We start from the raw sequence: 111,561 nt of genomic DNA on the forward strand, positions 1-111,561 counted from the left end.
GCCATGCCGCGACCCTCGACGGCGCACTCGACGTCAAGCTCACGACGCCGAAGGAGCTCGGCGGTGGCGGCGGCGCCGGCAACAATCCCGAGCAGCTGTTTGCGGCCGGCTATGCCGCCTGCTTCATCGGCGCGATGAAGTTCGTGTCCTCGCAGGGCGGACCGAAGGTTCCCGCCGACGCTTCCGTGACCTCGACCGTCGGCATCGGCCCGCGCTCGGCCGGCGGCTTCGGCCTCGACATCGATCTGGCCGTCTCGCTGCCGGGCCTGTCCCGCACCGAGGCCGAGGCGCTGGTCGAGAAGGCGCACCAGGTGTGCCCGTATTCCAACGCGACGCGCGGCAATGTCGACGTTCGCCTGACGGTCGTCTGATCTGACGGTGGATTGGCTGGCCCGGGATCCCCCTCGGGCCGGCCGCTTCCGCCTGATTTGCCATGCCGCGGGATTGCCGCCTGCGCTGCATGACCCTCTACGCGACAAGCCATTGCTGGCTTGAACGAACCTCGCTAGGCCTGTCGTCAACATCGACACAGGGGAAGCGAAGGCATGACTGAAGCCGCAACCGGCGCAATGAGCGGACTGCGCGTCATCGATCTCACGCGCGTGCTCGGCGGCCCCTACTGCACCCAGATTCTCGCCGACCACGGCGCCGACGTGATCAAGGTCGAGCCGCCCGCGGGCGACGAGGTGCGCGACTGGGGCCCTCCCTTCCACGACGACGACGCGGCCTATTTCGTCGGCATCAACCGCAACAAGCGCTCGATCGGGCTCGATCTGGCCTCCGAGGGCGGCCGTGTCGTGCTGCTCAAGATGCTGGAGACGGCCGACGTCCTGATCGAGAATTTCAAGCCGGGCACGCTGGAGAAATGGGGCATCGGCAACGATGTGCTTAGCAAGAAATATCCGCGTCTCGTGCATTGCCGGATCTGCGGCTTCGGCGCCGACGGCCCGCGTGGCGGCAATCCCGGCTATGACGCGATCATCCAGGCCATGACCGGCATGATCGCGGCGACCGGCTCGCCCGAGAGCGGCCCGATGCGGATCGGCGTGCCGCTGGTCGACATCACCACCGGGCTCTATGCGGCGATCGGCATCCTGATGGCACTGTCCGAGCGGCAGCGCTCCGGCAAGGGTCAGTTCCTGGAGACGACGCTGTACGAAACCGGCCTCGCCATCATGCATCCGCACACCGCGAATTATTTCATGCATGGCAAGCCGCCCGGCCTCACCGGCAACGAGCACCCGAACCTCGTGCCGTACGCGATCTTCCCGACCAAGACCGACAACATCTTCATCGGCGTCGGCAATGACGGCACCTTCCGTAAGCTCGCCAAGGAGATCGGCAAGCCCGAGCTCGGCACCGATCCGCGCTTTGCCCGCAACAAGGACCGCATCGCCAATCGCGACGCGCTGCGCGCCGAGCTTGCCGCGGTGTTCAGCCAGCACGAGGCCGAACCGCTGTGCAATCGCCTGCTGGCCGCAGGCCTGCCCGCAGGTCCCGTGCAGAAGATCGACCAGGCGTTGACCAACCCGCACACGATCGCGCGCGGCGATGTCATCGAGAAGGACTGGTACAAGGGCGTGGCCTCGCCGATCCGGCTCGATCGCAGCAAGCCGAGCCTGCGCCGCCTGCCGCCGAAGTTCAGCCAACACTCCCAGGAGGTGTTGGGTGAGTTCGGCTACTCAAAGGCGGAGATCGACGCGATGGTCGCGAACGGCGTCGTCTGCGGGCCCGAGCGCAAGCGCTAGGGCCCAGCCTCCGCGCATCCAACGGGTGATGCCGCACTGCGGCGCGGGCACATGTGTGCACCGCGAACGGAGGAGGCTGCCCGCGCCGTGTTCGCCTATTTGATGGCTTCCCTTTTCCAGCGCTTGCCGCTTTCGTTTCGGCCGCTTACACAGTCATGTGAACGTCATAAGGCGCTGCTAGCGCAAGCGCTTCTTTTTGACGGCCAAGAGAACGGCCAAGGGAGGTTACTTAATGGCTCTTCGACATTTTGGAGCGGCTGCCGCTGTTGCATTCGCGGTCGGCATGACGGCTTCGCCGGCGCTGGCCGTGACTGAAATCCAGTGGTGGCATGCGATGACGGGCGCGAACAACGACGTCATCGTCAAGCTCGCCAACGACTTCAATGCGTCGCAGAGCGACTACAAGGTCATCCCGACCTACAAGGGCAGCTATCCCGACACCATGAACGCAGGCATCGCCGCCTTCCGCGCCGGCAACGCCCCGCACATCATGCAGGTGTTCGAAGTCGGCACCGCGACCATGATGGCCGCGACCGGCGCCGTGAAGCCCGTCTACAAGCTGATGGCCGACGCCGGCGAGAAGTTCGATCCGAAGAACTATCTATCCGCGATCACCGGCTATTATTCGACCTCGAAGGGCGAGATGCTGTCCTTCCCCTTCAACTCGTCGTCGACCGTGATGTGGGTCAACCTCGACGAACTGAAAAAGGTCAACGCCGAGATCCCGAAGACCTGGCCCGAAGTGTTCGAGGTCGCCAAGAAGCTGCACGACAACGGTCATCCGACCTGCGGCTTCTCCAACTCCTGGGTCACCTGGGTCAATCTCGAGCAGCTCTCCGCGTGGCACAACGTGCCGCTCGCCAGCAAGGCCAACGGCCTCGACGGCTTCGACACCAAGCTCGAGTTCAACGCGCCGCTGCAGGAGAAGCATCTCGAGAAGCTGGTCGAGCTGCAGAAGGACAAGACCTACGACTACGCCGGCCGCACCAACCAGGGCGAAGGCCGCTTCACCTCGGGTGAGTGCGCGATCTACCTGACCTCGTCGGCCTTCTTCGGCAACGTCAAGGCGCAGGCCAAGTTCAACTTCACCGCCGCGCCGATGCCGTATTATCCGGACGTCAAGGGCGCGCCGCAGAACTCGATCATCGGCGGCGCTTCGCTCTGGGTGATGGGCGGCAAGTCGGCCGACGAATACAAGGGCGTCGCCAAATTCCTGACCTTCCTCTCCGACACCGATCGTCAGGTCTACATCCACAAGGCCTCGGGCTATCTGCCGATCACCAAGGCCGCTTATGAGAAGGCCAAGGCCGAGGGCTTCTACAAGGATCAGCCCTATCTCGAGACCCCGCTGCTCGAGCTGACCAACAAGGAGCCGACCGAGAATTCGCGCGGTCTGCGCCTCGGCAACATGGTCCAGCTGCGTGACGTCTGGTCGGAAGAGATCGAGCAGGCGCTGGCCGGCAAGAAGACCGCCAAGCAGGCGCTCGATGCCTCCGTCGAGCGCGGCAACACGATGCTGCGCCAGTTCGAAAAGACCGCCGCAAAATAAGGCGAAGGCGCCGGCGGGCCGCACGATCGGCGGCCCGCCGGCACCACCCCATCATGCAAAAGCAAGCGATTTTCCAATCAAAGCTGCTGCCGTATGCGCTGGTTGCGCCGCAACTCGCGATCGTTCTGATTTTCTTCTACTGGCCGGCCGCGCAGGCCGTCATCCAGTCCTTTCTGCTGCAGGATGCTTTCGGCCTCTCGACCAGCTTCGTCTGGTTCGAGAATTACGTCGAGCTGTTCAGTGATCCCGCCTATTTCGAGACGGTCGTCCGGACCTTCTTCTTCTCGTTTGCGATCGCGGCGTCCTCGCTCTCCGTGGCACTGCTGCTCGCGGTGATGGCGGACAAACCGTTGCGCGGCGGCGCGGTCTATCGCACGCTGCTGATCTGGCCCTATGCCGTGGCGCCGCCCGTGGTCGGCGTGCTCTGGGTCTTCATGCTGCATCCCTCGCTCGGCGTGCTCTCGCGCTATCTGCGTGCCGCCGGCATCGAATGGAATCCGCTGCTCGACGGCAACCAGGCCGCGACGCTGGTCATCCTCGCCGCCGCCTGGAAGCAGATCTCCTATAATTTCCTGTTCTTCCTCGCGGGTCTCGCGGCCATTCCGAAGAGCGTGCTCGAGGCCGCCGCGATCGACGGCGCGCGCCCGATGCGCCGGTTCTGGACCGTGACCTTCCCGCTGCTGTCGCCGACCATCTTCTTCCTGCTGGTCGTCAACATCGTCTACGCCTTCTTCGACACGTTCGGCATCATCGACACCATGACGCGCGGCGGTCCCGGCAAGTCGACGGAGACGCTGGTCTACAAGGTCTACAATGACGGCCTGATCGGCGGAAACCTCGGCAGCTCCGCGGCTCAGTCGGTGATCCTGATGGTCATGGTCATCGTGCTGACCGGCATCCAGTTCCGTTTCGTCGAACGCAAGGTGACCTACTGATGGTCGAGCAAGAGGGCTTTCGACGCTACGTCGCCCACATCGTCCTCTGGATCGGGATCGCGATCGTCGCCTTCCCGGTCTACGTCGCCATCGTCGCCTCGACCCAGGACAACGCGCTGATCGCCAACGGGCAGATGTCGCTGTTGCCCGGCGGCCATTTCTTCGAGGTCTACTACCAGACCATCTTCGTCGGCACGAGCGGCACGACCCGCGAGCCGGTCGGCAACATGATGCTGAACTCGCTGGTGATGGCGCTGGCGATCGCGATCGGCAAGATCGCGATCTCGATCATCTCGGCCTATGCGATCGTCTATTTCCGCTTTCCCTTCCGGATGCCGATCTTCTGGATCATCTTCATCACGCTGATGTTGCCGGTCGAGGTCCGCATCTATCCGACCTACAAGATCGTCGCCGATCTGCACATGCTCGACAGCTATGCCGGCCTCGCACTGCCGCTGATCGCATCGGCCACCGCAACGCTGCTGTTCCGCCAGTTCTTCATGACCGTGCCGGATGAATTGCTGGAGGCCTCGCGGATCGACGGCGCCGGCCCGTTGCGCTTCTTCTGGGATACGCTGCTGCCGCTGTCGCGCACCAACATGGCCGCGCTGTTCGTGATCCTGTTCATCCTCGGCTGGAATCAATATCTCTGGCCGCTGCTGATCACCACGCGCGACGACATGCAGACCATCCAGATCGGCATTCGCAAGATGATGACCACCAACGATGCGCTGACCGAATGGCCGATCGTGATGGCGACCGCCGTGCTGGCCATGCTGCCGCCGGTGTTCGTCGTCGTCGCCATGCAGAAATTGTTCGTGCGCGGCCTGGTCGAGACGGAGAAGTAGAGAGTCATGGCCAACGTCACCCTGCGCAACGTCCGCAAGACCTATCCCGGCGGCTTCGAGGCCATCAAGGGCGTCAACGTCGATGTCGGCGACGGCCAGTTCTGCGTGCTGGTCGGCCCCTCCGGCTGCGGCAAGTCCACGCTGCTGCGCATGGTCGCGGGGCTCGAGACCGTCACCGGCGGCGAGATCGACATCGGCGGCAAGGTCGTCAACCAGGTCGAGCCCGCCGATCGCGACATCGCGATGGTGTTCCAGAACTACGCGCTCTATCCGCATATGAGCGTGTTCAACAACATGGCTTACGGCCTGCGCAATCGCGGCATGAAGGAAGCCGAGATCAAGACCCGCGTCGAGGAAGCCGCGCGCGTGCTCGAGCTCGCGCCGATGCTGGAGCGCAAGCCGCGCCAGCTCTCCGGCGGCCAGCGCCAGCGCGTCGCCATGGGCCGCGCCATCGTGCGCCAGCCAAAGGTGTTCCTGTTCGACGAGCCGCTGTCGAACCTCGACGCCAAGCTCCGCATCTCGATGCGCGTCGAGATCCGCAAATTGCAGCGCCGGCTCAACGTCACCTCGATCTACGTCACCCATGACCAGCTCGAGGCGATGACGCTCGCCGACATTCTGGTCGTGATGAACGGCGGCCAGGTCGAGCAGGTCGGCAATCCGCTGGCGATCTACGAGAAGCCGGCCACGACCTTCGTTGCGTCCTTCATCGGCGCTCCGCCGATGAATCTGATGTCGACGCGCCAGGACGAGATCAAGTCGCAGCTCGGCGGCGCCGCGGGCGAGGCCGGCATCCTCGGCATCCGTCCGGAGGATCTTGCGATCACCGACCAGACTCCGGCCGGCGGCGTTGCACTGCCGCTGACGGTTGAGGCGATCGAGCGCGTCGGTGCCGAGACCTTCGTTTACGGCTCGCGCGCCCAGGACGGGCAGCGTGTCGCCGCCACCCCGGGCGAGCTACCGGCAGGCGAGGTCATCGTCCGCATTCCCGGAACCGAGGCCCCGGCGATCGGCCAGAAGATCCGGGTCGCGGCGGTGCGCCAAAAGCTGCATCTGTTCAGCGGCGACGGGCGGACGCGGATCGAGGCCTGACGGGTTCCGACACGTCCGGCCGGCAAAGACCGCGAAAACAACCCCATGCACAGTAGACGGGGCGCTGTTTTCATTGAGGTAATTCGCCCGCGCCGTCGTCATGGCCGGGAGACGGCGGAAGCAGTGAATCCACAGCCCCCTCCTACGTCCTTGAACCTCCACAGAGATATGCCCATATTGCTGACCAAGGGGCGCCGCTTCCGGGCCCTGAAATGCCAAAGTCGCTTCGAGAGGACTTTGTAAACTATGTCTCGTGTTCCTACGTTATCCAGTCCGTTCCTTCTGGGCTTCGACGAGATTGAGCGCGTGCTCGATCGCGTCGTCAAAGGCGCCGACGGCTATCCTCCCTACAATATCGAGAGGTGCGGCGGCGCGGACAGCCAGCCCGAGCGTTTGCGGATCACGCTGGCGGTCGCTGGATTCACCCGCGACCAACTCGATGTAACCATTGAGGAAAACCAGCTAGTCATCCGCGGGCGGCAGCAGGACGACAAGACCCGTCAATACATCCATCGCGGCATCGCCGCGCGCCACTTCCAGCGCACCTTCGTGCTGGCGGAGGGGATGCTGGTGCTGGGTGCGGATCTGAAGAACGGGTTGTTGTCGATCGACCTGGCCCGGCCTGAACCGGAGAGGATCGTTAAGACAATCGCTATCAATGAGCACGAATAATGGAACGAGTAGCGGACTCGACCGCTTAGTTTCTGTGAAGGAGTCGAGACCATGAGTGAAGGTCACGTTGTATTCGAACACGAAGCCAGGAACGCCTCGCCCGAGACGCTGGCGAACCTCGGCGAAGGCCACATCGCCTATGTGAAGCAGATCCGCTCCGAGGATGTGCCCGGCCTGTTCCCCGAAGCCCCGAAGATTGCGCCCGGCCTCAAGCTGTTCGCGCTCCACGCCGCCGACGGCACGCCGATCATGCTGACCGACAGCCGCGAAGCCGCAGTGGCCAATGCCTGGAGCAACGAGCTGCAAGCCGTCAGCGTGCACTGAGCGCACGCGCGTCGCTTGACTAGACGTTTTGACGGGCATGCCTTCGCAGGAAGGCGTGCCCGTTTTCATTTGTGCCGCGCCGCTGCTAGACCCTGGTCATGGATCAGCAGATGCCCATCGCGATTACGACATCCGAGTTGTCGCCCGGCGAGAAGCTGGCCGAGAGCATGCTCGCTCTCAACAACAGCCATGCAGAGGAATTGTCGTGGCTTGAGCGCGAGCGGCTGCAGGACCTCGTCGCGCAGGCCTTCTACGCGCGCAGGATCGGCCAGCTCGATGCTTTCCTGATCGCACTCGATCAGGACGGGCGATACGACAGCCCGAACTTCCTGTGGTTTCAAGCGCGTTACGCGCGCTTCGTCTATGTCGACCGGATCGTGGTCGCAGCATCCGCACGCGGCATGGGATGCGCGCGCCGGCTCTATGCCGACCTGTTCGATCGCGCGGCCGAGGCCGGCCACGATCGCATCGTTTGCGAAGTCAATCGCGTGCCGCCGAATCCGGCCTCAGACGCTTTCCACGCCGCCCTCGGATTTACCGAGGTCGGTAGCGCGAGCATCCACGACGGAAGCAAGACGGTCCGCTACCTCTCGCGCCAGCTGTAGACGCGGTCCCGGACCACGACGAGGTAGCGCCCGTCAGGCGCGATTCAGGCTGCCGGTAGCTTTGCCTTGCGCAGATAGGGTAGCACGGTGACGAAGGAGCCGAAACGCTTGGCGGCGTCTTCATCCGACACCGACGCCGCGATCACGACATCTTCGCCTTGCGTCCAGTCGGCGGGCGTCGCCACCGGGAATTTAGCCGTGAGCTGCATGGAATCGATGACGCGCAGGATTTCCCGGAAGTTGCGCCCGGTCGTCATCGGATAAGTCAGCACCAGCTTGATCTTCTTGTCGGGGCCGATGACGAAGACCGAGCGCACCGTCTGATTATCGGCCGGCGTGCGCCCTTCCGACGTGTCGCCGGCCGAGGCCGGCAGCATCCCGAAAAGTTTTGCGACCTTGAGATCACGATCGCCGATCATCGGATAATTGACGGCATGGCCGGTGGCCTTGTGGATGTCGCCCTTCCACCTGTCGTGGTTCTCGACCGGATCGACGGAGATGCCGATGATCTTGACATTGCGCTTGTCGAACTCGCCCTTCAGGCCGGCCATGGTGCCGAGCTCGGTGGTGCAGACCGGCGTGAAATCCTTCGGATGCGAGAACAGCACCGCCCAGGAATCGCCGATCCAGTCGTGGAAGCGGATATCGCCTTCGGTGGTCTGCGCCGCGAAATCCGGCGCCATGTCGTTGAGTGCGAGTGCCATGAGGCAGGTCCTTCTGTGGTCTTCCGGTGAATGGCCAATGCGCGCGACGAATCCCGATGCAACTTCGACCTGTCCCTGATCGAGGCCGGGACGACGCGTTGCACCTGTTTGATTTTGCGACCGAAAATCCGGCCGGATCGAATAGCGCTGCAAGCAATGGCCCGATATCTGCGCCTGGCCGGGCCGAAAGTCATGGTGTCGTTCTGAAAAAGTTCTTAAGCATTGCGCCATGGCTACGAGCTACATCATCGGCCCGTTCCGGCTCGACGCGGACGCCGCGCTCCTGTTTCGCGGCAGCGCTCCGGTCGCGATCGGCCAGCGCGCCCTCGCCGTGCTGCGCGTGCTCGTCGAGCGCGCGGGAATGCCGGTCTCAAAGGATGCGCTGATCAAATCGGCCTGGGCCGGCCTCATCGTCGAGGAGAGCAATCTTCCCGTGCAGATCGCCGCACTGCGCCGCGTGTTCGAAGAAGAGCCGGGCGGCGAACGCTGGATCGAGACCATGCCGAAATACGGCTATCGGTTTGTCGGCCCGGTGAGTCCAGACCACCAGACCTCCGTCGCCGCGTTGCCTCCCGCCGCGACCGACGCGCCTCCCCTTCCGGCTCAACCGGCGATCGCGGTGCTGCCGTTCCAGAACATGAGCGGCGATCCAAGCCAGGAGTATTTTGCCGACGGCGTCGTCGAGGAGATCATCACGACGCTGTCGCGCTTCCGCTCGCTGTTCGTCATCGCGCGCAATTCCAGCTTCACCTACAAGGGCCGCGCCGTCGATGTGAAGCAGATCGGTCGCGAGCTCGGCGTCAGCTTCGTGCTCGAAGGCAGCGTGCGCAAATCGGCCGACCGCGTCCGCATCACCGCGCAGCTCATCGATGCGTCGACCGGCGCGCATCTGTGGGCCGACCGGTTCGACGGCGCGCTCGAGGATATCTTCGATTTGCAGGACCAGATCGCGCGGCAGGTCGTGGGGCTGCTGGTGCCGAAGCTCGAGCATTCCGCGATCGAGCGCGCCAAGCGCAAGCCGACGGAGAGCCTGGGCGCCTACGAATATTATCTGCGCGGCACGGCGGCGATCTATCGCTTCACCATCCGCGAGGCCAATGTCGAGGCCCTGCAGATGTTCAGGCGTGCGATCGAGCTCGATCCGGAATTCGCGGCCGCCTACGGCATGGCCGCCTATTGCTACGTCAAGGACAGGACCAATCGCTGGCCCACCGACGATCTCGCGCGCGACATCGCCGAGACCGATCGGCTGGCGCGGAACGCCATTCGCCTCGGCGGCGACGACGCGCTCGCGCTCGCCACGAGCGCCGGCGCGTTGGCCTATGTCGTACGCGATCTCGACACCGGCGCCGCGTGCATCGCGCAGGCGCTTGCCGTCAATCCCAACATGATGTGGGCCTCCTATTTCGCCGGCTTCATCAAGAGCTGGATGGGCGAGCCTGAGGCCGCCGTCGCGCATCTGATGTATGCGATGCGCCTCAGCCCGGTCGATCCGTTGATGCCCCTGATGCAGGTCGCCACCGCCCACGCGCACTTCTTCGCCGGCCGCTACGCGGAAGCCTCGTCCTGGGCCAACGCAGCCTTGCGCGGCACGCCGAGACTGTTGCCGGCACTGCGCATCGGCGCAGCCGCCGATGCATTCGCCGGAGAGCTCGACGCCGCGCAGAAGTCCGTGGCCCGGCTGCTCCAGATCAACCCCGGCGAGCGCGTGTCCAATCTGGAGGCGATCTTCGGCCCCTACCGGCGCCCCGACGATGCCTGGCGCTATGGCGAAGGCCTGCGGCGAGCTGGACTGCCGGAATGACCGAGGCGTAGGGGCACGCTCGATCAGGTCAATCGCGCGCGGATGTCCGGCTTCAGCACCTTGCCGACCTTGGAGCGCGGAAGATCGTCCCAGACTTCGATCTGCTTCGGCGTCTTGACGCTGCCGATCTGTCCCTTGACGAAGGCGGCGAGCGCCACCGGGTCGATCCGATGGCCGGCGCGGGGCTGCACCACGGCGACGATCCGCTCGCCCCATTTCTCGTCCGCCAGCCCGATCACGGCGCAATCCTGCACCGCCTCATGCGCCCGCAGCGCGTTCTCGACCTCGATCGAGTAGACGTTGAACCCGCCGGTGATGATCATGTCCTTGGCGCGATCGACGATATAGAGGTAGCCGTCGTCGTCGAGGTAGCCGATGTCGCCGGTGTGGTGCCAGCCATGTGCCGATGCTTCGGCGGTCGCCTGCGGATTCTTGTAATATCCCTCCATCACCAGCGAACCGCGCACCACGATCTCGCCGCGCGCGCCGGTCGGCAGCAAATTGCCGTCGCCATCCATGATGCCCGCCTGCACCAGCGGGCTGATCCGCCCGGCCGAGGCGAGACGCTCCATCGCGATCGTGCCGCCGGCATTGTAATGCTCGCTCGGTGCCATCATCGAGATCATCATCGGCGCTTCGGTCTGACCGAACAACTGCGCCATCGGCCCGATACGCCGCAGCGCCTCCGCAAGCCGCGTGGCCGAGATCGGCGCCGCGCCGTACCAGAAGCATTGCAACGAGCTGAGCCTCTCGCGATCGAGCTTGGGATGATCGAGCAGCATGTAGATCACGGTCGGCGGCAGGAAGGTGTGCGTGACCCGGTAGCGCTCGATCAAATCGAGGAATTCGCCGATATCGGGGTGATGCATGATCACGATGCGGCCGCCGAGCGCCATGATCGGGAAACACAGCACGCCGGCCGCATGCGTCAGCGGCGCGAGCGCGAGATAGACCGGACGGCCCTTGAAGGGATAGCCCATCAAGGTCAGCGCCGTCATGGTCTCGATGTTGCGCCCGGACAGCATCACGCCCTTGGGCTTGCCGGTGGTGCCGCCGGTGCCGGGGATCATCGCGAGATCGTCGATGGTCTCGCGCTGATAAAAGCCGTCGTCGAGACCCACGAGCCAGTTGTCGAAGGATGGCGCGAAGGGTAACTCGGCATCGAGGCAAACGAGTGCGCGCAACTTCGGCAGCTCGGGCCTGACCGCCTCGACCATCGGTGCAAAGCTGGAATGGAACAGCAGCAGACCGCAGTCGAACCCGTCGAGGATGAACTTGTTCTCGGCCGCTTCATTGCGCGGATTGATCGGGCACCACACGGCCGCAGCGCGCGAGATGCCGAACACGCAGGAGAAGGCAAGCGGATCGTTGCCGGACAGGATCGCAACCTTCTCGCCGGGCGCGATGCCCGAGCGGTCGAGCCCACGCGCGATCCGATAGCTCAGCCGTTGCACCTCGCGGTAGCTGAGGTCGCGCCCGTCCATGGTGAGGCAGGGCGCGTCGGCGCCGAGCGAAGCACCTTTGTCGAGGTAATCGATGAAGCGCATGGTCGCCTCCGAAGCGGCGTAAGGTTGGTTAGACGCGGGCCGCGGTGAAGGTCCACCTCTCCCCGATGGGGAGAGGTGAAGAAAGATCGCCGTCGCACCACATCCCTAATCGTACACGGTCAGGATCGGCTTGCCGACAAGACCAAAACTGCGCAACTGGCCGAGCAGCTCGTGATGGCCGAACGCCTGGCAGCCGGAGGCGAAGCCGACGCGCTTGGGCGGCTGCTGCAGCAGATGTGCCGCCGCATAGGCCTGAAGCATGCCGGTCTGCTTGTAGTTGCTGTTGCCGTTGATGACGCAGTGCGCGCGCCCGAGCGGGCCGGAGGCATGCACTGAATCCAGCGACTTGTTGACGCGAGGGTTCTCGCGCGGCGGCATGGTGTTCATCACGCTGGCCGCGGTCTGCGCCAACGCCGCGTAGCGGTCGTCGGGGTTCATGTTCTTGGTCGCCTCCAGCGCGCCGGCGACGATCTGCGGCACGCCCAGCATCAGGGCGCGATTGAACACGCCGCCGAGCACCTTCACGTTGGCGACGCGCGGATCGCGCTTGAACCACACCGGGTGCGAAGTGCCACCCCAGGGCAGCGCCAGCGCCAGCTCGTGCTGGCCGGGGATGGCGAGGTTGTAGAGCCCGGCATCGGGCTGATGCTCGACGTACTTGTTCTGCTCCAGATAGTAGGCCTTGGCCATCGCGGCGTTGACCAGGATGGTCTGCGTCGATGCGATCGTCGGGCTGCCGCCCCAGAACACGGCAATGTCGAGCGTGTCGAGGCCGGGCGTCTCCAGGCACAGTTGAGCTGCGATCTCGCCGGTGGTGTACATCTGCGCGATACCCGGGGCCAGCAGCAGGCCGGCATTGGCGAACTTCGCGCCAAACTCCTGCTCGAGCGTGATCAACCAATCCTGCTCGCCGGTGGTGTCGGTGTAGTGGCACCTGGCAGCGGCGCAGGCCTGCACCACCTCGGTGCCGAACTTGGCGAACGGGCCCACGGTGTTGAGCACCACCGAGGCGCCCCTGAACAGTTCAGTCAGCGCGCTCACGGTGTGCGGCACTTCCACCACCTCGTAGTCGGCAGTCTCGATGCCGGCCACATTCGATTTCATCGCGGCGTTGAGCTTCTCGGCGCTGCGGCCGGCGGCGATGAACGGGATATTGTACTCGCGCAGATATTCGCAGACCAGGCGGCCGGTGTAGCCGGACGCGCCGTAGACGATGACGGGCTTCTTGCTCATTGCGTTCCTCCGAGGGATTTGTTGTTGATCGTCCGCGCTTACATGCCCATGCCGCCATCGACCGGCAGGCCGATGCCGGTGATGAAGCGCGCCTGGTCCGAGCACAGGAAGACAGCAGCGTCGGCGATGTCCCTGACCTCGGCGAGCTTGCCGAGCGGCGTCTGCTCCACGACCGAGCCGACCGCGGCGTTGACGTCGGGCGCGAGACCGATCTTCACGATGTCATTGGCAAGCTGCATGCCCATGTCGGTCGGGATCAGGCCCGGATAGATGCAGTTCACGCGCACGCCGAAACCGAGCTTGCCGGCCTCCATCGCTCCCACCCGCGTCATGCGATCGACCGCGGATTTGGTGCCCGAATAGACCGCGATGCTCGGGAAGGCGATCGTCGCCGCGACCGAGGCGATGTTGACCACGGCGCCGCCCTTGCCCGCCGGCCCGCCCGGACGCATGGCGCAGAAGGCGTGCTTCATGCCGAGCACGGTGCCGACGATGTTGACGTCGCACATCCGCCGCGCGTCCTCGGCCTTGACCTCGGAGATCAGCGACGTGATCTCGATGCCGGCATTGTTGATCAGGATGTCGTAGCCGCCGAGCGTTGCGACGGTGTTGGCAACCGCCCGCTCCCATTGAGCGTCGTCGGTGACGTCGAGATGCACGAAGCCGGTCTTCACACCGAGCTTGGCAATCTGGCCGGCGCTGTCCTTGCCGACGTCATCGAGGATGTCGCCGATCATGACCGCCGCGCCGGATTGCGCGAGTGCATTCGCAATCGCGGCGCCTATGCCGCGGGCTCCGCCGGTGACCAGGGCTTTGCGGCCATCAAGACTCTTCTCACTCATCGCACATCCTCCCTTTGCTGATCTTCTGGACTGATCTTGTCGCTGATGATCGGTGCGTGCTGCGCTTCGCAGCACGGTGCCGGCGTCATGGCGCAACGGCATGCGAGTCCGTTCCGGCGGCGCGGCGCCGGTGGGGGCATTTCCTCCATTTGCTGGCGTCTTGACGACTGTCCAAATTCTTGGCGCGCACCCTCCTCCCGGAGCTTGACAGTTGTCAAGGCAAAATTTGACAGTTGTCAAAGAGAATGGTCTCTAGACGATGTGATCGTCGTAACGAAGAGACGGGAGACAGCGCGACAATGGCGCGGCGAGCGACAGGAGCGGTGAAGCGTGAGGCCGTGGTGGAGGTCGTGCGGGACGACAAGTTCAACGCGCGGCGGATCGAGCTGGCGGAGGCTGCGCTCGAAACCCTGGGCGAGCTCGGCTTCGCACGCACCAGCCTGCGCGAAATCGCGCAAAACTCCGCATTCACGCACGGCGTGTTCCACTATTATTTCAGCGACAAGCTCGACCTGATCTGCTGCTGCGTCCGCCACTACAAGGCGAAATGCGTGACGCGATATGACGATGTCGTCGCGACGGCAACGAGCCGCGACGAATTGACGGAGGGTTTCCTCGCCAAGCTCGCAGCAACGCTGCAGAGCGAAGCCCGCATGCACCGTCTTTGGTACGATTTGCGCTCGCAGGCGATGTTCGAGGCGGCGTTCCGCAAGGATGTGCTCGAGATCGACAAGAGCCTGGAAGCCATGATCTGGCGCATCGCCTCGCGCTATGCCGAGCTCGGCGGCAAGAGACCGGCGTCGTCGCCGGCTGCGCTCTATGCGCTGTTCGACGGTCTATTCCAGAGCGCGCTGCTCAGGCACCTCGCGGGTGACAAGACGGCGACGCCCGAACTGCTCGACGAAGTCCGGCGCCTGATGCCGACGATCTGCTGAAGCGCACGAGCGCGCATTCACGAAGGAAGCGGGATCCGTCGCCGCTCTCACCACGCATAGCGCAGCACGCCCTTGCCGGCGTAGCTGCGCGTGACGTTGGAGAATTCGCCTTCGAATGTCGCAGCCGCAGACCAGCCGTTCAGCCATGCCTTTTCCACTGAGGCCGTGACCAGCGCCGCGTCGGCGGCCTGCGCTGCGCCGTTGACGACGAAGCTTGCGCCCGGCAGCGCCTGGAAGGTCGCGCCGATCGAGCGATCGGGATTGAAATCGTGGGCCCATGCGATGCGGCCGCGCAGAGTGGCCACGCCATCGGCCATCGCAAAGGATTTGTCGGTGCGCAGGCCGAGTTCGCTGCGGGTGTCGGTGACGCTCTTGGCGCCATAGCCAAGGGCAAAGGTGCTATTGCCCGTGATCGCCTGTTCCGCATAGGCCGGCAGGTCGAACCTGGTGAACTGGGCTGCCGCATAGGGCGTGACGCCGGCGCCGCCGATCGAAGGCACGACGAAACGGTAGCCGCCTTCGAGCCGGCCGGACCAGGCGTTCGCGTTGAAGTGGGCCTGGAGGTGATCGGCGCCTGCGATGGTGACGGTACGGTCGGTGGTGTTGTCCTGCCAGCCATAGGCCAGCGCGCCCGTGACATAGGCCGCACCTGCATTGTGGCGGATGAAAGCGCCGGCCTGAAACAGGTCGGAGCGGCCGGTGCCGCCATTGGCGACCGAGAAATTGGTGCCGCCGCCGGCAAGCGCAAAGCCGGCCACGGTAGAGGGGGAGATCCAGTAGTCGGCTCCAGCGGCTGTGCCCGCAATGCGGCTGGTCGCGCTGTTCGAGCCGAGCGTCGCATTGCCATCGGTGGTCTGAGAGCCGCCAAAACCCGCGGCCCATACATTCCAGCGCGACTCGAAGCTCTGGGCCAACAGAGCCTTGCGCGACATCGCCGCATAGGCCTCCCGCTCGGCACCCTTGTCGGCACCCTTGCGGCCACCGGCGTAAGCGAGCGCCTCGCTGTCCTCTGCCGCATAGCCGGTCGTGCCACCGGACGCGCGCGGATCGCCGCGCCCCGCCACGAACGGATCGGTCAGCACGCCCATGAACTGGTTCATGGCGCTGAACGTCGCCTGCTGCGAACCGGTTGCCGTTTCACCCGAGGCCTGTGTCAGCGCATGGAGCAGCGGCGTGCCTGCCAGCGCGAACAGCGGGGTGAAGCCGGCCGGCAGGGCCGCGCCGCCGATCAAGGGAGCATCGATACCCGCGGCGACGTTGCGCTGATTGACGCTGGCATTGCCGGGCAGCGAGTACGACAGCAGGCCGGGATCGAGCGTCAGCAGCACGTCGTTGCCGACTTGGCTCAGCCGCGCGTTCCGCGCAAAACTGTTGGCGATCAGGAAGTCCACACCGGAAAAGCTGCCATTGACCGTGCCTGCGGTCGCGATGGTGTAGGTCGTCGTCGTCGCAAGGCGCGTCAGCGGATCCACCACCACCTTGCCGGCGAGGCCCGCCGTGCCGCTGACGTTGAGCCGATCCGCGGTGTGGGCGGTCGGGTCCACGTCCACGATGAATTGCGCGCCCGCGCCCTGCACGAAATTGCCCGTGAGCGTCGTGGTGCCGACCGTGCCGACGCCTGATGGCGCCAGGGTGCCGCCATTGCTCAGGAGATTGCCGGCGCCGAGATCGACCGTCGCGCCGCTGTTGAACACGCCGCCCGCGAGATTGTTGAAGGCGTTCGATCCCGCGCCGAACGCGACATTGCCGCTGACGATGCCGGAATTGTTCACCGTATGGTCGCCGCTGTTGCCGATGACGGCGTAAAGGCTTCCCGCGACCGATGCCGTGGCGCCAATGGTCAAGGTATTGGTTGCGCCGTTCAGATAGACGCCCCACGCGCCCGATATCGCGCCGCCATTGACCGTGACGGCGACATTGCCGCCACCGCCGGCATAGATGCCGCTCGCGGCGAGCGAGGTGACGTTGCCGATGCTGTTCACCGTGACGTCGCCCCCGGCCTCGGCGTGGATGCCGTCGTCATGCGCGCTGATGTTTCCGCGGCTGGTGACCGTCGAATAGCCGACGGCGGAGTACGCAAAAATTCCTGCGCCGCCGGACGCGGTGATGTCGGCAATGCTGTCGACCGCGACGACGAACCCGAAGACATTCAACATGGTCGCATAGATGCCGTGATCGGCGGCGCGGATGTTTCCGCGGTTGGTAATCGAGATAGCTCGCTGTGATACGATATACATGCCGGAGCCGTTGCTCACGGTCATGTCGCCGATGCTGTTGATCGTGACATCGCCCCCGCCGCTCACGATAATTCCGTAGTCACGGGCGACAAGATTGCCGTGGTTGGTAATGCTTGAGTTATCGAGGCTTGTCGCAAAGATGCCGGTACCACCGGACGAGATATCACCGCCATCATGCGTGATTGTCAGGGAGGCACCCGTCGGCGTCTGCGCGACAAGACCGTATTGAGTGGCCGTGATGCTTCCGTTCTGCGCGATCGTTATATCGCTAAACTGTGACCCGGCCATAATGCCGGTGGCGGCGACAATGTTCCCAGTGCTTTCGACCCTAACGCCAAGGTTGCCTTCTGCGTAGATCCCGGCCCCCTGCGCGTTGATGTTTCCGACATCCTTGACGGTGATGCCTGCGCTGTACGAAACGGCAAAAATGCCGCTACCAATGCTGGAGCTAATGTCGCCGCCGTGCGCGATGGTGATATCACCGCCGGTAAATCTGGCATGGGTACCGGTGTTGATGCCATCACGATATGCTGTGATCGTGCCGCTGCTGGTGATGTTGAGGCCAAGGGTGCCGAAAATGCCACCTGTGAACGCGTAGATGCCGAAACCGCCGGCCGAGCTGATGTCGCCCGCTTGGTTGATCGTCAACACCCCGGTTTCCCACGATCCCGTCGCCAAGGACGAGACATGAATGCCGTCGGCAGTTCCGGTCACGGCGATGGAATAGCGCGTCATGTCACTGTTGATCGTGACGTCACCGCTCCCGCGCTCGAAATCGATGCCGGACGTGCCCGTAGCCGGCGTGATCTTGGTCGTCAGCGAATTGACGTTGAGCGTATCGACCGTGGCTTGATTGAAGTCAGCAGCGCCGATCCCGCCGGATTGATCGCCGGTGCAGGTGGCGGTGGTTCCGACCGTCGTACAGCCCCCGGGTCCGGCCTGCGCCGGCTGCAGCGCCATCAGCCCGAGCGCGCCGTTTGCCGCCGTGCCCAGCAGCGCCGCGCGCAAGCGGCGGCGCATTCCATTCCGCATCATGTCCGTTCATTGCCAATCGTGTCGCTGAACGACTTCTAGCGGACCCCGGCGCCTGACAATGTGCCGCCCGTCTCAAGCGCAAAAATTTCGCGACGCCTGTTCGGCTATCGCGAGACCGCGACGATCCGCGCGCGTGTCGCAGCGCGGCTTCGATCCGGCTTCGTGGCTCGGCGGGGAAGGAAAGCGGCCTTACGCCGCGGTCGCCGGCGGCAGCGCCAGCACCGAATAGATCGCCTGGGCATCGCGCGAGGCGCGGAGCTTCTTGGCGATGTCCTGGTCGCGGAGCAGGCGGGCGATGCGGGCGAGCGCCTTCAAATGATCGGCGCCGGCGCCTTCGGGGGCGAGCAGCAGGAAGACGAGGTCGACCGGCTGGCCGTCCATCGCCTCGAAATCGATCGGTCGATCGAGCCGGGCGAACAGGCCGAAGATCTTCTCGAGCTTGGGCAGCTTGCCGTGCGGAATGGCAACGCCATAGCCGACCGCGGTGGTGCCGAGTTTTTCGCGCTGGAGCAGCACCTCGAACACCGCGCGCTCGTTCTGTCCGGTCAGCTCAGCCGCCTTGGCCGCGAGTTCCTGGAGCGCCTGTTTCTTGCTGTTGACCTTCAATGCCGGGAGAATCGCCTCGGGCGCGACCAGATCGGTAATCGGCATGGAAGTGTTCCGAGGTGAATTAAACCGTCAGGTTCCGAATTGGCCGTCTCGATAGGTCGAGCCCGGCCGGCGTCAAGAAGGTGAAGCAGGAGGGGGACTTAGCCCAAGTCCCGTTACGTCCTGATGTGGGGCGCTTCTACTCCAACGCAATCCCGGTGCCAACTCCCGCGTGCGGCTTTGCCCCGGTCATTGTTAAGGGCTGTGGTTGATACGGGGCTTCCTACCCCCCGGATTTGGTGCCCGGCGGGTCGATCCAGCCGACATTGCCGTCGGCGCGGCGGTAGATGATGTTCACCCGGCCCGAGGAGCCGTGCTGGAATACCAGGCAGGGTGCTCCGCTGAGGTCGAGTTCCATGACGGCTTCGCTGACCGACATCTGCCGCAGCGACGTCGTCGCCTCGGCGATGATCACGGGGCTGTAGCCGGTGACCTCGTCCTCGTCGTCGCCCTCCCCCGGCGCCTCCAGCACGTAAGCCGTCGCGTCCAGCGCAGCCAGCGCCGCGGAAGCAACGTGGGCCTTGCGGGCCGAACGATCCTTGAGCCGGCTCTTGTAGCGCTTGAGCCGCTTCTCGATCATGATCAGCGCCTGGTCGGCGCTGGCATAGGCGTCCTGCGCGTTCGAATCGGCCTCCAGCGTTATTCCCGAATCGAGATGCAGCGCGCAATCGGTCCGGAAGCCGAAGCCGTCCTTGGACAGCGTGATGTGACCGGAATAATTGCCGTCGAAATATTTGCGCAGGACCTCTTCAGTCCGGTCGGTCACGCGGCCTCGCAGGGCCTCGCCGACGCTGACGCTCTTGCCCGAAATCCGAAGAGTCATGTGATGCCTCGCTTGGTTGCCCAGCTTGGATCGGTCGCGGTGGGGGGATGAGAGTAGCGCGATTTTGCGCCAGCGCAATCAGGCCGGTTCGGTGTTGCGGGAGCGATCGGACATCGCCGTTGAAAGGACGTTACCAAGAGCGCTCTGCTTGTCGCGGCGGCGTTGCACCGAGGACGGAATGCGCATGGCTTCGCGGTACTTCGCGACCGTGCGGCGGGCAATATCAATGCCTGAAGCGCGCAAGCGTTCCACGATGGTATCATCAGACAGGATCGCGGACGGCTCCTCCGAATCGATCAGCTGCTTGATGTGGTGACGCACGGCTTCGGCGGAATGCGCCTCGCCGCCGTCGGCCGAGGCGATCGAGGCCGTAAAGAAATATTTCAATTCGAATGTGCCGCGATTCGTCGCCATGTATTTGTTGGCGGTGACGCGCGACACCGTGGATTCATGCATCTGGATGGCGTCGGCAACGGCCTTCAGATTGAGCGGCCGCAGATGCGCGACACCATGGGTGAAGAAGCCGTCCTGCTGGCGCACGATCTCGGTCGCAACTTTCAGGATGGTGCGGGCGCGCTGGTCGAGCGCGCGCACCAGCCAGGTCGCGTTCTGCAGCGCGTCCGAGAAATACGATTTGTCGCCGTCCTTGCCGATCTTCTTCGACAGCTCGGAATAGTAGGTCTGGTTGACCAGCACGCGCGGCAAGGTGTCGCTGTTGAGCTCGACATGCCAGCCGCCGTCCGGACCCGGGCGAACGTAGACGTCGGGCACCATGGTCTGGAGCCGCGCCGAGCCGAACTTCATGCCGGGCTTGGGATTGAGGCGCCTGATCTCGCCGATCATGTCGGCGATATCCTCGTCGTCGACGCCGCAGAGCTTGCGGAGCGCGGCGATGTCGCGCTTGGCAAGCAGATCGAGATGCTCGACCAGCGCCTGCATCGCGGGATCGTAGCGGTCGAGCTCGCGGAGCTGGATCGCCAGGCATTCGCTCAAGCTGCGCGCGCAGACGCCGGGCGGATCGAATTTTTGCAGCACGGCAAGAACGTCCTCGACGTCCTTTTGCGTTGCGCCAAGCCGCTCGGCAGCCTGGCCGAGATCGGGCGGCAGATAGCCGGCCTCGTCGACGAGGTCGATCAGGTATTGCCCGATCATGCGCTGGGCCGCGCCGGTGAAGGCGACCGAGAGCTGCTCCGCGAGATGGTCGCTGAGGGTGGTTTCCGCCGCGACGAAGGCTTCGAGATTGTAGTCCTCGTCGCCGGAGGCGCCGCCGCCCCATTCGGTGTAGGTGGTCGGTGCCGCGTCCTGGGCGTTGCGCGCCGCCGCCTCGGCGGGCTCCTCCGAAAAGACGTTGTCCAGGCCCGTGTCCAGGGTCTGCTCGATCTCGGCGCGGGTGCCGAGATCCTTGCTCATCCATTCTTCCTGGCCGGGCTCGAAGGCGTTGCCGCTGCCGCCAAAGCCGTCATCGGCGCCATGACCGTCACCCTGGCTGCCTGAATCATCGCCATCGTGGTCGCTGAACTGGCCGGCCTCGGCCGGGGCCTCGCCGGCGGGGGCCTCGTCATTGGCCCGCTCCAGCAGGGGATTACGCTCGAGCTCCTCTTCCACGAAGGTCGTGAGATCGAGATTGGACAATTGCAGCAGCTTGATCGCCTGCATCAGCTGCGGCGTCATGACCAGCGACTGCGATTGCCGGAACTCTAATCTCTGCGTAAGCGCCATCTAACAAGAACCGTTCCCGAAAATTGGTCCGATTCTTGCTTATCTTAGTCCTAGCCCGATGTACACGCCTTGACGAAATGGAAAAAAGGGCTAGAGGCGGAATTCCTCGCCAAGGTAAAGACGGCGCACATCCGGATCGGCGACGATCTCGTCCGGGCTCCCCTCCGTCAGGATTTCACCGGCATAGACGATGTAGGCGCGGTCGGTGAGGCCGAGCGTCTCGCGCACATTGTGGTCGGTGATGAGCACGCCGATGCCGCGATTGGTGAGATGGCGGACGAGGTCCTGAATGTCGCCGACCGCGATCGGATCGATGCCGGCGAAGGGCTCGTCGAGCAGCATGTAGTTCGGACGCGTTGCGAGTGCGCGCGCGATCTCGACGCGGCGGCGCTCACCGCCCGACAGCGCGATCGAGGGCGATTTCCGCAGCCGCGTGATGTTGAATTCGTCGAGTAGGGAATCGAGCTGCTGCTCCCGCTTCTTGCGCGAGGGCTCGACCACTTCGAGCACGGCGCGGATGTTCTGCTCGACGGTGAGGCCGCGGAAGATCGAGGCTTCCTGCGGCAGATAGCCGATGCCGAGCCGGGCGCGCTGATACATCGGCAGCTTGGTGACGTCGTGGCCGTCGAGCTCGATGGCGCCGCGATCGGCCTTGATCAGGCCGGTGATCATGTAGAACACGGTGGTCTTGCCGGCGCCGTTCGGACCGAGCAGACCGACGGCTTCGCCGCGGCGCACATAGATGCTGACGCCGCGCACGACCTGGCGGCTGCCGAAACTCTTTTCCACGCTATGCACAGCCAGGAAGCCCGGCCGACGCAACAGCTGCGGCGCGCCCGTGCCGTTGGACTTTACGGCAGGCTTCGCGACGGGTCTGGCTTTGGGCGGTTGAGCAGCCGGCTGACGCGCCCGCGGCGGCGCCTCGACGCCATAGGGGTCCGGGGCCTGCATCGGCTGGTCACGGGCAATCGGCGGTGCGTCCCGCACCGGGCTCGCCACCAGCCCGCCGACGCTGTCACCGAGCGCGGTGATGTCCTGACGGGCAAATCCTGGCCGGCCGCGCTTGGCGGGGCGCCGACGGAACATGCTGAACAGATCGACCATCCCCGCCTTCTAGCCTTCCACGGATCCAGCGCGGTCATCGCGCGGTCTGCCACGCCGGCTTCTTGCTTCGCCGACGCAGCATGAATGTAGGGATGTCTCATGCCCAGTGAAACACGCCCGAAAAGCGGCGGACGCCGCTTCGAAAGCCCTGCCGCTAGATACAGTCTCGCCGGGCAAGCTTCAACCTCGGATCGGCCGCATCTGAGCCAAGTCGTTGAAGTTACTCTCGGAATTTACTTTTGTTTACCTGAACCGGGCAATTGCATTGGCGCGCCCGCGCCAGGCGCGACGGGCGTTCCGCATTTGCCGTTCGCGCCGCCCTGGGTCTGGATGAACAGACCCTGGACCTTGCCGCTGTCGGATTCCACCCGGGAGACACCGGTGGTCATGTCGACCATCAGGCGGTCGCCGCGCAGCACGTTCTGGCACTGCGTCAGCACCACGCCGCCGAGCATGGTGATGAGATTGGTCTTGGTGTCGAACACCGCGGTCTCGCCGGTCACCACCTGGTCCTTCTGGGTGACGACGACATTGCCGCGCGCTTCCAGCCGCTTGATCGAGGAGGCGCCGCCAGGCCCCGGTGTCGCCGATTGCATCGGCGCCCCCGCTCCCGCCCCCGTTCCCGTCCCCGCTCCTGTCCCCTTGGCCGCCGCCTTGGCCCCCTTGGCCGGCTCAGCCGGCGGCGCGGCCTGCTTGTCGCCTGAGGATTCGTAGAACACCACCAGCGTCTTCGAGGTCATGGTGGTGTCGCCCTGCACGACCTTCACATTGCCGGAGAAGGTCGCTTCCTTCTTCTTGTCGCGCATCTCGAGCGAGGCGGCCTCGATCTGGATCGGCTGGTCGCGGTTCTGCGAAAAGCCCTGCATCGCGTTGGGCACGCCTTGCATCGTGCTCTGCGCGACGGCGGCGCCAGTCGCGATCAGCGCCGCGCCGCCGAGCATCAGCGCTGCGACGATGGCGCGACGCTTGCTGTCGTTGCGCGGAAAAAATTGAGCCATGAAAATCACTTTGAGTTCGCAGATTTGTTCTTGGACTTCGCAGGCGCAGGCACAGGCGCAGGCGCGGGCTGCTCGACCGGCGCGGGCGCAGCGTCATCCGTGCTGATCTTGTCCAGATGCATCACGACATTGCCTTCGAAGCGGATGACGTCGCCGCCCTCGGTGATGCGCAAGCGATCGGCAGTGAGCGTGCCGTTGGTCAGCTTGACGTCGACATGATCGTCCGAGGAGACCGTGCCCTTGTTCATGTCGACGAAAGCGGAATTGAGCCGCGCCTCATAGCCGGTCGAGGTGCGCAGGAAGATGTCCTTGTGCAGGTCGAGCTGCTGCTGCTTGTTGTCGAAGCGGCCGGTGCGGGCGTCGAGCAGCAGCGTCGACTGGTCTTCCATCAGCACCTTCGCCTTGAGGTCATTGAGGTCGACATGGTCGGGATCGGTGATGTCCTGCGTCGCGGTCTTGGCCCAGAGCTCGTAGGGCCGCTGATCCGGCGTGAAGCCGGACAGATGCGGCGATTCCATCGTGATCTTGGTGCCCGTCACCACCAAGTTTCCGGAATCGACCTTCACGGGGATCATGGTGAAGGGGTTGAGGAAGGTGGAGACCGCGACGATCGAGGCCATGGAGAGAACCACGGTCACCGGCACGGCGATGCGCAGAATCCTCACCAGGCGGCTGTGGCGCGCCGCGCTGGCAAACTTCGCCGCAAGCGCGGCGTCGTAGGTGGGAAACTGGGCCGAGTTCACCGCTGCTCCAGAGAGTCGCTCGCCTTCCGGTCCGAGAGGCGCGCCATTGTACCCGGCATCGCCACGATATGCAGCCTGCGACAGGCCGGACGAAAGTGTCCGAAACGGGGCGGCAGCCTGAACCTAACCGCCTCCAGCGGGCTCAGGAATGCGCGAAAATGTCCTCTTCCTCCCAGCCCTGGAGGTCGAGCAGGGCGCGGGTCGGCAGGAAGTCGAAACAGGCCTTGGCGAGCGCGGTGCGGCCCTCCCGGACCAGCATGGCATCCAGCCGCTCGCGCAGGGCGTGCAGGTGCAGCACGTCGGAGGCGGCGTAGGCGAGCTGCGGCTCGGTCAGGCTGTCGGAACCCCAGTCGCTGGATTGCTGCTGCTTGGAGAGGTCGACATTGAGCACCTCGCGGACGAGGTCCTTGAGGCCATGGCGGTCGGTATAGGTGCGGGTCAGGCGGGAGGCGATCTTGGTGCAGTAGATCGGCCCGGTCATCACGCCGAAGCTCTGGTACAGCACCGCGACGTCGAACCGCGCAAAATGGAAGATCTTCGTGATGGCGGGATTGGCCAGCAGCGCCTTCAGGTTCGGCGCATCGGTGTGGCCCTTGGGGATCTGCACCACGTCGGCGCTGCCGTCGCCGGGCGAGAGCTGGACCACGCAGAGACGGTCGCGGTGGGGGTTCAACCCCATCGTCTCGGTGTCGATCGCCACCGCGCCGGTGTAGCGGGAGAGATCAGGCAGGTCGCCGCGATGCAGGCGTACGGTCATGGCGTTTCAAACCCTTTGGTCGAATCGGTCGCGTCGATATCGTCAGCAAATTGGATAGCCCGCGATGTATCCACTGCCGGAGGCCTGCGCAAGCGCGGAGAGGGCCCGCTCAGATCGCCGCCAGCATGATGCAGACCATCGCCGCCACCGTGGTGCGGCTGGCGCCGTCCCGGAAGGCGTAGATGATGGGGTCGTCGGGCATCTCGCGGCGATGCGCGATCATCAGGGCGCGGCCGAACCAGTAGAGCAGCAGGGGCGCGAGCAGCCAGAGCATCCAGGGACGGCTGTAGAGCGGCGTCACCGCGGAGGACGAGACGTAGAGCGCGAACACGGTGACGGCATTCATGGCGCTCGCCGCGGCCATGGCGGCGATGATTTGCAGATCGGTGATGCGGTAGTCGCGGTTGGACGGATCAGAGAGCCCTGCGCCCTCGCGCATGCTGAGTTCGCTGAAACGCTTGATCAGCGCGAGCGAGGTGAACACGAACAGCGAGAACACCATCAACCATTCCGACAGCATGACGCCGGCCGCGACCGCGCCCGCGCCGATGCGCAAGGAGTAGAGGCCGGCAAGCGTAACGACGTCGACCAGCATCTTGCGCTTGAGCACGAGCGAATAGGCGATGGTGGTGGCGAGATAGGCGGCGAGCACGCCGAGGAAGGTGACGGAAATGCAGAGGCTGGCGGCGACGGCGAAAGCCCACAACACGGGGATGGCCGTGAGCGCGGAGGAGATCGGCAAGTCGCCCGCCGCGAGCGCGCGATGGCGCTTGGTCGGATGCTGGCGGTCGGCGGCGAGGTCGAGCAGATCGTTCATCAGATAGGCGCCCGACGCACAGGCCGAGAACGCCAGGAACGCCAGCAGCGTCGAGCCGAGCGTGGCCAGATTGAGCTGATGCGCGGTGATGACGGGCACGAACACCAGCGTGTTCTTGGCGTATTGATAGATCCGCAGTGCCTTGGCCCAGATCTTCAGGCTCGCGCGGCTGGGGCTTCGGTGCGCGATACGCTCGATCGACGCGCGATCGAACGGCAGATGATCGCCCGCGGCAAGATGGGCCGGCGTCACGACGCCGTCAAAGCCGAGATGCGCGGCGATGCCGGCGGCATGATCGGCGAAGCGGCCCGCGACCAGGAAAATCCGCTCGCCCCGCGCCCGCGCCACCAGCGCCTGGTTCAGCACGTCGGCATCATAGGGAAGGTGGGCGTAGTCGAGCTCGGCGCGTGCCAGAATATCCGTGAGTGCCGCCATGCCGGCGCGTCCGCCGGCGCCGAAGCGGGCCAGCATGCGCGCAGGCGCGGAGAACAGCGCCTCCATCAGCAGCTCCGAGCGCAGCAGCGCGCCCTCGAGATCGATGACGAGGGTCCGGGCAGGCGCGATCGTCGCCTGCGGCGCGGCCTCGCTCCGATCGTACTGCCTGACGGGCTGCTCCATCCGGAAACGCTCTGACTGACTGCAACACGACCGGCCCAGGGGTTGGGGAGGCCGGGAGCAGGAAAATGGACGGCCGCGAGCCTAGGGAGCATTCGCTAAGGGCGGCTTAATTCGGCTGTCGAAGGGGCCGGCGCCGGCCTGTTGCAAGGATCCCACAACCCGGCGCGCGCTTGATATACCAGCGGAACTTGGGCCCCGCGCCCGTGGAAATCGCCTCCAACCACCCTATGTGAGGCCAGCCCCTCAGCACACATCAGGTGTCATGACAGACCAGACGCTCGCCGCGCCGATCGACGATCAGCAGGAACGCCAGCGCGGCTTTACGCGCTACCAGTCACTCCTGGTGGCGCTGCTCGCCTTCGCCCAGTTCACCATCATCCTCGACTTCATCATCATGTCGCCGCTCGGCGCCATCCTGATGCCCTCGCTCAACATCACGACCTCGCAATTCGGCGTCGCGGTGTCGGCCTATGCGTTCAGCGCCGGATTTTCCGGCATTCTCGCCGCCGGCTTTGCCGACCGGTTCGACCGCAAGCGGCTGCTGCTGTTCTTCTATACCGGCTTCACGCTCGGCACCGCGCTCTGCGCCGTCGCACAGACCTACGAGGTGCTGCTGCTCGGCCGGATCGTGACCGGATTGTTCGGCGGCGTGATCGGTTCGATCGTGCTCGCCATCGTCACCGATCTGTTTTCCCTGCAGCTGCGCGGCCGCGTCATGGGATTCATCCAGACGGCGTTCGCCGCGAGCCAGGTGCTCGGCATTCCGGCCGGCCTGTTTCTCGCCAATCACTGGAACTGGCATGTCTGCTTCATTGCGATCGTCGGCCTGTCGATCCTCGCAATTGCCATCATCGCCTTCGCCATGGAGCCGGTCGATGCGCATCTGAAGCTGAAGCAGGACAGGAATCCGTTCCATCATCTGCTCGCGACCGTGTTCGAGCCGCGTTACACGCTGGCCTTCGCGGTGACGACATTGCTGGCGACCGGCGGCTACATGCTGATGCCGTTCTCCAGCGCGTTCACCGTGAACAATATCGGCATCGACATGGCGCATCTGCCGACGATCTATCTCGTCTCCGGCCTGTTCAGCATCATCACGGGACCGCTGGTCGGCAGGGCGAGCGATGCGTTCGGCAAGTACCCGACCTTCGTGTTCGGCTGCGCGATGACCGTCCTGATGGTGCTGATCTACACCCATCTCGGCCACGTCTCGCTCACGACGGCCATCGCCGTCAACGTACTGCTGTTCGTCGGCATCTTCTCGCGCATGATCCCGTCGCAGGCGCTGATCTCGGCGATCCCCGACCAGAGCCAGCGCGGCTCCTTCAGCGCGATCAGCGCATCGCTGCAGCAGCTCTCCGGCGGGCTCGGCTCGGTGCTTGCGGCCGCAATCATCTCGCAACAACCCGACGGCTCGCTGCTGCATTTCGAGCGGATCGGCTATGTCGTGGTCACGACCACGATCATCACGCTGATCGCGATGTATTTCGTGCAGAAGGGGGTGGCGGAGCGGGCGGGGAAGCGGGTGGTTTGAGGGGCGCCTCGCAGCGATTGAAGTTCTACGGGCGGCGCATCCAAATCAGGGGATCGCGGCTCGTGTGAAACACCGCAACGACATAGACAGCGTCTTCGGTTTCACGAAACACCAGAATGTAGGGGAAACGACGAAGCAAGGCGCGGCGCGCATGCTTGGAGGTCGACGGAAACTGCTTGGGATTCTCCGCGACCCGATTCAACGCTGCTCGCAGGGCGTCCCGAAACTGCGGAACAACGTGTGGAGCGTGGGTGTCGTACCAGCGGATGGCCTCGACGAGGTCGGCTCGCGCCGCCTGCGTAAAAAGGACCTTGGCCACTTATCGTGACCGGCGATCAAGCTCGGCTTCAATATCTTCCCAGGGAATCGCTTCGCGGCGGTCCGCATCAAATGTCGCGAGCCGTCGGTCGAGTTCGGCTTCCTGTGCCGGGGTCAGCAGCACTTCGGTTGTAGAGAGGCTGTCCCAGAGCTCGCCGATGAGGTCGAGCCGCTCCTTGGGCGTCAAGCGGCTAATGTCGAGCGTTGCCATCGTCCCGAATCCCTTCGGCCGTTTCGCCAACGAAATCACAATCCTTACGGACCCGTCGAGACCAATATCGTTGGTGCCGCGGCCGACAGAAAGGGGGCATTCGGCGATCCTTGGATCGATTTTCGAGCCTACACCGCAACATTGTTGCGTACCAGGCGCGGCGTCGCCGCGACCGTCTGCTCGCCTTGGATTGCGCCTAGAGGGGCATCCAAAGGAAAAAGATGGTGCCCAGGAAAGGACTCGAACCTTCACGGCCGTTAAGCCACTGGCACCTGAAGCCAGCGCGTCTACCAATTCCACCACCTGGGCATGCCGTTTGGGGCACGGAGGCGGTTACTACGGTTCGGTGACGCCGTTGTCAATTCATGGTTCGGGATGCGGATTGCGCATTGCAAACCGGCCCGATACAAGCCTGATAACACGCACTCTTCCCGCAGGATCTGACCCATGGCATCGAATCTGGAAACTCTCGTCACGGTTTTCGGCGGCTCGGGGTTTTTGGGCCGGAATGTCGTCCGCGCGCTGTGCCGGCGGGATTACCGGGTCCGGGTCGCTGTGCGGCGGCCGGAACTAGCCGGATACCTCCAGCCCTCGGGCAAGGTCGGCCAGGTCCACACCATCCAGGCCAATCTGCGCTATCCGGCGTCGGTCGAGGCGGCGGTGCGTGATTCGCACATCGTCATCAATCTGGTCGGCATCCTCACCGAGGGCGGCGCCCAGACCTTCGACGCGGTCCAGGCCAAGGGCGCCGAAACCGTCGCCAAGGCGGCAGCCGCCGCCGGCGCCAGCCTGATCCATGTCTCGGCGATCGGCGCCGACGCCGAATCAGCCTCGCGCTATGCCAAGGCCAAGGCAGCCGGCGAAGCCGCGGTCCTGGCCGCGGTGCCGTCGGCCACGATCTTCCGCCCCTCCGTGATGTTCGGCCCCGAGGACCAGTTCACCAACCGCTTCGCCTCGCTGGCGCGGCTGTCGCCGGTGCTGCCGCTGATCGGCGGCGAAACCAGGATGCAGCCGGTCTATGTCGGCGACGTCGCCACCGCGATCGCGGATGCCGTCGACGGCAAGGCCAAGGCGGGCGCGACCTACGAGCTCGGCGGGCCGGAAGTGCTGAGCATGCGCGAGATTATCGAGACCATCGTCGGCATTGCCGATCGCAAGCCGATGCTGGTGCCGCTGTCCTTCGGGCTCGCCCGCTTCCAGGCCAATTTCCTGCAATTCGCGCCGGGCGCGATGAAGCTGACGCCGGACCAGGTGACGCTGCTCGAGCGCGACAATGTCGTGTCGGATGCGGCGAAGGCCGCCGGGCTGACGCTGGAAGGCCTCGGCATCACGGCCGATTCGCTGGAAGCGATCGCCCCGCAATATCTGTGGCGTTTCCGCCCGCAGGGCCAGTTCCAGCGCAAGAACGCGTGAGGGCTCGCTAGTCGCCGCAGCGGCGGTGCGCTCCCTCGCCCCGTTCTTACGGGGAGAGATAAAGCAGAGCGCGTCACACGACGTTCAAAACTTCAGCTTCTTGAAAACCGCCTCGGGCAGCGTCTTGATGATCACCATCACGAGACGCCATTTGCCGCTGACATAGACGACGTCGGTCTTCTTCTCGACGGCGTTGAGGATCGCATCGCCAACCACCGGCGCGTCGACGGTGAGCGGGCCGATCAGCTTCATGCCTTCGGTCATCTTGGTGCGGACGAAACCGGGTTTCACGGTGACGACGTGGACACCGCCGCGGCTGGCGCGGGCGCGCAGGCCGGACAGGAAGGCGGAGAAGCCGGCTTTGGCCGAGCCGTAGACATAGTTCGAGGCGCGGCCGCGATCGCCGGCGACCGACGACACGCCGACGATCGTGCCATTGCCGCGGCCTAAAAACTTCTCGGCGAACAGGCCGAGGATCAGCGACGGGCCCTCGTAGTTCGAGCGCATGATGGTGGTGGCGTGCGCGAGATCGCTCTCGGCGTTTGGCTGCACGCCGAGCAGGCCGATGATCGAGACGACGACATCGGGCAACGCCGGAAGGCCTGCGACAAAGCCGTCGAACGAGGCGGTGTCGAGCACGTCGAAGACCAGCGTGCTCGCTTCGATATTGTAGCGCGCGCGCAGATCGGCGGCATCAGGCTCGAGCGCGGCGGCATCGCGGCCTGCGAGGCCGACATCGTAGCCCGCCTTGGCAAAGGCGCGTGCCGCGGCGCGGCCGATATCGGAGGAGCCACCGAGCACCAGAACGGTTTTGCGTGACGTCACGGGTTAAACCTCATCGAACAGGCGTTGTGAAAGTTTCGAGCGGATGTTTTGGGCGGGATCGAGCGATCTGCGGATCGCGTTGAAGCGCGCCAGCGCGGGGTAACCGGCCTCGAACGTCGCACGCGACTGGCGCGCATCCTTGGCGAGATAAAGCCGTCCACCGGACGCGACGACGAGGCGGTCGATCTCGTCGAGGAAATTCAGGATGTCGCTCTTCACCGGGAAATCCAGCGCCAGCGTGTAGCCGGGCAGCGGAAACGACAACAGGCCGTCGCCATGGCCGAGTTTCTTCAGCACCGCCAGGAACGAGGCATCGCCGCGCTTCGCAACACGATCGAGGATATCGCCGAGCACGGCGCGTGCACTGGCTTGCGGAATCACGCATTGATGCTGGAGGAAGCCGCGCCGCCCATAGATGCGATTCCAATCGGCAATGCTGTCGAGCGGAAAGAAATACGGATAGAGCGAGACCACGTGGTCGCCGCCGGCGCGCCTTGCGCCCATGCGGTAATAGAGCTCGTTGAAGGCGCGGATGCTGATGCGATTGAGCGTCATCGACGGCAGATCGATCGGCACCGCGAGCCCGGGATTTTTGCCCACGGGAAAGCGATCGGCGCCCTCGGCAAGCTCGCTGGCCGCTGCGTGCTCGCCGAGATAGATCAGCGAACGGCCGAGATCGTTGCCGCGCGCCACGCAATCGATCCACGCCACCGAATAGGTCGCGGAGTCACCGGCCTCGAGCGCGCGCATCGCGGCATCGAGATCGGACGCCGAAATCACGCGCTCGCGGATCCAGCCGGTCTCGACCGGGCGCAGTCGCATCGTGGCTTCGAGGATGATTCCGGTGAGGCCCATGCCGCCGACGGTCGCGAAGAAGGCATCCGAATTCTGCTCGCGCGAGATCTCGATGGTCTCGCCCGCGCCCGTGCGGAGCAGGATGCTGTCGACATAGCGGCCGAAACCGCCCTCGCCATGATGGTTCTTGCCGTGCACGTCGGCAGCGATGGCGCCGCCGACCGAGACGAACCGCGTGCCCGGCACCACGAACGGCAGGAAGCCGCGCGGGCCAAAGGTATCGATCAGGTCGGACAGCAGCACACCGGCTTCCAGGCGGATGCGGCCAGTTGCCGGATCGAACGACCTGACCCGGTCGAACCCGGTCATCCCGATCGTCCTGACGGCACCGATCGCGGCATCGCCATAGGCGCGGCCGTTGCCGCGTGCCACGGAACCGGTCACCACGGCTTCGCCCACGGCCTCGAACGACCGCGGCCGCAGCACTTCGCTATCGACGACCGGGAAGCGCCCCCAGCCGCTGACGAGGGTCATCGTTCAGCTCCGCCCGCGGGCCATCCCGCTCCGGAAACTGCCTACCGGTCAAAAGCTGATATTGGGTTGAGACTCGTCAACAAAGGTTAATGGCCGAGCGCCAGTGCGATCAGGCCGAGCGTGCCTACGATGACGCGCCACCAGGCGAACACCGTGAAACCATGCCGGGTGACGTAGCCGAGGAACGCCTTCACCACGATGATCGCGGTGATGAACGACACCGCGAAGCCGATCGCGACGATGCCCATGTGGTCCATCGTCATCTCGGAGCGGTTCTTGTAGAAATCGTAGGCGAACGCGCCGATCATGGTGGGGATGGCGAGGAAGAACGAGAACTCCGCCGCCGCGCGCTTGTCGGCCCCCAGGAACATCGCGGCGACGATGCTGGCGCCGGAGCGCGACACGCCCGGGATCATCGCGATGCACTGGGCGATGCCGATATAGAGATACATCAGCAGCGGAAATTTGGTGGCATCATGCTCGCGCGCCTTGAGCTCGAGCCGATCGACCCACAACAGGATGGCGCCGCCGACGATCAGCGAGAAGCACACGACCCAGGGATTGAACAGCAGGCTCTTGATGTATTTGCCGGCGACAAGGCCGACGATCACAGCAGGCAGGAACGCCACCAGCACGCCGATCACGAAGCGGCGCGCATAGGCATCGCCCGTAAACATACCGATCGCGACGTCCCACAATTTCTTGAAATACAGCACGACGATCGCGAGGATCGCGCCGAGCTGGATCAGGACGGTAAACGAATCCCAGAAGGCGCCCTCGCCGAGGCCGAAGAAGCGTTCCGCAAGCAGCAGGTGGCCGGTCGAGGACACGGGAAGGAACTCGGTCACACCCTCGATGATGCCGAGGATCACTGCCCGTATTGTATCTGACATATTTACGGTCCATTTCCGCTGGAAAAGCGGGGTTCTTCTCGCCTATTCGTCCCTCGCTCGCAATCGCAAAATGCGCTAACGCGCCCTTGCCTCGCGGTTTTGAAGGACTAGTGTGGCGCCGCACAAACATTGATGGATTCTTAAGCACCATCAAATAGTCAAAGGCTTCATGTTTACGCTGTTTCATCATCCGTTCTGTCCGCATTCGCGTTTCATCCGCCTGATCGCGGGCGAATACGGGCTCGAACTGAAGCTGACCGAGGAGCGCAGCTGGGAACGGCGCGAGGCATTTCTGCTGCTCAATGCGGCCGGCACGACGCCGGTGCTGGTGGACGACGAACAGCCGCCGATCCCCGGCGCGGCCATTATTGCCGAGTATCTCGATGAGGCCTATGGCGCCGAGATGGGCCCCAAGCGCCTGATGCCGGAGACGATCGCCGAGCGCGTCGAGGTGCGCCGGCTGATGGCCTGGTTCAACGAAAAATTCTTCGAGGAAGTCTCCCATCCGCTCGTCACCGAGCGCATCTACAAGCGCTTCATGAGCGAGGAGAATGGCGGCGGGCCGCCCTCGCCCGACGTGATGCGCGCCGCCAAGGCCAACGTGCGCTATCATCTCGCCTATATCGGCTGGCTGGCGCAGACGCGTAACTTCCTCGCCGGCGACCGGCTCAGCTACGCGGATCTCGCCGCCGCGGCGCATCTCTCGGCGATCGACTATCTGGGCGACGTGCCATGGAGCGAGGACGACGCAGCAAAGGCGTGGTACGCGCGGGTGAAATCCCGCCCGTCGTTCCGTCCGCTGCTGAGCGAATGGCTGGCGGGCGTGCCGGCGTCGCGGACCTACGTGGACCTGGATTTCTGAACTCCGATCCGACTGAACTGAAGGCGGCGCTGGCGCGCGAAGCGCGCGCGCTCGGCTTCGACTGCATCGGCATCACCGAGCCGGGCACGATCGAGAACGCCGGAAAACATTTCCTCGAATTCATCGCCTCCGGCGGCCATGGTGACATGGACTGGCTCGCGAGCCAGCCCGAGCGCCGGGTCGATCCGCGCGGGCTGTGGGCTGACGTGCGCAGCGTGATCATGCTCGGCGTCAATTACGGCCCCGACTCTGATCCGCTGAAAATCCTGGAGCAGCGCACGCGCGCCGCGATCTCGGTCTATGCGCAGGGCGACGACTATCACGACCTCATCAAGAAGCGGCTGAAGGCGCTGGCGCGCTGGCTGGTCGCGACCGCGCCGTCGGAGGTGAAGGTGTTCGTCGACACCGCGGCGGTGATGGAGAAGCCGCTGGCGCAAGCCGCCCATCTCGGCTGGCAGGGCAAGCACACCAATCTGGTCTCGCGCGAATTCGGCTCGTGGCTGTTTCTCGGCGCGATCTACACCACGCTCGACCTGCCGCGCGACGATGCCGAGATCGATCATTGCGGTTCGTGCCAGGCCTGCCTCGACATCTGCCCGACATCGGCGTTCCCCGCGCCCTACAAGCTCGATGCGCGGCGCTGCATCTCCTATCTCACCATCGAGAACAAGGGACCGATCCCGCACGAGTTTCGCAAGAACATCGGCAACCGCATCTACGGCTGCGATGACTGTCTCGCCGCGTGCCCCTGGAACAAGTTTGCGCAGGAGGGACGTGAAGCAAAACTCTCAGCACGCGACGAGCTGCGTGCACCCGGTCTTGCTGAACTTTCACGGCTCGACGACGCCGCGTTTCGCGCGCTGTTCACGAAGTCGCCGGTGAAGCGCATCGGCCGCGATCGCTTTTTGCGCAACGTGCTGATCGCGATCGGCAACTCCGGCGACGCGGCGCTGGCCGAAGAGGCGCGGCGGTTGCTCGATGATGCGAGCCCGCTGGTGCGTGGGGCTGCAGTGTGGGCGCTGAGGCAGTTGGTGGCGCGCGATGCGTTCGAAGTGCTTAGAACAAATGTCAGCGCTAACGAGCAAGACGAAAGCGTTCGTCAGGAGTGGCAAGCCGCTTCCTAATTTCCGGTGTCATGCCCCGGCTTGACCGGGGCATCCAGTACGCCGCGACGTATCGGCTCAATCACTGCTGCCTCTGGAATACTGGATCGCCCGATCAAGTCGGGCGATGACAGCGGTGTGTGAGGCGCGCCCTTGATTTCCCCGCGCATTCCCGCAAAGTCGCGCATCATGACAGCAAACATGCCTTTCTTCACCCGCGACGGCGATACATTCCATCCGACGGAAGTGGCCAATGGCCCCTGGGATCCGAAATCGCTGCACGGGCGCGTCATCATCGGCCTGCTCGGCTTTGCCATCGAGGAGCGCCATTCCGGGCCTGAATTCGTGCCGGCGCGGTTGACCGTCGATATGTACAAGTTGCCGACCATCGACAAGCCGATCGAGGTCAAGACGCGACTGGTGCGCGACGGCCTGCGCATCCGCGTGGTCGAGGCGGAATTCTTTTCCGGCGGCGTCAGCATGGCGCGGGCCTCGTGCCAGCTGTTGCGCAAAACGCAGAACCCCGACGGCAATGTCTGGTCGCCGCCGAACTGGGACGTGCCGAAGCCATCGGACATTCCAAAGCCGACCGATCCCAGGCTCGGCATGAACGGCAAATGGACGACGCGGCCGATCGTCGGTCACATGGGTTCGCTGGGTGCGCGCCGGCTCTGGATGAGCGAGGTGCGCGAGCTCGTTGCTGGCGTGCCGATGACGCCGTTCGTCCATGTCGCCACCGGCGCCGATTTCGCGAGCCCGTTCGCCAATGCCGGCGACAAGGGGCTCGGCTACATCAACAGCGACGTGACGATCTATCTGCATCGCCTGCCGGTGACGAACTGGATCGGCTTCGACGTGGTCAACCACCAGGCCACCGAAGGTGTCGCGATCGGCGAATGCTGGCTCTATGACGAACAGGGCCCGATCGGCACCGCGACGGTGGCCGCACTGGCGCAGCGCAAGCCGATGGCGAAGCCACCGCCGCCGTAGTTCGGAACAACAGACATCCGCGACTCGCTCCGCTGCGCTCCCTCCCCCGCAAGGGGGGAGGGAATGAGAGAGCGGTGCATCACGCCAGATGCCGCTTCATCTCGTCCCGCGCCTTCAGCTCTGCGCCCTGCTTGCCGACGATCTTGGCAATCCGCTCCGGCGCGAATTTCAGATCGACGAACGCCGGCGCGGTGTTCGCGACCTCGTGATAGCTGACGATCTTGCCGTCGCGCAGCGTCATGATCGCGACGCCTTCGAACATCGCACGCGCGCCGCCTGCTTCCGGCAGGGTTGATTTGTAGCTGAAGGTGTAGCGCGCATAGAGCGTGGTGCCGTTGCTGACGGGATCATGCATGTCCCAGCGGAAATCCATCGCCGTGCGATAGAAGAAATCATCGACCATCGCGGCGATCTTTTCGCGGCCCGCAAATGCGCCGTAGAACACGTCGTGATAGACGCCGTCCTCGGTGAACAGGTCTGCAAAGGCGCGACCGTTGCGTTGTTCGACCGCATCGCAGAAGGCGCGCAGCATGGCGGCGGTGGTCATGGGCGTTTCTCCCTTTCCATTCTCTGTCATGCCCCGGCTTGACCGGGGCATCCAGTACGCCGAGGCTTATCGGCTCTATCGCTGCTGCCTCTGGAGTACTGGATCGCCCGATCAAGTCGGGCGATGACACCGAGTGCTTGGCTGCACTTCACCCGATCTCCGCCACCGCGGCAAGAATGCGCGCGATGTCCTGCGGGCGCGACAGGCGGTGATCGCCGTCCTGGATCATGGTCAACACGACATCGTCGGCCGGCAGGCGATGCGTCAGCGCGAACGCATGCTGCCACGGCACGTCAGGATCCTGGGCGCCTTGCAGGATGCGGACGGGACAACCGAGATCGATCGCGCTGCCGAGCACGAGATGGTTGCGTCCCTCCTCGATCAGCTTGCGCGTGATCGGATAGGGCGTGCCGTCACCATATTCGGACGGCCGCAGCCAAAACCCCTTGGTCTCGATCTCCTTCTTCACCTCGGGCGAAAAATTCTTCCACATCAGCTCTTCCGTGAAGTCGGGCGCCGGCGCGATCAGCACCAGGCCGGCGAGCGAGGCCTTTCCCGAGCGCTTCCTGATCTCGCGCGCGAGCAGCAGCGCCATCCAGCCGCCCATGGAGGAACCGATCAGGATTTGCGGACCGGTGCAGAATCGCTCGAACACGGCGACGCTGTCCTCGAGCCAGCTTCCGATGGTTCCGTCGGCGAAATCGCCGCTGGATTCACCATGGCCGGAATAGTCGAACCGGACCGCGGCGCGGCCATGCTCGCCGGCCCAGCCGTCAAGCGCCACCGCCTTGCCGCCCTGCATGTCCGACTTGAAGCCGCCGAGCCAGACCACGCCGGGCCCTTGTCCGGCGCGGCGGCGCACCGCGATCCGGCGCGCCGAGGGCCCCTCGCCCACATCGATAAAATCAAGCACGGCATCTGGAATTGCTGGAGTCATGGAACGTTTACTCTGGCTGTGGGGTTTGAGCTGTCCGGGCGCATTCCGCGAAACAACCCTATATTGGTATTGTCCCTTTGGGACGCTTGCGGAACAGGTGCAAGGTGTCTATGTCGAGCACCGTGTCGATGGGCGTGACCAAAATGCCTCGCATTTGAGGGTTTTTCGCTCCCTGCAGGAGCGAGTTGCTTGCCCGCAAACGCATCTTCCTGCAAAATAGCCGCTTCCTTTCACAACTTTGGAGAACTACCCATTCGCCGTCCCAATAGAGCCCCGGCGCCTGCCGCCAAAGACGGGCCGCGCATCAATGATGATATTCGCAATGCGCAGATCCAGCTGATCGATCAGACCGGTGACAACAAAGGCACCGTCGAGACGATGCTTGCCATCAAGATGGCCCAGGAAGCCGGCATGGATCTGGTCGAGATTTCGCCAAATGTCAGCCCTCCCGTCTGCAAGATCATGGACTACGGGAAGTATAAGTATTCCGCCCAGAAGAAAGCCGCCGAAGCCCGCAAGCGTCAGAAGACCGTCGAGATCAAGGAGATCAAGCTCCGCCCGATGATCGACGATCACGATTATGACGTGAAGATGCGCGCGATGCTGCGGTTCTTCGAGGAGGGCGACAAGGTCAAGATCACCCTGCGCTATCGCGGCCGCGAAATGGCGCACCAGGAGATCGGCACCAAGCTGCTGGACAAGATCAAGACCGACGTCGCCGAGCTCGCCAAGGTCGAGCAGGACGCCCGGTTCGAGGGCCGTCAGGTCGTCATGGTCCTGGCGCCGCGCTGAGCGCAGCTCTTCAGGACTGAGAGTTCAACGGCCCGTCCGGATCCCCGGCGGGCCGTTTTGTTGTCAGGTCCGCGTCGCCTGCCACGTGCCGCTGCACTGGTCTCCGGAAATGATGCCCCTCCAGGAGCCTGCCCCCGCCGCACCGCCGAGTCGACCGCCGCCGGCGGCGTGCGAGGCGCCGACCGACACCTGGACCGCAACGGCGCCGCCACGATTGACCGTGCCGGACACCCGGCCGCCGCCGGCCGACGACACCCGGCTCCCGGTGACGGTGAAGGGGACGCTGTAGCCCGAGCTGCAATTGCCGCGGGTGGTGGCGAAAGTGACATTCCAGACACCGTCATAGCTGCGGATGCGGGCATCGGCCGTCGACGGAACGGCGGCAGCAGCAAGCACGGCGAGCAGCGCCAGATGGCGCGGACGGGCGACGACAGACAAAAGCGATTGGGAAAAATGGGCCATTTTGGTCCTGCTCGAGCCACACGACTTGGACAAGGATGTAGTAACTCCGAATAGTCGGCGCCCGGGTTCGGGCGGTTCATCGTTGCCAATTCGCCCGTTCTCTGTCATAAGCCCGGCCTTCATCGCCCGGCTGATTAAGGGCTGCCGTGGCGGTGTTTCGTGCGGGTTTCGCGCTTGTTCGTAAAACCTGAGCACAATCAACGCTCTAACGAGCATTTTTGACGGCCAGCCGCCTTCGCGGGCGGAACTCTGTGGCCATTAGGAGAGCCAAATGCCCAAGCTGAAGACCAAATCGGGCGCTAAAAAGCGCTTCAAGGTGACTGCCACCGGCAAAGTGATGTTCGCCCATCGCGGCAAGCGTCACGGCATGATCAAGCGGACGAAGAAGCAGATCCGTCAGCTCCGCGGCACATCCGTGCTGTTCAAGACCGACGGCGACAACGTCAAGAAGTACTTCTTGCCGAACGCCTGATCGCGTCCAGCGATCGTCGAAGATCATTGCCATCCGCGCCGCGCCTTTCGCGGCGATCCCAAACCGAAGTCATCTCTGAAGGATTTTTGTCATGTCTCGCGTCAAACGCGGTGTGACCGCTCACGCCAAGCACAAGAAAGTCTACAAGGCCGCCAAGGGCTTCTACGGCCGCCGCAAGAACACCATCCGCGCCGCCAAGCCGGCCGTGGAGAAGGCCCAGCAGTACGCGTTCCGTGATCGCAAGCGCAAGAAGCGCACCTTCCGCGCGCTCTGGATCCAGCGTCTCAACGCTGCCGTCCGTCCGTTCGGCCTGACCTACAGCCGATTTATCGACGGTCTCGCCAAGTCGGGCATCACCGTGGACCGCAAGGTGCTGTCGGATCTCGCGATCCACGAGCCCGCGTCGTTCCAGGCCATCGCCGAGAAGGCCAAAGCCGCCCTCGCGGCGTAATACGGCAAGGCTGCTCTGGCAGCCTGGGGCTTGCGCTAGCGGGCCTTCGAGCCCGCAGCCTTCAGCGCGCGTTGCGAGTAACGCTGGGCGACCTCCGCCCGGCAGAATGCCGTAAACGAGAGATACATGGTGCCGGACTTGTTCCGGTACTTGACGTCGCACGCGTGCATCTCGCGCTTGTAAGCCTGCGTTTGTGCGGCACTGAGGCCGGGCTTGAAGTCCGCCTCGCATTTCTTTTCGACGGCGGCACCGAGCTGGACGTCGCCGCTCGCGGTCAGCTCGCAATCCCTGAAGACCTTCATCGCGCTCTCGCAGCTCTTCTGCGCGCTGATGGTGTCGGCGACCTCGTCCAGCGTCATGGACGTGTCCATGCAGACCATGGCGCGCGTCGGGGTGGCCGCGACCGACAGGACGATGGCCACGACGGCAAGGGAAGCGGCACGGCAGCATTTCGAAAGCATCGCAAAGGTCTCCTCGTATCCCCCTTGGTGCCCGGCCCCCGCGCGAGGTTCAACCCAGCTGGTCCCATGCCCGAAATGACCGGCTTTTTGCTTGACGTTACGGCCTTCGGGCGGCGACAACCCAGCCGAATTTGGCAGCAAGGATTTGACTGTGTCCGACCTCGCAACGCTCGAAACATCCATCCTCGACCAGATCGCCGGCGCCGGCGATGAAGCCGCGCTCGAAGCGGTGCGCGTCGCAGCCCTCGGCAAGAAGGGCTCGATTTCGGCGCTGCTTGCCACGCTCGGCAAGATGTCGCCCGACGAGCGCAAGACGCAAGGTGCGGCGATCAACCTGGCCAAGGACAAGGTCACCGAGGCGCTCGCCGCGCGGCGCGACCTGCTGAAGTCCGCCGCGCTCGATGCGCGGCTGGCATCCGAAACAATCGACGTGACCTTGCCTCTGCGCGATGCCCAGGCCGAAGCCGGCCGCATCCATCCGCTGAGCCAGGTGTGGGACGAGCTGACCACGATCTTCGCCGACATGGGTTTCTCGGTCGCCGAAGGCCCCGACATCGAGACCGACGACTACAACTTCACCAAGCTGAATTTTCCGGAAGGCCATCCGGCGCGCGAGATGCACGACACGTTCTTCTTCCATCCGAAGGAGGACGGCTCGCGCATGCTGTTGCGCACCCACACCTCGCCGGTGCAGGTGCGCACCATGCTGAGCCAGAAACCGCCGATCCGCGTGATCTGCCCGGGCCGCACCTACCGCATCGATTCGGATGCGACCCACACACCGCAATTCCACCAGGTCGAAGGCCTCGTCATCGACAAGCATTCGCATCTCGGCCACCTCAAATGGATCCTGCACGAGTTCTGCAAGGCGTTCTTCGAGGTCGACCACATCAACATGCGCTTCCGGCCGTCGTTCTTCCCCTTCACCGAGCCGTCGCTGGAAGTCGACATCCAGTGCCGCCGCGACAAGGGCGAGATCCGCTTCGGTGAGGGCGAGGACTGGCTCGAGATTCTCGGCTGCGGCATGGTGCACCCGAACGTGCTGCGCGCCTGCGGCATCGATCCCGACGAGTACCAGGGCTTTGCCTGGGGCATGGGCATCGACCGCATCGCCATGCTGAAATACGGCATCGCCGACCTGCGCCAGCTGTTCGACAGCGACGTCCGCTGGCTCAACCATTACGGCTTCAAGCCGCTCGAAGTGCCGACACTCGCGGGAGGGCTGAGCTCGTGAAATTCACCCTCTCCTGGCTGAAGGATCATCTCGACACCGACGAGCCGCTGGAAAAGCTCGCCGACAAGCTCACCATGATCGGGCTCGAGGTCGAGAACATCGAGGACAAGGCGAAGGCGCTGAAGCCCTTCACCATCGCCAAAGTGATCTCGGCCGAGCAGCATCCCAATGCGGATCGCTTGCGCGTCTGCATGGTCGACACCGGTGACGGTGGCGCGCCGGTGCAGGTCGTATGCGGTGCGCCGAATGCGCGCGCCGGGCTCGTCAGCGTGTTCTCAGCCCCCGGCACCTACATTCCCGGCAAGGACATCACGCTCGGCGTCGGCACCATCCGCGGCGTCGAGAGCCGCGGCATGCTGTGCTCGGCGGCCGAGCTGCAGATCTCCAACGACCACGACGGCATCATGGAATTGCCGGCGGATGCGCCGATCGGCGCGGGTTACGCCGAATGGGCGGCCCTTGGCGATCCCGTGATCGAGATCAACCTGACGCCGAACCGGCAGGATTGCACCGGCGTGCACGGCATCGCACGCGACCTCGCCGCCGCCGACATGGGCAAGTTCAGGGATCCCTCGATCAAGCCGATCAAGGGCGAATTCCCCTGCCCGGTGAAGGTCACGGTCGAGGACGCCGCGCTGTGCCCGGGCTTCGCGTTGCGCCTCGTGCGTGGCGTGAAGAACGGCCCGTCGCCGGAATGGCTGCAGAAACGGCTGACCGCGATCGGGCTGCGCCCGATCAATGCGCTGGTCGACGTCACCAACTTCATAACCTACGACCGCGCGCGTCCGCTGCACGTGTTCGACGCCAAGAAGGTGGTGGGCAATCTCGTGGTTCGCCGCGCCCGCGACGGCGAGGCGCTGCTCGCGCTCGACGGCCGCGCCTACAATCTCGATCCCTCGATCTGCGTGATCGCGGACCAGCACGGCGTCGAATCGCTCGCCGGCATCATGGGCGGCGAGGCCTCGGGCTGCGACGAAAACACCACCGACGTGCTGATCGAATCGGCGCTGTGGAACGAGATCAACGTCGCCCAGACCGGCCGCAAGCTCGGCATCAACTCCGATGCGCGCTACCGCTTCGAGCGCGGCGTCGACCCGGCCTTCATGGTCCCGGGACTGGAGCTCGCGACGAAACTCGTGATGGAGCTGTGCGGCGGCACGCCGTCGGAGAACGTCGTGGTGGGCAAGACCTTCGGCGACGATCGCGTGATCGATTTCCCGCTCACCGAGGTCAAGCGTCTCTCCGGCATCGAGGTGCCGCAGGTCGAGATGAAGCGCATCCTCACCCATCTCGGCTTCATGATGGCGGGGCCCGGCCCCGTGGTGAAGGTCGCAGTGCCGTCGTGGCGTAGCGACGTGCATGGCAAGGCCGACATCGTCGAGGAAGTCGTCCGCATCTACGGCGTCGAGAAGGTGCCGATGACGCCGTTCGAGCGCGGCGAGGATGCGCGCAAATCCGTGCTGACCCCGCTGCAGCTTCGCACCCGCCGCGCCCGGCGCGCGCTCGCGAGCCGCGGCATGATCGAAGCCGTGACGTGGTCATTCATCACGAAGCCCGCGGCAAAGCTGTTCGGCGGCGGCCAGCGCGAGCTCGAAGTCGCCAACCCGATCGCCGCTGATCTCTCGGACATGCGTCCGAGCCTGTTGCCGGGCCTGGTGGCAGCCGCGCAGGCCAATGCCGATCGCGGCTATGGCGACGTCGTGCTGTTCGAGGTCGGCCAGGTCTTCAAGGGCGACCGTCCGCAGGATCAGTTCATGGCGGCGAGCGGCGTGCGCCGCGGCCTTGCGTCGTCGGACGGATCGGGACGGCACTGGTCGGGCTCGGCGCAGGCCGATGTGTTCGACGCCAAGGCCGATGCGCTGGCGGTGCTGGCCGCGGCCGGCGCGCCGATGCAGGCGCTCCAGATCGTCGCCGGCGGTCCCGCCTGGCTGCATCCGGGCCGCTCCGGCACCATCCAGATCGGCCCGCAGAATGTGCTCGGCACCTTCGGCGAGATGCATCCGCGCGCGCTGGAGGCCCTCGGCGCCGACGGCCCGCTTGTCGTGTTCGAAGTCACGCTCGACCGCATTCCGGAAGCCAAGAAGAAGCCGACCCGCGCAAAGCCGCTGATCGAGCTGTCGGCGTTCCAGCCGGTGTCGCGCGACTTCGCCTTCATCGTCGACCGCGCCGTGAAGGCCGGCGACATCGTGCGCGCCGCGCAGGGTGTCGACAAGAAGCTCATCACCGGCGTCAACGTGTTCGACGTCTACGAGGGCAAGGGCATCGACGACGGCAAGAAGTCGATCGGCATCGCGGTGACGATCCAGCCGCGCGAGAAGACGCTGACCGACCAGGAGATCGAGGCGGTTGCCGCGAAGATCGTGGCGGAGGTCACGAAGAAGACCGGCGGCTCTCTGAGAGCATGACGCCGAAAATTGCGAAGCGGTTTTCGGACGACGTCATGCTCAAGAGTCATAAAGCATGATGCCTACGGACTTCCTTCCCAAAGATGTCAGTCTCACCATCGCGATGGCGCTCTGCGCCATCGCTTTCGTTTCAGGCACTGCGCGCGGCTTTTCGGGCTTCGGCTCGGCGCTGATCTTCATGCCGCTGGCGAGCAGCGTCGCGGCGCCGCGGCTGGTTGCTGCGCTTCTCCTGGTGATCGATTTCGTCGCGGCGGCGCCGCTGCTGCCTGATGCGTGGCGGAAGGCGGATCGCAAGGCGACCGCGGTGATCGTGCTGGGCGCGCTGGTCGGCGTGCCCGTCGGCACCTATTTCCTCAGCGTGCTCGAGCCCGTCACCACGCGCTGGATCATCTCCTGCTTCGTCGCTGCGCTGCTTCTGCTGCTGCTGTCGGGCTGGCGCTATCGCGGCAAGGACCATGCCTGGCTTTCGGTCGGCATCGGCGGCCTCTCCGGCTTTTGCAGCGGACTGGCGCAGACCGGCGGACCGCCGATCGTCGGCTATTGGCTCGGCCGCCCCATCGCTCCCATCGTGGCGCGCGCCAACATCGTGCTGTTCTTCGGCGCGTCCGATTTCTTCTCGATGGTCAGCTATGCCACCACCGGCCTGATCTCGCGCGAGTCGCTGCTGCTGTCGCTGATCGTCGGGCCGGTCTACGCGATCGGCGTCGCCTTCGGCGCGTCCCTGTTCGGCCGCGCGAGCGAGATCGTGTTTCGCAGAATCTGCTATGCCCTGATCGCGATCGCTGTGATCACCGGGTTGCCGGTGCTGGACGGGGTGCTGCGGTAATCTCCGCCGTCGTCCCCGCGAACGCGGGGACCCATAACCCCAGGGAGAAGTGATCGGGCGAGGTGATAACTCCGAGTCTTCGCCAAACCACTTCCTGTGGTTATGGGTCCCGGATCTGCGCTTCGCTTGTCCGGGACGACGGCGGAGTTTGTTGCGGCTTGGTTGCCTCTGCCCTACTGCCTCAGCGGCGACGCTTCTTCGTCGACTGCGTCGGCACTTCGGCCGGCTCGTCCTTCAGCGCACCAATTTTACGGAGCGCGGCGTCGGCCGCGCGCTCGCCGCTGTCCCAGGCGCCGTCGACCGTGCCCCACAGCGTCTCATGCGTGGCTTCGCCGGCGAGGAACACATTGCCGATCGGCTCGCTCAGGATTTTTCGCGACAGCTGGCCGCCGGGAGAGGCTGCCGACATCGCGCCCATGACATAGGGCGAGGCATTCCAGCGCGTCACGGCGGTCTTCTGCACATTGGCGGCCGCTTCGCTGCCGAACAGCTTCGTGATCCATTCCCTGGCGAAGGCCACCATTGCCTTCTCGCCCTGCTCGGAGAGATCGCGGCCGAACGAGCCGCCGACGTCGATCGAGCACAGCGAGGACCCGCCGATATTGGCGAACATCAGCGCGGTGCGCGTCGAGTTGCTCTGCTCGATCAGGATGTCGTCGCGCGAGAGCCCGAGCGGATTTCCGGGCAGTTGCAGCACGATGTGATCGTAGCTGCCGAGCGTGAGCTTCGACGCAGCATCGAGCGTGCGCTTGGGAATGTCGGGCGCAAACTTGATCGCACCGCTCATGAGCACGTTGGTCGAAACCGTGATGATGGCCGCGCGCGCGGCGATCTTGCCCGCTTGCGTCTCCACGCTGACGTCGCGATTGCTCCAGACGACCCGGCTGGCCGGGGTCGAAAGCACGACCGGCGCCTGCTCGCCCAGCTTGGCAATGAGGGTGCCGAGACCCTGGCGGCAGGCGATCGGAGCGTTGCGGTCCTGCGCACGCGCCTTGTCGATCGCCGACAGCTCTTTCAGGTCCTTGCCGGCAAAGCTCGCACCGAGCACGAACTCGGCGGCGCCCGCCCAATCGCCGAGCTCTTTTGGCAGGACCGATGCGCAGGACGTGTCGAGCTTGCCGCGCGCGGCCTCGTCGATGGCACGGTTGGCGCGCACCAGCGCTGCCAAAAACTCCTCGGTCTCGCCCGCGCGGGCATTGCGGCGGCCGATGCGCATCTTCTGGCCGGACGGTGCCGGCGAGACATCGAGCCCGGCACTGCGCGCCAGCCGGATCATCGGGTTGGTGTCGGGATTGTGCATCCAGCGCGCGCCACGATCGAACGGGACGTCGAAGGTGGTGCTGTCGGTGATGCAGCGCCCGCCGATTTGCGACGCCGCCTCCACCACGACGACCTTGCGATTGGCCGCCATGACGCGCCGCGCTGCAGCGATGCCGGCCGCACCTGCGCCGATCACGACAATGTCAGCCTCGCGCGGCAGGGGTGCGGCAGTTGCGCCCAGGACCGGCATCGCAGCAAAGGCCGCCGACGCCGATAGGAAGCTGCGGCGCGTGATTGTCATGTCATGGTTTCCGGAGACTTGCAGCGAACGGGAACAGCAAGCGAACCTTGCCGCATCTGATGTTGCGCAGCAACCATCATGGTGAATCAATCGTGCTTGACCTCACAGACCCATGAACTGAATTGCAACAGGTTTCGACCATGATACAGATGGAAAAAAGATGGCCAGAAAGGCCCAGGGGGAGTTCATGGGGACGGTCCTAGATTCAGTCGGCAAGGTGATTGCCGCGTACCTCTCGAAGGAGGTGCCGGGCTACGAGCCGTTCACGCCGAGCGACCCCGAGCACCTGCGCGGCGTGATCCAGCCCGGCGACGTGATGCTGGTCGAGGGCAACAACCGCATCTCCGGCATCATCAAATATCTGACGCAGTCGACCTGGTCGCATGCCGCGCTCTATGTCGGCCCGGTCGAGGGCGCGGTCGAGCCCAACGGCGAGCCGCATGTGCTGATCGAGGCCAATATCGGCGAAGGCGTCACCTCCGCGCCGCTGTCAAAATATTTTCCGTACCACACCCGCGTCTGCCGCCCGGTCGGGCTGTCCTATGAGGACCGCACCACGGTGTGCCGCTATGCGATCAACCGCATCGGCTTCGGCTACGACACCAAGAACATCATCGATCTGATGCGCTTCCTGTTCCCGCTGCCGATACCGCAGCGATGGCGGCGGCGCATGATCGCGATCGGGTCGGGCGATCCGACCAAGATCATCTGCTCGGCGCTGATTGCGCAGGCCTTCGACGCCGTGCGCTATCCGATCCTGCCGAAGATCACCAAGGCCGGCAGCCGTGCGGCCCGCCGCGAGATCCTGCACATCCGCGATTCCTCGCTCTACATGCCCCGCGACTTCGACATCTCGCCCTATTTCGAAGTGGTCAAACCCACCATCGTGCACGGCTTCGACTACACAGCCTTGCACTGGGCCGACAAGCAAAAGCCGCTCGAGGAGGTAGCGGGCTCATTCGGTGTGTTTCCAGAAACGCTCCGTGCGCCGCCGCTCGTTCCTGAAGCGATTGACGAAGAAGCGCCGGCTGAGGTTTCGGCTGAGCAAGTGAGTGCGGAAGCGGTTCAACGCGACGCCGACTCCGAGCGTTTCCCGCTGCTGAAGCGGCTGGCGATGTACCGCCCACGGCGCCGCCGGCTAGCTCGCGAAAGAGCTGCATAAACAGCAATCGTCCCGGCGAAGGCCGGGACCCATACCGCGTGATCTAACGCTTGCTGACGGTAGAAGTACAGAACAACGAGTCTTCGCCAAACCACTCCCTGTGGTTATGGGTCCCGGCCTTCGCCGGGACGACACCTGTGGGTGTGGCGCGATATCGCTTTTCCACAGTTGCTGCGCTCGCAATGAGATCGCGCCCTACCGCTCCGCCCGGCCAATCACCGCCATCAGCTCCGCAATCTTCTCGCGCTGATCCGCCTTGTCGCCGCTCGCGATCGCATGCTCGACGCAATGGGCGACGTGGTCCTTCAAGACCTCTTCCTCGACACGGCGTAGCGCGGCGCGCACCGCCGAGATCTGCGTGACAATGTCGATGCAGTAGCGATCTTCCTCGACCATTTTCGACAGGCCGCGAACCTGGCCCTCGATCCGGCCGAGACGTTTTCCGACGGATGCCTTGATGTCCTTGCGCATGGGGTCTATATACCCCTACCGGGTATAGGTTACAAGGCCGGAGTGCAGGAATGAACGACGCGGACCACGAGCATCATCACGAGGGGAACACGCATTCCGGATGCGGCTGCTCCGCCAAGACCGCCGCGCCTCCCAAACCCGCGGCCTCGTCCTGCTGCGGCGGCCATGGCGGTGATGCCGGCCATGACCACCATCACGCCCACGACCATGGAACGGCCGCGGCAAAGGTTCTTGATCCCGTCTGCGGCATGACGGTCGATCCCGCGACGTCAAAGCACCGCTTCGACCATCACGGCGAGACCTTCCATTTCTGCTCGGCCGGCTGCCGCACCAAATTCGCCGCCGATCCGGCAAAATATCTCGCAAAGGACAAGGCGCCCGAGCCGGAGATGCCGGCGGGCACGATCTACACCTGCCCGATGCATCCGGAGATCCGCCAGGTCGGACCCGGCAGCTGCCCGATCTGCGGCATGGCGCTGGAGCCGGAGGTCGCGAGCCTGGAGACCGGACCGAATCCGGAGCTCGCCGACATGACGCGCCGGTTCTGGATCGGCGGCGCACTGGCGCTGCCGCCTGTCATGCTCGAGATGGGCGGGCACCTCGCAGGCCCGCACAACTGGGTCGACCCGACACTGTCGAACTGGATCCAGCTCGTTTTCGCCACGCCCGTGGTGGTGTGGGCCGGCTGGCCGTTCTTCGTCCGCGGCTGGCAATCGCTGCTGACGCGCAACCTCAACATGTTCACGCTGATCGCGATGGGCACGGGCGTGGCTTATGTCTACAGCCTGATCGGCACCATCGTGCCGCAGATTTTCCCCGCCACTTTCCGCGGCCATGAGGGCGCGGTCGCCGTCTATTTCGAAGCCGCCGCGGTCATCACCGTGCTGGTTTTGCTCGGCCAGGTTCTGGAGCTGCGCGCCCGCGATGCCACCTCGGGCGCGATCAAGGCGCTGCTTCAGCTCGCCCCGAAAACCGCGCGGCGTGTCGATGCCGATGGCGGCGAGCATGAGGTCGAAATCGACGCCCTGCACGCGGGCGATTCCTTGCGCGTACGTCCCGGCGAAAAGGTGCCGGTCGACGGCGTCATTCTCGAGGGCCGCTCCTCGCTCGATGAATCGCTGGTGACCGGCGAATCCATGCCCGTCACCAAGGAGGTTGGCGCCAAGGTGATTGCTGGAACGCTCAACCAGTCGGGCAGCTTCATCATGCGCGCCGACAAGGTCGGGCGCGAAACACTGCTGTCGCAGATCGTGCAGATGGTCGCGGATGCACAACGTTCGCGCGCGCCGATTCAGCGACTGGCGGACCAGGTCGCCGGCTGGTTCGTGCCGACGGTGATTGCCGTCGCCGTCGCAGCCTTCGCCGCATGGGCGTGGTTCGGCCCGGAGCCGCGGCTCGCCTTCGGCCTCGTCGCCGCCGTCAGCGTGCTAATCATCGCCTGCCCCTGCGCGCTCGGACTGGCGACCCCGATGTCGATCATGGTCGGCGTCGGCCGCGGCGCGCAGGCCGGTGTCCTGATCAAGAATGCCGAGGCGCTGGAGCGGATGGAGAAGATCGACACGCTGGTGATCGACAAGACAGGCACGCTGACCGAGGGCAAGCCCAAGGTGGTCGCGATCGTGCCGGCATCCGGCTTTGCCGAGGATGACATCCTTCGGCTTGCGGCCAGCGTCGAGCGTGCCAGCGAGCATCCGCTCGCCGACGCGGTCGTGCGCGCGGCCAAGGAGAAGCAGATCGCGCTGAGCCAGGTCGACGGGTTCGACTCGCCGACGGGCAAGGGCGCGACGGGCAAGGTCGACGGCAAGAGCATCGTGCTCGGCAACGCCAAATATTTTGCTTCGATCGGCATCGATACCAGATCACTCGACGCCGAGGCTGAGCACCTGCGTGGCGACGGCGCCACCGTCATCAACATGGCGATCGACGGTCGGCTCGCCGGACTGTTTGCCATCGCCGACCCGGTCAAGGCTTCGACCCCGGAGGCGCTGAAGGCGCTCGCCGCCGAAGGCATCAAGGTGATCATGCTGACCGGCGACAACCGCACCACGGCGCAAGCCGTCGCGCGCAGGCTCGGCATCGCCGACGTCGAGGCCGAGGTGCTGCCGGACCAGAAGAGCGCGGTGGTGACAAAGCTGCAAAAGGCCGGCCGCAGCGTCGCGATGGCTGGCGACGGCGTCAACGACGCCCCGGCGCTGGCTGCAGCCGAGGTTGGCATCGCCATGGGCACGGGGACGGACGTGGCGATGGAAAGCGCCGGCGTCACGCTGCTGAAGGGCGATCTCACCGGCATCGTCCGCGCCCGAAAGCTGTCGCAGGCGACGATGAGCAACATCCGGCAAAACCTGTTCTTCGCCTTCATCTACAACGCCGCCGGCATCCCGATCGCCGCCGGCATCCTCTATCCTGCCTTCGGCGTGCTGCTGTCGCCGATCATCGCGGCCGCCGCGATGGCGCTGTCCTCGGTCAGCGTGGTCGGCAATGCGCTGCGGCTTCGGGCGACAAAGCTATAGCGGAGCTGCTACGGTCGACGGATAGAGACCAGGCGCGCGGAGAGGACCTGATGCAGCGGATTACGATCACGATCGAGGACGATTTGCTGGCGGAGATCGATGCCGCGGCCGAGGCGCGCGGCTACCAGAACCGCTCGGAGATCATTCGCGATCTCGCCCGCGCCGGCCTGCAGCAATCGAGCGAGGACACCGCCCAGACCGGCCCCTGCGTCGCCGGCCTTGTCTATGTCTACGACCACGCCGCCCGCGATCTCTCAAAACGGCTGGTGCAGGAATTCCACGGCCACCACGACCTCGCGCTGGCGACGCTGCACGTCCATCTCGACGACAACAATTGCATGGAGATGACGGCGCTGAAGGGCGATGCCGCCGAGGTCAAGCATTTCGCCGACCACATCATCGCGGAGCGCGGCGTGCGCTATGGACGTGTGGTGATGATCCCGACGGGGGAAGGCAAGCCGGCCAAGGTGCGGAAGCACGGGCATCGGCATGAGTAGGTTAGACTAGCAGAGCGGGCCACTCTTACCCTCCCCTGGAGGGTAAGCAAGATCACGCCGCCTTCGCGGCGCTCCCGCCCGGCAAGCCTGCTCGCGCGAGGCCGCCATAGAGCTGCTCGTTCGGCATCTCCTCGCGCAGGATCTTGCGGACCGCGATCAGCCTGTCGAGATCGATGCCCGTCGCAAAGCCCTTGCTCTCGCACAGGAACACGAGGTCTTCGAACACCACATTGCCGGTCGCGCCGGGCGCGAAGGGGCAGCCGCCGAGGCCGCCGAGCGAACCGTCCAGAATCCGCGCGCCTTCATCCAGCGCGGCGGATGCATTGGCGATGCCCATGCCGCGGGTGTCGTGGAGGTGGATACAGATCGGCTTCGATCCCGAAAGCTTGACTGCGCCGCGGGTCAGCTCCGCCACCTGCTTCGGCCCCGCGTAACCAACGGTGTCGGCGATCGCGACGAAATCGACGCCGGCCTCGAGGCACTTGTCGACCAGACGCAACACCTCCGCAGGATCGACCGCGCCGGTGATCGAGCAGCCCAGCGCCATCGAGATCGCGGCATTCACCAATGGCTTGTGGGCGCTGGCGTCGCGCATTTCGCAGAGACGCTTCACATTGGCGATCGCGGAGTCGCGCGAACGATGCGCATTGGCCTGGCTGTGCTCCTCCGTCGCCGACACCACCGAGGCGATCTCGCCGACGCCGGATTCCAGCGCCTCGTTCACCCCGCGCTCGTTGAGTGCCAGCGCGATGCCGTGGGCCCCCGGCAGGCTCGCCACCGTCATGACGACATCGCGGACATCGACGAATTGCGGAAAGGTCTTTGCCGGCAGGAATGAGCCGACCTCGAAATGCCGCACGCCGGCCGCATATTCCTCACGCACCCAGCGTTGCTTGGCCTCGGTGGAGGGAAACTTTTTAACGAGCTGAAGACCGTCGCGCAGGCCGACCTCGCGCAGGCTGACGCGGTCCGCGGGGTAGATGGTCTCGATCCGGCTCATGTGCGCCTCCCAGCGGCTTTTGACGTGACGTCGTTGTTGTCGATCTCGGCGCGGACCGCCGATGTGTCGGCGCCGAGCGGCGCGACCTTCAGGCCTTCGCCGAGATGGTCGCCGTTCCACTCGATCGGCAGCGTCGGCACATGGAACGGCTTGCCGTCGGCGGTGACGTTGGTGACGAGCCCGCCCGGCCGCAGCACATGCGGATCGCTCAGGAGGTCCTCGGGCCGGTTGATCGGCGAGAAGCAGATGTTGAGCGCGTCGAGCCTTTGCGACAGCTCCGCCACGTCGCGTTGCCGGATGATCTCGGCCACGCGCGGCAAGATCCGCGGCCGCGCCAGGATGCGATCGGTCGTGGTGCGCAAGGTGGGATCATCGAGAAACTCGCTCAGGCCGAACTCCCGGCAGAACGCCTGCCAATGGCCCTCGGTGACGACGCCGATGAAAATGCGGCCGTCGCCGGCGGCATCGAAGATGTCGTAGATCGGCCAGGCATGTTCGCGCTCCGGCATCGAGCGCGGCTTGTTGCCGGTCATCTCGTACTCGACCATGTGCTGGGCGACCAGGAACAGGCAGTTCTCGAACAGGCCGATGCGGATGTCGGCGCCGTCGCGTTTTCCCCCGCGCTTCTGATAGAGCGCGGCGAGAATCGCGATCACGCCGAACATGCCGCCCATGATGTCGTTGGCGGAGGAGCCGACCCGCTGCGGCTTCTCCTTCGTGCCGGTCATGGCAGCGAGGCCCGACATCATCTGCACGACTTCGTCGAGCGCGGGGCGATGCTCATAGGGGCCGGACAGAAAGCCCTTGTGGCCGGCGATGATCAGATGCGGATGGCGGCGGCGCAGTTCCTCGGCACCTAACCCTTGCTTCTCGAGCAGGCCGTCACGAAAATTCTCCAGGAACACGTCGGCTGTTTCCAGCAGCCGGTGCATGGTGTCGCGATCCCCTGGCTTCTCGAAGTCCAGCACCACGCTGCGCTTGCCGCGGTTGAACAGCGGGAAGAATGCCGTGCCCATGCCGCCGAGTGAGCGGGTCTTGTCACCGGCGGGCGGCTCGACCTTGATCACGTCGGCGCCGAGTTGCGCGAGGATCATGCCGCAGGTCGGGCCCATGACCATGTGCGTCATCTCGACGACTCGTACGCCTTCGAGCGGCAATCCGGTCTCAGCCATCCGTCACTCCTGTCCGTTCGGCTTGAAGACTAGGCCTTCACAAGCCTTCTTAAAAATATAATCTGTCGAAGATTGCCTTCGCACTTATAGAACGCTGGACCATCATGGATTCGCGCCAGCTCCGCTACTTCATCGCCGTCTACGAGCAGCGGAACCTGTCGCGCGCGGCCGACCAGGTGAATGTCGCGCAGTCCGCGCTGAGCCATCATATCTCGAATCTGGAAGCCGAGTTCGCAACGCCGCTGTTCGAGCGCAAGTCGCGCGGCATGGACCCGACCGCGGCCGGCGAACGGCTCTACGAGCACGCCCGCATCATCCTGCGCGCGATGGCGGAAGCCGAGACCGAGGTGCGCGAGGGCGCCCGCGTCATCGCCGGCGAGATCTCGATCGGCATGGCCAATTCCGGCGTCAAGGCGATCGGCGTCGAGCTGATGCGCACGGTGCTGACCAAATATCCCAAGCTCAAGCTGTCGCTGACCGAGAGCCTGTCGGGCGCGACGCTGATGCACCTGATGATCTCCAATGTCGATCTGGCGCTGGTCTACAACCCGCCGTCGGAGAAGGAGCTGATCACGGAAGCTGTGCTTGAGGAGGAGATGTTCCTGGTCGGCATTCCAAAACTGGTCGGCAAGACCAAAACGCCGATCCGTTTCGAGGAACTGAGCCGGCTGCCGCTGATCCTGCTGCGCTACGGGCTTGGCCTGTCCTCGCGTGCGCTGCTCGACGACCCCGTGCTGCTCAAGCGGCTGGAAGGCAGCGCCATCCTGCACGCCAACTCGATCACGGGCATGACCGGCGCGCTGGTGGAGGGGCTCGGCTGCACCATCGCGACCAAGCTGTTTGCGCGGGAGGAACTCGCCGCCGGCCGCCTGGTCGCGCGCGAGGTGATCGCCCCGAAACTCACCCGCACGCTCTATCTCTGCCGCCTGCGCAACCGTCCGATGACCTACGCGATGGAAGAGATGCGGCGGTTGATACTGGCCCTGATCGCCGAGCAGGTGCGCGCGGGGGCCTGGCAGGCGGAGCTGGTGGGGTAAGGGGGCGACGGTGCTGCACTCCCTCTCCCGCTAGCGGGAGAGGGCTGGGGTGAGGGTATCTCCTCATCGGGATTGTCCCGTTGCGGAAAGAACCCTCACCCGGCGCTGCGCGCCGACCTCTCCCGCAAGCGGGCGAGGTGACCGAGCGTGCCGACCGACTGTCCTGCCCCATCAGCCTGAGTTCGAAAATCTCGAACGCTTCCATCGATATGTTCTTCTGGATTTCCGGCATCGACCCGCCAACATGGCGCGGTCCGGCAAGGCTTACGAAAAACCTCAGAGATGAGCCGCCGGGAACCGCGCGCGATCCGCGCGCCACGGGAGGACTTCATGAGCGTTGTCGGCATCGACACAGGCTTTGAGCTCGGCGCTGCACCATCCGGACCGGACGAGATCTCGCGGCGGCTCGAAGCGATGCCGGCGACGGCGTACATCTGGCGGCTCGTTATCCTGCTCTCGCTCGGCGGCTGTTTCGAGATCTACGATCTGTTCCTGACCGGCTATATCGCGCCGGGGCTCAGCCGCAGCGGATTGCTCTCCACGACGACAACGGCCTTCTTCGGTTTCTCCGGCATCGGCGCCTTCGTCGCTGCGACCTTCGCCGGCCTGTTCGTCGGCACCTTCTTCCTCGGCTTCCTCGCCGACCGTTTCGGCCGCCGCGCGATCTTCACCTGTGCGCTGCTCGGCTACAGCGCGGCGTCGGTGATCATGGCCTGCCAGACCTCATCGGAAGGCCTGCTGCTCTGGCGCTTTCTCGCCGGAATCGGCATCGGCGTCGAGGTCATCACCATCGATGCCTACATCACCGAGCTGGTGCCGAGCCGGGTGCGTGGACGCGCCTTCGCGGTGAACCAGTCGATCATGTTCATCGCTGTGCCCGTGGTCGCCTTCCTCGCCTGGTGGCTGGTGCCGCTCGCGCCTTATGGCGTCGAGGGCTGGCGCTGGGTGGTGCTGATCGGCGCCGCCGCCAGCATGATCATCTGGGTGCTCCGGTTGTTCCTGCCGGAGAGCCCGCTCTGGCTGGCACGCCATGGTCGCGCCGAGGAGGCGTTCCGGATTCTCGCGACGTTGGAAGCCCGAAGCGGCGCTACCGCACCGGGCCCCGCACCCTCGCTCGCACCGCCGGCGGCGCACACCCTCGCACGCATCGGCTTTGCCGACCTGTTCCGCCCGCCTTATGTCTCGCTCGTGGTCCTGTTCATGGTGTTCAACCTCTGCCAGGCGTTCGGCTTCTACGGCTTTGCCAATTGGGTGCCGACGCTGCTGGTGGAGAAGGGCATCACCGTCACCAAGAGCCTGCAATATTCCTTCATCGTCGCCGTCGCCTATCCGATCGCGCCGCTGCTCGCCGCCAGCTTCGCCGACAAGTTCGAGCGCCGATGGATCATCGCCGGCGCCTGCATCGCCATCATCGTGTTCGGCATGGCGTTCGCGCAATTGACCGAGCCTGGATTGCTGATCGTCTGCGGCGTGCTGTTGACGGCCTGCAACACGACAATGTCCTACGCCTATCACGCCTACCAGACCGAGGTGTTCCCGACCCAGATCCGCGCGCAGGCCTCCGGCCTCGTCTATTCGATGAGCCGGCTGAGCGCGACATTCTCCGGATTCATCGTCGCCTACATGCTGAAGGAGGCCGGCGTCGTCGGCGTGTTCGGCCTGATCACCGTGGCCATGCTGATCGTGGTGATCACGATGGCGCTGTTCGGCCCGAACGTGCGCGGCAAGGCGCTGGACACGGTGTAGCCGCGGTCCATCCACGCGTCATTGCGAGTGCAGCGAAGCAATCCAGAATCTTTCCGCGGAGACAGTCCCTCACCCTAACCCTCTCCCCGTAAGGGCGGGGAGAGGGAAAAGCGAGAGTCTCTACGACCTCACGTCGCCAGCAGATTCTGCAACGCTGCGCCGTTGGGGACACCCAGGCCGGAGCAGGCATCCCAGCCGGGGCCGGCCTTGTACATGCCGTGCAGATCGCCGGTAATGTCGTTGTTGCCGACCGTGATGTCGCGGAACACGCCTTGTGCATGCGAGGCGTAGATCAGCGGGTTGATGAAGCCGACCGTCTTGCCGAACTTCTTGGTCGTGGCCTCGTTGATGCGAGCGATCAGTCCGGCCATTAGCGGCGCCACAGCGCTGGTGCCGCCGATCGTGGTCATGACGCCGTTGAGGAAGATCTGGTAGCCGGTCGCGGGATCCGCATCGCCGGAAACATCGGGCACGCCGCGCCCGACCGAATGCGACGGCGATTTCGGCACATGTGCGTTGGCCTGGTATTTCGGCTTGGGGAATACGATGCTGACGCCGCCGCCACCGGCGCCGTCCTGCGGACCGCCGTTCCAGACCGTTTCGGTGATGGTCCCGTTCGAGGCCCGCAAATTGGTGCCGCCGCAGGCCAGTGCAAACGGGCTCGAGGCCGGGAAGTCGGCGTGCGGCTTGCCGTCCCATCCCTCGGCCATGTCCGCGGAACCGTTGTCACCGGAGGCGACACAGACGGTGACGCCCATCGCGGCGGCATCGCGGATCGCCTCGTTGAGGCCGTCGACGAATTGCTGCGAGCCGGCCGGATCTTCCGGTCCGCCCCAGCTGATCGAGATTACCGAGGGTTTTCGCGCGCTGTCGTGGACGGCGGCTTTCATCGCGTCGATGAAGCCATTGGTGGTGTTGGGCGCGAAATAGACCACGATCCTGGCGCCGGGTGCGATCGCGCCGGCCACCTCGATGTCGAGCACGACCTCGCCATCGGCATCGGAATGGCCCGGCTTGTTGGCGCCACCGTCGACGCTCGCGGGGACGATCCGCGGCATCGGAATGCCCGCCTTCTTGAAGAAGGTTTTCAGGTCCGAGGTCTTGTAGCCGGCGCCCGTGGGATGACCCTTGGTGTCGATATCGTTGAGCTCGATGATGGCGATGCACTGGCCGGCGCCGGTCTCACCGCCCGGGAAGTTGTAGAGCTGCGCGATCTGCTCGACCGAGAAGCTGCCGCCCTGGCCCGCGCGCGCGGTCGCGCCCTTCTTCGCAAGCTTGCGCCGGAAATGCGGCTGCGCCACCGGCCGGTTGTCCAGGCCATGCACGCCGACCACGATGCCTTCGAGCTCGGCCGGGATCTGCACATTGCCCTTGCGCATGCGATAGGTCGCGCCGTCGTGCTTGACCTTGTCGAGCTTGACGCCGAAGGCGGCGTTCATCGCCTTCACCGTACCGGTCAGCTTCACCGTGCGCGAGGCCAAGTGCACGCTCTTGACGTTGAGCTCGTGGTGATGCGCGAAATCGTCGATCTTGGCGACGTCGGCGGTATCGGCGCCCATCTGTTCGGCGAACTCGGCGCGGGAAAGATATTGCCGCTCGCGCGGTGGTTGCGCGCCGAGTGCCATCACCTGTTCGTCGTCGGAGCGCTTCGCCCGCAGGCGAATACTGATCTCGATTTCCTGCTTGGGATCGGCCGCACCGACGATCTTGGCCCCCTTCGGCAATTTACGGGCGCTGTTCGCCAGCGTGACACGCTTAGTCGAGCTTGCCATGACTTCCTCCGTTTGTGATTGGAAGGCTGATTGTCGCACCTCAACTATAGGTGTAATCTCAGCGGCGAATTGGTTCAGATGATTGAGCGATTTTTTCCGAAATAGTCTTGTTTGGTAGAGTCATTTCTCACTGCCTCAAATCGGCACGGAATCGGTCAATAGTGCGGACCATTCGGCACCTGCTTTTTCGACCTCAGATTGCAACCATTGGCTGGCCTGGCCGACCAATGAAAGACGCTTGTCGACAACAGATGCTTGTCAAAAACAATTGGCGGAGATCGCGCAATGCCTGCTGACCGCAAATGGGTTGAGAAGAATCTCGGCTTCGATCCGATCACCACACCGCCACCGCGCGGGACCTTCGTGGTCAAGCGCATCGCGGATGCCGCCGTGAAGAAGACCGCGAAGGTCGCGCCCGAGGACTTCCAGCGCGAGATCATCGATTTCGATTCCGAATCGACCGAAGGCCGCGAGTTCATGGCCTTCTCGACCGCGACCGGGCTGTCACGCTTCACCGATATTCCCTGGCCCAAGGGGCTCGCACCGCAGACCGGGCCGAAGCCGGGCAATGGCAAGGGCCCGCTGCCGCGCGCCGACGTGCTGGTCGTGACCTGGACGGTCGACGAAGGGCACGCAACCAGCCGCGTGCTGACGCCGGGCAAGGACTCGCACAACGACTACGTCCCCTACACGCACAATTACGCGACCATCTCGAAGAAGATGCGCAATGGCTGCCCGGCCAAGGAGCTGAAACGGCTCGGCGCCTTCTGGACCACGACGATCAACAAGAAGAAGGTCGTCGTCTTCAAGTCAGATTCACACATGTCGCAGGACGGCCCGCAACTGCCGAACATCGACGTCTGGCGCCAGATCATCACCGAGGTGCAGCCCACGCTCGTGATCACCACGGGCACGGCCGGCGGCATCGGCAAAGAGGTCGAGGTCGGCGACGTCGTCGTCAGCCCGATCGTGCGCTTCGACTGCCTCTCGAAGTTCAAGAAGCAACCGTTTGCGCAGGAGCATTTCTCCAGCAAGCCGGCCAAAACGACGAAATTCGCAACGGCCAAGACGCTGTTCAAGGCCAATGCCGGGCAACTGCCGAAGACCAATACAAGGCCGCCGAAAATCTTCGTCGTCGCGCCGAGCGGCCTGTCATCCTCCGTGGTAACCACAGACTTCTTCGGCTTCGACACCTCGGACAATCACTTCAAGCTCCAGGGGCTTGGCGACGTCTCCGAGATGGGCGACGCCATCCTCGGTCTCGTCGCCCAGGAGATGGGCGCCAAGGCGCCGCGCTGGCTCGCGATCCGCAACGTCTCCGACCCGCAGATCAAGGCCGAGGGCACCCTGAAGCAGCAGGAGCAGGTCGCCGCCCAGATCTACAAGGGATTTGGCCGCTGGAGCACGGTCTGCAGCGCCATCGCGTGCTGGGCCAGCATCGTGGCGGAGCCATAGGCCGCGGCGGTCCAAGGTCAGGCCAAGGGTCAGCCTCCCTTGCCGAAGCGGCCCGGGGTGTCTACCTCTCGCGGGTGGTTTGGTGAGAGGTTCCCATGCTGGATGCCGCCGTGAAGGCGCTGTCGCAAATGATGTCGCCGCCGATGCGCACGATCCTGTGGCGATCGATCGGACTTGCACTGGTGCTGATCGTCGTGCTGGCGATCGGGTTGCAGCGGCTGCTGAGCTGGTTCGCGACCTATGGCGAGGTCTGGCTCGAGGGCCTGCTCGGGCCGAGCTGGCACTCGTCCCTCGAAGTCCTCGCCTGGATCATCTCGATTGCGGCCGGCCTTGGCGTCGTGTTCGGCAGCGTATTCCTGATGCCGGCGATCACCTCGCTGGTCGCGAGCTTCTTCGTCGACGACGTCGCCGACGTCGTCGAGCGCGAATATTATCCGGCCGAGCGGCCGGGCACGGCGCTGCCGTTCAACCAGGCCATCCTCGAGGGTATCAAGACGGCGCTGCTGACCCTCCTGGTCTATCTGATCGCGCTGCCGCTGGTGTTGTTTGCCGGCGCCGGTTTCCTGATCTTCTTCCTCGCCGCCGCCTGGCTGTTGGGCCGTGAATATTTCGAGCTCGCCGCGATGCGCTTCCGTTCGCCGGAGGACGCCAAGGCGATGCGGCGCGACAATGCCGCGACCATCTTCACCGCGGGCCTTTTCATCGCAGCCTTCGTCTCGATCCCGATCGTCAACCTGGCGACGCCGATCTTCGGCATGGCCTTCATGGTCCACATGCACAAGCGGCTATCGGGACCGCGGCCCGAGCTGATCGAGCCGGCGCGACAGATGCGGTGACGTTCGCTACGTCACCGCTACCCCGCATTTCCTCAGCACCATCTTGGCGAAGCCGAATGGCGCCGGCCTAAACGGGCCCGGCGGCGCGCGGGTGATCAGGGCGATGAAGCCGAGCGCTGATATCGCCAGCCAGAAGCAGAGCCAGAAGCCGTCGATATAGGCGAGCACATTGGCCTCGCGCGCAACGAAGCTTGCGAGCGTGCCGACCGCGCGCGCCGGCGCCGAACCGACGCCGTGGGCGGCGAAGAGATCGGCAAGCTGCTTCAGCGCACGCACCACATTGACGTCGCCGACCTCCAGGTTCTGCCCGATATAGAAGGAATGGACCTGCTCGCGAACGCGCAACCAGGTTCCCATCAACGCCACGCCGATCTCGGCACCGCCGAGCCGCATGACCTGGATGTAGGCGGCAAAGGCGGTGGCGCGGCTCGGATCGGAGTTGGACAGCAGCGTGATGATCAACGGCAGCAAGGTCAGCGACTGTCCGATCGCCTGGAGCAGCACGATGCCGATGAAATCCTCGCGCGCCCACTCATGGGTCAGTTGAGTCCCCCAGAGATTGGCAGCCGCGAAGCAGGCAAATCCGACGACCGCCACGGTGCGCGTATCGAAATGCCGCAGCAGCCAGATCGAGATCGGCACCAGCACGAACATCGGCAGCGCGCCATAGGTCAGCAACAAGAGACCGCTTTGCTCCGGCCTGAGCAGACCGACATTGCCGAGGAAATTTGGTACCAGCGACGAGTTGGAGAGGCTGGTCAGCGTGTAGAGCAGGATCAGGACCAGGCCCAATCCGATGTTGCGCGAGAACAGCACATCGACATGGGCCCAGGGCTGGCGCACCAGCGATTCATTGACGATGAAGCCCGCGAACAGCACCGCGCCGCCGACGAGCAGCGCCATCACCGTCCCGGAGCCCAGCCAGTCGAGCCGATTGCCCTGGTCGAGGCCGGCATAGATCATCGAGACCGCGACGCCGAGCAGCAGCATGCCGCCCCAATCGGCCTCGCGCAGCAGCGCGCGGTTCACAGGCTCGCTCGGCGTGCCGAGATAAACCATCAGGCCCATCAGGGGCGCGATCACCACGCTCTGCCAGTAGACCCATTGCCAGCCGAGATGATCGACATAGAAGCCGACCAGCGAGCTCGACGTGTCGAAGGCAAAGCCGACGCGGATCGAGTAGAGCGAAATCGCCGGCAGCCACCAGCGCATCGGCAAGTTCCGGAATATGATCATCAGCGTCGCCGGCACGAAGGTGCCGAGCAGGAGGCCATGCACGACGCTGAGCGCGATCAGCGTCGGATAATCGTGCACCAAGGGAACGATCAGCGAGATCACGGCATAGATCAAGCTCGGGATGCCGAGCACGCGGCGCAGGCCGAACGCGGTCGCAAGCCACGGCACTGCGGGCGCGATCAGGATCTGCGATCCGATGCCGGCGGTGGAGAGCCACGCACCCTCGTCGAATGAAAGCGAGAACGCGCCGCGCAGATCCGGCAAGCCGACTGTGGTCAGGCGGCTGTCGACATTGGTGAGGAACGAGCCGAGCAGCACGGCCGCCACGGCAAACAGCGGCTGAGGCGCGATGCCGCCGCGCGAGACCGGGCCGCGACTGGCGTCGTCATTTTCCGCCATCCGCGCCCTTCGTATCGATGCTGGTGACGACAGACATGCCCGGCACGAGCCGCGCCAGCAAAGGCTGGTTGTCATCGAACTGGATGCGCACGGGAATACGTTGCACGACCTTGGTGAAATTGCCGGTCGCATTGTCGGGCGGCAGCAGCGCGACCTGCGCGCCGGTCGCGGGCGCAATGCGCTCGACCTTGCCCCGCAGCTTCTCGCGCGAAAAGCTGTCGACGGTGATCTCGACAGGCTGCCCCGGCATCACGTGCGTGAGCTGGGTCTCCTTATAGTTCGCGATCACATAGACCTTGGGCAGCGGCACGACGTTGATGAGGTTGGTGCCGATGTTGACATAATCGCCCGGCTGCACCTGGCGTTCGCCGACGACGCCATCGAACGGCGCCGTGATCTTGGTGTAGCCGAGCTTGAGCTTGACGCTCGCCAGCGTCGCCTTGGTGGCGTCGAGATCGGCGGCGCGCTGCTTCTTGGTGCCTTGCAGGACCTCGAGCTGATGCTGCTGGGCCGCGATCACGGCGCGGCTGGCGCGCACATCGGCTTGCGCCTTGGCGAGGCCCGCAACCGCCTGCTCGAGCCGCTGCCGCGTGCCGGCTTCGGTCTGCGTCAGCGATTGCTGGCGCTCCTGCTCCTGCTTGGCCTCGACCTCCAGCGCTTCCGCCGACAGCCGCGCGGCCTCGGCCTGTGCGATCGTCGCGTATTGCAGCTCGATCTGGTTGGCCAGATTGTCGAGCACGGCTTGCGCGGCGGCGACCGCGGCCTCGGACTGCGCGACCTGGGCCTCGTAATCGGCGGGATCGATCTGGATCAGGAGATCGCCGGCCTTGACGCGCTGGAAGTCGTCCACTGCGACGGTCAGCACTTCGCCGGAGACCCGGCTCGACAGCCGGGTCAGGTCGGCGCGCACATAGGCGTCATTGGTGGTCTGAACCACGGCATTGCCGACCCATTCGTCGAAGCGCAATGTCGCCAGCGCGACGAAGACGAGCGCGACGATCACGGCAAACATCGGGATCGCGAGACGGCTCCAGAGCGAGGACGCCGGCCGCTGCGTCGGCTTCGGCGGCGGCGCCGGCGTGGCTGCGGGTGGCGGTGACGGAACTTGTTCCTGCTGACTCAACGAATGCCCCCAAAACCACTTGGCCCGAACGCCACGTTCACACCGTCTTCTCCGGCCACCGGCAGAGATCGTTGATCAGGCAAACCTCGCAGCGCGGCTTGCGCGCGAGGCAAGTATAGCGGCCGTGCAGGATCAGCCAATGATGGGCATGCAGCATGAACTCGGCCGGGATCACCTTTTCGAGACCAAGCTCGACTTCCAGCGGCGTCTTGCCGGGCGCGAGTCCGGTGCGATTGCCGACGCGGAAGACGTGCGTGTCGACCGCCATGGTGTGCTCGCCGAAGGCCATGTTGAGCACGACGTTGGCAGTCTTGCGTCCCGCGCCCGGCAGCGACTCGATCTCGGCCCGCGTGCGCGGCACCTCGCCGCCGAAATCGCTGAGCACCTTGGCCGACAGCGCGATCACGTTCTTGGCCTTGGTACGGTAGAGGCCAATGGTCTTGATGTATTCGCGCAGGCGCTCTTCGCCGAGGTCGAGCATCTTCTGCGGCGTGTCCGCGATCTCGAACAAGGCGCGTGTGGCCTTGTTGACGCCGGCGTCGGTTGCCTGTGCCGACAACACCACGGCAACCAGCAGCGTGAACGGATTGACGTGCTCGAGCTCACCCCTCGGCTCGGGATTGGCCTGTTGGAAACGGCTGAAGACCTCGCGAACTTCCGCCGGCGTCCAGGGTTTAATAGAATTGGGTTTGATGCCCTTGAGGGATTTCTTCGCAGGCGCCTTTGGTTTGGCCGTGGCCGCCTTTGCCTTTTTCTTCGGCACCGCCGCTTTGCGCGAGGCCGGCTTGCGGGTGATTTTCGCCATGATCGGGATATACTGAGGGACGATGAGCACAGGCAACGAAATTGAGCGCAAGCCTTCTGAAGATCCGCGCGAACAGCAGATCTTCTCCGCGCTGCTGACGCCGCACCGCTCGCTGAACCGCACCGGCTTCCTCGCCGTGATGCTGTTCCTGAGCGTCGTCAGCTTCGTCACCGGAATAGTCTTCCTGATGAAGGGCGCTTGGCCGGTGCTCGGCTTTTTCGGCCTCGACGTGCTCGTGGTCTGGTGGGCCTTCAAGGTCAATTTCCGCACCGGACGGGCGCGCGAGGAGATCACGGTCACGACCTCCGAATTGCGCGTGCGCCGCGTCAGCCACCACGGCCAGGTGGCCGAATTCATCTTCAATCCGCTCTGGGTCCGCCTCGACATGGAGGTCGACGAGGATTTTGGCATCGAGCATCTCTACCTGATCTCGCGCGGTCACCAGATCCAGATCGCACGTTTTTTAGGGCCCGATGAAAAAGCGAGTTTTTACAAAGGCTTGATCGAGGCGCTGAACGCCGCCAAGCGCGGCCCGACCTACAACCCGGTGACCTGAAGCGCAGTCGGAAATCGGGTGGTTTCGCATCCCTGCCGCGCCTACATTTCCGACCATGATGACACTCGCCATACATGACCAGCGCCTGGCCAAGCCGGGCCCCCAGAACGCCGCGCTGCGCGACTACGATTCCGTGCGCCGGGCCATCGCGTTCATCTCGGAGAACTGGCGCGCGCAGCCGACCATCGAGGCGATGGCCGACGCGGCCGGCGTCACGCCGGATGAACTGCACCATCTGTTCCGCCGCTGGGCCTCGATCACGCCGAAGGCCTTCATGCAGGCGCTCACCCTCGACCACGCCAAGGGATTGCTGCGGGACTCCGCCAGCATCCTCGACGCGGCGCTCGACTCAGGGCTCTCGGGTCCGGGCCGGCTGCACGACCTCTTCGTCACGCACGAAGCGATGTCGCCAGGCGAATGGAAGAACGGCGGCGCGGGCCTGACCTTGCGCTACGGCTTCCATCCCTCGCCGTTCGGCACTGCGATCGTGATCGCGACCGATCGCGGCCTCTCGGGTCTCGCCTTCGCCGACCCCGGCGAGGAGAAGGCGTCGCTGGCCGACATGACGCGGCGCTGGCCGAACGCAACTTACATCGAGGATCACGAAGGCACCGCGCCGCTGGCGCAACGCATCTTCGACACCAAGCTGTGGCGGCCGGACCAGCCGTTGCGGGTGGTGATGATCGGCACCGATTTCGAGGTGCGGGTGTGGGAGACACTGTTGAAGATCCCGATGGGACGCGCGGTGTCGTATTCCGACATCGCCTGCAACATCGACAATCCGAAAGCCTCGCGCGCCGTCGGTGCAGCGGTCGGAAAAAACCCCGTCTCCTTCGTCGTGCCGTGTCACCGCGCCCTCGGCAAGAGCGGCACGCTCACCGGCTATCACTGGGGCATCACCCGCAAGCAGGCAATGCTGGGCTGGGAGGCCGGGCAGCTGGGGATGCAGTAATCGTCGCGCACGCGGCGCGCGATGCCTCCCGCTTGCGGCATCGACCGGTCACGATCGTTCGGGGATGACCGGCAAGACCACGTGCGACGGGCGATCGCGGTCCAGATAGATGCTGTTGCGAGCCACCCGGCGCGAGAGGCCCTTGCCCTCGGATGCGCCGGTGTTCGGGTTGACGTCGAAGTGAGGAAAATTGCTCGACGAGACATCGAGCCGGATACGGTGCCCGCGCTTGAAGAGATTGGCGGTGGGGAAAGCCTCGACCGTCACTGCAACGGGTTCGCCCGGGTGCAGCAGCTCGGGCTTCTCCCAGGAATTGCGATAGCGCAGCCGCAGGATGCCGTCAGTCAGGTTCATGGCGAAGCCCTGCGGATAATCATCAGACGACGGATAGACGTCGATCAGCTTGATCGTGATGTCGGTATCGAGCTGGTCGGACGAAACCCAGAGATGAGCCACGATCGGCCCGGTGATTTCGATGTCGCGATCGAGCACCGGCGTCTCGAAGACCAGCACGTCGGGGCGTGCGGCAAGCGGAAGATAGGGCTCGCGCGAGCCGAAGAAGCGCGGTCCCTCGGTCTGGTCAAACGCCCCGCCAACCATCACGGGAGCGCCCGAAGTCACCGTACCACCGATCGTCGGCACCGGATGCGCCGGATCGAAATCGAAGGTCAGCGGCTCGACTGCTGCCGCAGGCAACTCCGGCGCCAAACGGCCGTTCTCATGCAGATGGTAGGCCGTATTGCGCGCGTCCGGGATAGGCCAGTCCTTTTCGGCGCGCCAGCGTCCGCCGTGGTCGAGCCGGCCTGCAGCATTGCGGCGGCCGGAGCCGCCTCCCATGACGAAAATCCGTACCGCCGGCTCTTCGGCCACACCGTTGGGCTCGCCTTTCAGCCAGGCGTCGAACCAGCGCAATCTCAGGCTCAGATAATCCTGCGCCAGATTGCGGTCGAGCGTGGCGGCCGGCCCGAAATCGACGTCGCCTGCATAGGTCAGCGAGCGGTCGCCGTGCGTCCAGGGGCCAAGGATCAGCCTGACCGGGCCCTTCTTGCGAGCCTTGAGACCTATATAATTTTCGGACGCCGTGCGCGGATAGGGATCGTACCAGGCCGACATGTGCACCATCGGCGCGTCACTGAACTGGTCGTAATAGCCAGCCGCGTGAATGCCGATCTGCTTCCAGTAATCGTCGAAATTGCCGTGTTCCCACTGGTCGTAGACATAGTTTTCGTATTCGGGAGCGGGCGTCAGCGGAGAATGGCCGCGCTTCCAGGGCATGCGCGCGAACCAGGCCTTCAGGTCGATGGCCTTCATTTCGGCGAGCCGGATTGGATCGTTCTGAACCGCCGGGCTGACCAGTCCGTTGTTGAAGCCCCAGGTCACCTGCTTCAGTTCGAACGCACCGCCCTGGCGAATCCCGCCCTGGTAGGAATTGGAGAAGCCGCCGCTGTCGAGAAACATCGCGGCAATGCCTGGCGGGTTGGTGCAACCGAGCGCGCCCTGGGTATGAGCCGCGTAGGATAGCCCCATGGTGCCGATCTTGCCGTTGCACCACGGCTGAGCCACGATCCATTTGCAGCAATCGTAGCCATCGTTTCCGTCGCTCAGATATTTGACGAACTCGCCCTCGGAATCATAGCGCCCGCGGCAGTCCTGATAGATCACGACATAGCCGGTCCTTGCAAAGAACGCCGCAACCTCGGCACGCGATTTCGGCTTCGGCTCCGCGACGGATATTTCGGATCGACTGACGATATTGCGGCCGTAGGGGGTCCGCTCGAGAATGACGGGAAACGGACCGGGCAGTGCCTTCCCGTTCAGCGCGGGGCGATAGACATCGGTGGCAAGCCTGATGCCGTCGCGCATCGGCACCATGAGTTTGGCTTCGAGGATCACCTCGTAGGATTGGGCCGCCTTTCCGGCGCCGGCGACCGACATCAAACCAAGGCCAATGCCGAGCTTGGCGGCTTCACGTCGGGAGATTCCGCTCCGTGCCGAACCGTCCATGGAGGCCCGCCCTTTCTGCGCCGCTCCGCACCAGCTCCCGAACGATTACGACGCCAGATCCAGCTTCGACGCCACCGTCGAATCCGCATTGAGCCGATAGATAATCGGCACGCCGGTCGCGAGCTCGCGCTTCAAAATGCCTTCGGGCGACAGCTTCTCCAGCACCATGATCAGCGCGCGCAGCGAGTTGCCGTGGGCGGCGACCAGCGTACGCTTGCCGTTGAGCACGCCGGGCAGGATTTCCTGCACGTAATAGGGCAGCGCGCGCGCCAGCGTGTCCTTCAGGCTTTCGCCGCCGGGCGGCGGCACGTCGTAGGAGCGGCGCCAGATCAGCACCTGGTCCTCGCCCCACTTCTTGCGCGCGTCGTCCTTGTTGAGGCCGGAGAGATCGCCGTAGTCGCGCTCGTTCAGCGCGAGGTCCTTCGAGGTCGGCAGTCCCTTCTGGTCGAGCTCGCCGAGGATGAGATCGAGCGTGTGCTGCGCGCGCGTGAGCACCGAGGTGTAGGCGACGTCGAACACGAGGCCCTGTGCCTTCAGCTTGCGGCCCGCCTCGGAGGCTTCCTTCACGCCGAGCTCGGTGAGATCAGGGTCCTTCCAGCCGGTGAACAGGTTCTTCAGATTCCATTCGCTCTGGCCGTGCCGCACCAGCACGAGAAGACGTTCGCTCATTGACAGTTTCCGTTGCTTGCTTGGTTCAGATGTCAGCGAGGCCGAGCACATCGGCCATGGAGTAGTGTCCCGGCTTCTTGCCGTGCGCCCACAACGCCGCTTTCAGCGCGCCGTGCGCGAACAGCATGCGGTCCTCGGCGAGATGCGACAGCGTCAGGCGCTCGAACTGGCCGAGGAAGGTCACGCTGTGCTCGCCGGCGACGGTGCCGCCGCGCAACGAGGCAAAGCCGATCGCGCCGGGCTTGCGCGCGCCGGTGATGCCGTCGCGACCGCGTTCCGAATGCTCATCGTCGAGCGGGATGCCGCGACCGGCAGCCGCCGCCTGGCCCAGCATCAGCGCAGTCCCCGAGGGCGCATCAACCTTCATGCGGTGATGGGACTCGACGATCTCGATGTCGAAATTCTCGTCGAGCGCCTTGGCGACGCGCTTGACCACGGCGGCGAGCAGATTGACGCCCAGGCTCATATTGCCCGACTGAACCACGACCGCGCGGTTGGTGACGCTCTTGATCACGGCGTTGTCGGAAGCCGACAGCCCGGTGGTGCCGATGACATGGACGAGCCCGCGCTCGGCGGCGATCGCGACATTGGCGATGGTCGCGGCCGGCACGGTGAAATCCAGAATGCCGTCGGCGTCCTTGGACATCGCCCAGAGATCGGCGGACAGCTTGATGCCGTTTTCGGGCAGGCCCGCGAGCACGCCGGCATCCTTGCCGAGCAACTCCGAGCCCGGCGCCTCCAGGGCGCCTGCGAGCACCGCGCCTTTGCTGTCGGCAATCGCCCGCGTCAGGGCGCGGCCCATCCGGCCACCGGCTCCAGCAACAATCAGGCGCATATCTGACATGGTTTGATCCTCTCAGCGCCGTTGTAGCGGCGGGATGCAGTTCCGGCAACCGAGAGGCCATGGGCGCACGGCGCGCTCCCACCCTCCCCTAGAGGGGGAGGGTCGGCTCACATGGAGCGAAGCGAAATGTGAGACGGGGTGAGGTGACAGTCTCTCCACAACGGACAGTGCCCGTGTGGAGAGATCACCCCACCCCACCCGCGCTTCGCGCGATCGACCCTCCCCCTCCAGGGGAGGGTAAAGAAGACCGCGCCTCAGCCGTCCGACGGCTGCGGGCCGTCATAGCCCTCGATGATGATGAGGTCGGCGATCGAGTGCGGTTGGCGCACCTTGATGTTGGCCTGGTATTCCGGGGAATTGTAGCAGGCGATCGCGGTCTGGTAGTCCGGGAATTCGATCACGACGTTGCGGGTGCGGCTTGCACCTTCGACGGTGGTGAACTTGCCGGCGCGGACGACGAAGCGGCCACCCCATTTCTTGAAGATCGGACCGTTGGCGACGGCGTAGGGCTTGTAACCCTCGTCGCTGCTCACGTCGACGCGTCCGATCCAGTAGCCTTTTGCCATTGTTCTTCTCCCTGGGTGTTGGTTAGGCAAGCGCCTGCGCAATCTCGACCTGGATGGCCTCTGCAATCGCCTTGGGGTCGGAGGCTTCCACCACCGGCCGCCCGACGACGAGATAATCCGCGCCCGCGACAATCGCACGACCGGGCGTCATGATGCGCTTCTGGTCGCCGGTTGCCGAACCCGCCGGGCGAATGCCGGGGGTGACGAGATGCATCTGGTGGCCGACGATCTTGCGCAAGGCTCCGACTTCCTCGGGTGAGGACACGAGCCCGTCGACGCCAAGCACCTGCGCCTGCTGCGCGCGTGCTTCGACCAGCTCTGAGACGCCGAGCCGGTAGCCGGCCGCGTGCAGATCGTCCTCGTTGTAGGAGGTCAGCACCGTGACGGCGAGGATCTTCAGCTGCGAAGAGCCGCGGCCTTCGACGGCGCCCTTCATGGTCTGCGGATAGGCGTGCACGGTGAGGAAGGTCGCACCCAACTTGGTGATGCTCTCGACGCCTTGCGTCACGGTGTTGCCGATGTCGTGCAGCTTGAGATCGAGAAAGACCTTCTTGCCCTTGTCGGCAAGCTTGGCGACCAGCGGCAAGCCGCCGGCATAGGCGAGGCGATAACCGATCTTGTAGAAGGTGACGCTGTCGCCGAGCCTTGCGATCATCGCCTCCGCGGCATCGACACTGGGTAAATCGAGCGCAACGATCAGGCGGTCTTTCGGGGCGATTTCGGCTTGCGTCATGTCACCTCACATCATGCGTTGGGAAATGTCGATCAACTGCCGCACCATCTCTTTCATGGCGTCGATATCGCCCTGGTTCTTGAGCCTGTCCATATCGTCATAGGCCTGGTCGGCAAAGGCGAGCGTGAGCTGGCTGGCAATCACATTGGCGTGGCAGGATGTCAGGATCAGCCGCAACGCTTGCAGCGCGCGGGCCGCACCAAGCCGGCTCTGCGAAGCACCGGCAAGCGCGAAGGCGCGGTTGCGGAAGACGTCGCCACGCGCCTCGTGCAGATCCTGCACGCGACTGACCCAATCGATCGCATTCTTGAGCAGCGGCGGCACCGAGGCGTTGTACTCGGGCGAGACGATCAGCACGCCATGATGCGTACCGATCATGCGCTTGAGATTGATGGCGTGCTTCGGGATGCCCGACTTGGCCTGGAGATCGCCGTCGTAGATCGGCAGCGGAAAATCGGCGAGCGAGATGCGGGTGACGTCGACGCCGGCCTGGGCGAATTCATAGGCGGCGACCGCGGCCAGCTTCGCGTTGTGCGAGCCGGTGCGCAGCGAGCCGGGAATGACCAAGATTTTCGGGGCTGACATCCTCTTCCATACGTTCGGCGAAACGAGCCCGCCGCGCATGAAAGGAAGCCGGCGGAATTAGTCCTTGCGATACACCCAGACGCGGGCCGGCGGAAGGTTCATCCAGATCCGTTCCGAGGCCTCTGTGGACACGCCGGGCAGCGATTTCGGGATCGGCGGCACCACCGCATAGGTGAACTGGACGAAGGGCGCGCCGGGCGAGAGCGCCGTAAAGGCATCGCGGATCAGCCGCAACCGCGTCAGCATCGGTTTCGTGACCAGCGGCAGGCCGGACACGACGGCGGAGGCGGGCGCGCTCAGCACGTTCCAGAGCGTGTCGCGCAGGCGGTAGGCATCGCCCTGCACCACCTTGGCCTGCGGATAGCGGTCGCGCAAAAGCGCGCAGAAGCCGGGATTGTATTCGACCAGGACGAGGCGCTTCTGATCAACGCCGCGCTCGACCAGCGCCGAGGTGATGGCGCCGGTGCCGGGCCCGAGCTCGACCACCGGAGCATCCGAATCGATATCGACGTAGTGAGCCATGGTCCGGGCAAGCAGCTTGCCCGACGGCATCACCGCACCCATGTGGAGGGGCTTTTCGATCCACGATCTGAGAAAGCGCACCTCGTCATCAAGACGAGGCTTCTTCAACGCACGCGCGGACGACGGCAATGGCATGTCTGGACCGGACGGGACGAGACCGCATGATCGCGGCGTGTCAGAAAATGGTCATAAACACGTATAGGCCGAAGGCGGTACGGTCAAGACGGCTCAACTCGCCCGATTACCGAAGAAATCCTTGACCTTGGTGAAGAAACCCTCGGATTCCGGCTGGGTGTTGCCGGAGGAGAGCTTTTCGAACTCGGCCAGCAATTCCTGCTGCTTCTTGGTGAGGTTCTGGGGGGTCTCGACCACGACCTGGACGTACATGTCGCCCATCTGGCGCGAGCGCAGCACCGGCATGCCCTTTGATGCAATGCGGAATCGGCGGGCGGACTGGGTTCCGGCCGGCACCTTCACCTTGGCCTTGCCCTTGTCGATGGTCGGCACCTCGAATTCACCGCCGAGCGCGGCCGTGACCATCGAGATCGGCACGCGGCAATGCAGATCGGCGCCGTCGCGCTGGAAGAACTGGTGCTGGGCCAGCGACAGGAAGATGTAGAGGTCGCCGGGCGGGCCGCCACGGACGCCGGCTTCGCCTTCGCCGGCGAGCCTGATCCTGGTGCCGTCCTCGACGCCTTGCGGAATGTTGACCGACAGCGTCCGCTCGCGGGTGACACGACCCTGGCCCGAACAGGACGGGCAGGCGTCCTCGATCATCTGGCCGCGGCCCTGGCAGCCGGGGCAGGTGCGCTCGAGGGTGAAGAAGCCCTGCGACTGCCGCACGCGGCCGGCGCCGCCGCAGGTCGAGCAGGTCTTCGGCTTGGTGCCGGCCTTGGCGCCGATGCCCGAGCAGGCCTCGCAGGTGACGGAGACCGGGATCTCGATCTGCGCCGTCTTGCCGCCAAAAGCTTCCTCGAGGGTGATTTCCATGTTGTAGCGCAGGTCCGCGCCACGCTCGCGGCCGCCGCGGCCGCGCTGCCCGGCCATGCCGAACAGATCTTCGAAGATGTCGGAGAAGGACGAGGCGAAGCCCGCGCCGAAACCGGCGCCGCCGCCACCGGGACCGCCCTGCTCGAAAGCGGCGTGGCCGAAACGGTCATAGGCCGCGCGCTTGTCCTTGTCCTTCAGGACCTCGTAGGCCTCGTTGATTTCCTTGAACTTGACCTCGCTGCTGTCGTCCCCGGGATTGCGGTCGGGGTGAAACTTCATCGCAAGCTTGCGGAAGGACGATTTCAGGACCGAATCGTCGGCAGAGCGTTCGACTTCGAGGGTTTCGTAATAGCAGCGCTTGGTGGACATTTCTGACTCGGCCTATCCAATCGCGATTCAAGTCGGGGCGAAGCAACGTCGCCACGCGACCATATAGGCAGCCTTCCGCGCGATGGCAGAGGGCTGCATGGCAGCGTTGAGCTTAGTGGCTGGGAATTGATTGATCGTAACGGGACCGATCGAAACAGATCCGCCGCCCGTCGCACCCGACACGAAAGCCTCCCCCCTGAGGGGGGAGGCCATTGCAGTGTGTGGGGTCCAAGCCGTCCGCATCATACCCTCTCGGGCTTAAGCGGACTTCTTGTTGTTCTTGTCGTCGTCGACTTCGGTGAATTCCGCGTCGACGACGTCATCCTTGGCCGCATCCCTCTTGGCGTCGGCCTCGGCTTGCTGCGCGTACATGGCCTCGCCGAGCTTCATCGAAGCCTGGGCCAGCGTGTTGGTCTTGGCCTTGATCGCCTCGGCATCGGTGCCCTTCAGCGCTTCCTTGAGGTCGCTGACGGCGTCCTCGATGGCGCGGCGCTCGGTCTCGCCGACCTTCGAACCGTGCTCGGCCAGTGCCTTCTCGGTGGAATGCACGAGCGCGTCGGCGTGGTTCTTGGCATCGACCGCCTCGCGGCGCTGCTTGTCGGCCGCGGCATTGGCCTCGGCGTCCTTGACCATCTTGTCGATGTCGGCTTCCGACAGGCCGCCCGAGGCCTGAATGCGGATCTGCTGTTCCTTGGCGGTCGCCTTGTCCTTGGCCGAGACGTTGACGATGCCGTTGGCGTCGATGTCGAAGGTCACCTCGATCTGCGGCATGCCGCGCGGAGCCGGCGGAATGCCCATCAGATCGAACTGGCCGAGCATCTTGTTGTCGGCCGCCATTTCACGCTCGCCCTGGAAGACGCGGATGGTGACCGCGTTCTGGTTGTCCTCGGCGGTCGAGAACACCTGGCTCTTCTTGGTCGGGATCGTGGTGTTGCGATCGATGATGCGGGTGAACACGCCGCCCAGCGTCTCGATGCCCAGCGACAGCGGGGTCACGTCGAGCAGCAGCACGTCCTTGACGTCGCCCTGGAGCACGCCGGCCTGGATCGCGGCACCGATCGCCACGACTTCGTCCGGGTTGACGCCCTTGTGCGGCTCCTTGCCGAACAGCTGCTTCACGACTTCCTGGACCTTCGGCATGCGCGACATGCCGCCGACCAGGACGACTTCGCCGATCTCACCGGCGGTGACGCCGGCGTCCTTCAGCGCTTTGCGGCAGGGCTCGACGGTTTTCTGGACGAGGTCGTCGACCAGCGCTTCGAACTTGGCGCGGGTGAGCTTCATCGTCAGATGCTTCGGACCGGTCTGGTCCGCGGTGATGAAGGGCAGGTTGATCTCGGTCTGCGTCGTCGACGAGAGCTCGATCTTGGCCTTCTCAGCGGCTTCCTTCAGGCGCTGCAACGCGAGCTTGTCGTTGCGCAGGTTGATGCCCTGCTCCTTCTGGAACTCGTCGGCCAGATAGCCCACGAGGCGCATGTCGAAGTCTTCGCCGCCGAGGAAGGTGTCGCCGTTGGTCGACTTCACCTCGAACACGCCGTCGCCGATTTCGAGAATGGAAATATCGAACGTGCCGCCGCCGAGGTCGTACACGGCGATCGTGCCGGTCTTGGTCTTGTCCAGACCATAGGCCAGCGCAGCCGCGGTCGGCTCGTTGATGATGCGCAGCACTTCAAGGCCCGCGATCTTGCCGGCGTCCTTGGTGGCCTGACGCTGGGCGTCGTTGAAGTAGGCGGGAACAGTGATGACCGCCTGGTCGACCTTCTGGCCGAGATGGGCTTCCGCGGTCTCCTTCATCTTCTGCAAGATGAACGCCGAAACCTGCGAGGGCGAGTAGGTCTGGCCGTCGGCCTCGACCCATGCGTCGCCGTTGGAAGCCTTCACGATCTTGTACGGAACGAGCTTCTTGTCCTTCTCGACCATCGGGTCGTCGTAGCGGCGGCCGATGAGGCGCTTCACTGCGAAGAACGTACGCTCTGGATTGGTTACGGCCTGGCGCTTGGCAGGCTGGCCGACGAGGCGCTCACCGTCGTCCGTCACGGCGACGATCGAAGGCGTCGTGCGCATGCCTTCGGAATTCTCGATGACTTTGGCGTTCTTGCCATCCATTACGGCGACGCACGAATTCGTGGTGCCGAGGTCGATCCCAATGACCTTTCCCATGGTCCTGATATCCTTGTTTTTGCGGCAGGTTGGCTGGGCCCAGAAGGCACCCGAACCGAAACCCCCTAAGATCAAACATTCGCGATATTGCGATGGTTGACGCTCATATAGGAGGGGGGGAGGGGCCCGCAAGGACCGAACGCAAGTTTCGGCCGTGAAAACATTGGGTTTTGGAAGATCATATCCGGGCTCAACCGCCCTTGCGGGTGAGGAAATATTAACAGGTTCGGCGATCTGCCGGCCCTGCCGCCGTGGTCGGCCCCGGCCCTGTTACCGGCGCGCCAAACCCGCTACAAGGCCGACCTGCCGGACAGCCTCGCCATGGGGCCGCCTCGCGCGACAAAGCGGCCCAATCGCCGACCATTGAACGGCCTCAATGTGAACCAATCAGAGTGCCCATGAAGCTGACCCGCCCCCTCGCCGCGCTCGCCCTGCTCGTTGCCACGGCACTTCCGGCGCTTGCCGCCGATGCCGTCTACCCGCCCGGCTTGCGCCTCGGCATGGTGCCGCTGGTCGGATTGAACACGGCCAAAACCTTTCCGGGCTTCGAGAACGAGGATGGCAGCGTCAAGGTGCTGGTCACCGAACTGCCGCCGGCGGCTTACGGCGAGGTCGTGAGCGCCTTCACCGCCAATCCGGCCGGCAACAATGGCGTCAAGCCGGACAAGATCGAGACGCCGGCGGGCCTTGCCTATTTCACCACCGAGAGCGGCAAGGCCGGCACGACGCCGGTGAAGCGTTATTCGATGATCGTGCCGGGCACCGGCTTCTCCGGCTATGTCGCGGTGCAGGTCCCCGAAAACGCGTCGAAGATCTACACCGATGACGCGGTCCGCCAGATGTTTGCGACCGCCACCACCCGCAAGGAAGTGTCGGCTGACGAGCAGATCGGGCTGATGCCGTTCAAGATCACCGATCTCGCCGGCTTCAAGGACGTCCGCACGCTGGTGCCGGGCTCGAGCCTGATCCTGGCCGACGGCAACGAAGCCTCGGGCTATGAATCGAAGCCCTTCATCATCCTCGGCCTGATCGGCGCCACCCCGCAGCAGGCTGACGACCGCGCCCGCTTCGCCCAGGAAGCCGCGCTCCAGATTCCCGGCGTACGCGAGTCCCGCGTCACCATGTCCGAGCCAATCCGCATCAACGGCCAGCCGGGCTTTGAGACCCGGATCGACGGCGTCAGCGGCAAGGACAAGACCCCGGTGACGGTGGTGCAGTGGATCCGCTTCGGCGGCGGCACCTCGCTGCGCATCATCGCCAGCGCGCCGCGCGACCAATGGTCGGACGCCTTCACCCGCTTCCGCGCCGTGCGCGACGGCATCCAGCCGAAGGGCTAGCACGGCTCGTCCAGCACCCTCGGTGTCGTCCCGGCGAAGGCCGGGACCCATAACCACAGGGAGAGGTTGTTGGGCGAACTGGTAACTCCGAGTCGTCGCATAACTATTGCTGCGGCGTATGGGTCCCGGCCTTCGCCGGGACGACGGCGATGTTGGGGCTGGCAGCTCAACCGCTAGCCAAAGCCGGCTGCATTTTCGGGCTTTTGTTCGTACACGAACGGAATTAGGCTTCCCTCCATTGGATCAACCTTTGAGGGGAGGTGGACGATGCTGGACCGACGACAAATCTTGGCGGCGCTGGGAACCACGGCGCTCGCGAGCCTCGCACCAAGCGCACTTTTCGCAGCAGCCTCGATCAAGCCGGATGACACCTCCGCGCTGCTGGTGATCGACGTGCAGAACTGCTTCCTGCCCGGCGGCAGCCTCGCGGTGAAGGAAGGCGAGCAGGTCGTGCCCGTCATCAACAAGATGGCGAAAGCGTTTTCGAACGTGGTGATGACGCAGGACTGGCACACGCCCGGCCACGTCTCGTTCGCATCGGTGCATTCCGGCAAGAAGCCGTTCGAGACCATCGACCTGCCCTACGGCAAGCAGGTGCTGTGGCCCGACCATTGCGTGCAGGGCACCGACGGTGCCTCGTTGTCGAAGGACCTTTCGATCCCGCAGGCCGAGCTCATCATCCGCAAGGGTTTTCACAAGGACGTCGACAGCTATTCGGCGTTCCTCGAGGCCGACGGCAAGACAACGACTGGCCTTGCCGCCTATCTGAAGTCGCGCAAGATCAAGCGCGTCTTCGTTGCGGGTCTCGCCACCGATTTCTGCGTCGCCTGGACCGCGCTCGATGCACGCAAGGCGGGCTTCGAGGTCTATGTCGTGGAAGACGCCTGCCGCGGCATCGACAATCAGGGCTCGCTCGCGAAAGCCTGGGCCGACATGGCCAAGGCCGGCGTGAAGCGGATTCAGTCTGCGGATATCGCGGTGAGCGCGTAAGGCGCTCACGTTGTCAAACCTTGATGATGAGGAGACGCGCGCGAGCGCGCTCCTCAAAATCGCTCAGTTCGCTTCGTTGCTGTTCGCAGCCGGCGCGGGCTTGGCGCCACCCTTGGCGACGCCGACCAGCGCGGGGCGCAGCACGCGCTCGCCGATGGTGTAGCCGGCCTGCATGACCTGCACGACGGTGCCTGCGGGCACCGACGCATCCGGCACCTCGTACATCGCCTGCTGGAAGTTCGGATCGAACTTCTGGCCCTGCGGATCGAACTTCTTCACGCCATGCTTTTCCAGCGCGTTGAGCAGCGAACGCTCGGTCAGCTCGACGCCCTCGATCAGCGCGGTCAGCCCGGGATCGGCCGCCGCACGCGCTTCGGCCGGAACGGCATCGAGCGCGCGCTGAAGGTTGTCGGCGATGTCGAGCACGTCACGGGCAAAGCCGGTGACGCCGTAGAGCTTGGAGTCAGCGACCTCCTTGGCGGTGCGCTTGCGCAGATTTTCCATCTCGGCCAGCGTCCGCAGCATGCGGTCGCGCGCCTCGGCGGCTTCCTTCTGCAGCAATTCCACCGAACCCGGCTCGGGGTCGTCGGGCATGATGTAGGGTTTCGACACCACGGGCTCGCCGGTCGCGGCAGTCGTGTCTTCGGGTTGCCGGTCTCGATCGGTCATCGGCTCTCTTTTCGAACTGGTCTTACGGGATTTTGCTGGCCCGGATATCGTGCTTCGGGCGCTGAAAATCAAGCGCCCGTGATCGGCTCAAATGCCGGTCAGCCCCCCAGCAGGCGGCTGACGATGCGGGCGGCGTAGTCCACGGTCGGGATCACACGGGCATAATTCAGCCGTGTCGGCCCGATCACGCCCAAAACGCCGACGATGCGGCCGGCGGCATCCCGATAGGGCGAGATGATGGTGGAGGACCCGGAAAGCGAAAACAGCTTGTTTTCGCTGCCGATGAAGATCCGAACGCCCTCGGCGGTTTCCGCGCGCCCCAAAAGGTCGATGACGCCGCGCTTGGTCTCGAGATCGTCGAACAGCAGGCGAACGCGCTCGAGATCCTCCAGCGCGTGCAGGTCCTCCAGCAGATTGGCGTGGCCGCGGACAATGAGCTGGCGGTCCTCATTCTCGCCGCCAGACCAGCTCGCGATCCCGGCCGAGATCACCTTTTGCGTCAATTGATCGAGCTCGGCGCGAGCCTCGCCCAGCGCGGTTTCCAGCTCGAGCCGCGCCTCGGCGAGCGTCCGGCCGCGAATCCGCGCATTGAGGAAATTGCCGGCTTCGATGATGGCGGAGGAGGGAACTCCCGGCGGCAGCGTCAGCACGCGGTTCTCGACCTGGCCGTCCTCGCCAACCAGGATGACCAGCGCCTTTTCGGGTTCCAGGCGGACGAACTCGATGTGCTTCAGCCGCGTATTCGATTTCGGCGTCAAAACGACGGCCGCGGTGCGGGTGAGACCCGACAGCCGCGTCAGCGCTTGATCGAGCGCCGCCTCGACTGATTGGGCCTGACCGACGGAGGTCAGCTGGCTCTGGATCGACTGCCGCTCGGCCTCGTTGAGATCGCCGACCTGCATCAAGGCGTCGACGAAGAAGCGCAGGCCGAGTTCCGTCGGCAGCCGGCCGGCAGACGTGTGCGGGGCGTAGATGAGGCCGAGATGTTCCAGATCGGCCATGACGTTGCGGACCGAGGCCGGCGACAGCGGCATCGCGATCAGCCGCGAGATGTTGCGCGAGCCCACCGGCTCGCCGGTCGCGAGGTAGCTTTCGACAATTTGACGAAAGATGTCGCGTGAACGCTCGTTGAGCTGGGCGAGGCCTGCGCGCGGCGCGATCAGATGGATCGGATCGTGATGGGCCACAGACGGTAACTCCTCTCAGATGCTCATAATTTGTCCATCCCCGAGGGTTCTGACAAGCGTGGCGTTTGCGGGGTGGAAAACCCGGGGTGAAAAAGCCTTGTCCTTTCCCCTTGCCGCCCACCCTCACCCCACCTACAAGCACCGCGAATAGCCCTTTTCCGAGAGTTTTGGAGGATTCCCCATGCGGCCAAGCCGCCGTGCGCCCGACGAATTGCGCCCCGTGACGCTGGAGCGTGGCGTGGTGAAGTATGCGGAAGGCTCCTGTCTCGTGAAGTTCGGCGACACCCATGTGCTGGTCACCGCCACGCTGGAAGACCGCCTGCCGCCCTGGTTGAAGGGTCAGGGCCGCGGCTGGGTCACCGCCGAATACGGCATGCTGCCGCGCGCGACCTCCGAACGCACCCGCCGCGAAGCGGCCGCCGGCAAGCAGAGCGGCCGCACCGTCGAGATCCAGCGCCTGATCGGGCGTTCGTTGCGCACCATCGTCGATCTCGAAGCGCTCGGTGAGCGCCAGATCACGGTCGATTGCGACGTGCTCCAGGCCGATGGTGGCACCCGCACCGCCTCGATCACCGGTGCCTGGGTCGCGCTCGCCGACTGCATCAACTGGATGAAGACGCGCAACATGATCAAGGCCAACGTGATGCGCGACAACGTCGCCGCGATCTCGTGCGGCATCTATCAGGGCAAGCCGGTGCTGGATCTCGACTATGCCGAGGATTCCGAAGCCGAAACCGACGCCAATTTCGTTATGACCGGCGACGGCCGCATCATCGAGGTGCAGGGCACCGCGGAACGCGAGCCGTTTACGCAGGACGAGTTCCTCGCGCTGATCGCCCTGGCGCAAAAAGGCATCGCGCGTCTGGTGGACTTGCAGAAACTGGCTGTCGCGTAGTCAATAGGCCCATGCACCGCCGAATCACCGGAAAGCTCGTCATCGCGACCCACAATCCCGGCAAGCTCGCCGAGATGAGGGAGCTGCTCGCGCCTCACGGCATCGAGGTGGCGTCGGCCGGCGAGCTCGGCCTGCCCGAGCCCGACGAGACCGGCAACGACTTCCGCAGCAATGCCGCGATCAAGGCGATCGCGGCGGCGCAGGCGACCGGGCTTCCATCCTTCGCCGATGATTCCGGCATCGTGGTCGATGCGCTCGACGGCGCGCCCGGCATCTACAGCGCGCGCTGGGCCGGACCGTCCAAGGATTTCGCGGCGGCCATGGCGCAGATCGAGCGCCTGTTGCAGGAGCGCGGCGCCACCACGCCCGACAAACGTAAATCGCATTTCGTCTCGGCGCTCTGCGTCGCCTGGCCCGACGGTCATCTCGAAGAGGTCGAGGCGCGCGTCGACGGCACAATGGTCTGGCCGCCGCGCGGTACCGCCGGCTTCGGTTACGATCCGATGTTCTTGCCCGACGGTCACACGCGCACCTTCGGCGAGATGGAAAGCATCGAGAAGCACGGCCTGCCGCCACTCCGCCTCGGCCTGTCGCACCGCGCCCGCGCCTTCGTGAAACTGGCGGAGATCTGCCTTGAGCCGCGCTAAAGCGTTTTCAAGCGAAGTGGACACCGGTTCGCGCCAGGAAAACGCGTCAAAACAAGAATCTGAAGCCTTTGGCGTTTACGTGCACTGGCCGTTCTGCCTGTCGAAGTGTCCCTATTGCGACTTCAACAGCCATGTCCGCCACGCCGCGATCGACGAGGCGCGTTTTGCCTCCGCGTTCGCCCGCGAGATCGAAACCACCGCACAGCGCGCGCCCGGCCGTGAGGTCTCCTCGATCTTCCTCGGCGGCGGCACGCCGTCACTGATGCAGCCTTCGACCGTCGGCGCCGTGCTCGACGCGATCGGCCAGCATTGGAACGTTGCCAAAGACGTCGAAGTGACGCTCGAGGCAAACCCGACCAGTGTCGAAGCCACGCGCTTTGCCGGCTATCGCGCAGCCGGTGTCAATCGCGTTTCACTGGGCGTGCAGGCACTCGACGATGCCTCGCTGAAGGCCCTCGGCCGCATGCACAGCGCGCGCGAGGCGCTCGATGCCGTCGCGATCGCGCGCCGCTCGTTCGATCGCTATTCGTTCGACCTGATCTACGCCCGCCCGGACCAGACGCCGGCGATGTGGGCCGACGAGCTGCGTCTCGCCATCGATGAAGCGGCCGAGCATCTGTCGCTCTACCAGCTCACCATCGAGGAAGGCACGCCGTTCTTCGGCCTGCACCAGGCCGGCAAGCTGAAGACGCCGGACGAAGCCGTCGCGCGCGCGCTCTACGACGTGACGCAGGAGACCTGCGACAAGCTCGGTCTGCCGGCTTACGAGATTTCCAATCACGCGCGGCGCGGCGCCGAGTGCCGGCACAATCTGGTGTACTGGCGCGGCGAGGAATATGCCGGCATCGGTCCCGGCGCACATGGCCGCCTCGACATCGACGGCGTGCGCCATGCCACCGCCACCGAGAAGCGGCCCGAAGCCTGGCTGATGCGCGTCGAAAGCAGCGGCCACGGCGTCGTCACCGACGATCTCCTCAACAGCGAAGAACGCGCCGACGAATTTTTGCTGATGGGGCTGCGCCTCGCCGAGGGCATCGACCCCGAGCGTTACACGGCGCTCTCAGGTCGCCCGCTGGACCCCGGTCGCATCGCGCTGTTGCGCGAGGAAGGCGCGATCACGGTCGATGCAACGGGCCGGCTGCGCGTCACGAGTAGCGGATTCCCGGTGCTCGATGCCGTGGTCGCGGACCTGGCGGCGTAAAGGCTTTGATAAGCGAACCGCCGGGATTTCCGGCAGCTGACCTTATGCCATGCTAGATTGGCTCGCGCGTCATCCTGCCCCGCATTCGGACGGCCATGAACGAGCGAGCCCCTCTCCCTGCGATCCACGATCCCGAACTCGACCGGCGCGTGAAGGATGCCGGTGCGAGCAAGACGGTCTACGCCCTCGTCACGCCGGAGACCGAAGCGGCGAAGCACGCAATCCTCGGCAACTGCCCGGCGTCACCGGATGCCGCGCGGCGACAATATCTCGAGCAATTCCGCGACGCCTGGACCGGCAAGCAGTTTGCGCTTCACGAAGCCTTCCTCGCTCGCTGGATGGCCTGGGCTGACCCGGTGGTTGCGCTTTCGCCGGCCGGATTTCCCTGGCGCTATCCGACGGCCGGCGGCAGCGAAGCGCTATTTCATGTCATAACCGCTTATGGCAACCGCGCGCGCAGCGAGCGATTCAATCCCGAAATCCACGTCTTCTCTGGCGAGTACGAGGGCTACAAGGCCTATGCCGAGGCATGCGGGATAGCGGTCGTTGAGCATGACCGCGCCGATTGGGAAAAGGTCGGACGTTTGCTTCCGCCGACCGCGTTGTTCTGTATCAGCCAACCCTCTGCGATTGACGGCGATGTCTGGCCGCAGGCAAACGCTTTCTTCGACCTGCTATCGGCCGGCGCCTCAAAACCTCGCCTGCTGCTCGACGTCACCTATGTCGGAAGTATTGCCGAAGAGCTCGGATCGCGTATTGCCGCGGACAGTCCCGCGGTGCAGGCCGTTGCCTTCAGCCTCTCAAAGCCGTTCGGGGTCTATTACGACCGCATCGGCGGCATCTTCTGTCGCGAGGCCATGCCGTCCCTGTTCGGCAATCAATGGTTCAAGAACCTCACCTCGCTGCAGCTCGGTCTCGCGCTGATCGAGCGTCATGACGTCTACGACCTGCCGCGCCGCTATAAGCGTGTTCAGCGCGAGGCTGCCACGGAAGTCGGCCGCCGGCTCGGCATCGCGCTCACACCGAGTGACGTCACGATCCTTGCGCGGGCGTCCCGGTCTGACACTCTGGACCCCGCGCTCGCCGCCTTCCTACGGCGACCCGCGAATAACGCGCAGGCGCATTTGCGCGTTTGTCTCACACCCGCCATGGCGCAAATGATCGGCACCGCCGGCCCGATCCCCGGAGGCGCATCTTGAAGAATCTCGTCGCGGTGACTGATCCCGAAGACATCCACCGCCATGTGCACGGCTTGTGGCGATGCGAGCCGATCCGCGATTCGCACGCCAATCGCGGCTTCATCCATGACATCGTCGAACAATTCGCGAGCCTGCCGCGCTTGTTCTGCGATACCACCAATGACCGGCTCGAACGCGCTCATTTCTGCTCGTGGTGGGGCGTGTCGATGAACCGGACCTACGACAATCCAGCGATCGAGGATCTATACCGCCTGCACGAGATGTTTCATTCGGCCTTCATGCCTTACTTTCCCGGCATCGGCTTCGATGCCTTTCATCGCAAGATGGAAGACAACGAACTGAAGGCGAGCGTCTGTTCGGAGATTCGCGTCTATTTCGAACTGCCGCATTTGCGGGAGCTTGCGTTCGAGCATCCGATCTATGCCGACCGCTTCCTCTCCGACACCTCGATGCAGACGCTCTGGCGGAAGAACAAGCCGGTCGCGATCGAGACGCTGCAAGAAGCGCGCCGCGACGTGATGTTCTCCAAGCCCGAGCATGAGATGGACCTGGCAGAGCGCTGGATCAGGCGCTTTGCCCTGCAAAACCGTCAGTGGTCGACGTGCTGGTACGATCGCTACCTCGATATCGAGCAGCACATGTACGAATTCCAGATCCGTGCCCTGCAGGGCGACCGCTCTGGCGCCATTGCGGAGCACCTGGCCTGGATCGAGGCGCACGCCGGCGAGGACACCGACGATCATATTCCCTATCGCCAGGAAGCCGCTCTGTTCGCAAACATCTATTGGAGCAACCGGCGCCGGTACGAGGCGCAGGTCCCGGCCGTGGCCAAGCCAGGATAGATTTTTAGGCGAAGCCTGCTACGCACCAAAGCTCTTCGGCGATCCAGCCACCGCGACACCGCCGCCCGTCGTCACCTTCATCACCGCGAGCCCGCGCTCGTTGGTGCCGTCGGCGCGGAAGCGGAACAGGCCGTCGATGCCGGCGAAGCCGGAGGGATTGGTGAGCACATCGGACGAGAAGCGCGTGGTGCCCTGCGTGCGCGCGAGTGCGGCCACGAGTGCGACCGCGTCATAGGCGAGTGTCGCGGTGCGGATCGGCTCGGCGCCGTATTTGGTGCGGTAACGGCCGGCGAAGGCGCGGAAGCCGGCCGGATCCGGCGCGGCGTAGAGGCCGCCTTGCAGGTTCGGGCTGGCATAGACGCGCGGGCTGTCCCAGAGGCCGGTGCCGAGCAGCTGGATGTTGCGTAAGTTCGCGCCTGCGGCGGTCATCGCATCGGCCACCGCGACGACGGCATCGCCGTCATCGGCAATGAACAGCGCATCGGCACTGCCGAGCTGCTGCGCGACGGTGCGCGCGGGCGTAGCGCGGTCGGCGCCGTATTTCTCGAATGCGACGATGCGTCCGCCGCGCCTGGGCACCGCGGCCTTCACCGCGGCTTCGACGACATTGCCATAGGCATTGTCGGGCAGGAGCACGGCGACGGAGCGTTTTCCGATGCTGGAGGAATATTCGACGATGCGATTGACGTCGGACTCCGGCAGGAAGCTCAAGAGATAGACGCCGCGGCCGGCGACGCTCGAATCCGTCGAGAACGCCATCACCGAAATGCCCCGCGTGCGCGCGACCTGCGCCACGGCCGGGACCGACTGTGCGAACAACGGCCCCAGAATGATCTCGGCGCCTTCGTCGACCGCCTGCTGCGCGCCGGCTTGCGCGCCCTGCGGGCTGCCATTGTCGTCCTTGATCAGGAGCTGGATGTTCGGGTTCTGGAACTCGGCCAGCGCCATCTCGGCAGCGTTGCGCATCGACTGCGCGGCGAGCCCGGCATTGCCCGCGGCCGACAGCGGCAGGATCACCGCAACCTTCACCCCGCCGGTGCCGGCGGTGGTCGCCTGCTGCGGCGGGCCTGCCGGCTGGGCCGGCGGCGGAGAGGAGCTCGAGAACGGGTTGGAAAACTGGCTGAGGCTCTGCTGCACGCCGGCGCAGGCTGACAGCAGGGGCGTGCCGAGCAGCAGGCCAAGCGCACTCCGCCGGGTCGCACCCGCGAAACGGGGCCCCTCAACGGGAGACTTCAGATCACGCGGGCCCACCATGGCAACTTCTCTTCTGATCGTCCGTCGCCGGCCGATCACAGCAAATCTTGCCGCGACAGAAGCCGCGGATTCAGGCATATTGTCGGCAAATAGTTAACCAAAACAAAAGGATAATGACCGCTTAACGCGGCTGCCCTCGCTGCCTGGCTGGCTGTTCGCCGTCCGTCATCCAGCATCAAGGCGGGCTTTCCGCCGCGAATATGGCGCTGACGCTTCGTTCCCGTGAGAATGTGATGCCGGATGGATCACATTCCAGTCCTTCCTCGCCCCTCATCTGGCACGATCTTTTTCGAAGGACCGGTTCCCAGCCCCGGGGATCATGCCTAAGTTCGAATCATTATGCGCGCAAAGCCGGCCCCGATAAATACGCCTGAAGGCCCAGACGCCGCCCCGCGCGGTTTCTCCATCGACGCCCATCGGCTCGCGGTGCCGAAGCCGGCGGCCGGCCTCTATCTGGTGGCGACCCCGATCGGCAATCTCGGCGACATCACGCTGCGCGCGCTGCAGACGCTCGCCGGGGTCGACGTCATCGCCTGCGAGGACACCCGCATCACGCGGCGCCTGACCGAGCGCTACGACATCTCGGCGCAGCTCAAGCAATATCATGAGCACAATGCCGAAGCCGCCCGGCCAAGGATCCTGGAGGCGCTTGCCGCCGGCGGCTCGGTCGCGCTGGTATCGGATGCCGGCACGCCGCTGATCTCCGATCCCGGTTACAAGCTGGTTCGCGAGGTCTGCGCCGCGGGCCACGCGGTCTATGCACTGCCCGGCCCGTCCTCCGTGCTGGCAGCGCTGTCGGTCGCCGCGCTACCGACCGATCGCTTCTTCTTCGAGGGCTTTCTGCCGGCGAAATCCGCCGCGCGGCGGTCGCGCCTGGCCGAGCTCGCCCGCATCGATGCGACGCTGGTGATGTTCGACTCCGGAAACCGGGTGCAGGACACACTCGCCGATCTCGCCGAGATCATGGGCACGCGTGAAGCCGCGATCTGCCGCGAGCTGACAAAGCTGCACGAGGAGATTTCGCGCGCGACGCTGAGCGAGCTCGCCCGCGACGCCGACAGCCTCGAGACGCGCGGCGAATTCGTGCTGGTGATCGGCCCGCCAGCTGCGGATGCCGACGTGCTGACGGCGGATGCGCTGGACGATCTCCTGCGCGCGCAGCTTGCCGCGCATAGCGTCAAGGACGCCGTCGCGCACGCGGTCGCGCTCTCGGGGCGGCCCCGCCGCGAGGTCTATGCCCGCGCGCTCGAGCTCGCAAAGGATTTGCGGGGCGGCGATGGCGAAGACTAAGGACGCAACGGAACCGAAACCGGCCTCGCCTGAGCGCGTCGCCGCGTTCCGCACCGGCATCTCGGCCGAGAGTCGCGCCGCAGCCTTCCTGATGGCAAAGGGCTACCGCATCCTCGCCAAGCGCTACCGGACGCCGCATGGCGAGATCGACCTCGTGGCGCGGCGGCGCAATTTGATCGCCTTCGTCGAGGTCAAGGCGCGTGCCAGCCTCGATGAGGCCGCCTACGCGGTGACGCCGCGCCAGCAGCAGCGCATCATCGACGCCGCGCAGGGCTGGCTGGCCACGCATCCCGAGCATGCGGAATTCGAATTGCGATTCGACGCCATGCTGATTGCGCCGCGATCACTTCCACGCCATGTGTTGGCGGCATTCGACGCCTCGACCTGAAAGGCAGACCATGAAACTGAACGTCGCCGTCCAGATGGACCCCATCGCCCGCATCAACATCAAGGGCGACTCCACCTTTGCGCTGCTCCTGGAGGCGCAGAAGCGCGGCCACGGCCTGTCCTATTACACGCCCGACAAGCTTTCGATGGTCGGCGAGGAGATCGTTGCGCCGGTCCAGCTCCTGACCGTACGCGACGAGCCCGGCGATCATTTCACCCTGGGCGAGCCCCGGCGCGAGGCGCTGAACGGCTTCGACGTGGTGCTGCTGCGCCAGGACCCGCCGTTCGACCTCGCCTACATCACCTCGACGCACATGCTCGAGCGGATTCATCCGAAGACGCTGGTCGTCAACGATCCGGCCTCGGTGCGCAACGCGCCCGAAAAGCTGTTCGTGATGAATTTTCCGCAGCTGATGCCGCCGACCTTGATCTCGCGCGACCTCGATGAGATCAACGCGTTCCGCGACAAGCACGGCGCCGTCGTGATGAAGCCGCTGCACGGCCATGGCGGCGCCGCGGTGTTCCGCGTGATGCCGCAGGACATGAATTTCGGCTCGCTGTTCGACATGTTCTCGGTCACCTTCAAGGAGGCCTGGGTGATCCAGCAGTTCATCCCCGAGGTGAAGCTCGGCGACAAGCGCATCATCCTGGTCAATGGCGAGTTCGCAGGCGCGGTGAACCGCGTGCCGGCCGCCGACGACCTCCGCTCCAACATGGTGCGCGGCGGCGCGGCCAAGGAGACCGAGCTGACCCCGCGCGAGCGCGAGATCTGCGCTACCGTTGGACCTGCGCTGCGCGAGCGCGGCCTGCTGTTCGTCGGCATCGACGTCATCAACGGCAACCTCACCGAGATCAACGTGACCTCGCCGACGGGCATTCGCGCCATCGCCCGCCTCGGCGGCCCGGACGTCGCGGCCAGGATCTGGGACGTGATCGAGCAGAAGCGGGCGAAATAGCCACCGTCGCGTCGCCCGGATGGAGCGCTAGCTGCAAAATCCCCGGACGCGGCGAACCGTATCGGACGGATAGAAGCCAAATGCAGCGCGGTACGACGCTGCAAATCGGCCCATATGGGTAAATCCCCATTTCAGCGCGACTTCGCTGACCGGAAGGAGATTCTCCGGTCGGGAGAGTTCGTCATGGATCGCTTCGAGTCGAATTCTGCGCAAATAGGCGACGGGTGTCGTTCCGTGGATCTTGCGAAATCCCGATTGCAGCAACCGGCTGCTAATGCCGACATTCCCGGCAATGTCGGCAATCGTCAGCGGCAGATGAAGGTTGGCCCGCATATATTCGACGGCCCGCCTGACGTGCCGAGGCGGCACATCCATGGGACGGCGGTTCAGCCGCTCGATCAGCCGATGGGGCACATTTTCGAGGACCAGCTGCACCGCAGCTTCTGAGAGCAGAGCGCTTGCTTTCGGCGAGCGTGCCAGGATCCCGTCATACAAGCCGGTCGTGCTGGCGCGAACGAGCTGAAGCAGGGTTTGCCCGGCGCCGGTGGACAGATCGACCTTGGGCGCCAGATCGAGATCTTCCAGCGCCGCGTTCCCGAACGCCGCGGACAGCACCTTTGTCACCACATCCGTGCGCACCGTCAGCGTCACGCTCGAATACCTTCCATCGACCGCTTCGACCCGCTGCTGCTGCAGCGTCGGAAGCGATACGATCGCCATCTCGGCTTCCGTGCGTTGCACGATCTTTCCGGCAATGAGCATCTCGGCCTTGCCGGCGTTCAGGAGGCCGATGGCGAGCTGGCCCGATGAATCGCCGTAGGCGTAGCGCCAATCCCAGCCTGCGGACAGATCCGCTCTCACGACATCCATGCCCGCGCCGATCGCGACATCCGCGCGCCAGCGGAATGATCCATCGGGCTTCGGTGAGGAATGCGCGTTGATCCCGTGCGGGCGGAGTATTTCGAGCAACTCCGGAAACGACGATCCTGATCGCGCGTGAGGTGTGGCAAGCATGTCTTCGACCATGAAGATCCCAATCGTTGGCCATTTGCCGTCTGCAATTCGATGTCATCGGTCGGACCGCGTGTCCGTCGTTCGGGGTATCCGCTGCTGCGATCAACCGCGTCGCTCACGCTAGCATGGCGTCGATGAATCCGGCTCGCGCTCTCACTCGCTCAATATCCGATTTCCGAACGAGAATATCCAGATCGCGCAACCGATCGTCCTAGCCAGAAACCGAATACGTCCATCCCGAATGCGCCGACGTCCATGGACTTGCGGCGCGGTTGGCCTAAATCGCTTCGACCGACTCAAACAGGTTATGGAAGCATGCTTACGAGAATAATTTGCGCGGTCACGCTGATGGCTTTCGCCTCGATGCCGGCACGGGCCGACAGCTGCGCAGACCACTATCAGATCAGCGGCGTTCCACTGGTGACGGGCACGACCCACAAGGTCTGGATGATCTTCCCGTCGGTCAACCCCACGCTCGCCCTCGACAGGGTCTCCCGCGCCGTTCTGGCGGAGGGCTTTGTCAATGTGAATGTGGACAAGGCGCTTGGCACGCTGACCACCCAGCAGGAAACCACCGGGTCCGGGCGGCCGCAGACGCTGCGTGTCGTCGTACGCAAGGATGTCAAAGGCAGCCGCATCGATGCGGTCTTCATCATGCCGCCGGGACAGGTGGCTCCAGGCATCAGCAACAACCTCTGTCGTGTGGTGGATGCCGCCGGCCAATGAGCTCCGCGTTGGGACGAAGCGGGAGGCAGGCGCTGTCCTGCACCCACAGCAATGAAGCAGGAAATTCGATGCGAAACGATCACACCTCAAAGATTGCCCTGATGGCCGCTGCCGGTATCGCGCTGTTTTCAACCTCGGCCATGTCGGCGCCGTTACAGGCCGCGCCGGGCCTCGCTGCCGCGGCGCCGGCACTGACCGAGCGGGTCTGGTGCCGTTACGGGCAGTGCTACGACAACGGCGCCGGTGTGGGCGGGCTGGTCGGCGGCCTCATCGGCGGCGCCATCGCGGCCGGTGCAGCCAGCGCCGCCGCGCAGCAGGAAGCCGCGGCCGCCCAGCAGCACGCGACCGCGTGTGCGCAACGTTACCGCTCGTACGATGCGGCGACGAATACGTTCGCAGCAAAGGACGGCCGCCGGTATCCCTGCCAGTAGGCTTGTTGCGCCCGAGCGGCCCGCGTCGGACGCCGCGTCGCCCACGCTGGCTGCGGACATCGATGGAAACACGGCGAGCCCATCACTAACCACCCATTCACCATGACGCGCCCCGCGCCTCGTGCGAACGCACGAGCGCGTATGCGTGAATCTACGGGGTCGGCGCCGTTCGAATAACGCGGCATTCACCATCTGCCGAAAACCAGCAGCATCACTGACCATCACACTCGGTCTCGCAACACCCCTTATACTTTTACTCCCTACTCATCGATGCAGGGGAACCCGCCACGTGCGGTTCGCGTACCCCGCGTAAGAGTAGAAGCGTATGAACACCGCACGCATTGTGGTTCTCGTCATCGCGCTGGGCGCCGGCGGCGTCGCTGCGTATCTGGCGAGCAGCTACGACAACAAACCCGCGACCGCGCTCCCGGTGGCCGAGAAGCTGCCGACGGTCGAGGTGCTCGTCGCCAAATCCGACATTCAGCTCGGCCAGGCCGTGAAGGCCGAGGATCTGCAATGGCAGACCTGGCCGCAATCGACCGCAAGCAGCGCCTTTATCCGCCGCGACAACCGGCCCGACGCGCAGACCCAGATCGCCGGCTCGATCGCACGCGTGCCCTTGATGCAGGGCGAGCCGATCCGCGAGCAGAAGCTGGTGCGGGCCGACGGCTCCGGCTTCATGGCCGCGATCCTGCCGTCCGGCATGCGGGCCGTGTCCACCGAGATTTCGGCCGAGACCGCGGCCGGCGGCTTCATCCTGCCGAACGACCGCGTCGACATCGTCCTGACGCGACGCCTGAAGAATCCCGACGGGGTCGGCACCAACGGCTCGACCGGCGGCAATGACCTGATCCTGTCGGAGGTCATCCTGACCAATATCCGCGTGCTCGCGATCGATCAGGCGCCGAAGGAAAAGGAAGGCCAGAACGCCGTGGTCGGCAAGACCGTCACGCTGGAGCTCAGGCCCGACCAGATCACGACACTCTCGGTCTCGCGCCAGGGCGGCACGCTGACACTTGCGCTGCGCAGTATCGCCGATGCGAGCGCCGCCGACGGGCCCGAGGACCAGGCATTCAAGCAGCGTTCGAACGGCGTGAACGTGATCCGCTACGGCGTGCAAGCGAGACAACTGACGTCACAGAAGTGATGGGGACATGATGACCTACGGGGACAATCGGATGGGCCTGCGCATTCGGGGGAAGCGCGCCGGCTCGATCTGGGCAGGGGCAATGCTGTTACTGGGGCTGGTCGCAGCCCCCGATCTCGTCCGTGCTGCGGATGCGCCGGTCGGAGACCAGGCGCCGATGCAGGCGCCGGACCTCGGCGTGTCGCCGGTTTCGACCATGCCGGCGCGGATGCGTTCGCTGTCGCTCGGCATCGGCAAGTCGGTCGTGATCGACCTGCCGCGCGAGGTCAAGGATGTGCTGGTGGCTGATCCCAAGATCGCCAATGCGGTGATCCGCTCGGCGCAGCGCGCCTATATCATCGGCGGCCAGGTCGGCCAGACCAACGTGGTGTTCTTCTCCGCCGACGGTCAGCAGGTCGCGTCCTACGACATCGCGGTCAAGCGCGACCTCAACGGCATGCGCACGGCACTGCGCTCATCGCTGCCGGGCGTGCAGATCGAGGGGGTCGGCGACAGTGTGATGCTGACCGGCTCGGTGTCGAGCCCGGTCGAGGCCCAGCAGGCCGGCGACGTCGCCGCCAAGCTCGTCGGCGGCGCCGACAAGGTCGTCAACAACATCGTCGTGCGCGGCCGCGACCAGGTGATGCTGAAAGTCGTCGTCGGCGAAGTCCGCCGCGACATCGTCAAGCAATTGGGCGTCGATCTCAGCGCCAGCCTGAATGCCGGCACCGCGGTGGTGAATTTCAACAATTCCAACCCGTTCTCGGTCTCCGGCGGCCCGCTGGTCTCCAGCAACGGGCTCGGCGTCGCGGGCCTCGCCAAGGGCGTCGCCACCGTCAGCGCCACCATGCGCGCGATGGAAAGCGCGGGCGTGATGCGGACGCTGGCCGAGCCGAGCCTGACCGCGATCTCCGGTGAATCCGCGACCTTCATCGCGGGCGGCGAATTCCCCATCCCCGCAGGCTATTCCTGCGATCCGACCACGCATGTCTGTACCACCCAGATCTCCTACAAGAAGTTCGGTATCTCGCTGAACTTCACCCCGGTCGTGCTCAGCGAGGGCCGGATCAGCCTGCGCGTGATGACCGAAGTCTCGGAGCTGTCGAACCAGCAGGCCATCACCGTGACACAGGCGGTGTCGTCGACCGCGAACAACTCCATCACCATTCCCTCGATCCAGACCCGCCGCGCCGAGACCACGCTCGAGATTCCCTCGGGCGGCTCGATGGCGATGGCCGGCCTGATCCAGCAGCAGACCAAGCAGGCCATCAACGGCCTGCCCGGCGTCGACCAGGTGCCGATCCTCGGCGCGCTGTTCCGCAGCCAGGACTTCGTCAACAACGAGACCGAGCTGATGGTGATCGTGACCCCCTATGTGGTGCGCGCGGTCGCCCAGAAGGAATTGTCGCGGCCCGATGACGGCTTCGCGCCGTCCTCCGATGCGCAGTCGGCGCTGCTCGGCCGCATGAACCGCCTCTACGGCATCGCGCGCCGGGTCGATCCGATCGACGGCAATGCCGGTGATTTCGGCTTCATCATCGACTGACACCAACGGTTCGGGGACCGGGCGAGATACGGGCAAGGGGGATGAAGCGATGACGAAGACAAATGATCGACGTCGCAACTGGCGCATCGCGCTCGCGCTGACGGGGCTCTCCGTCGCGCTGGGTGCCTGCAACACCACGGGTGATGTCGTCACCACCCAGACGGTGCCGACCGACTACCGCATGCGTCACCCGATCGCGGTCCAGGAAGGCAAGCGCTCGATCGTGATCTTCGTCGGCAAGGCGCGCGGCGGGCTTTCGGCCGAGCAGCACGCCGACGTGACGGGCATCGCCCAGGACTGGGTGCGCGAAGGCACCGGCTCCGTCGTCATCGACGTGCCCATCGACACCACGAATTCGCGCGCGGCGGCCGCGACCTATCGCGAGATCCGCGCGGTGCTCGGCAGCGGCGGCGTGCCGTCGCGCGCCATCGTGCAGCATCCCTATCGTCCCGAAGATCCCGGACTGCTTCCGACCATCCGGCTGAGCTATTCCAAGATCGCGGCGGTGGCCGGGCCCTGCGGATTGTGGCCCGAGGACATGGGACCGTCGATCCTCGACCCCGGCTACAACGAGAACCGGCCCTACTTCAATCTCGGCTGCGCCACCCAGCGCAATCTCGCCGCGATGATCGACAACCCCGCCGACCTCGAGCAGCCGCGCGCCGAGACGCCGGCCTATACCGCACGGCGCGACATCGCCTTCGACCGCTACCGCAAGGGCACGACCACGGCGACCTCTTATCCCGAGGCTGACAAGGCCAAACTCAGCGACACAGGCAAATGACGGACATCGACGAAGAAGCGGACGATCCGCAGCACCCCGAGGAACACATTGCGCCGGTTCCCCGCATCTCGGTGCAGGCCTTTTGCGAGACCGAGCAGACGCTCGCCGCTGTGACCGCGGCCGGCCAGGACCGCCGTCTCGCCAAGGCGCATCTCACCGCCAAGAGCGGCGGCCTCGCCGCGGCGATCGAAGTCTATGACACGATGCCGACGCCGAACGTCATCGTGATCGAATCCGACGGCACGCGCGACATTCTCGAGGGGCTCGACGATCTCGCCGGCGTTTGCGATCCCGGCACCCGCGTGGTCGTGATCGGCAATCCCAACGACACCGCGCCCTATCGCGAGCTGGTGCGTCGCGGCGTCAACGATTACGTGGTCGGGCCGGTCGAGACCCTCGACGTCGTGCGCTCGATCTGCAGCCTGTTCTCGGCGTCCGAGACCATCATCACCGGCCGCGTCATCGCGGTGGTCGGCGCCAAGGGCGGCGTCGGCGCCTCCACCGTCGCGCACAACGTGGCCTGGACCATCGCGCGCGACCTCGCGCTCGACTCCGTCGTGATCGATCTCGACCTCGCCTTCGGGACCGCCGGCCTCGACTACAACCAGGATCCGGCGCAGGGCATCGCCAACGCGGTGCTGTCGCAGGACCGGCCGGACACGGCGCTGATGGAGCGCCTGCTTTCCAAATGCACCGAGCGCCTCAGCCTCCTCGCTGCACCCGCCACGCTCGATCGCGTCTATGATTTCGGCGCGGAAGCGTTCGATGCCATCTTCGACACGCTGCGCATGACCACGCCCTGCATCGTGCTCGACGTGCCGCACCAATGGTCGGCCTGGACCAAGCGCGCGCTGGTCAATGCCGACGACATCGTCATCGTGGCCGAGCCGGATCTCGCCAACCTGCGCAACACCAAGAACATGCTGACCGTGCTCAAGACGGCGCGGCCGAACGACCGGCCGCCGCTCTACTGCATCAACCAGGTCGGCATGCACAAGCGCGCCGAGATCGACGTTAAATCGTTCGCCAAGACGATGGAGAGCCAGCCGCTCGCGGTGATCCCGTTCGATTCAAAGCTGTTCTCGACCGCCGCCAATAACGGCCAGATGATCGCGGAGGTCTCCAAGAGCCACCGCACCACCGTGCTGTTCCAGAATATGGCCAACCGCCTGGCCGGACGCGGCGAGGTGAAGAAGCCGAAGCGTTCGCTGCTCGAACCGCTGCTGAAGAAGCTGAAGGGCAAATCGGGGCGCGGATCCGCTCCGCATCGCAAGGCGTCGTAAGCGCAAGCGCGTATTCGAACGAAAGCGACTCTCGGCGGCGGCGGATTACTTTTCCGCCCGCTGCTGCTGCTTCTTCGACAGCAGCTGGCGCAGCGCCGTGACCTTGGCTGCGGCCTGATCCGGCGGCAAATCTGCTTTCACAAGGATTTCAGCCTCGGCCTCGCGGCCCTGCAATCCCAGCACGAGCGCAAAATTGGCGCGGACCCGCGCATCGTTCTGATTGCGCTGATGGGCGCGGCCGAGCACCTGTTCGGCCTTCGACAGATTGTTTTGCAGCATGTAGGACAGGCCGAGATTGGACAGCACGGTCGGCTCGTCGGGCACGATCTTCAGCGCTGCAGCGTAATATTGCTGCGCTTCCTCGTTGCGGCCGAGCTGATCGAGCGCGGCGCCCTGCGCCGACAGGATGCGCCAGTCCGGATCCTCCGGCGTATGCGCGCGGCTGAGCACGTCGAAAGCCTGCTGGAAATTGCCATTGTCGGCGAGCGCGCGGCCATAGCCGGCGAGCAGCGCCTTGTTGCTGGGATGGGCGAGCACAGCCTGCTCCATCACCGCGACCGCCTGGGCACGCTGGCCGCTTTCGCGCAGCGCCTTGCCGTATTCGAGCGCAACATTGGGATCGCTGGGCTTGGCGCGATAGCACTCGCGCAGGGCGTCCATGGGCCTGGCATCGGCCGTCGCCGCAGGCTCCGACTTGCTGCCGCCACCGAGCGCGCCGGTCACGTCCTCCAGGCCCGTGGTCTGGCAGCCACCAAGGGCAAGCACCAGAAGCGCGGGAAGCAGAAATCTCGCCGGGGGAGAGGCAAGGGACGAACGCTTGGACATACTCTGATCACCGCCGGCGGACTGATCAGAGATGCTTTGCCGATTAACGCTAAAGTCCGGTTAAGGAAACGCGTCTGGCAGGACTAGTCGGTGAATTCCGCACCGAATTCGCAGCCGATGCGCCAGCGCAGGCGGCACTGCCGGGAATAATCGGGCGCGAAGATGATGGTGAATTGCGGCGGCACTTCCAGAAACTCCGCCACGACCTTCACGCCCCCATCCGAGATATCCGTGATCGTGCAGTCCCGCGGCAGCGAGCCCGCACCAAAATGGATCTTGGCGAGCCGCGTGCACACCCGACGTTCGCTTCTGCGGCGATTTGCAAGCATTTGAATTCTTCACCCGTTAGACCACGGCCCATCCCGCAGCCTTAGGAGTAGCGGACATTCGTTGGAATGTGCTGAGGAGAGCCGGTCGCATTCGAGGCGTAGTCGAAGCTTAATGTCTGGGTCCCGTTTACCGGTCGTTAGGGAATGCGGCGCCCTCACCTTCGTTCCCGTATTGTTCTTGTCAGAGCGGTCCGGGTCTGCTACCCCTAATTGTGCGAGGGGCAAATCTGGTTCGAGAATGGTCCAGCGGGTTTCGACAGTCGCCTTTGAAGGGATCGAGGCCCGCGCGGTCGACGTGCAGGTGCAGGTCGCGCCAGGCCTGCCGGCCTTCGCCATCGTCGGCCTTCCCGACAAGGCGGTGTCGGAGGCGCGCGAGCGGGTCCGCTCGGCGCTGATCGCCTCGGGCCTGGCGCTGCCAGCGCGGCGGATCACCGTCAATCTCGCCCCTGCCGACCTGCCCAAGGAGGGCAGCCATTACGACCTGCCGATCGCGCTCGGTCTGATGGCGGCGATCGGCGCGATCCCGCCGGATGCGCTGACCGGCTTTACCGTGCTCGGCGAGCTCGGCCTCGACGGCTCGATCGCGCCGGTGGCCGGCGTTCTGCCCGCCGCGATCGGCGCCAACGTGCGCGAGGAAGGCCTGATCTGTCCGGCAGCCTGCGGCTCGGAAGCGGCATGGGCGAGCCCGGATATCCAGATCGTCGCCGCACATTCGCTGATTCAGATCGCCAACCATTTCAAGGGCACGCAAGTGCTGTCGCGGCCCGAGCCGAAGGTGCACGAGGCTGCCGCCTCAAGGCTCGACCTGCGCGACATCAAGGGCCAGGAGAGCGCCAAGCGCGCGCTGGAGATCGCGGCCGCGGGTGGGCATCACCTCCTGATGATCGGCGCGCCCGGCGCCGGCAAATCGATGCTGGCGGCGCGCCTGCCCTCGATCCTGCCGCCGCTGTCGCCGAGCGAATTGCTCGAGGTCTCGATGATCGCCTCCGTCGCCGGCGAGATCGAGGGTGGCGCGCTGACATCGCAGCGACCGTTCCGCTCGCCGCATCATTCCGCAAGCATGGCCGCGCTCACCGGCGGCGGCGCGCGCGCAAAGCCCGGCGAGATCTCGCTGGCGCATCAGGGCGTGCTGTTCCTCGACGAGCTGCCCGAGTTCGATCCGCGCGTGCTGGATTCGCTGCGCCAGCCGCTGGAGAACGGCGAGGTCTCGGTCTCCCGCGCCAACCATCGCGTCACCTACCCTGCCCGCTTCATGCTGATCGCGGCGATGAATCCCTGCCGCTGCGGCAACGCGTTCGAGCCCGGCTATTCCTGCAAGCGCGGCCGCATCGATCGCTGCACCGGCGATTACCAGGCGCGCATCTCCGGCCCGCTGATGGACCGCATCGATCTGCGCATCGAGGTGCCGGCCGTGACCGCGGCCGATCTGATCCTGCCGCCGCCGGCCGAAGGCTCCGCTGAGGTCGCCGCGCGCGTCGCAGCCGCGCGCGACATCCAGCTCGCGCGCTACGCGGATGCCGGACTGCCGCAGATCCGCACCAATGCCGAGGCGCCGGCGTCGGTTCTGGAGGATATCGCCAAGCCGGACGCGCAGGGACAGAAGCTGCTGCGCGATGCCGCCGAAACCATGCGGCTGTCGGCGCGCGGCTATCACCGGGTGCTGCGGGTGGCGCGCACGCTCGCCGACCTCGACGGCGCCGATAAGATCGGCCGGCTGCATCTCGCCGAAGCGCTGTCCTATCGCGCACTCGCGGAGGATGTACGACAGCTCGCCTGATCATCCAGCGCATCAACCCGGCGGTAACGAGTTTCCTTTACGCTCTGCAAACCATAGGCCCACAAGTTCCAGTTCGGGCTTGGGTGTGTCCTTGGCGAGTAGCGTGTCATGTTGCGTTTCAAGATCCTGGCCTCGGTGGTTCCCCTGTTGGCGGCTGCGGTGTTCGCCCGCAACGAGATCGGATCGGTCTCGAATCCCTGCATCGCCCTCGGCGAGACCTCGGTCGAGCTCACCTCCCTGTTCTGGACCGCCGGCGTGCATGTCGCCTTCACCGAGGATCCGGAACGGGCAACGGTGCGGGTTCAAATCACCGACGATGCCGACGCTGCCGACTTCGCGGTCGTCGACGATGGCGCAAGCGACGAGCCGGGCGCCTGCCAGGGCAATCCGTCGACCCGCCTCATTACGATTGCCTCGCAGCCCGTCGACGGCGGTCCGGTGATCTATCTCGCCACCGACGGCCCGGCCGATTACCGCATCTATGTCCGCTCGAAGACGTTCTCGCAGAAGGAAGCGGCAGCCCTGATCGTCGGCGCCCGCGGCAACCGCCCACTCCCCCTCCAGGCCGCCTCGCTTTGAGGCGTTAACACCTCGTCAACCCTGTTTGGAGGCCGCCGCAAAGCCTCAAGTTGTTCGCAAGGTCCGCGAGACATCGTCGCGAACGGCGGTGGCAGGTTTCGAATAAGAGTCGGGGTCGGTGGCAATGGGTCGGACGTTCCGGATCAAGGTGCGCATGCGCCGCTTCAGGCGACAGCACCCCAAGATTGCCTTCGCGATCCGCTCCTTCATGATCTTCTCGGCGACGTTCGGCGGCGCCTATGGCTTCGTCACCGGCAGCCGCGCGCCGAATTCCGGCTACGATCCCAACGCGTTTGCAATCGGTGCGAGCTTCCTGTTTGCGCTGGCCTGCCTCGGGCTGGCAACGCTCAGCATGCGGCTGCGTTTCGTCAACAAGCGGATGAAGAAGCTCGCCGCCCACAACGAGGTGCTGATCGACCGCAATTGGGAGTTGAAGGAAGCCGAAGAGCGCGCCCGCAGCCTGTTCGAATCGCAGGGCGATCTGATCGTGCTGCGCGACCATCAGGGACGGATCACCTTCGCCAACGACGCCTATTGCGCGCTGGCCGGACAGGAGCGCGGTGCGCTGGTCGGCACGCGCTTCGATTTCGACGTGCTGGAGCAGGGCGATAGCGCCCGTGAAAGCAACGGTACCCGCATCCACGATCAGAAGATCGCGACGCCGGTCGGCGCGCGCTGGATCGCCTGGCGCGAGGGCTTTGTGCGGCACGACGCCGGTCAGCCCGCGGAGTTGCAGAGCGTCGGGCGCGACGTCACCGACCGCACCGAGACCGAACGCGCGCTGTCGGATGCCCGCGACCAGGCCGACGCCGCCAACCGTGCCAAATCGCGCTTCCTTGCGATGGCCTCGCACGAGATCCGCACGCCGCTGAACGGCATCATCGGCATGGGCGGCCTCCTGCTCGACACCTCGCTGACGCCGGAGCAAACAACCTACGCCCGGGCGGTGAAAACCTCGGGCGAAGCGCTGATGGCGCTGATCGAGGAGCTGCTCGACTATTCCAAGATCGAAGCCGGCAAGCTCGATCTCGACCAGCGTCCCTTCGCGCTGTCGACCTTGATCGAGGAGGTCACCGAGCTGCTGGCGCCGCGCGCGCAGGCCAAAAACCTCGAGATCGCGGCTTACGTCGACGAGCGCCTTCCGCTGGAAGTCGTCGGTGACGCCGCACGGCTGCGCCAGGTGCTGCTCAACCTCGCCGGCAACGCCATCAAGTTCACCGCAAGCGGCGGCGTGGCGCTGATCGTCGAACCCGGCATCTGGCCGAACGAGATCAGTTTTCTGGTCCGCGATACCGGCATTGGCATTGCGCCGGACGCGCAGCAGCGCATCTTCCGCGAATTCGAGCAGGCCGACGACCGCGTCGCCCGCACCTATGGCGGCACCGGGCTCGGCCTCGCCATCTCCGAGCGCATCGTCAAGCGCATGGGCGGTCGCATCACGCTGGAGAGCGCGCCGGCGCAGGGCTCGACCTTCGAGGTCGCAATCCCGCTCGCGCCGTCGCACGGCGACGCCGGACATACCGCGTTCCCGAGCCCCGATCTCGCCGGCAAGTCGATCCTGCTGGTGGCCGACGGCATCGAAGCGTCGCTGATCGCGCGGCGGCTGGAACGCTGGGGTGGCCAGACCTGCCTGGTCTCCGATACGTCCGTCGCGGAAGCGTTGCTGCCGGAACGCCCATGGCATGCGGTGCTGATCGACCGCGCGCTCGGTCCGGTCGTTGCCGACCGCCTGGGCGAAATCGCCCGTGGTCACGCGACGCAGCGGCTCGTGCTGCTGACGCCGAGCTCGCGTCATGACAAGCTTTCGCCGGCCTTCACCGGCTTCCTGGTCAAGCCATTGCGCGCAGCCTCCCTCGCCGCGCGTCTTGCGCTGACGCCCGAAGTCGTCTCGCCCGATCTCGCGCCCGAGCCTGTCGAGCCGACCGCGATCAAACCGCCCGCGAGAGGTCTTTCGATCCTCGTCGCCGAAGACAACGAGATCAACGCGCTGTTGATGCGGTCGCTCCTCACAAAACTCGGCCACCGCGTCGTCATTGCGGTCCATGGCGAAGCCGCACTGGAATCCTGGCTCGCGGCGAGCTCGGCCGGCACGCCCTATGATCTGGTCTTGATGGACATCCAGATGCCGCAGCTCGACGGCATCGAGGCAACGAAACGCATCCGCGCCCATGAGACGGCCACCGGCGGCCGCCACACGCCGATCCTCGCGCTCACCGCGAACACGCTGGTGGAAGATCGCTATGCCTGCTTCGAGGCGGGCATGAACGGGTTTTTGATCAAGCCACTCGATCGCGAGAAGCTGGACGAGGCACTGGCGGGATTGGCCGCGTCGCGGCAGCTGGCGGTGTAACCACAAGCGACACGGCCGTAGGGTGGGCAAAGCGAAGCGTGCCCACGTATTTGCATTTGGCAATACGGATAGAGGCCGTGGGCACAGCGCTTCGCGCCTTTGCCCACCCTACGGCACTGATCGACAACTTCACGACAACCTGATATCGGCCGGCAATCGACAATTGAAATCGACTGCGCGGCGCGCCACCATCCTCCGGGGCATTTGAATCGAGGATTTTGCGCATGGGTGTGCTTGTCCGGCTCGCAATCATTGTCCTTCTCGCTGGCCTCTCCCGGGGCGCTGCCGCCGATACGCCGGAACTCATCTCATCGCTCAAGCAAGGCGGCTATGTGCTGGTGTTTCGGCATACCGCGACCGACGACAGCCAGAAGGACGTCTACCCCTTCAAGTTCGACGACATGAGTGCCCAGCGCCAGCTGAGTGAGAAGGGCAGGGATATGGCGCGTCAGATCGGGGCGGCAATCCAGGAGCGCGCGATTCCGATCGGGAATGTCTACACGAGCCGTCTGAACCGCGCGATCGAAGCTGGCAAGCTGATCGCCGGCAAGGAGGGTAAACCGGTCGACGCATTGACGGACAGCAGCAACGCCAGCGCATCGGGAATGGCAAACCCCACCGCGGCGAACGCAAAGGCCGGAGCGGCCGTGCGTCAGCTCGTCGATCAATCTCCGGCCCCCGGCACGAACACCGTCCTCGTCACGCACAAGACGAACATTGCCGATGCCTTCGGCAAGGAGGCCGGAGACGTTCAGGAAGGCGAAGCCTTCGTCTACCGGGCCAACGGCTCCGGGCCCGCGACTTTCATGGCACGCATCAAGTTCGCAGATTGGACAGCAAAGGCCGGCAAATAGGAGGCTGCGAAGCTACAGCCTTCTCAGCGCCACGCTCTCCACCGCGTGATCCGCGCCCTTCTTCAGGATCAGCGTCGCGCGTGGGCGGGTCGGCAGGATGTTGTCCTCGAGATTGGCGAGGTTCGTGCGTTCCCAGATCGCGGTGGCGGTGGCGGTGGCCTCCTCGTCCGACAACAGCGCATAGCGATTGAAGTAGGATTTTGGATTGGTGAACGCGGTGTCGCGCAGCGCCAGGAAGCGCTTGATGTACCAGCGCCGCAGCGCCGCCTCGTCGGCGTCGATATAGACCGAGAAGTCGAAGAAGTCGGAGACCACGGGCACCGCCTTGCCGTCGCGCGGCAGCTTGCCGGTCTGCAGCACGTTGACGCCTTCGACGATCAGGATGTCGGGCTGGTCGACCTCGGCCCATTCGTTCGGCACGATGTCGTAGGTCAAATGCGAATAGACCGGCGAGCGCACATGCCGCCGGCCCGCCTTGATGTCGGACAGGAAGTTGAGCAGCAGCGGCAGATCGTAGCTCTCCGGAAAGCCTTTCTTCTGAAGGATGCCTTGCTGCTCGAGCAGGGCCTTCGGGTAAAGGAATCCGTCCGTCGTGATCAGCTCGACTTTCGGGCGCGGCGACCAGCGCGCCAGCAGCGCCTGGAGCACACGGGCCGTGGTCGACTTTCCGACCGCAACCGAGCCGGCGACGCCGATGATGTAGGGCACCTTGCGGTCGCGGATGTTGAGGAACTGCCGCTCCGCGTAATACAGCCGCTGCATCGCATCGACATAGATCGAGAGCAGGCGCGACAGCGGAAGATAGATGTCCTCGACTTCCTTGAGGTCGAGGCGGTCATGCAGCGAACGCAGCCGGTCGAATTCGCCCGGCTCCAGCGTCATCGGCGTGTCGTCGCGCAACCGCGCCCACTCTTCGCGCGTGTAGACGCGGTATGGATTATATTGCTGCTCGGGTGCGCGGATATCCATGACGCGACCTTCTCCGTAACGAGCCCAGCTCGGCTAGCTGCCGCTCTTGCGAGACGCTTTCTCTTCCAGCCCGGACATGTTCGTACGCTTGTCCAGCGCCGCTTCCACCTCTTCCAGTTTTACGCCGCGCGCCTTGAGCAGCACAAGGAAGTGATAGAGCAGGTCGGCGCCCTCGGCGATCAGATGATCGCGATCGTTTTCGACTGCTGCGATTACGGTTTCGACTGCTTCCTCACCGAACTTCTTGGCGCAATGTTCGGCGCCCTTGTCGAGCAGCTTGCGGGTATAGGAGCCCTCGCCACCGGAGGCCGCGCGGGCATCGATGGTGACGGCGAGATCGTGGATCGTGAAACGCGGCATACTGAATACTCGAAACGCGCGTCTGGCCGGTTGGGCCAGTCCCCGCCGGTTGATGTAGCACTTTTATGAACGGGAGTCGTCAGGCATCCAGGCGCATGGGTAATCCGCGCCGGGCCATGTGCTCCTTGGCTTCACGGATGGTGAATTCCCCGAAGTGGAAGATCGAGGCGGCGAGCACCGCGGTAGCGCGACCATCGCGGATACCGTCGACGAGGTGGTCGAGATTGCCGACACCGCCCGAAGCGATCACGGGAACGGGAACGCTGTCGGCGATCGCCCGGGTCAGCGGGATGTCAAAACCCTGCCGGGTGCCGTCTCGATCCATCGAGGTGAGGAGAATTTCACCAGCGCCGAGCGAGACCACTTCCTGGGCATATTCGATGGCGTCGATCCCGGTCGAGTTGCGGCCGCCATGGGTAAAGATCTCCCAGCGCTCGCCACCGCCGGCGCGCTTGACCCGCTTGGCGTCGATCGCCACCACGACGCACTGCTCGCCGAATTTTTCGGCGGCTTCCTTGACGAACTCGCGGCGCGACACCGCGGCGCTGTTGATCGAGACCTTGTCGGCGCCGGCGCGCAGCAGCGTCTTGATGTCGTCCACCTTGCGGACGCCACCGCCGACGGTCACCGGCATGAAGCAGGCCTCTGCCGTGCGCCGGACCACGTCCAGCATGATGCCGCGGTTCTCATGGGTCGCGGTGATGTCGAGGAATGTGAGCTCGTCGGCGCCGGCGGCGTCATAGGCGATCGCGGCTTCGACGGGATCGCCGGCGTCGCGAAGATCGACGAAGTTGACGCCCTTGACGACGCGGCCGTCCTTGACGTCGAGGCAGGGGATCACGCGCACCTTGAACATGTGTCAGCTCCCGGGCGCGTTGCGGATCAGGGTGAGGGCGGCGGCGGGGTCGAGCCGGCCGTCATAGAGCGCACGGCCGGCGATCGCACCGGCGAGCTTTTTCGCGCGCGGTGTCAGCATGGCCTTGACGTCCTCGATCGAGGCGAGGCCGCCCGACGCAATCACGGGAATCGAGATGGCGTCTGCCAGCGCAATGGTCGCATCGAGGTTGAGGCCCTTGAGCAGGCCATCGCGCGCGATGTCGGTGAAGATGATGGCGGCAACGCCGGCATCCTCGAAACGCTGCGCGATCTCCAGCACGGTGACCTGCGAGGTCTCGGCCCAGCCTTCGACCGCGACCTTGCCGTCGCGCGCGTCGAGCCCGACCGCGACGCGGCCGGGGAATTTCTTTGCGGCCGCTTTCACCAGCTCCGGATCGCGCACCGCAGCGGTGCCGATGATGACGCGGGTGATGCCCTTTTCGAGCCAGGCTTCGACGGTCGCGAGATCGCGAATGCCACCGCCGAGCTGCACCGGGATCTTGATCGTCTTCAGCATCGCCTCGACGGCCTGCGCATTCACCGGCTTGCCGGCAAACGCACCGTCGAGATCGACGACGTGGAGATACTCAAAGCCCTGCGTGACAAAGCTCTCGGCCTGGGCGGCGGGATCGAGATTGAACACGGTCGCGCGCGCCATGTCGCCTTGCTCGAGGCGCACGCACTGGCCGTTCTTGAGGTCGATGGCAGGAAAAAGAATCACGGTTTCCATCGCAAAAAGTTCGAGATCAGGGCTAGCCCAAAACGCTGGCTCTTCTCGGGGTGAAACTGCGTACCGATGGCGGTGTCCTTCGCGACGATCGCGGTGACGGGACCGCCGTAATCGGCGCGCGCGAGCACGTCCGCCTCGTTGGCGGCGTTGAGGTGGTAGGAGTGCACGAAATAGGCGTGCTGGCCCTTGGGACCGAGCGGCAGCTTGTTCAGCACCGGATGCTCCGCGAGCACATCGAGCGTGTTCCAGCCCATGTGCGGGATCTTCAGGCTCTCGTCGCGCGGCGTGATCTTCTCGACGTCGCCGCCGATCCAGTTGAGGCCTTCGGTGATGACATGTTCCTTGCCGCGGCTCGCCATCAGCTGCATGCCGACGCAGATGCCGAAGAACGGCCGCGCCTTGACGCGGACCGCTTCGGTGATCGCCTCGACCATGCCGTTGACGGCATCGAGCCCGCGCCGGCAATCGGCGAAGGCGCCGACGCCCGGCAGCACCAGGCGATCAGCCTCATAGGCCTGATCGGGATCGCTGGTGACGAAGACCTTTTGCGGATTTTCCAGGCTGCGCGCGGCGCGCTCGAATGCTTTCGCGGCGGAATGCAGATTCCCGGAACCGTAATCGATGATGGCGACGCTCATCTTGACCCTCCCGGTTCTGGAAACAATCCAATGATGCCGCCGGCCGGAATTGGCGGCGGGTTGGAAAATTGCTGACCCGGCACGTTGCGGGTCGGCGGCGGGCCGCCGCGATCGACGGCCCATTGATCGTTGACAATGCCGCGCTGCTTCTGGCTCCAGCGCTCGAAGAAACGCCGCTCGGCGGTGTCCTCGTCATCGGCAACGACGACATCGAGCTGCCGCCAGCTGCCGCGTGAGAGAGTCCAGCGGCGCAGGCTCGAGGCCTCGAAGCCCATCAGCAGCGCGACGATGATGTTGGCGAAGAAGATCGAGCCGCGGCCGACGCCGAGACTGTGAAGCCCGGCATCGAACGCGGCGAGGAAGACGATCCAGCCGATCAGGGCCAGCCAAAGCCTGTTCCAGGCCAGCCAGAATGGACCGAACACCATGGCCCAGAAATGGAAGCCGTCGCGCACGAACACGAATTTGTCGGTCGCGCGCAGGTCGGCCCCGCCTGGGGTGGGAGCATGAACTGTGTAGACAGGCATTTTCGATGCCCCGTTCTCGAGAATTGAAGTCAATGCCGCCGGCGGCGCCTGGCCACCGAAACGGAGATGTCAGCCGCCAAGCGATCCCTTGGTGGACGGGATTTCGCCCGCCGCCTTGGGATCGATCGCGACCGCGGTGCGCAGCGCCCGCGCCAGGCCCTTGAAGCAGGACTCGGCGATATGGTGGCTGTTATCGCCATATAGGGTCTCGACGTGGAGAGTCACGCCGGCGTTGATGGCGAAGGCCTGGAACCACTCGCGCACCAGCTCGGTGTCGAACTCACCGATCTTGTCGCGGGGGAAGTCGGCCTTGAACACCAGGAACGGGCGGCCCGAAATGTCGATGACCACGCGCGTCAGCGTCTCGTCCATGGGCATGTGCACGCCGGCATAGCGGGTGATGCCCGCCATGTTGCCGAGCGCCTGCCTGACCGCCTGGCCGAGCGCGATGCCGGTGTCTTCGGTGGTATGGTGATGATCAATGTGCAGGTCGCCCACCGCCTTGACCGTGAGGTCGATGCGGGAATGGCGGGCGAGGAGATCGAGCATATGGTCGAAAAAGCCGATGCCGGTCGCGATATTGGCCACGCCGGTGCCATCGAGGTTCACGGAGACCTCGATGTCGGTTTCCTTGGTCTTGCGCTTGATCGTCGCGGTGCGCATTGAAAGCTGGCTTTCATCCTAGCTTGGAGCCGAAAACGCCTGTCTCTTAACAGCGAAATGACGCCTTCGCTACTGCGGGAACGGCTGGCGGGGCCTCTACTTCTGCCTATGGTGAGCGAATTCGGCCCGGAACGGCCCGTTGTGCCCCGGTTGTCCCTTTCGCCGCGACCGCCTAAATCAGCCGGGACAACGAGGTTTAAGATGCAGGATTCCCAGAACAGCTCGCCGGTCTGGCACGGCACCACGATTTTGACGGTCCGCAAGGGCGGCAAGGTGGTGGTCGGCGGCGACGGCCAGGTCTCGATCGGCCAGACCGTCATCAAGTCCAACGCCAAAAAGGTCCGGAAACTCGGCAAGGGCGACGTCATCGGCGGCTTCGCCGGCGCCACCGCCGACGCCTTCACGCTGTTTGAGCGGCTCGAATCCAAGCTCGAGCAATATCCGGGGCAACTGACCCGGGCCGCCGTGGAGCTCGCCAAGGACTGGCGCACCGACCGCTACCTGCGGCGGCTGGAGGCCATGATGATCGTGGCCGACAAGGACGTCTCCCTGGTCCTGACCGGGACCGGCGACGTGCTCGAGCCCGAGGCCGGCGTCATGGCGATCGGCTCAGGCGGCAATTATGCACTGGCCGCGGCCCGCGCCCTGATCGACACCGACAAGGACGCCGAGACCATCGTCCGCCGCTCGCTCGATATCGCCGCCGACATCTGCGTCTACACCAACCGCAACGTCACCATCGAAGCGCTGACGGCCGGCTAAGCGGATGGCATTGGCCCGCAGCGACAGCCCGACCCGACCCGCGTTTCCGGCGCTCGCCTGGGTCGGCATCGCGCTGTTGCTGCTGGCGCTGCAGGCCTCGATCCTGTTCGCGATGGGGCGGGTGCCGATCTGCACCTGCGGCTACGTCAAGCTCTGGCACGGCGTGGTGAACAGCTCGGAGAACTCCCAGCACATCGCCGACTGGTACAGTTTCTCGCACGTGCTGCACGGCTTCCTGTTCTATGGACTGACCTGGCTGTTGTTCTCGCGGCGCTTGAGCTCTTTGCAGCTCTCCTGGCCGGCGCGGCTGATCATCGCGATGCTGATCGAGGGCGCCTGGGAGATCGTCGAGAACTCGCCGTTCATCATCGAGCGCTACCGCGCCGGCACGATCTCGCTGGATTATTTCGGCGACAGCATCGTCAACTCGGTCTCTGACAATCTGTTCATGGTGCTGGGCTTCCTCACCGCGCGCGTGCTGCCGATCCCTGCAACCGTCGTGATCGGGCTCGCGTTCGAAATCATGCTGGCGCTGCACATTCGCGACAATCTGACGCTCAACGTCCTGATGCTCATCCATCCGATCGAGGCCGTGAAGCAATGGCAATCCGGTCCGCCGATCATTTGACGGTCAAAAAACCGGCTTGTCCCCGCCGGCTTCTAATCCTAGCTAAGGTCCCATGACAGACTTTTCCCCCCGCGAAATCGTTTCCGAACTCGACCGTTTCATCGTCGGCCAGGCCGATGCCAAGCGCGCCGTCTCGATCGCGCTGCGCAACCGCTGGCGGCGACAGCAGCTGACCGGCTCGCTGCGCGAAGAGGTGCTGCCGAAGAACATCCTGATGATCGGCCCGACCGGCGTCGGCAAAACGGAAATCGCGCGGCGATTGGCGAAACTCGCGAATGCGCCGTTCCTGAAGGTGGAAGCCACGAAGTTCACCGAGGTCGGCTATGTCGGCCGCGACGTCGAGCAGATCGTGCGCGATCTCGTCGAGGTCGCGATCGCCCAGGTGCGCGAGCGCAAGCGCAAGGATGTGCAGGCGCGCGCCCAGCTCGCCGCGGAAGAGCGCGTGCTCGATGCGCTGGTCGGCGCTAATGCGAGCTCGGCGACGCGGGAATCCTTCCGCAAGAAGCTGCGCGCCGGCGAGCTCAACGACAAGGAAATCGAGATCGAGACGCAGTCGTCCGGCAGCGGCATGCCGATGTTCGAGATTCCGGGCATGCCGGGCGCGCAGATGGGCGCGATCTCGATCGGCGATATTTTCGGCAAGATGGGCGGCCGCAGCAAGACGCGGCGGCTGACGGTCGAGGGCTCGCACGAGATCCTCGTCAACGAAGAGTCCGACAAGCTGCTCGACACCGACCAGCTGACGCTGGAGGCGATCAGCGCGGTCGAGAACAACGGCATCGTGTTCCTCGACGAGATCGACAAGATCTGCGCCCGCGATGGTCGCGTCGGCGGCGACGTCTCGCGCGAAGGCGTGCAGCGCGACCTGCTGCCGCTGATCGAGGGCACCACGGTCTCGACCAAGCACGGCGCGGTCAAGACCGACCACATCCTGTTCATTGCCTCCGGCGCCTTCCACGTCGCAAAGCCGTCCGACCTGCTGCCGGAATTGCAGGGCCGGCTGCCGATCCGCGTCGAATTGCAGGCGCTGACCCGCGACGACATGCGCCGCATCCTGACCGAGCCCGAGGCCTCGCTGATCAAGCAATACGTCGCGCTGTTGCAGACCGAAGGCGTCACGCTCGACATCACCGACGACGCCGTCGACGCGCTCGCCGACGTCGCGGTCGCCGTCAATTCGACCGTCGAGAACATCGGCGCGCGCAGGCTGCAGACCGTGATGGAGCGCGTGCTGGACGAAATCTCCTTCACCGCCCCCGACCGCAACGGCGAGACCGTCCGGGTCGATGCCGATTTCGTGCAGAAGCACGTCGGCGACCTCGCCAAGAACGCGGATTTGAGCCGGTTTATTTTGTAATTCGGGGCGGCCGCGCTATTCATTCCGCCGTCGTCCCGGCGAAAGCCGGGACCCATAACCACCAACGCTTATTGTTGGAAAAGATAGCGGCCCCAGCCTTGGCTCAAAACGAACATTCGTGGCTATGGGTCCCGGCTTTCGCCGGGACGACGCCGGAGGTTGACGCGCGCCGGGTGCCGCGTGCCCGCTAGCATTTGGCAAAACCCCTGGCGGCTGCTGCTCGCGATCAACGCGGCGGTCATCGTCGGCGTGTTCGTTCACAAGATCCAGCTGCCGCCTTACGTCCCCTACATCCACCTCCTCGTCGATTACCATTTCGGCTTCATCAAGCGCGGCCTGATCGGGGCTGTTGTCGCGCTGTTCACCAGCAAAGTGCCGGTGTGGCTTGTGTTCGCACTCGGCGGCGCGACCTGGCTGGTGACAACAGCGCTGTACGCAAAACTGTTTCAGAAGACGTTCGGCTTCACCGCGAAGACGCTGCCGCTGTTCGTCTTCATCGCGGGATCGCCGTTCTTCCTGAAGAACTTCATGCACACGCTCGGCCATTTCGACATCTATGGCTGCGCGCTGGCGATCATCCTGTTGCTGATGCCGGCAGGCTCACTCGTGTTCGTGGCGACGGCGGCGCTGTTCTCGATCATCCTCGTGCTGATCCACCACATTCATCTCTTGATGTATGTGCCGACGATCATCACCATCGTCGTGACCAGGCACTATCTCGCTTACGGCCTCAATCGCGGCAATGTCGCGTTCGGCATCGCCGCCCTCGCCGCGGTCTCCGCACTGTTCTTCGCGGCGCAGTTTTTGGGAACGATGCCGGTGCCGGAAGCGGATTTCGTCGCGTACCTGAAAACGCGGATGGCCGATCCCTCGCGCACCGATCTGCTGCAATTCAGCTACATCTGGTACCAGCCGCTGGCGAAGGAGCTTTCGGATACCTGGGGCCGCCTGCCGCACAACAGCCTCGGCATTCCCGTGTTCGCGCTGCTGATCTGGCTGCACACACCGCTGTGGCGCTATTTTGCGAACCTGATCGGCGGTCTTGCGAACCAAACGCACCGCCGCCTCGTCATCGCAGCGCTGATCGGAATCAGCCTCGCCTATCTCGTGATGTTCGCGATGGTGTTCGACTATTCGCGCTGGATCTCGAACTGGGCAGTCTGCATGTTCCTGATCCTGCACGCGGTGAAGATGCTGCCGGCCAAGCAGGAGACGCCGCTGATTCCTGCGGAGGATCAGAAGACGAACATCTTCGGCCTGATCGTCACGCTGATCCCGCGCGTCGGAATCGTCCGGCCGTTCTAGAATCTGGCCCGCCTGATCCGCACATAAAGCGCACCCTCGCCGCCATGACCGATAGCGGCCTCTTCAAAGCCGACGACGAAGGCGCGGAATTCCGGCAGGCTCAGCCATTCCGGCACTTGCCGACGCAGCACGCCGCTTTCGCCGCCGCTGCGGCCCTTGCCGGTGATGACGAGCACGAAGGTCAGGCCATCGTGATGGGCGCGGTGGAGAAAACCGGTCAAGGCGCGGTGCGCGCGCATCTGGGTCATGCCGTGCAGATCAAGCCGCGCCTCGATCTCGCTACGGCCACGTGACAGCTTTGTCCGCTCGCGCTTGCCGAGCGGGGCGAGCGGCGGCATCGCCGGCTTTGACGGACGCGGTGCGGCCGCAGCCGCCAGCGGCCGCGGCGATAGCGCGGGCTTGGCAACATGCGCTGCGGGCGCAGGCTCCGCGCGCTGCACGGGATGCAGCTTCGTCGCGCGATGCTTCCGCAGCGGCTTGACCTGCTTTGCGACCAGCTCCCACAGCTCGCGATCTTCCTCGGTGAGCCCGCGACGGCGCGGTGAGGGACGCGGAGGATCCAGCGCGGGCGGACGGGACGATCGCTTCATTGCTGGTGGGGACGACTTTTCATGTGCCTGCGCGGTTCGCGAACAGGTTCTATCACAGGACGCGGCGCCGGCAGCGGCACCGGGCCGGCGATTGCGACGGTCTCGCCCTTGGCCGCCTCCTTGGGATCGGTCTGCGGAAACAGCTTTGCGATCTTCTCCGACGGCCGCGGATCCGGCACCGGCAGCCGCGCGGCGCGCATGGCGGGATCGAGGCTCTTCGGCACCAGCATCACGAAATGCATGGGATGACGCAGCCGACCCGAGACGCGGCCGGCGTCAGCGCCCGCGCCAAAATAGAGATCCGCGCGGGCAGGCCCGATAATGGCCGAGCCGGTGTCCTGCGCGATCATCAGGCGATGGAACGGCGTCTTGGCGCGGTCGGACTCGATCGGCAGCTCGCCCTCGATGAAGAACGGCGTGCCGTAGACATGGAGCGATTTGTCGACCGCGATCGAACGGCCGGCGGTCAGCGGGATGCCCTGCGCACCGACCGCTTCGTCCTTGTCGGACAGATTGACCTCGTGGAAGAAGATGTAGGAGCGGTTCTGGCGCCGCAGCTCCTTGGCGCCGTCAGGATTCTGCGCCATCCACTCCCTGATCTTCTGCATCGACATCTCCTCCCTCGGAATGATGCCGCGCTCGATCAGGACACGCCCGACGGCCGTGTAGGGATAGCCGTTATAGGAATCGTAGTTGAGCCGAAGGGTGCTGCCGTCGTCGAACTTGATCCGCGCCGATCCCTGGATCTGGGCGAACAGCAGATCGGTCGGGTCCTTCAGCCAGGCGACCTCCAGCCCGCGGCCGGCGATCTTGCCGTCCTCGATCTCGCCGCGGTCGTAATAGGGCACCAGCTTGCGGCGGCCGATCTTGCGGTAGACCGATCCCTTGTTGGGCAGGCTGACCGAGGCCTGATTGAAGCCGCGCACGAACAGGTTGGAGGGGCGGCGATAGACCGGGACGTTGTAGACATCGGTCTGCGTGCGCGATCCGTCCAGCACCGGCTCGTAATAACCGGTGACGAAGCCGTCGGGCTCGCCGAGCCGCGAAATCCGCAGCGGCGAAAAATTCTCCTCGAAGAACGTCTTCGCCTGGGCGTCGTCGGCCGGCTCGAGCGATTTGACGGCCCGGCAGGGTTCGCTCAACGAGCCGCCCAGGGCCTTTTGTTCGGGAGCGCCGGTCTGCGCATTGATCGAGCGGCAGCTGGCGCGAAAGGTCTTGTAGGCCGCGAGATGATCGTCGTCGCTCCAGCCCTTCACGTCGGCCCAGGCCAGCGGCAGATATTGCGCGCCGGGAATCTCGAACGGGAGCGGGAGCTGCGGGTAGGGCAAAGCCCGCGGCGGGATCGCAGCGACTTCGGGAAGGTGGTGGTAATGGCTGCGGTAGTGACGCCGCGCAGCCTCGGCGCCAAGCGAAAACGAAGCCAGCACGACGAGGCCTGCGCAAAGCGCCGTCGCGCTGTTCTTCAGAAAGATCTTAATTCGCGCTTCCGGTGCCAACCAGCTTCCAGTTCGGATCGCGAGAGGTGGTGTCGCGGGCGAAAGTCC

The 111,561-nt window shown here is 64.8% G+C and carries 112 protein-coding genes and 1 tRNA gene (2 of these 113 running past the window's edge); 56 read left to right on the plus strand and 57 right to left on the minus strand.

Features of this window, described 5'->3' with window-relative positions; all coding sequences use genetic code 11:
• The 9 genes from NLM32_RS00505 to NLM32_RS00545 all read left to right on the plus strand — a co-directional run.
• A protein-coding gene (locus NLM32_RS00505; RefSeq protein ID WP_254127257.1) for an organic hydroperoxide resistance protein crosses the window boundary here: on the plus strand, positions 1–371 show its 3' portion. 55 nt of this gene lie to the left of the window's left edge; only the last 371 of its 426 coding nucleotides appear in the window; its start codon lies off the left edge, out of view; it ends in the stop codon at positions 369–371.
• Positions 372–545: 174 nt separating this feature from the next.
• Positions 546–1,748, plus strand: a complete 1,203-nt coding sequence (locus NLM32_RS00510; RefSeq protein WP_254127259.1) for a CaiB/BaiF CoA-transferase family protein — start codon at positions 546–548, stop codon at positions 1,746–1,748.
• Between the two features lie 232 nt (positions 1,749–1,980).
• Positions 1,981–3,297, plus strand: coding sequence for a sn-glycerol-3-phosphate ABC transporter substrate-binding protein UgpB (gene ugpB / locus NLM32_RS00515; protein ID WP_254127261.1), 1,317 nt, complete (start codon positions 1,981–1,983; stop codon positions 3,295–3,297).
• Positions 3,298–3,350: 53 nt separating this feature from the next.
• The gene (ugpA, locus tag NLM32_RS00520; RefSeq protein WP_254127263.1) at positions 3,351–4,232 is read left to right on the plus strand and encodes a sn-glycerol-3-phosphate ABC transporter permease UgpA; all 882 of its coding nucleotides are present in this window, start codon (positions 3,351–3,353) and stop codon (positions 4,230–4,232) included.
• Positions 4,232–5,080 (plus strand): sn-glycerol-3-phosphate ABC transporter permease UgpE, encoded by an 849-nt coding sequence (gene ugpE / locus NLM32_RS00525; RefSeq protein WP_254127265.1) that lies wholly within the window; start codon positions 4,232–4,234, stop codon positions 5,078–5,080. Before ugpA ends, ugpE begins: the two co-directional genes overlap by 1 nt.
• A gap of 6 nt (positions 5,081–5,086) precedes the next feature.
• Positions 5,087–6,172 carry a sn-glycerol-3-phosphate import ATP-binding protein UgpC gene (locus NLM32_RS00530; RefSeq protein WP_254127267.1) on the plus strand — a complete coding sequence of 362 codons (1,086 nt, stop codon included), beginning with the start codon at positions 5,087–5,089 and terminating at the stop codon, positions 6,170–6,172.
• A gap of 246 nt (positions 6,173–6,418) precedes the next feature.
• Positions 6,419–6,844 carry an Hsp20 family protein gene (locus NLM32_RS00535; protein WP_254127269.1) on the plus strand — a complete coding sequence of 142 codons (426 nt, stop codon included), beginning with the start codon at positions 6,419–6,421 and terminating at the stop codon, positions 6,842–6,844.
• A 51-nt stretch (positions 6,845–6,895) separates the two neighbouring features.
• Entirely contained in the window at positions 6,896–7,168 is a 273-nt protein-coding gene (locus tag NLM32_RS00540) for a DUF1150 domain-containing protein (protein ID WP_194465218.1), read from the plus strand.
• Positions 7,169–7,278: 110 nt separating this feature from the next.
• On the plus strand, positions 7,279–7,773 hold the full coding sequence (locus NLM32_RS00545) for a GNAT family N-acetyltransferase (RefSeq protein ID WP_254127271.1): 495 nt from the start codon (positions 7,279–7,281) through the stop codon (positions 7,771–7,773).
• 44 nt (positions 7,774–7,817) lie between these two features.
• Here NLM32_RS00545 and NLM32_RS00550 read toward each other — a convergent pair whose 3' ends face one another.
• Positions 7,818–8,477: a peroxiredoxin gene (locus tag NLM32_RS00550; RefSeq protein ID WP_254127273.1), complete on the minus strand. Its 660-nt coding sequence runs from the start codon at positions 8,475–8,477 to the stop codon at positions 7,818–7,820.
• A 30-nt stretch (positions 8,478–8,507) separates the two neighbouring features.
• Here NLM32_RS00550 and NLM32_RS00555 point away from each other — a divergent pair, with 30 nt between their 5' ends.
• Entirely contained in the window at positions 8,508–8,684 is a 177-nt protein-coding gene (locus tag NLM32_RS00555; RefSeq protein ID WP_254127275.1) for a hypothetical protein, read from the plus strand.
• 22 nt (positions 8,685–8,706) lie between these two features.
• Complete coding sequence (locus NLM32_RS00560) at positions 8,707–10,281, plus strand: winged helix-turn-helix domain-containing protein (protein WP_254127278.1); 1,575 nt, start codon at positions 8,707–8,709, stop codon at positions 10,279–10,281.
• A gap of 23 nt (positions 10,282–10,304) precedes the next feature.
• On the opposite strand, the gene NLM32_RS00565 is transcribed toward NLM32_RS00560, so the two are convergent.
• The 3 genes from NLM32_RS00565 to NLM32_RS00575 form a co-directional block, all read right to left on the minus strand.
• Positions 10,305–11,828 carry an AMP-binding protein gene (locus NLM32_RS00565; protein ID WP_254127279.1) on the minus strand — a complete coding sequence of 508 codons (1,524 nt, stop codon included), beginning with the start codon at positions 11,826–11,828 and terminating at the stop codon, positions 10,305–10,307.
• Between the two features lie 105 nt (positions 11,829–11,933).
• Complete coding sequence (locus NLM32_RS00570) at positions 11,934–13,061, minus strand: DUF5938 domain-containing protein (RefSeq protein WP_254127281.1); 1,128 nt, start codon at positions 13,059–13,061, stop codon at positions 11,934–11,936.
• A gap of 38 nt (positions 13,062–13,099) precedes the next feature.
• A complete protein-coding gene (locus NLM32_RS00575) occupies positions 13,100–13,903 on the minus strand; it encodes an SDR family NAD(P)-dependent oxidoreductase (RefSeq protein WP_254127283.1) in 804 nt (267 codons plus the stop codon).
• Between the two features lie 299 nt (positions 13,904–14,202).
• On the opposite strand from NLM32_RS00575, the gene NLM32_RS00580 reads away from it, so the two are divergent.
• Complete coding sequence (locus NLM32_RS00580; protein ID WP_254127285.1) at positions 14,203–14,838, plus strand: TetR/AcrR family transcriptional regulator; 636 nt, start codon at positions 14,203–14,205, stop codon at positions 14,836–14,838.
• Positions 14,839–14,885: 47 nt separating this feature from the next.
• On the opposite strand, the gene NLM32_RS00585 is transcribed toward NLM32_RS00580, so the two are convergent.
• The 9 genes from NLM32_RS00585 to NLM32_RS00625 form a co-directional block, all read right to left on the minus strand.
• A complete protein-coding gene (locus tag NLM32_RS00585; RefSeq protein ID WP_254127287.1) occupies positions 14,886–18,110 on the minus strand; it encodes an autotransporter domain-containing protein in 3,225 nt (1,074 codons plus the stop codon).
• Between the two features lie 189 nt (positions 18,111–18,299).
• Positions 18,300–18,761, minus strand: coding sequence for a PTS IIA-like nitrogen regulatory protein PtsN (gene ptsN / locus NLM32_RS00590; RefSeq protein WP_063681444.1), 462 nt, complete (start codon positions 18,759–18,761; stop codon positions 18,300–18,302).
• Between the two features lie 220 nt (positions 18,762–18,981).
• The gene (gene hpf, locus NLM32_RS00595; RefSeq protein ID WP_254127289.1) at positions 18,982–19,581 is read right to left on the minus strand and encodes a ribosome hibernation-promoting factor, HPF/YfiA family; all 600 of its coding nucleotides are present in this window, start codon (positions 19,579–19,581) and stop codon (positions 18,982–18,984) included.
• A gap of 78 nt (positions 19,582–19,659) precedes the next feature.
• On the minus strand, positions 19,660–21,300 hold the full coding sequence (gene rpoN, locus NLM32_RS00600) for an RNA polymerase factor sigma-54 (protein WP_254127291.1): 1,641 nt from the start codon (positions 21,298–21,300) through the stop codon (positions 19,660–19,662).
• Positions 21,301–21,390: 90 nt separating this feature from the next.
• Positions 21,391–22,404, minus strand: coding sequence for an LPS export ABC transporter ATP-binding protein (gene lptB, locus NLM32_RS00605; RefSeq protein ID WP_254127293.1), 1,014 nt, complete (start codon positions 22,402–22,404; stop codon positions 21,391–21,393).
• Between the two features lie 233 nt (positions 22,405–22,637).
• Positions 22,638–23,402, minus strand: a complete 765-nt coding sequence (locus NLM32_RS00610) for an LptA/OstA family protein (RefSeq protein ID WP_254127295.1) — start codon at positions 23,400–23,402, stop codon at positions 22,638–22,640.
• A gap of 5 nt (positions 23,403–23,407) precedes the next feature.
• Positions 23,408–24,145, minus strand: a complete 738-nt coding sequence (gene lptC, locus NLM32_RS00615) for an LPS export ABC transporter periplasmic protein LptC (RefSeq protein WP_254127297.1) — start codon at positions 24,143–24,145, stop codon at positions 23,408–23,410.
• A gap of 142 nt (positions 24,146–24,287) precedes the next feature.
• Entirely contained in the window at positions 24,288–24,902 is a 615-nt protein-coding gene (locus tag NLM32_RS00620; protein WP_212328139.1) for a ribonuclease D, read from the minus strand.
• Positions 24,903–25,011: 109 nt separating this feature from the next.
• Positions 25,012–26,337, minus strand: a complete 1,326-nt coding sequence (locus tag NLM32_RS00625) for a UbiA family prenyltransferase (protein ID WP_254127299.1) — start codon at positions 26,335–26,337, stop codon at positions 25,012–25,014.
• 262 nt (positions 26,338–26,599) lie between these two features.
• On the opposite strand from NLM32_RS00625, the gene NLM32_RS00630 reads away from it, so the two are divergent.
• Positions 26,600–27,871: an MFS transporter gene (locus tag NLM32_RS00630; protein ID WP_254127301.1), complete on the plus strand. Its 1,272-nt coding sequence runs from the start codon at positions 26,600–26,602 to the stop codon at positions 27,869–27,871.
• 25 nt (positions 27,872–27,896) lie between these two features.
• On the opposite strand, the gene NLM32_RS00635 is transcribed toward NLM32_RS00630, so the two are convergent.
• From NLM32_RS00635 to NLM32_RS00645, 3 genes are all read right to left on the minus strand, one after another.
• Positions 27,897–28,190, minus strand: coding sequence for a type II toxin-antitoxin system RelE/ParE family toxin (locus NLM32_RS00635; RefSeq protein WP_254127303.1), 294 nt, complete (start codon positions 28,188–28,190; stop codon positions 27,897–27,899).
• Complete coding sequence (locus NLM32_RS00640; protein ID WP_254127305.1) at positions 28,191–28,400, minus strand: addiction module protein; 210 nt, start codon at positions 28,398–28,400, stop codon at positions 28,191–28,193. It abuts the gene before it with no gap.
• A gap of 222 nt (positions 28,401–28,622) precedes the next feature.
• Positions 28,623–28,709 (minus strand) — tRNA-Leu (locus tag NLM32_RS00645).
• 138 nt (positions 28,710–28,847) lie between these two features.
• Here NLM32_RS00645 and NLM32_RS00650 point away from each other — a divergent pair.
• Positions 28,848–29,813 (plus strand): complex I NDUFA9 subunit family protein, encoded by a 966-nt coding sequence (locus NLM32_RS00650; protein WP_254127307.1) that lies wholly within the window; start codon positions 28,848–28,850, stop codon positions 29,811–29,813.
• Positions 29,814–29,897: 84 nt separating this feature from the next.
• Here the strand turns inward: NLM32_RS00650 and NLM32_RS00655 are convergent, their stop codons facing one another.
• The 3 genes from NLM32_RS00655 to NLM32_RS00665 form a co-directional block, all read right to left on the minus strand.
• Entirely contained in the window at positions 29,898–30,638 is a 741-nt protein-coding gene (locus tag NLM32_RS00655) for an SDR family oxidoreductase (RefSeq protein WP_254127309.1), read from the minus strand.
• A gap of 3 nt (positions 30,639–30,641) precedes the next feature.
• Positions 30,642–31,967, minus strand: a complete 1,326-nt coding sequence (locus NLM32_RS00660) for an FAD-binding oxidoreductase (RefSeq protein WP_254127311.1) — start codon at positions 31,965–31,967, stop codon at positions 30,642–30,644.
• 86 nt (positions 31,968–32,053) lie between these two features.
• Positions 32,054–32,860 (minus strand): undecaprenyl-diphosphate phosphatase, encoded by an 807-nt coding sequence (locus tag NLM32_RS00665; RefSeq protein WP_254127312.1) that lies wholly within the window; start codon positions 32,858–32,860, stop codon positions 32,054–32,056.
• A gap of 169 nt (positions 32,861–33,029) precedes the next feature.
• On the opposite strand from NLM32_RS00665, the gene NLM32_RS00670 reads away from it, so the two are divergent.
• Together NLM32_RS00670 and queG are read left to right on the plus strand one after the other, a co-directional pair.
• Positions 33,030–33,722 (plus strand): glutathione S-transferase family protein, encoded by a 693-nt coding sequence (locus tag NLM32_RS00670; protein WP_254127313.1) that lies wholly within the window; start codon positions 33,030–33,032, stop codon positions 33,720–33,722.
• Positions 33,671–34,846, plus strand: a complete 1,176-nt coding sequence (queG, locus tag NLM32_RS00675; protein ID WP_254127314.1) for a tRNA epoxyqueuosine(34) reductase QueG — start codon at positions 33,671–33,673, stop codon at positions 34,844–34,846. The genes NLM32_RS00670 and queG overlap by 52 nt, the downstream gene beginning before the upstream one ends.
• On the opposite strand, the gene NLM32_RS00680 is transcribed toward queG, so the two are convergent.
• On the minus strand, positions 34,843–35,028 hold the full coding sequence (locus NLM32_RS00680) for a hypothetical protein (protein ID WP_254127315.1): 186 nt from the start codon (positions 35,026–35,028) through the stop codon (positions 34,843–34,845). The genes queG and NLM32_RS00680 overlap by 4 nt on opposite strands.
• Between NLM32_RS00680 and NLM32_RS00685 the strand changes: the two genes are divergently transcribed.
• A complete protein-coding gene (locus tag NLM32_RS00685) occupies positions 35,027–35,815 on the plus strand; it encodes an acyl-CoA thioesterase domain-containing protein (RefSeq protein ID WP_254127316.1) in 789 nt (262 codons plus the stop codon). The two genes, NLM32_RS00680 and NLM32_RS00685, sit on opposite strands and share 2 nt — an antisense overlap.
• Before the next feature lie 79 nt (positions 35,816–35,894).
• Here the strand turns inward: NLM32_RS00685 and NLM32_RS00690 are convergent, their stop codons facing one another.
• Both NLM32_RS00690 and NLM32_RS00695 read right to left on the minus strand, forming a co-directional pair.
• Positions 35,895–36,362, minus strand: a complete 468-nt coding sequence (locus NLM32_RS00690; RefSeq protein ID WP_254127317.1) for a nuclear transport factor 2 family protein — start codon at positions 36,360–36,362, stop codon at positions 35,895–35,897.
• A 148-nt stretch (positions 36,363–36,510) separates the two neighbouring features.
• The gene (locus NLM32_RS00695; RefSeq protein ID WP_254127318.1) at positions 36,511–37,299 is read right to left on the minus strand and encodes a carboxylesterase; all 789 of its coding nucleotides are present in this window, start codon (positions 37,297–37,299) and stop codon (positions 36,511–36,513) included.
• A gap of 252 nt (positions 37,300–37,551) precedes the next feature.
• Between NLM32_RS00695 and infC the strand changes: the two genes are divergently transcribed.
• A complete protein-coding gene (infC, locus tag NLM32_RS00700; RefSeq protein WP_148778009.1) occupies positions 37,552–38,091 on the plus strand; it encodes a translation initiation factor IF-3 in 540 nt (179 codons plus the stop codon).
• Positions 38,092–38,154: 63 nt separating this feature from the next.
• Here the strand turns inward: infC and NLM32_RS00705 are convergent, their stop codons facing one another.
• Positions 38,155–38,553 carry a hypothetical protein gene (locus NLM32_RS00705; protein ID WP_254127319.1) on the minus strand — a complete coding sequence of 133 codons (399 nt, stop codon included), beginning with the start codon at positions 38,551–38,553 and terminating at the stop codon, positions 38,155–38,157.
• A 271-nt stretch (positions 38,554–38,824) separates the two neighbouring features.
• Here NLM32_RS00705 and rpmI point away from each other — a divergent pair, with 271 nt between their 5' ends.
• Both rpmI and rplT read left to right on the plus strand, forming a co-directional pair.
• Positions 38,825–39,025, plus strand: coding sequence for a 50S ribosomal protein L35 (gene rpmI / locus NLM32_RS00710; RefSeq protein WP_027535561.1), 201 nt, complete (start codon positions 38,825–38,827; stop codon positions 39,023–39,025).
• 91 nt (positions 39,026–39,116) lie between these two features.
• Positions 39,117–39,476 carry a 50S ribosomal protein L20 gene (gene rplT, locus NLM32_RS00715; RefSeq protein ID WP_014490867.1) on the plus strand — a complete coding sequence of 120 codons (360 nt, stop codon included), beginning with the start codon at positions 39,117–39,119 and terminating at the stop codon, positions 39,474–39,476.
• A gap of 35 nt (positions 39,477–39,511) precedes the next feature.
• Here the strand turns inward: rplT and NLM32_RS00720 are convergent, their stop codons facing one another.
• Positions 39,512–39,937, minus strand: a complete 426-nt coding sequence (locus tag NLM32_RS00720) for a hypothetical protein (RefSeq protein ID WP_254127320.1) — start codon at positions 39,935–39,937, stop codon at positions 39,512–39,514.
• Positions 39,938–40,088: 151 nt separating this feature from the next.
• Between NLM32_RS00720 and pheS the strand changes: the two genes are divergently transcribed.
• Genes pheS through NLM32_RS00735 form a run of 3 tightly spaced genes read left to right on the plus strand, consistent with a single transcriptional unit; the run spans position 40,089 to position 44,402 of the window.
• A complete protein-coding gene (pheS, locus tag NLM32_RS00725) occupies positions 40,089–41,171 on the plus strand; it encodes a phenylalanine--tRNA ligase subunit alpha (protein WP_254127321.1) in 1,083 nt (360 codons plus the stop codon).
• Positions 41,168–43,576, plus strand: coding sequence for a phenylalanine--tRNA ligase subunit beta (pheT, locus tag NLM32_RS00730; RefSeq protein WP_254127322.1), 2,409 nt, complete (start codon positions 41,168–41,170; stop codon positions 43,574–43,576). Before pheS ends, pheT begins: the two co-directional genes overlap by 4 nt.
• A gap of 55 nt (positions 43,577–43,631) precedes the next feature.
• On the plus strand, positions 43,632–44,402 hold the full coding sequence (locus NLM32_RS00735) for a sulfite exporter TauE/SafE family protein (protein WP_254127323.1): 771 nt from the start codon (positions 43,632–43,634) through the stop codon (positions 44,400–44,402).
• A 181-nt stretch (positions 44,403–44,583) separates the two neighbouring features.
• Here NLM32_RS00735 and NLM32_RS00740 read toward each other — a convergent pair whose 3' ends face one another.
• Positions 44,584–45,963 (minus strand): NAD(P)/FAD-dependent oxidoreductase, encoded by a 1,380-nt coding sequence (locus NLM32_RS00740; protein ID WP_254127324.1) that lies wholly within the window; start codon positions 45,961–45,963, stop codon positions 44,584–44,586.
• 187 nt (positions 45,964–46,150) lie between these two features.
• On the opposite strand from NLM32_RS00740, the gene NLM32_RS00745 reads away from it, so the two are divergent.
• The gene (locus tag NLM32_RS00745) at positions 46,151–47,125 is read left to right on the plus strand and encodes a YiiX/YebB-like N1pC/P60 family cysteine hydrolase (RefSeq protein WP_254135173.1); all 975 of its coding nucleotides are present in this window, start codon (positions 46,151–46,153) and stop codon (positions 47,123–47,125) included.
• A 195-nt stretch (positions 47,126–47,320) separates the two neighbouring features.
• Here the strand turns inward: NLM32_RS00745 and NLM32_RS00750 are convergent, their stop codons facing one another.
• Complete coding sequence (locus tag NLM32_RS00750; protein WP_007598521.1) at positions 47,321–47,596, minus strand: metal-sensitive transcriptional regulator; 276 nt, start codon at positions 47,594–47,596, stop codon at positions 47,321–47,323.
• Between the two features lie 50 nt (positions 47,597–47,646).
• Here NLM32_RS00750 and NLM32_RS00755 point away from each other — a divergent pair, with 50 nt between their 5' ends.
• Both NLM32_RS00755 and nikR read left to right on the plus strand, forming a co-directional pair.
• On the plus strand, positions 47,647–50,106 hold the full coding sequence (locus NLM32_RS00755) for a heavy metal translocating P-type ATPase (RefSeq protein WP_254127325.1): 2,460 nt from the start codon (positions 47,647–47,649) through the stop codon (positions 50,104–50,106).
• Positions 50,107–50,156: 50 nt separating this feature from the next.
• Positions 50,157–50,603, plus strand: a complete 447-nt coding sequence (gene nikR / locus NLM32_RS00760; protein WP_254127326.1) for a nickel-responsive transcriptional regulator NikR — start codon at positions 50,157–50,159, stop codon at positions 50,601–50,603.
• Between the two features lie 52 nt (positions 50,604–50,655).
• On the opposite strand, the gene NLM32_RS00765 is transcribed toward nikR, so the two are convergent.
• Together NLM32_RS00765 and NLM32_RS00770 are read right to left on the minus strand one after the other, a co-directional pair.
• Positions 50,656–51,603 (minus strand): hydroxymethylglutaryl-CoA lyase, encoded by a 948-nt coding sequence (locus NLM32_RS00765; protein ID WP_254127327.1) that lies wholly within the window; start codon positions 51,601–51,603, stop codon positions 50,656–50,658.
• On the minus strand, positions 51,600–52,775 hold the full coding sequence (locus NLM32_RS00770) for a CoA transferase (protein WP_254127328.1): 1,176 nt from the start codon (positions 52,773–52,775) through the stop codon (positions 51,600–51,602). The genes NLM32_RS00765 and NLM32_RS00770 overlap by 4 nt, the downstream gene beginning before the upstream one ends.
• 104 nt (positions 52,776–52,879) lie before the next feature.
• Between NLM32_RS00770 and NLM32_RS00775 the strand changes: the two genes are divergently transcribed.
• Positions 52,880–53,812 (plus strand): LysR family transcriptional regulator, encoded by a 933-nt coding sequence (locus NLM32_RS00775; RefSeq protein WP_254127329.1) that lies wholly within the window; start codon positions 52,880–52,882, stop codon positions 53,810–53,812.
• A gap of 330 nt (positions 53,813–54,142) precedes the next feature.
• The gene (locus tag NLM32_RS00780; protein ID WP_254127330.1) at positions 54,143–55,558 is read left to right on the plus strand and encodes an MFS transporter; all 1,416 of its coding nucleotides are present in this window, start codon (positions 54,143–54,145) and stop codon (positions 55,556–55,558) included.
• Between the two features lie 128 nt (positions 55,559–55,686).
• Here the strand turns inward: NLM32_RS00780 and NLM32_RS00785 are convergent, their stop codons facing one another.
• Positions 55,687–57,330: a protease pro-enzyme activation domain-containing protein gene (locus tag NLM32_RS00785; RefSeq protein ID WP_254127331.1), complete on the minus strand. Its 1,644-nt coding sequence runs from the start codon at positions 57,328–57,330 to the stop codon at positions 55,687–55,689.
• A 285-nt stretch (positions 57,331–57,615) separates the two neighbouring features.
• Between NLM32_RS00785 and NLM32_RS00790 the strand changes: the two genes are divergently transcribed.
• Both NLM32_RS00790 and NLM32_RS00795 read left to right on the plus strand, forming a co-directional pair.
• The gene (locus tag NLM32_RS00790) at positions 57,616–58,785 is read left to right on the plus strand and encodes a hypothetical protein (RefSeq protein WP_254127332.1); all 1,170 of its coding nucleotides are present in this window, start codon (positions 57,616–57,618) and stop codon (positions 58,783–58,785) included.
• 95 nt (positions 58,786–58,880) lie between these two features.
• Entirely contained in the window at positions 58,881–59,621 is a 741-nt protein-coding gene (locus NLM32_RS00795; protein WP_254127333.1) for a sulfate transporter family protein, read from the plus strand.
• Positions 59,622–59,627: 6 nt separating this feature from the next.
• Here the strand turns inward: NLM32_RS00795 and NLM32_RS00800 are convergent, their stop codons facing one another.
• From NLM32_RS00800 to nth, 3 genes are read right to left on the minus strand one after another with little or no spacing between them, the layout of a single operon-like run.
• Positions 59,628–61,256 carry an MFS transporter gene (locus NLM32_RS00800; RefSeq protein ID WP_254127334.1) on the minus strand — a complete coding sequence of 543 codons (1,629 nt, stop codon included), beginning with the start codon at positions 61,254–61,256 and terminating at the stop codon, positions 59,628–59,630.
• Positions 61,243–62,379: an HlyD family secretion protein gene (locus NLM32_RS00805; RefSeq protein WP_254127335.1), complete on the minus strand. Its 1,137-nt coding sequence runs from the start codon at positions 62,377–62,379 to the stop codon at positions 61,243–61,245. The genes NLM32_RS00800 and NLM32_RS00805 overlap by 14 nt, the downstream gene beginning before the upstream one ends.
• A gap of 37 nt (positions 62,380–62,416) precedes the next feature.
• Positions 62,417–63,184 (minus strand): endonuclease III, encoded by a 768-nt coding sequence (gene nth, locus NLM32_RS00810; protein ID WP_254127336.1) that lies wholly within the window; start codon positions 63,182–63,184, stop codon positions 62,417–62,419.
• A 22-nt stretch (positions 63,185–63,206) separates the two neighbouring features.
• Here nth and NLM32_RS00815 point away from each other — a divergent pair, with 22 nt between their 5' ends.
• Entirely contained in the window at positions 63,207–63,740 is a 534-nt protein-coding gene (locus tag NLM32_RS00815) for a DUF2244 domain-containing protein (RefSeq protein WP_254127337.1), read from the plus strand.
• A 55-nt stretch (positions 63,741–63,795) separates the two neighbouring features.
• The gene (locus tag NLM32_RS00820) at positions 63,796–64,692 is read left to right on the plus strand and encodes a bifunctional helix-turn-helix domain-containing protein/methylated-DNA--[protein]-cysteine S-methyltransferase (protein WP_254127338.1); all 897 of its coding nucleotides are present in this window, start codon (positions 63,796–63,798) and stop codon (positions 64,690–64,692) included.
• 48 nt (positions 64,693–64,740) lie between these two features.
• On the opposite strand, the gene NLM32_RS00825 is transcribed toward NLM32_RS00820, so the two are convergent.
• The 9 genes from NLM32_RS00825 to dnaK form a co-directional block, all read right to left on the minus strand.
• The gene (locus NLM32_RS00825) at positions 64,741–66,696 is read right to left on the minus strand and encodes a CocE/NonD family hydrolase (protein ID WP_254127339.1); all 1,956 of its coding nucleotides are present in this window, start codon (positions 66,694–66,696) and stop codon (positions 64,741–64,743) included.
• Between the two features lie 45 nt (positions 66,697–66,741).
• Positions 66,742–67,365, minus strand: coding sequence for a 2,3-bisphosphoglycerate-dependent phosphoglycerate mutase (locus NLM32_RS00830; protein WP_254127340.1), 624 nt, complete (start codon positions 67,363–67,365; stop codon positions 66,742–66,744).
• Positions 67,366–67,390: 25 nt separating this feature from the next.
• Positions 67,391–68,209, minus strand: coding sequence for a 4-hydroxy-tetrahydrodipicolinate reductase (dapB, locus tag NLM32_RS00835; RefSeq protein WP_254127341.1), 819 nt, complete (start codon positions 68,207–68,209; stop codon positions 67,391–67,393).
• Between the two features lie 254 nt (positions 68,210–68,463).
• Positions 68,464–68,775 carry a DUF1330 domain-containing protein gene (locus tag NLM32_RS00840; RefSeq protein ID WP_212301930.1) on the minus strand — a complete coding sequence of 104 codons (312 nt, stop codon included), beginning with the start codon at positions 68,773–68,775 and terminating at the stop codon, positions 68,464–68,466.
• A gap of 22 nt (positions 68,776–68,797) precedes the next feature.
• On the minus strand, positions 68,798–69,508 hold the full coding sequence (gene pyrF / locus NLM32_RS00845) for an orotidine-5'-phosphate decarboxylase (protein ID WP_254127342.1): 711 nt from the start codon (positions 69,506–69,508) through the stop codon (positions 68,798–68,800).
• A 6-nt stretch (positions 69,509–69,514) separates the two neighbouring features.
• Positions 69,515–70,093 carry an NADPH-dependent FMN reductase gene (locus NLM32_RS00850; RefSeq protein ID WP_254127343.1) on the minus strand — a complete coding sequence of 193 codons (579 nt, stop codon included), beginning with the start codon at positions 70,091–70,093 and terminating at the stop codon, positions 69,515–69,517.
• A gap of 57 nt (positions 70,094–70,150) precedes the next feature.
• Positions 70,151–70,750 carry a class I SAM-dependent methyltransferase gene (locus NLM32_RS00855; RefSeq protein ID WP_254127344.1) on the minus strand — a complete coding sequence of 200 codons (600 nt, stop codon included), beginning with the start codon at positions 70,748–70,750 and terminating at the stop codon, positions 70,151–70,153.
• A gap of 93 nt (positions 70,751–70,843) precedes the next feature.
• Positions 70,844–71,974, minus strand: coding sequence for a molecular chaperone DnaJ (gene dnaJ, locus NLM32_RS00860; protein ID WP_254127345.1), 1,131 nt, complete (start codon positions 71,972–71,974; stop codon positions 70,844–70,846).
• 258 nt (positions 71,975–72,232) lie between these two features.
• Complete coding sequence (dnaK, locus tag NLM32_RS00865; protein ID WP_254127346.1) at positions 72,233–74,134, minus strand: molecular chaperone DnaK; 1,902 nt, start codon at positions 74,132–74,134, stop codon at positions 72,233–72,235.
• 398 nt (positions 74,135–74,532) lie between these two features.
• On the opposite strand from dnaK, the gene NLM32_RS00870 reads away from it, so the two are divergent.
• Complete coding sequence (locus tag NLM32_RS00870; RefSeq protein ID WP_254127347.1) at positions 74,533–75,471, plus strand: hypothetical protein; 939 nt, start codon at positions 74,533–74,535, stop codon at positions 75,469–75,471.
• Between the two features lie 267 nt (positions 75,472–75,738).
• Positions 75,739–76,461, plus strand: a complete 723-nt coding sequence (gene pncA, locus NLM32_RS00875) for a bifunctional nicotinamidase/pyrazinamidase (protein WP_254127348.1) — start codon at positions 75,739–75,741, stop codon at positions 76,459–76,461.
• A gap of 63 nt (positions 76,462–76,524) precedes the next feature.
• On the opposite strand, the gene grpE is transcribed toward pncA, so the two are convergent.
• Positions 76,525–77,130, minus strand: a complete 606-nt coding sequence (gene grpE, locus NLM32_RS00880; protein ID WP_254127349.1) for a nucleotide exchange factor GrpE — start codon at positions 77,128–77,130, stop codon at positions 76,525–76,527.
• Between the two features lie 98 nt (positions 77,131–77,228).
• A complete protein-coding gene (hrcA, locus tag NLM32_RS00885; RefSeq protein WP_254127350.1) occupies positions 77,229–78,317 on the minus strand; it encodes a heat-inducible transcriptional repressor HrcA in 1,089 nt (362 codons plus the stop codon).
• 181 nt (positions 78,318–78,498) lie between these two features.
• Between hrcA and rph the strand changes: the two genes are divergently transcribed.
• The 5 genes from rph (at position 78,499) to NLM32_RS00910 (ending at position 83,101) form a co-directional block, all read left to right on the plus strand.
• A complete protein-coding gene (gene rph, locus NLM32_RS00890; RefSeq protein ID WP_148777231.1) occupies positions 78,499–79,212 on the plus strand; it encodes a ribonuclease PH in 714 nt (237 codons plus the stop codon).
• An 11-nt stretch (positions 79,213–79,223) separates the two neighbouring features.
• The gene (gene rdgB, locus NLM32_RS00895) at positions 79,224–79,859 is read left to right on the plus strand and encodes an RdgB/HAM1 family non-canonical purine NTP pyrophosphatase (RefSeq protein ID WP_254127351.1); all 636 of its coding nucleotides are present in this window, start codon (positions 79,224–79,226) and stop codon (positions 79,857–79,859) included.
• A gap of 16 nt (positions 79,860–79,875) precedes the next feature.
• Positions 79,876–81,060, plus strand: coding sequence for a radical SAM family heme chaperone HemW (gene hemW, locus NLM32_RS00900; RefSeq protein ID WP_254135174.1), 1,185 nt, complete (start codon positions 79,876–79,878; stop codon positions 81,058–81,060).
• Between the two features lie 95 nt (positions 81,061–81,155).
• Complete coding sequence (locus NLM32_RS00905; RefSeq protein WP_254127352.1) at positions 81,156–82,259, plus strand: aminotransferase class I/II-fold pyridoxal phosphate-dependent enzyme; 1,104 nt, start codon at positions 81,156–81,158, stop codon at positions 82,257–82,259.
• On the plus strand, positions 82,256–83,101 hold the full coding sequence (locus NLM32_RS00910) for a hypothetical protein (protein ID WP_254127353.1): 846 nt from the start codon (positions 82,256–82,258) through the stop codon (positions 83,099–83,101). Before NLM32_RS00905 ends, NLM32_RS00910 begins: the two co-directional genes overlap by 4 nt.
• Positions 83,102–83,119: 18 nt before the next feature.
• Here the strand turns inward: NLM32_RS00910 and NLM32_RS00915 are convergent, their stop codons facing one another.
• Positions 83,120–84,355: a penicillin-binding protein activator gene (locus NLM32_RS00915; RefSeq protein ID WP_254127354.1), complete on the minus strand. Its 1,236-nt coding sequence runs from the start codon at positions 84,353–84,355 to the stop codon at positions 83,120–83,122.
• A 339-nt stretch (positions 84,356–84,694) separates the two neighbouring features.
• Here NLM32_RS00915 and rsmI point away from each other — a divergent pair, with 339 nt between their 5' ends.
• From rsmI to gshB, 3 genes are read left to right on the plus strand one after another with little or no spacing between them, the layout of a single operon-like run.
• Positions 84,695–85,645 carry a 16S rRNA (cytidine(1402)-2'-O)-methyltransferase gene (rsmI, locus tag NLM32_RS00920; RefSeq protein ID WP_254127355.1) on the plus strand — a complete coding sequence of 317 codons (951 nt, stop codon included), beginning with the start codon at positions 84,695–84,697 and terminating at the stop codon, positions 85,643–85,645.
• Positions 85,632–86,033 carry a YraN family protein gene (locus NLM32_RS00925; protein WP_254127356.1) on the plus strand — a complete coding sequence of 134 codons (402 nt, stop codon included), beginning with the start codon at positions 85,632–85,634 and terminating at the stop codon, positions 86,031–86,033. Before rsmI ends, NLM32_RS00925 begins: the two co-directional genes overlap by 14 nt.
• 10 nt (positions 86,034–86,043) lie before the next feature.
• Positions 86,044–86,988 (plus strand): glutathione synthase, encoded by a 945-nt coding sequence (gene gshB, locus NLM32_RS00930; protein WP_254127357.1) that lies wholly within the window; start codon positions 86,044–86,046, stop codon positions 86,986–86,988.
• Between the two features lie 27 nt (positions 86,989–87,015).
• On the opposite strand, the gene NLM32_RS00935 is transcribed toward gshB, so the two are convergent.
• Positions 87,016–87,708 (minus strand): AraC family transcriptional regulator, encoded by a 693-nt coding sequence (locus NLM32_RS00935; RefSeq protein WP_254127358.1) that lies wholly within the window; start codon positions 87,706–87,708, stop codon positions 87,016–87,018.
• Positions 87,709–88,350: 642 nt separating this feature from the next.
• On the opposite strand from NLM32_RS00935, the gene NLM32_RS00940 reads away from it, so the two are divergent.
• The 6 genes from NLM32_RS00940 (at position 88,351) to NLM32_RS00965 (ending at position 93,898) form a co-directional block, all read left to right on the plus strand.
• Positions 88,351–88,728 carry a hypothetical protein gene (locus tag NLM32_RS00940; protein ID WP_254127359.1) on the plus strand — a complete coding sequence of 126 codons (378 nt, stop codon included), beginning with the start codon at positions 88,351–88,353 and terminating at the stop codon, positions 88,726–88,728.
• Positions 88,729–88,796: 68 nt separating this feature from the next.
• Positions 88,797–89,159 (plus strand): BA14K family protein, encoded by a 363-nt coding sequence (locus NLM32_RS00945; RefSeq protein ID WP_254127360.1) that lies wholly within the window; start codon positions 88,797–88,799, stop codon positions 89,157–89,159.
• Positions 89,160–89,484: 325 nt separating this feature from the next.
• Complete coding sequence (gene cpaB / locus NLM32_RS00950; protein WP_254127361.1) at positions 89,485–90,306, plus strand: Flp pilus assembly protein CpaB; 822 nt, start codon at positions 89,485–89,487, stop codon at positions 90,304–90,306.
• 10 nt (positions 90,307–90,316) lie between these two features.
• Positions 90,317–91,831: a type II and III secretion system protein family protein gene (locus NLM32_RS00955; protein ID WP_254135175.1), complete on the plus strand. Its 1,515-nt coding sequence runs from the start codon at positions 90,317–90,319 to the stop codon at positions 91,829–91,831.
• A 49-nt stretch (positions 91,832–91,880) separates the two neighbouring features.
• Positions 91,881–92,615 (plus strand): CpaD family pilus assembly protein, encoded by a 735-nt coding sequence (locus NLM32_RS00960; RefSeq protein ID WP_254127362.1) that lies wholly within the window; start codon positions 91,881–91,883, stop codon positions 92,613–92,615.
• Positions 92,612–93,898: an AAA family ATPase gene (locus tag NLM32_RS00965; RefSeq protein WP_254127363.1), complete on the plus strand. Its 1,287-nt coding sequence runs from the start codon at positions 92,612–92,614 to the stop codon at positions 93,896–93,898. The genes NLM32_RS00960 and NLM32_RS00965 overlap by 4 nt, the downstream gene beginning before the upstream one ends.
• 45 nt (positions 93,899–93,943) lie before the next feature.
• Here NLM32_RS00965 and NLM32_RS00970 read toward each other — a convergent pair whose 3' ends face one another.
• Together NLM32_RS00970 and NLM32_RS00975 are read right to left on the minus strand one after the other, a co-directional pair.
• Complete coding sequence (locus tag NLM32_RS00970; protein ID WP_254127364.1) at positions 93,944–94,723, minus strand: tetratricopeptide repeat protein; 780 nt, start codon at positions 94,721–94,723, stop codon at positions 93,944–93,946.
• Positions 94,724–94,806: 83 nt separating this feature from the next.
• The gene (locus NLM32_RS00975; protein ID WP_027534981.1) at positions 94,807–95,052 is read right to left on the minus strand and encodes a PilZ domain-containing protein; all 246 of its coding nucleotides are present in this window, start codon (positions 95,050–95,052) and stop codon (positions 94,807–94,809) included.
• A 238-nt stretch (positions 95,053–95,290) separates the two neighbouring features.
• Here NLM32_RS00975 and NLM32_RS00980 point away from each other — a divergent pair, with 238 nt between their 5' ends.
• The 4 genes from NLM32_RS00980 (at position 95,291) to NLM32_RS00995 (ending at position 100,612) form a co-directional block, all read left to right on the plus strand.
• Positions 95,291–96,829, plus strand: a complete 1,539-nt coding sequence (locus NLM32_RS00980; protein ID WP_254127365.1) for a YifB family Mg chelatase-like AAA ATPase — start codon at positions 95,291–95,293, stop codon at positions 96,827–96,829.
• A gap of 108 nt (positions 96,830–96,937) precedes the next feature.
• A complete protein-coding gene (locus NLM32_RS00985) occupies positions 96,938–97,408 on the plus strand; it encodes a hypothetical protein (protein WP_254127366.1) in 471 nt (156 codons plus the stop codon).
• A 124-nt stretch (positions 97,409–97,532) separates the two neighbouring features.
• The gene (locus NLM32_RS00990; RefSeq protein ID WP_254127367.1) at positions 97,533–99,758 is read left to right on the plus strand and encodes an ATP-binding protein; all 2,226 of its coding nucleotides are present in this window, start codon (positions 97,533–97,535) and stop codon (positions 99,756–99,758) included.
• A 224-nt stretch (positions 99,759–99,982) separates the two neighbouring features.
• Positions 99,983–100,612 (plus strand): histidine phosphatase family protein, encoded by a 630-nt coding sequence (locus NLM32_RS00995; protein WP_254127368.1) that lies wholly within the window; start codon positions 99,983–99,985, stop codon positions 100,610–100,612.
• A gap of 12 nt (positions 100,613–100,624) precedes the next feature.
• On the opposite strand, the gene coaA is transcribed toward NLM32_RS00995, so the two are convergent.
• The 7 genes from coaA to hisB form a co-directional block, all read right to left on the minus strand.
• The gene (coaA, locus tag NLM32_RS01000; RefSeq protein WP_254127369.1) at positions 100,625–101,581 is read right to left on the minus strand and encodes a type I pantothenate kinase; all 957 of its coding nucleotides are present in this window, start codon (positions 101,579–101,581) and stop codon (positions 100,625–100,627) included.
• A 33-nt stretch (positions 101,582–101,614) separates the two neighbouring features.
• Entirely contained in the window at positions 101,615–101,941 is a 327-nt protein-coding gene (locus NLM32_RS01005) for a phosphoribosyl-ATP diphosphatase (protein WP_148752730.1), read from the minus strand.
• A gap of 79 nt (positions 101,942–102,020) precedes the next feature.
• Positions 102,021–102,797: an imidazole glycerol phosphate synthase subunit HisF gene (gene hisF / locus NLM32_RS01010; protein ID WP_254127370.1), complete on the minus strand. Its 777-nt coding sequence runs from the start codon at positions 102,795–102,797 to the stop codon at positions 102,021–102,023.
• 3 nt (positions 102,798–102,800) lie between these two features.
• Entirely contained in the window at positions 102,801–103,538 is a 738-nt protein-coding gene (hisA, locus tag NLM32_RS01015; protein WP_254127371.1) for a 1-(5-phosphoribosyl)-5-[(5-phosphoribosylamino)methylideneamino]imidazole-4-carboxamide isomerase, read from the minus strand.
• On the minus strand, positions 103,535–104,185 hold the full coding sequence (gene hisH / locus NLM32_RS01020; protein WP_254127372.1) for an imidazole glycerol phosphate synthase subunit HisH: 651 nt from the start codon (positions 104,183–104,185) through the stop codon (positions 103,535–103,537). Before hisH ends, hisA begins: the two co-directional genes overlap by 4 nt.
• Positions 104,182–104,712, minus strand: coding sequence for a DUF2628 domain-containing protein (locus NLM32_RS01025; protein WP_254127373.1), 531 nt, complete (start codon positions 104,710–104,712; stop codon positions 104,182–104,184). The genes hisH and NLM32_RS01025 overlap by 4 nt, the downstream gene beginning before the upstream one ends.
• A 69-nt stretch (positions 104,713–104,781) precedes the next feature.
• Positions 104,782–105,375: an imidazoleglycerol-phosphate dehydratase HisB gene (gene hisB / locus NLM32_RS01030; protein WP_254127374.1), complete on the minus strand. Its 594-nt coding sequence runs from the start codon at positions 105,373–105,375 to the stop codon at positions 104,782–104,784.
• A gap of 201 nt (positions 105,376–105,576) precedes the next feature.
• Between hisB and hslV the strand changes: the two genes are divergently transcribed.
• The 4 genes from hslV (at position 105,577) to NLM32_RS01050 (ending at position 109,427) form a co-directional block, all read left to right on the plus strand.
• Positions 105,577–106,137, plus strand: a complete 561-nt coding sequence (gene hslV, locus NLM32_RS01035; RefSeq protein ID WP_027534993.1) for an ATP-dependent protease subunit HslV — start codon at positions 105,577–105,579, stop codon at positions 106,135–106,137.
• Positions 106,138–106,141: 4 nt separating this feature from the next.
• Positions 106,142–106,765 (plus strand): DUF2585 domain-containing protein, encoded by a 624-nt coding sequence (locus NLM32_RS01040; RefSeq protein ID WP_254127375.1) that lies wholly within the window; start codon positions 106,142–106,144, stop codon positions 106,763–106,765.
• 52 nt (positions 106,766–106,817) lie between these two features.
• Positions 106,818–108,122 (plus strand): ATP-dependent protease ATPase subunit HslU, encoded by a 1,305-nt coding sequence (hslU, locus tag NLM32_RS01045; protein WP_254127376.1) that lies wholly within the window; start codon positions 106,818–106,820, stop codon positions 108,120–108,122.
• 180 nt (positions 108,123–108,302) lie between these two features.
• Positions 108,303–109,427 (plus strand): hypothetical protein, encoded by a 1,125-nt coding sequence (locus NLM32_RS01050; RefSeq protein WP_254127377.1) that lies wholly within the window; start codon positions 108,303–108,305, stop codon positions 109,425–109,427.
• On the opposite strand, the gene NLM32_RS01055 is transcribed toward NLM32_RS01050, so the two are convergent.
• The 3 genes in view from NLM32_RS01055 to NLM32_RS01065 are tightly spaced (each overlapping or abutting the next) and all read right to left on the minus strand, a layout consistent with a single transcriptional unit that may run on beyond the window.
• Positions 109,424–110,017: a Smr/MutS family protein gene (locus NLM32_RS01055; protein WP_254127378.1), complete on the minus strand. Its 594-nt coding sequence runs from the start codon at positions 110,015–110,017 to the stop codon at positions 109,424–109,426. The two genes, NLM32_RS01050 and NLM32_RS01055, sit on opposite strands and share 4 nt — an antisense overlap.
• On the minus strand, positions 110,014–111,513 hold the full coding sequence (locus tag NLM32_RS01060) for an MltA domain-containing protein (protein WP_254127379.1): 1,500 nt from the start codon (positions 111,511–111,513) through the stop codon (positions 110,014–110,016). The genes NLM32_RS01055 and NLM32_RS01060 overlap by 4 nt, the downstream gene beginning before the upstream one ends.
• A protein-coding gene (locus NLM32_RS01065) for a Tim44/TimA family putative adaptor protein (RefSeq protein WP_254127380.1) crosses the window boundary here: on the minus strand, positions 111,491–111,561 show its 3' portion. The gene runs 634 nt beyond the window's last position; only the last 71 of its 705 coding nucleotides appear in the window; the start codon falls outside the window, past its right edge — the gene reads right to left on this strand; it ends in the stop codon at positions 111,491–111,493. Before NLM32_RS01065 ends, NLM32_RS01060 begins: the two co-directional genes overlap by 23 nt.

The organism is Bradyrhizobium sp. CCGUVB14 (assembly GCF_024199935.1).
Lineage (GTDB): Bacteria > Pseudomonadota > Alphaproteobacteria > Rhizobiales > Xanthobacteraceae > Bradyrhizobium.

Coding starts and splice junctions, on each gene's coding strand:
- NLM32_RS00510 (WP_254127259.1), top strand. CDS start 546: ATGACTGAAGCCGCAACCGGCGCAATGAGCGGACTGCGCGTCATCGAT.
- ugpB (WP_254127261.1), top strand. CDS start 1,981: ATGGCTCTTCGACATTTTGGAGCGGCTGCCGCTGTTGCATTCGCGGTC.
- ugpA (WP_254127263.1), top strand. CDS start 3,351: ATGCAAAAGCAAGCGATTTTCCAATCAAAGCTGCTGCCGTATGCGCTG.
- ugpE (WP_254127265.1), top strand. CDS start 4,232: ATGGTCGAGCAAGAGGGCTTTCGACGCTACGTCGCCCACATCGTCCTC.
- NLM32_RS00530 (WP_254127267.1), top strand. CDS start 5,087: ATGGCCAACGTCACCCTGCGCAACGTCCGCAAGACCTATCCCGGCGGC.
- NLM32_RS00535 (WP_254127269.1), top strand. CDS start 6,419: ATGTCTCGTGTTCCTACGTTATCCAGTCCGTTCCTTCTGGGCTTCGAC.
- NLM32_RS00540 (WP_194465218.1), top strand. CDS start 6,896: ATGAGTGAAGGTCACGTTGTATTCGAACACGAAGCCAGGAACGCCTCG.
- NLM32_RS00545 (WP_254127271.1), top strand. CDS start 7,279: ATGCCCATCGCGATTACGACATCCGAGTTGTCGCCCGGCGAGAAGCTG.
- NLM32_RS00550 (WP_254127273.1), bottom strand. CDS start 8,477: ATGGCACTCGCACTCAACGACATGGCGCCGGATTTCGCGGCGCAGACC.
- NLM32_RS00555 (WP_254127275.1), top strand. CDS start 8,508: ATGGCCAATGCGCGCGACGAATCCCGATGCAACTTCGACCTGTCCCTG.
- NLM32_RS00560 (WP_254127278.1), top strand. CDS start 8,707: ATGGCTACGAGCTACATCATCGGCCCGTTCCGGCTCGACGCGGACGCC.
- NLM32_RS00565 (WP_254127279.1), bottom strand. CDS start 11,828: ATGCGCTTCATCGATTACCTCGACAAAGGTGCTTCGCTCGGCGCCGAC.
- NLM32_RS00570 (WP_254127281.1), bottom strand. CDS start 13,061: ATGAGCAAGAAGCCCGTCATCGTCTACGGCGCGTCCGGCTACACCGGC.
- NLM32_RS00575 (WP_254127283.1), bottom strand. CDS start 13,903: ATGAGTGAGAAGAGTCTTGATGGCCGCAAAGCCCTGGTCACCGGCGGA.
- NLM32_RS00580 (WP_254127285.1), top strand. CDS start 14,203: ATGGCGCGGCGAGCGACAGGAGCGGTGAAGCGTGAGGCCGTGGTGGAG.
- NLM32_RS00585 (WP_254127287.1), bottom strand. CDS start 18,110: ATGATGCGGAATGGAATGCGCCGCCGCTTGCGCGCGGCGCTGCTGGGC.
- ptsN (WP_063681444.1), bottom strand. CDS start 18,761: ATGCCGATTACCGATCTGGTCGCGCCCGAGGCGATTCTCCCGGCATTG.
- hpf (WP_254127289.1), bottom strand. CDS start 19,581: ATGACTCTTCGGATTTCGGGCAAGAGCGTCAGCGTCGGCGAGGCCCTG.
- rpoN (WP_254127291.1), bottom strand. CDS start 21,300: ATGGCGCTTACGCAGAGATTAGAGTTCCGGCAATCGCAGTCGCTGGTC.
- lptB (WP_254127293.1), bottom strand. CDS start 22,404: ATGGTCGATCTGTTCAGCATGTTCCGTCGGCGCCCCGCCAAGCGCGGC.
- NLM32_RS00610 (WP_254127295.1), bottom strand. CDS start 23,402: ATGGCTCAATTTTTTCCGCGCAACGACAGCAAGCGTCGCGCCATCGTC.
- NLM32_RS00620 (WP_212328139.1), bottom strand. CDS start 24,902: ATGACCGTACGCCTGCATCGCGGCGACCTGCCTGATCTCTCCCGCTAC.
- NLM32_RS00625 (WP_254127299.1), bottom strand. CDS start 26,337: ATGGAGCAGCCCGTCAGGCAGTACGATCGGAGCGAGGCCGCGCCGCAG.
- NLM32_RS00630 (WP_254127301.1), top strand. CDS start 26,600: ATGACAGACCAGACGCTCGCCGCGCCGATCGACGATCAGCAGGAACGC.
- NLM32_RS00640 (WP_254127305.1), bottom strand. CDS start 28,400: ATGGCAACGCTCGACATTAGCCGCTTGACGCCCAAGGAGCGGCTCGAC.
- NLM32_RS00650 (WP_254127307.1), top strand. CDS start 28,848: ATGGCATCGAATCTGGAAACTCTCGTCACGGTTTTCGGCGGCTCGGGG.
- NLM32_RS00660 (WP_254127311.1), bottom strand. CDS start 31,967: ATGACCCTCGTCAGCGGCTGGGGGCGCTTCCCGGTCGTCGATAGCGAA.
- NLM32_RS00665 (WP_254127312.1), bottom strand. CDS start 32,860: ATGTCAGATACAATACGGGCAGTGATCCTCGGCATCATCGAGGGTGTG.
- NLM32_RS00670 (WP_254127313.1), top strand. CDS start 33,030: ATGTTTACGCTGTTTCATCATCCGTTCTGTCCGCATTCGCGTTTCATC.
- queG (WP_254127314.1), top strand. CDS start 33,671: ATGGCTGGCGGGCGTGCCGGCGTCGCGGACCTACGTGGACCTGGATTT.
- NLM32_RS00685 (WP_254127316.1), top strand. CDS start 35,027: ATGCCTTTCTTCACCCGCGACGGCGATACATTCCATCCGACGGAAGTG.
- NLM32_RS00680 (WP_254127315.1), bottom strand. CDS start 35,028: ATGTTTGCTGTCATGATGCGCGACTTTGCGGGAATGCGCGGGGAAATC.
- NLM32_RS00690 (WP_254127317.1), bottom strand. CDS start 36,362: ATGACCACCGCCGCCATGCTGCGCGCCTTCTGCGATGCGGTCGAACAA.
- NLM32_RS00695 (WP_254127318.1), bottom strand. CDS start 37,299: ATGACTCCAGCAATTCCAGATGCCGTGCTTGATTTTATCGATGTGGGC.
- NLM32_RS00705 (WP_254127319.1), bottom strand. CDS start 38,553: ATGGCCCATTTTTCCCAATCGCTTTTGTCTGTCGTCGCCCGTCCGCGC.
- rpmI (WP_027535561.1), top strand. CDS start 38,825: ATGCCCAAGCTGAAGACCAAATCGGGCGCTAAAAAGCGCTTCAAGGTG.
- rplT (WP_014490867.1), top strand. CDS start 39,117: ATGTCTCGCGTCAAACGCGGTGTGACCGCTCACGCCAAGCACAAGAAA.
- NLM32_RS00720 (WP_254127320.1), bottom strand. CDS start 39,937: ATGCTTTCGAAATGCTGCCGTGCCGCTTCCCTTGCCGTCGTGGCCATC.
- NLM32_RS00735 (WP_254127323.1), top strand. CDS start 43,632: ATGATGCCTACGGACTTCCTTCCCAAAGATGTCAGTCTCACCATCGCG.
- NLM32_RS00740 (WP_254127324.1), bottom strand. CDS start 45,963: ATGACAATCACGCGCCGCAGCTTCCTATCGGCGTCGGCGGCCTTTGCT.
- NLM32_RS00745 (WP_254135173.1), top strand. CDS start 46,151: ATGGGGACGGTCCTAGATTCAGTCGGCAAGGTGATTGCCGCGTACCTC.
- NLM32_RS00750 (WP_007598521.1), bottom strand. CDS start 47,596: ATGCGCAAGGACATCAAGGCATCCGTCGGAAAACGTCTCGGCCGGATC.
- NLM32_RS00755 (WP_254127325.1), top strand. CDS start 47,647: ATGAACGACGCGGACCACGAGCATCATCACGAGGGGAACACGCATTCC.
- nikR (WP_254127326.1), top strand. CDS start 50,157: ATGCAGCGGATTACGATCACGATCGAGGACGATTTGCTGGCGGAGATC.
- NLM32_RS00765 (WP_254127327.1), bottom strand. CDS start 51,603: ATGAGCCGGATCGAGACCATCTACCCCGCGGACCGCGTCAGCCTGCGC.
- NLM32_RS00770 (WP_254127328.1), bottom strand. CDS start 52,775: ATGGCTGAGACCGGATTGCCGCTCGAAGGCGTACGAGTCGTCGAGATG.
- NLM32_RS00775 (WP_254127329.1), top strand. CDS start 52,880: ATGGATTCGCGCCAGCTCCGCTACTTCATCGCCGTCTACGAGCAGCGG.
- NLM32_RS00780 (WP_254127330.1), top strand. CDS start 54,143: ATGAGCGTTGTCGGCATCGACACAGGCTTTGAGCTCGGCGCTGCACCA.
- NLM32_RS00785 (WP_254127331.1), bottom strand. CDS start 57,330: ATGGCAAGCTCGACTAAGCGTGTCACGCTGGCGAACAGCGCCCGTAAA.
- NLM32_RS00790 (WP_254127332.1), top strand. CDS start 57,616: ATGCCTGCTGACCGCAAATGGGTTGAGAAGAATCTCGGCTTCGATCCG.
- NLM32_RS00795 (WP_254127333.1), top strand. CDS start 58,881: ATGCTGGATGCCGCCGTGAAGGCGCTGTCGCAAATGATGTCGCCGCCG.
- NLM32_RS00800 (WP_254127334.1), bottom strand. CDS start 61,256: ATGGCGGAAAATGACGACGCCAGTCGCGGCCCGGTCTCGCGCGGCGGC.
- nth (WP_254127336.1), bottom strand. CDS start 63,184: ATGGCGAAAATCACCCGCAAGCCGGCCTCGCGCAAAGCGGCGGTGCCG.
- NLM32_RS00815 (WP_254127337.1), top strand. CDS start 63,207: ATGAGCACAGGCAACGAAATTGAGCGCAAGCCTTCTGAAGATCCGCGC.
- NLM32_RS00820 (WP_254127338.1), top strand. CDS start 63,796: ATGATGACACTCGCCATACATGACCAGCGCCTGGCCAAGCCGGGCCCC.
- NLM32_RS00825 (WP_254127339.1), bottom strand. CDS start 66,696: ATGGACGGTTCGGCACGGAGCGGAATCTCCCGACGTGAAGCCGCCAAG.
- NLM32_RS00830 (WP_254127340.1), bottom strand. CDS start 67,365: ATGAGCGAACGTCTTCTCGTGCTGGTGCGGCACGGCCAGAGCGAATGG.
- dapB (WP_254127341.1), bottom strand. CDS start 68,209: ATGTCAGATATGCGCCTGATTGTTGCTGGAGCCGGTGGCCGGATGGGC.
- NLM32_RS00840 (WP_212301930.1), bottom strand. CDS start 68,775: ATGGCAAAAGGCTACTGGATCGGACGCGTCGACGTGAGCAGCGACGAG.
- pyrF (WP_254127342.1), bottom strand. CDS start 69,508: ATGACGCAAGCCGAAATCGCCCCGAAAGACCGCCTGATCGTTGCGCTC.
- NLM32_RS00850 (WP_254127343.1), bottom strand. CDS start 70,093: ATGTCAGCCCCGAAAATCTTGGTCATTCCCGGCTCGCTGCGCACCGGC.
- NLM32_RS00855 (WP_254127344.1), bottom strand. CDS start 70,750: ATGCCATTGCCGTCGTCCGCGCGTGCGTTGAAGAAGCCTCGTCTTGAT.
- dnaJ (WP_254127345.1), bottom strand. CDS start 71,974: ATGTCCACCAAGCGCTGCTATTACGAAACCCTCGAAGTCGAACGCTCT.
- dnaK (WP_254127346.1), bottom strand. CDS start 74,134: ATGGGAAAGGTCATTGGGATCGACCTCGGCACCACGAATTCGTGCGTC.
- NLM32_RS00870 (WP_254127347.1), top strand. CDS start 74,533: ATGAAGCTGACCCGCCCCCTCGCCGCGCTCGCCCTGCTCGTTGCCACG.
- pncA (WP_254127348.1), top strand. CDS start 75,739: ATGCTGGACCGACGACAAATCTTGGCGGCGCTGGGAACCACGGCGCTC.
- grpE (WP_254127349.1), bottom strand. CDS start 77,130: ATGACCGATCGAGACCGGCAACCCGAAGACACGACTGCCGCGACCGGC.
- rph (WP_148777231.1), top strand. CDS start 78,499: ATGCGGCCAAGCCGCCGTGCGCCCGACGAATTGCGCCCCGTGACGCTG.
- rdgB (WP_254127351.1), top strand. CDS start 79,224: ATGCACCGCCGAATCACCGGAAAGCTCGTCATCGCGACCCACAATCCC.
- NLM32_RS00905 (WP_254127352.1), top strand. CDS start 81,156: ATGAACGAGCGAGCCCCTCTCCCTGCGATCCACGATCCCGAACTCGAC.
- NLM32_RS00915 (WP_254127354.1), bottom strand. CDS start 84,355: ATGGTGGGCCCGCGTGATCTGAAGTCTCCCGTTGAGGGGCCCCGTTTC.
- rsmI (WP_254127355.1), top strand. CDS start 84,695: ATGCGCGCAAAGCCGGCCCCGATAAATACGCCTGAAGGCCCAGACGCC.
- NLM32_RS00925 (WP_254127356.1), top strand. CDS start 85,632: ATGGCGAAGACTAAGGACGCAACGGAACCGAAACCGGCCTCGCCTGAG.
- gshB (WP_254127357.1), top strand. CDS start 86,044: ATGAAACTGAACGTCGCCGTCCAGATGGACCCCATCGCCCGCATCAAC.
- NLM32_RS00935 (WP_254127358.1), bottom strand. CDS start 87,708: ATGGCGATCGTATCGCTTCCGACGCTGCAGCAGCAGCGGGTCGAAGCG.
- NLM32_RS00940 (WP_254127359.1), top strand. CDS start 88,351: ATGGCTTTCGCCTCGATGCCGGCACGGGCCGACAGCTGCGCAGACCAC.
- NLM32_RS00945 (WP_254127360.1), top strand. CDS start 88,797: ATGCGAAACGATCACACCTCAAAGATTGCCCTGATGGCCGCTGCCGGT.
- cpaB (WP_254127361.1), top strand. CDS start 89,485: ATGAACACCGCACGCATTGTGGTTCTCGTCATCGCGCTGGGCGCCGGC.
- NLM32_RS00955 (WP_254135175.1), top strand. CDS start 90,317: ATGACCTACGGGGACAATCGGATGGGCCTGCGCATTCGGGGGAAGCGC.
- NLM32_RS00960 (WP_254127362.1), top strand. CDS start 91,881: ATGACGAAGACAAATGATCGACGTCGCAACTGGCGCATCGCGCTCGCG.
- NLM32_RS00965 (WP_254127363.1), top strand. CDS start 92,612: ATGACGGACATCGACGAAGAAGCGGACGATCCGCAGCACCCCGAGGAA.
- NLM32_RS00970 (WP_254127364.1), bottom strand. CDS start 94,723: ATGTCCAAGCGTTCGTCCCTTGCCTCTCCCCCGGCGAGATTTCTGCTT.
- NLM32_RS00975 (WP_027534981.1), bottom strand. CDS start 95,052: ATGCTTGCAAATCGCCGCAGAAGCGAACGTCGGGTGTGCACGCGGCTC.
- NLM32_RS00980 (WP_254127365.1), top strand. CDS start 95,291: ATGGTCCAGCGGGTTTCGACAGTCGCCTTTGAAGGGATCGAGGCCCGC.
- NLM32_RS00985 (WP_254127366.1), top strand. CDS start 96,938: ATGTTGCGTTTCAAGATCCTGGCCTCGGTGGTTCCCCTGTTGGCGGCT.
- NLM32_RS00990 (WP_254127367.1), top strand. CDS start 97,533: ATGGGTCGGACGTTCCGGATCAAGGTGCGCATGCGCCGCTTCAGGCGA.
- NLM32_RS00995 (WP_254127368.1), top strand. CDS start 99,983: ATGGGTGTGCTTGTCCGGCTCGCAATCATTGTCCTTCTCGCTGGCCTC.
- coaA (WP_254127369.1), bottom strand. CDS start 101,581: ATGGATATCCGCGCACCCGAGCAGCAATATAATCCATACCGCGTCTAC.
- NLM32_RS01005 (WP_148752730.1), bottom strand. CDS start 101,941: ATGCCGCGTTTCACGATCCACGATCTCGCCGTCACCATCGATGCCCGC.
- hisF (WP_254127370.1), bottom strand. CDS start 102,797: ATGTTCAAGGTGCGCGTGATCCCCTGCCTCGACGTCAAGGACGGCCGC.
- hisH (WP_254127372.1), bottom strand. CDS start 104,185: ATGAGCGTCGCCATCATCGATTACGGTTCCGGGAATCTGCATTCCGCC.
- NLM32_RS01025 (WP_254127373.1), bottom strand. CDS start 104,712: ATGCCTGTCTACACAGTTCATGCTCCCACCCCAGGCGGGGCCGACCTG.
- hisB (WP_254127374.1), bottom strand. CDS start 105,375: ATGCGCACCGCGACGATCAAGCGCAAGACCAAGGAAACCGACATCGAG.
- hslV (WP_027534993.1), top strand. CDS start 105,577: ATGCAGGATTCCCAGAACAGCTCGCCGGTCTGGCACGGCACCACGATT.
- NLM32_RS01040 (WP_254127375.1), top strand. CDS start 106,142: ATGGCATTGGCCCGCAGCGACAGCCCGACCCGACCCGCGTTTCCGGCG.
- hslU (WP_254127376.1), top strand. CDS start 106,818: ATGACAGACTTTTCCCCCCGCGAAATCGTTTCCGAACTCGACCGTTTC.
- NLM32_RS01055 (WP_254127378.1), bottom strand. CDS start 110,017: ATGAAGCGATCGTCCCGTCCGCCCGCGCTGGATCCTCCGCGTCCCTCA.